The sequence below is a fragment of the uncultured Shimia sp. genome, assembly GCF_947498095.1.
Taxonomy (GTDB): Bacteria; Pseudomonadota; Alphaproteobacteria; order Rhodobacterales; family Rhodobacteraceae; genus Shimia.
The window spans coordinates 1-114234 of sequence record NZ_CANMJE010000008.1 but is presented as its reverse complement, the minus strand read 5'-3'; the positions used below and the strand labels follow the sequence as shown (position 1 = coordinate 114234).

Annotated in this window: 111 protein-coding genes, 3 tRNA genes and 1 pseudogene (1 of these 115 only partly in view); 45 read left to right on the top strand and 70 right to left on the bottom strand. The window is 55.5% G+C overall.

What is annotated here, in order from left to right; translation table 11 throughout:
- Nucleotides 1–357 carry the start of a TIGR00282 family metallophosphoesterase gene (locus tag Q0932_RS14340; RefSeq protein WP_299354417.1) on the bottom strand. It extends 462 nt beyond the left edge of the window, so 357 of the gene's 819 nt are visible here — the first part of the coding sequence; it begins with the start codon at nt 355–357; its stop codon lies beyond the left edge, outside the window.
- Nucleotides 358–524: 167 nt separating this feature from the next.
- Here Q0932_RS14340 and Q0932_RS14335 point away from each other — a divergent pair, with 167 nt between their 5' ends.
- Nucleotides 525–920, top strand: coding sequence for a DnaJ family domain-containing protein (locus Q0932_RS14335; RefSeq protein WP_299354414.1), 396 nt, complete (start codon nt 525–527; stop codon nt 918–920).
- 278 nt (nt 921–1198) lie between these two features.
- Here the strand turns inward: Q0932_RS14335 and Q0932_RS14330 are convergent, their stop codons facing one another.
- The gene (locus Q0932_RS14330; RefSeq protein WP_299354411.1) at nt 1199–1762 is read right to left on the bottom strand and encodes a 5-formyltetrahydrofolate cyclo-ligase; all 564 of its coding nucleotides are present in this window, start codon (nt 1760–1762) and stop codon (nt 1199–1201) included.
- Nucleotides 1762–3153, bottom strand: coding sequence for a magnesium transporter (gene mgtE / locus Q0932_RS14325; protein WP_299354409.1), 1392 nt, complete (start codon nt 3151–3153; stop codon nt 1762–1764). The genes Q0932_RS14330 and mgtE overlap by 1 nt, the downstream gene beginning before the upstream one ends.
- 126 nt (nt 3154–3279) lie before the next feature.
- Between mgtE and guaD the strand changes: the two genes are divergently transcribed.
- Complete coding sequence (gene guaD / locus Q0932_RS14320) at nt 3280–4572, top strand: guanine deaminase (protein WP_299354406.1); 1293 nt, start codon at nt 3280–3282, stop codon at nt 4570–4572.
- Between the two features lie 37 nt (nt 4573–4609).
- Here the strand turns inward: guaD and Q0932_RS14315 are convergent, their stop codons facing one another.
- From Q0932_RS14315 to Q0932_RS14300, 4 genes are all read right to left on the bottom strand, one after another.
- Nucleotides 4610–6421: a BCCT family transporter gene (locus tag Q0932_RS14315; protein ID WP_299354403.1), complete on the bottom strand. Its 1812-nt coding sequence runs from the start codon at nt 6419–6421 to the stop codon at nt 4610–4612.
- Nucleotides 6422–6645: 224 nt separating this feature from the next.
- Nucleotides 6646–6731, bottom strand: a tRNA-Leu gene (locus tag Q0932_RS14310).
- Nucleotides 6732–6794: 63 nt separating this feature from the next.
- Nucleotides 6795–7358 carry a tetratricopeptide repeat protein gene (locus Q0932_RS14305; RefSeq protein WP_299354400.1) on the bottom strand — a complete coding sequence of 188 codons (564 nt, stop codon included), beginning with the start codon at nt 7356–7358 and terminating at the stop codon, nt 6795–6797.
- Between the two features lie 31 nt (nt 7359–7389).
- Entirely contained in the window at nt 7390–7866 is a 477-nt protein-coding gene (locus tag Q0932_RS14300; protein WP_299354397.1) for an Lrp/AsnC ligand binding domain-containing protein, read from the bottom strand.
- A gap of 107 nt (nt 7867–7973) precedes the next feature.
- Between Q0932_RS14300 and putA the strand changes: the two genes are divergently transcribed.
- From putA to Q0932_RS14275, 5 genes and pseudogenes are all read left to right on the top strand, one after another.
- Nucleotides 7974–11384, top strand: coding sequence for a bifunctional proline dehydrogenase/L-glutamate gamma-semialdehyde dehydrogenase PutA (gene putA / locus Q0932_RS14295; RefSeq protein WP_299354394.1), 3411 nt, complete (start codon nt 7974–7976; stop codon nt 11382–11384).
- A 30-nt stretch (nt 11385–11414) separates the two neighbouring features.
- Nucleotides 11415–12161 (top strand): rhomboid family intramembrane serine protease, encoded by a 747-nt coding sequence (locus tag Q0932_RS14290; RefSeq protein WP_299354391.1) that lies wholly within the window; start codon nt 11415–11417, stop codon nt 12159–12161.
- A pseudogene (locus tag Q0932_RS14285) lies at nt 12158–12523 on the top strand (GFA family protein). Before Q0932_RS14290 ends, Q0932_RS14285 begins: the two are co-directional and overlap by 4 nt.
- Before the next feature lie 66 nt (nt 12524–12589).
- Complete coding sequence (locus Q0932_RS14280; RefSeq protein ID WP_299354388.1) at nt 12590–13564, top strand: VOC family protein; 975 nt, start codon at nt 12590–12592, stop codon at nt 13562–13564.
- A 21-nt stretch (nt 13565–13585) separates the two neighbouring features.
- Nucleotides 13586–15067, top strand: a complete 1482-nt coding sequence (locus tag Q0932_RS14275) for a bifunctional 3-(3-hydroxy-phenyl)propionate/3-hydroxycinnamic acid hydroxylase (protein WP_299354385.1) — start codon at nt 13586–13588, stop codon at nt 15065–15067.
- Here Q0932_RS14275 and Q0932_RS14270 read toward each other — a convergent pair.
- Both Q0932_RS14270 and Q0932_RS14265 read right to left on the bottom strand, forming a co-directional pair.
- Complete coding sequence (locus Q0932_RS14270) at nt 15064–15855, bottom strand: inositol monophosphatase family protein (RefSeq protein WP_299354382.1); 792 nt, start codon at nt 15853–15855, stop codon at nt 15064–15066. The two genes, Q0932_RS14275 and Q0932_RS14270, sit on opposite strands and share 4 nt — an antisense overlap.
- Nucleotides 15856–15959: 104 nt before the next feature.
- Nucleotides 15960–16865 (bottom strand): LysR family transcriptional regulator, encoded by a 906-nt coding sequence (locus tag Q0932_RS14265; RefSeq protein WP_299354718.1) that lies wholly within the window; start codon nt 16863–16865, stop codon nt 15960–15962.
- Nucleotides 16866–16965: 100 nt separating this feature from the next.
- Between Q0932_RS14265 and metF the strand changes: the two genes are divergently transcribed.
- From metF to dtd, 4 genes are all read left to right on the top strand, one after another.
- A complete protein-coding gene (gene metF, locus Q0932_RS14260; protein WP_299354379.1) occupies nt 16966–17832 on the top strand; it encodes a methylenetetrahydrofolate reductase [NAD(P)H] in 867 nt (288 codons plus the stop codon).
- Nucleotides 17833–17899: 67 nt separating this feature from the next.
- Entirely contained in the window at nt 17900–18397 is a 498-nt protein-coding gene (locus tag Q0932_RS14255; protein ID WP_299354376.1) for a PaaI family thioesterase, read from the top strand.
- An 87-nt stretch (nt 18398–18484) separates the two neighbouring features.
- Nucleotides 18485–19402 carry a carbohydrate kinase gene (locus Q0932_RS14250; RefSeq protein WP_299354374.1) on the top strand — a complete coding sequence of 306 codons (918 nt, stop codon included), beginning with the start codon at nt 18485–18487 and terminating at the stop codon, nt 19400–19402.
- Nucleotides 19390–19827 carry a D-aminoacyl-tRNA deacylase gene (gene dtd, locus Q0932_RS14245; RefSeq protein WP_299354372.1) on the top strand — a complete coding sequence of 146 codons (438 nt, stop codon included), beginning with the start codon at nt 19390–19392 and terminating at the stop codon, nt 19825–19827. Before Q0932_RS14250 ends, dtd begins: the two co-directional genes overlap by 13 nt.
- A 6-nt stretch (nt 19828–19833) precedes the next feature.
- Here the strand turns inward: dtd and Q0932_RS14240 are convergent, their stop codons facing one another.
- Entirely contained in the window at nt 19834–20352 is a 519-nt protein-coding gene (locus tag Q0932_RS14240) for an alkylphosphonate utilization protein (RefSeq protein ID WP_299354371.1), read from the bottom strand.
- 112 nt (nt 20353–20464) lie between these two features.
- On the opposite strand from Q0932_RS14240, the gene Q0932_RS14235 reads away from it, so the two are divergent.
- The gene (locus Q0932_RS14235; protein WP_299354369.1) at nt 20465–21583 is read left to right on the top strand and encodes a DUF4147 domain-containing protein; all 1119 of its coding nucleotides are present in this window, start codon (nt 20465–20467) and stop codon (nt 21581–21583) included.
- Here Q0932_RS14235 and glpK read toward each other — a convergent pair.
- From glpK to lysM, 4 genes are all read right to left on the bottom strand, one after another.
- Nucleotides 21580–23064 (bottom strand): glycerol kinase GlpK, encoded by a 1485-nt coding sequence (gene glpK / locus Q0932_RS14230; protein WP_299354367.1) that lies wholly within the window; start codon nt 23062–23064, stop codon nt 21580–21582. The genes Q0932_RS14235 and glpK overlap by 4 nt on opposite strands.
- Nucleotides 23065–23116: 52 nt before the next feature.
- Nucleotides 23117–24676 carry a glycerol-3-phosphate dehydrogenase gene (gene glpD, locus Q0932_RS14225; protein ID WP_299354364.1) on the bottom strand — a complete coding sequence of 520 codons (1560 nt, stop codon included), beginning with the start codon at nt 24674–24676 and terminating at the stop codon, nt 23117–23119.
- A 146-nt stretch (nt 24677–24822) separates the two neighbouring features.
- On the bottom strand, nt 24823–26706 hold the full coding sequence (locus Q0932_RS14220) for an acyl-CoA synthetase (protein WP_299354361.1): 1884 nt from the start codon (nt 26704–26706) through the stop codon (nt 24823–24825).
- Nucleotides 26707–26946: 240 nt separating this feature from the next.
- Nucleotides 26947–27369 carry a peptidoglycan-binding protein LysM gene (gene lysM, locus Q0932_RS14215; protein WP_299354358.1) on the bottom strand — a complete coding sequence of 141 codons (423 nt, stop codon included), beginning with the start codon at nt 27367–27369 and terminating at the stop codon, nt 26947–26949.
- A 201-nt stretch (nt 27370–27570) separates the two neighbouring features.
- Between lysM and Q0932_RS14210 the strand changes: the two genes are divergently transcribed.
- On the top strand, nt 27571–27888 hold the full coding sequence (locus tag Q0932_RS14210) for an HPF/RaiA family ribosome-associated protein (protein ID WP_299354355.1): 318 nt from the start codon (nt 27571–27573) through the stop codon (nt 27886–27888).
- 78 nt (nt 27889–27966) lie between these two features.
- Here Q0932_RS14210 and Q0932_RS14205 read toward each other — a convergent pair whose 3' ends face one another.
- From Q0932_RS14205 to Q0932_RS14170, 8 genes are all read right to left on the bottom strand, one after another.
- Entirely contained in the window at nt 27967–29505 is a 1539-nt protein-coding gene (locus tag Q0932_RS14205; RefSeq protein ID WP_299354352.1) for an arylsulfatase, read from the bottom strand.
- A 151-nt stretch (nt 29506–29656) separates the two neighbouring features.
- Entirely contained in the window at nt 29657–31456 is a 1800-nt protein-coding gene (locus Q0932_RS14200) for an ABC transporter transmembrane domain-containing protein (protein ID WP_299354349.1), read from the bottom strand.
- 342 nt (nt 31457–31798) lie between these two features.
- Nucleotides 31799–31872 (bottom strand) — tRNA-Gly (locus tag Q0932_RS14195).
- Nucleotides 31873–32336: 464 nt separating this feature from the next.
- Nucleotides 32337–32981 carry a hypothetical protein gene (locus Q0932_RS14190; protein WP_299354346.1) on the bottom strand — a complete coding sequence of 215 codons (645 nt, stop codon included), beginning with the start codon at nt 32979–32981 and terminating at the stop codon, nt 32337–32339.
- Complete coding sequence (locus Q0932_RS14185) at nt 32981–33454, bottom strand: hypothetical protein (protein ID WP_299354343.1); 474 nt, start codon at nt 33452–33454, stop codon at nt 32981–32983. The genes Q0932_RS14190 and Q0932_RS14185 overlap by 1 nt, the downstream gene beginning before the upstream one ends.
- Before the next feature lie 43 nt (nt 33455–33497).
- Nucleotides 33498–33938, bottom strand: coding sequence for a hypothetical protein (locus Q0932_RS14180; protein ID WP_299354340.1), 441 nt, complete (start codon nt 33936–33938; stop codon nt 33498–33500).
- 230 nt (nt 33939–34168) lie between these two features.
- Nucleotides 34169–35623 (bottom strand): LuxR C-terminal-related transcriptional regulator, encoded by a 1455-nt coding sequence (locus Q0932_RS14175; RefSeq protein ID WP_299354337.1) that lies wholly within the window; start codon nt 35621–35623, stop codon nt 34169–34171.
- On the bottom strand, nt 35620–36426 hold the full coding sequence (locus Q0932_RS14170) for a LuxR C-terminal-related transcriptional regulator (RefSeq protein ID WP_299354334.1): 807 nt from the start codon (nt 36424–36426) through the stop codon (nt 35620–35622). Before Q0932_RS14170 ends, Q0932_RS14175 begins: the two co-directional genes overlap by 4 nt.
- A 184-nt stretch (nt 36427–36610) precedes the next feature.
- Between Q0932_RS14170 and Q0932_RS14165 the strand changes: the two genes are divergently transcribed.
- The 4 genes from Q0932_RS14165 (at nt 36611) to Q0932_RS14150 (ending at nt 40270) form a co-directional block, all read left to right on the top strand.
- On the top strand, nt 36611–37024 hold the full coding sequence (locus Q0932_RS14165; protein ID WP_299354331.1) for a nuclear transport factor 2 family protein: 414 nt from the start codon (nt 36611–36613) through the stop codon (nt 37022–37024).
- Nucleotides 37021–38196, top strand: coding sequence for an MFS transporter (locus Q0932_RS14160; protein ID WP_299354328.1), 1176 nt, complete (start codon nt 37021–37023; stop codon nt 38194–38196). Before Q0932_RS14165 ends, Q0932_RS14160 begins: the two co-directional genes overlap by 4 nt.
- A complete protein-coding gene (locus Q0932_RS14155; protein ID WP_366141417.1) occupies nt 38196–38744 on the top strand; it encodes an amino acid synthesis family protein in 549 nt (182 codons plus the stop codon). The genes Q0932_RS14160 and Q0932_RS14155 overlap by 1 nt, the downstream gene beginning before the upstream one ends.
- Before the next feature lie 281 nt (nt 38745–39025).
- Nucleotides 39026–40270: an APC family permease gene (locus Q0932_RS14150; protein WP_299354325.1), complete on the top strand. Its 1245-nt coding sequence runs from the start codon at nt 39026–39028 to the stop codon at nt 40268–40270.
- A 268-nt stretch (nt 40271–40538) separates the two neighbouring features.
- Here Q0932_RS14150 and Q0932_RS14145 read toward each other — a convergent pair whose 3' ends face one another.
- From Q0932_RS14145 to Q0932_RS14070, 16 genes are all read right to left on the bottom strand, one after another.
- Nucleotides 40539–41252, bottom strand: a complete 714-nt coding sequence (locus Q0932_RS14145; RefSeq protein WP_299354712.1) for a homocysteine S-methyltransferase family protein — start codon at nt 41250–41252, stop codon at nt 40539–40541.
- 55 nt (nt 41253–41307) lie between these two features.
- A complete protein-coding gene (locus tag Q0932_RS14140) occupies nt 41308–42438 on the bottom strand; it encodes an alpha/beta hydrolase (RefSeq protein ID WP_299354322.1) in 1131 nt (376 codons plus the stop codon).
- Nucleotides 42439–42549: 111 nt separating this feature from the next.
- The gene (locus tag Q0932_RS14135) at nt 42550–43137 is read right to left on the bottom strand and encodes a hypothetical protein (RefSeq protein WP_299354319.1); all 588 of its coding nucleotides are present in this window, start codon (nt 43135–43137) and stop codon (nt 42550–42552) included.
- A 174-nt stretch (nt 43138–43311) separates the two neighbouring features.
- Complete coding sequence (locus tag Q0932_RS14130; protein ID WP_299354317.1) at nt 43312–44985, bottom strand: mechanosensitive ion channel domain-containing protein; 1674 nt, start codon at nt 44983–44985, stop codon at nt 43312–43314.
- 57 nt (nt 44986–45042) lie between these two features.
- Nucleotides 45043–45525 (bottom strand): hypothetical protein, encoded by a 483-nt coding sequence (locus Q0932_RS14125; protein ID WP_299354312.1) that lies wholly within the window; start codon nt 45523–45525, stop codon nt 45043–45045.
- 45 nt (nt 45526–45570) lie between these two features.
- Nucleotides 45571–48288, bottom strand: a complete 2718-nt coding sequence (locus tag Q0932_RS14120) for an AsmA-like C-terminal region-containing protein (RefSeq protein WP_299354309.1) — start codon at nt 48286–48288, stop codon at nt 45571–45573.
- 1 nt (nt 48289) lies between these two features.
- Nucleotides 48290–49636, bottom strand: coding sequence for an efflux transporter outer membrane subunit (locus Q0932_RS14115; protein WP_299354307.1), 1347 nt, complete (start codon nt 49634–49636; stop codon nt 48290–48292).
- Between the two features lie 49 nt (nt 49637–49685).
- The gene (locus tag Q0932_RS14110) at nt 49686–50831 is read right to left on the bottom strand and encodes a mechanosensitive ion channel family protein (RefSeq protein WP_299354304.1); all 1146 of its coding nucleotides are present in this window, start codon (nt 50829–50831) and stop codon (nt 49686–49688) included.
- Nucleotides 50832–51065: 234 nt separating this feature from the next.
- Complete coding sequence (locus Q0932_RS14105; RefSeq protein WP_299354301.1) at nt 51066–51344, bottom strand: glycine zipper domain-containing protein; 279 nt, start codon at nt 51342–51344, stop codon at nt 51066–51068.
- The gene (locus tag Q0932_RS14100) at nt 51341–52630 is read right to left on the bottom strand and encodes an OmpA family protein (protein WP_299354298.1); all 1290 of its coding nucleotides are present in this window, start codon (nt 52628–52630) and stop codon (nt 51341–51343) included. The genes Q0932_RS14105 and Q0932_RS14100 overlap by 4 nt, the downstream gene beginning before the upstream one ends.
- A gap of 37 nt (nt 52631–52667) precedes the next feature.
- A complete protein-coding gene (locus tag Q0932_RS14095) occupies nt 52668–53159 on the bottom strand; it encodes a hypothetical protein (protein WP_299354295.1) in 492 nt (163 codons plus the stop codon).
- 31 nt (nt 53160–53190) lie between these two features.
- Nucleotides 53191–54135, bottom strand: coding sequence for a hypothetical protein (locus tag Q0932_RS14090; RefSeq protein WP_299354292.1), 945 nt, complete (start codon nt 54133–54135; stop codon nt 53191–53193).
- Nucleotides 54136–54531, bottom strand: coding sequence for a hypothetical protein (locus tag Q0932_RS14085; protein WP_299354289.1), 396 nt, complete (start codon nt 54529–54531; stop codon nt 54136–54138). It lies immediately after the preceding gene.
- Nucleotides 54532–54572: 41 nt separating this feature from the next.
- Entirely contained in the window at nt 54573–55778 is a 1206-nt protein-coding gene (locus Q0932_RS14080; protein WP_299354286.1) for a carbohydrate porin, read from the bottom strand.
- Between the two features lie 6 nt (nt 55779–55784).
- Entirely contained in the window at nt 55785–56855 is a 1071-nt protein-coding gene (locus Q0932_RS14075; RefSeq protein ID WP_299354283.1) for a metallophosphoesterase family protein, read from the bottom strand.
- 18 nt (nt 56856–56873) lie between these two features.
- Entirely contained in the window at nt 56874–58280 is a 1407-nt protein-coding gene (locus Q0932_RS14070) for an amidohydrolase family protein (RefSeq protein WP_299354280.1), read from the bottom strand.
- 189 nt (nt 58281–58469) lie between these two features.
- Between Q0932_RS14070 and Q0932_RS14065 the strand changes: the two genes are divergently transcribed.
- From Q0932_RS14065 to Q0932_RS14035, 7 genes are all read left to right on the top strand, one after another.
- Nucleotides 58470–59471: an AraC family transcriptional regulator gene (locus Q0932_RS14065; RefSeq protein ID WP_299354278.1), complete on the top strand. Its 1002-nt coding sequence runs from the start codon at nt 58470–58472 to the stop codon at nt 59469–59471.
- A 177-nt stretch (nt 59472–59648) separates the two neighbouring features.
- Nucleotides 59649–59879 (top strand): hypothetical protein, encoded by a 231-nt coding sequence (locus Q0932_RS14060; RefSeq protein ID WP_299354275.1) that lies wholly within the window; start codon nt 59649–59651, stop codon nt 59877–59879.
- Nucleotides 59880–59891: 12 nt separating this feature from the next.
- A complete protein-coding gene (locus Q0932_RS14055) occupies nt 59892–60233 on the top strand; it encodes a hypothetical protein (RefSeq protein ID WP_299354272.1) in 342 nt (113 codons plus the stop codon).
- Between the two features lie 216 nt (nt 60234–60449).
- Nucleotides 60450–61103, top strand: coding sequence for a DUF3299 domain-containing protein (locus Q0932_RS14050; protein ID WP_299354270.1), 654 nt, complete (start codon nt 60450–60452; stop codon nt 61101–61103).
- A 370-nt stretch (nt 61104–61473) separates the two neighbouring features.
- Complete coding sequence (locus tag Q0932_RS14045) at nt 61474–61881, top strand: hypothetical protein (RefSeq protein ID WP_299354267.1); 408 nt, start codon at nt 61474–61476, stop codon at nt 61879–61881.
- 660 nt (nt 61882–62541) lie between these two features.
- Nucleotides 62542–64512 carry an elongation factor G gene (locus Q0932_RS14040; protein ID WP_299354264.1) on the top strand — a complete coding sequence of 657 codons (1971 nt, stop codon included), beginning with the start codon at nt 62542–62544 and terminating at the stop codon, nt 64510–64512.
- Nucleotides 64513–64700: 188 nt separating this feature from the next.
- Entirely contained in the window at nt 64701–65102 is a 402-nt protein-coding gene (locus Q0932_RS14035) for a DUF411 domain-containing protein (protein WP_299354709.1), read from the top strand.
- Between the two features lie 67 nt (nt 65103–65169).
- Here Q0932_RS14035 and Q0932_RS14030 read toward each other — a convergent pair whose 3' ends face one another.
- Together Q0932_RS14030 and Q0932_RS14025 are read right to left on the bottom strand one after the other, a co-directional pair.
- The gene (locus tag Q0932_RS14030) at nt 65170–66297 is read right to left on the bottom strand and encodes a biotin/lipoyl-binding protein (protein ID WP_299354262.1); all 1128 of its coding nucleotides are present in this window, start codon (nt 66295–66297) and stop codon (nt 65170–65172) included.
- On the bottom strand, nt 66294–66554 hold the full coding sequence (locus tag Q0932_RS14025) for a DUF3302 domain-containing protein (RefSeq protein WP_299354259.1): 261 nt from the start codon (nt 66552–66554) through the stop codon (nt 66294–66296). The genes Q0932_RS14030 and Q0932_RS14025 overlap by 4 nt, the downstream gene beginning before the upstream one ends.
- A 186-nt stretch (nt 66555–66740) precedes the next feature.
- On the opposite strand from Q0932_RS14025, the gene Q0932_RS14020 reads away from it, so the two are divergent.
- Nucleotides 66741–67859, top strand: coding sequence for a CaiB/BaiF CoA-transferase family protein (locus tag Q0932_RS14020; RefSeq protein ID WP_299354256.1), 1119 nt, complete (start codon nt 66741–66743; stop codon nt 67857–67859).
- On the opposite strand, the gene Q0932_RS14015 is transcribed toward Q0932_RS14020, so the two are convergent.
- Complete coding sequence (locus Q0932_RS14015) at nt 67856–68776, bottom strand: bile acid:sodium symporter family protein (protein WP_299354253.1); 921 nt, start codon at nt 68774–68776, stop codon at nt 67856–67858. The two genes, Q0932_RS14020 and Q0932_RS14015, sit on opposite strands and share 4 nt — an antisense overlap.
- A 157-nt stretch (nt 68777–68933) precedes the next feature.
- A complete protein-coding gene (locus Q0932_RS14010) occupies nt 68934–69374 on the bottom strand; it encodes a hypothetical protein (RefSeq protein WP_299354251.1) in 441 nt (146 codons plus the stop codon).
- Nucleotides 69375–69496: 122 nt separating this feature from the next.
- On the opposite strand from Q0932_RS14010, the gene Q0932_RS14005 reads away from it, so the two are divergent.
- From Q0932_RS14005 to Q0932_RS13995, 3 genes are all read left to right on the top strand, one after another.
- Entirely contained in the window at nt 69497–70510 is a 1014-nt protein-coding gene (locus tag Q0932_RS14005; protein ID WP_299354248.1) for a hypothetical protein, read from the top strand.
- Nucleotides 70511–70566: 56 nt separating this feature from the next.
- The gene (locus tag Q0932_RS14000; protein WP_299354246.1) at nt 70567–71265 is read left to right on the top strand and encodes a hypothetical protein; all 699 of its coding nucleotides are present in this window, start codon (nt 70567–70569) and stop codon (nt 71263–71265) included.
- A gap of 250 nt (nt 71266–71515) precedes the next feature.
- Nucleotides 71516–72808 (top strand): O-acetylhomoserine aminocarboxypropyltransferase/cysteine synthase, encoded by a 1293-nt coding sequence (locus tag Q0932_RS13995; protein WP_299354243.1) that lies wholly within the window; start codon nt 71516–71518, stop codon nt 72806–72808.
- Nucleotides 72809–72906: 98 nt separating this feature from the next.
- Here Q0932_RS13995 and Q0932_RS13990 read toward each other — a convergent pair whose 3' ends face one another.
- Nucleotides 72907–73590 (bottom strand): SIMPL domain-containing protein, encoded by a 684-nt coding sequence (locus tag Q0932_RS13990; RefSeq protein ID WP_299354240.1) that lies wholly within the window; start codon nt 73588–73590, stop codon nt 72907–72909.
- Between the two features lie 165 nt (nt 73591–73755).
- On the opposite strand from Q0932_RS13990, the gene Q0932_RS13985 reads away from it, so the two are divergent.
- Nucleotides 73756–76179 (top strand): hypothetical protein, encoded by a 2424-nt coding sequence (locus tag Q0932_RS13985; RefSeq protein WP_299354237.1) that lies wholly within the window; start codon nt 73756–73758, stop codon nt 76177–76179.
- A 49-nt stretch (nt 76180–76228) separates the two neighbouring features.
- A complete protein-coding gene (locus tag Q0932_RS13980; protein ID WP_299354234.1) occupies nt 76229–77107 on the top strand; it encodes a 1-acyl-sn-glycerol-3-phosphate acyltransferase in 879 nt (292 codons plus the stop codon).
- A 68-nt stretch (nt 77108–77175) separates the two neighbouring features.
- Here the strand turns inward: Q0932_RS13980 and hppD are convergent, their stop codons facing one another.
- Nucleotides 77176–78273, bottom strand: a complete 1098-nt coding sequence (gene hppD / locus Q0932_RS13975; RefSeq protein WP_299354231.1) for a 4-hydroxyphenylpyruvate dioxygenase — start codon at nt 78271–78273, stop codon at nt 77176–77178.
- 152 nt (nt 78274–78425) lie between these two features.
- Here hppD and Q0932_RS13970 point away from each other — a divergent pair, with 152 nt between their 5' ends.
- Nucleotides 78426–78881 carry an Lrp/AsnC family transcriptional regulator gene (locus Q0932_RS13970; protein WP_299354228.1) on the top strand — a complete coding sequence of 152 codons (456 nt, stop codon included), beginning with the start codon at nt 78426–78428 and terminating at the stop codon, nt 78879–78881.
- 15 nt (nt 78882–78896) lie between these two features.
- The gene (locus tag Q0932_RS13965; protein WP_299354225.1) at nt 78897–80768 is read left to right on the top strand and encodes a monovalent cation:proton antiporter-2 (CPA2) family protein; all 1872 of its coding nucleotides are present in this window, start codon (nt 78897–78899) and stop codon (nt 80766–80768) included.
- Between the two features lie 69 nt (nt 80769–80837).
- Here the strand turns inward: Q0932_RS13965 and cobT are convergent, their stop codons facing one another.
- Nucleotides 80838–81848: a nicotinate-nucleotide--dimethylbenzimidazole phosphoribosyltransferase gene (gene cobT, locus Q0932_RS13960; protein WP_299354221.1), complete on the bottom strand. Its 1011-nt coding sequence runs from the start codon at nt 81846–81848 to the stop codon at nt 80838–80840.
- A gap of 80 nt (nt 81849–81928) precedes the next feature.
- On the opposite strand from cobT, the gene cobS reads away from it, so the two are divergent.
- Nucleotides 81929–82678, top strand: coding sequence for an adenosylcobinamide-GDP ribazoletransferase (cobS, locus tag Q0932_RS13955; RefSeq protein ID WP_299354218.1), 750 nt, complete (start codon nt 81929–81931; stop codon nt 82676–82678).
- 68 nt (nt 82679–82746) lie between these two features.
- On the opposite strand, the gene Q0932_RS13950 is transcribed toward cobS, so the two are convergent.
- The 5 genes from Q0932_RS13950 to Q0932_RS13930 all read right to left on the bottom strand — a co-directional run bounded on the left by Q0932_RS13950 (nt 82747) and on the right by Q0932_RS13930 (nt 87776).
- Complete coding sequence (locus Q0932_RS13950; RefSeq protein WP_299354215.1) at nt 82747–83265, bottom strand: CarD family transcriptional regulator; 519 nt, start codon at nt 83263–83265, stop codon at nt 82747–82749.
- A 280-nt stretch (nt 83266–83545) separates the two neighbouring features.
- Complete coding sequence (gene fdxA / locus Q0932_RS13945; RefSeq protein ID WP_299354212.1) at nt 83546–83884, bottom strand: ferredoxin FdxA; 339 nt, start codon at nt 83882–83884, stop codon at nt 83546–83548.
- Between the two features lie 54 nt (nt 83885–83938).
- Nucleotides 83939–84313 carry an RNA-binding S4 domain-containing protein gene (locus Q0932_RS13940; RefSeq protein WP_299354209.1) on the bottom strand — a complete coding sequence of 125 codons (375 nt, stop codon included), beginning with the start codon at nt 84311–84313 and terminating at the stop codon, nt 83939–83941.
- 55 nt (nt 84314–84368) lie between these two features.
- The gene (locus Q0932_RS13935; RefSeq protein ID WP_299354207.1) at nt 84369–87194 is read right to left on the bottom strand and encodes a helicase-related protein; all 2826 of its coding nucleotides are present in this window, start codon (nt 87192–87194) and stop codon (nt 84369–84371) included.
- Nucleotides 87195–87215: 21 nt separating this feature from the next.
- Nucleotides 87216–87776 carry a hypothetical protein gene (locus Q0932_RS13930; protein ID WP_299354204.1) on the bottom strand — a complete coding sequence of 187 codons (561 nt, stop codon included), beginning with the start codon at nt 87774–87776 and terminating at the stop codon, nt 87216–87218.
- A gap of 72 nt (nt 87777–87848) precedes the next feature.
- On the opposite strand from Q0932_RS13930, the gene Q0932_RS13925 reads away from it, so the two are divergent.
- The 4 genes from Q0932_RS13925 (at nt 87849) to Q0932_RS13910 (ending at nt 91525) form a co-directional block, all read left to right on the top strand.
- Complete coding sequence (locus tag Q0932_RS13925; protein ID WP_299354201.1) at nt 87849–88139, top strand: SCP2 sterol-binding domain-containing protein; 291 nt, start codon at nt 87849–87851, stop codon at nt 88137–88139.
- Nucleotides 88139–89080: an alpha/beta hydrolase gene (locus Q0932_RS13920; RefSeq protein ID WP_299354198.1), complete on the top strand. Its 942-nt coding sequence runs from the start codon at nt 88139–88141 to the stop codon at nt 89078–89080. The genes Q0932_RS13925 and Q0932_RS13920 overlap by 1 nt, the downstream gene beginning before the upstream one ends.
- 90 nt (nt 89081–89170) lie before the next feature.
- Complete coding sequence (locus Q0932_RS13915; RefSeq protein ID WP_299354195.1) at nt 89171–90991, top strand: M3 family oligoendopeptidase; 1821 nt, start codon at nt 89171–89173, stop codon at nt 90989–90991.
- 75 nt (nt 90992–91066) lie between these two features.
- A complete protein-coding gene (locus tag Q0932_RS13910; protein ID WP_299354192.1) occupies nt 91067–91525 on the top strand; it encodes a GFA family protein in 459 nt (152 codons plus the stop codon).
- 58 nt (nt 91526–91583) lie between these two features.
- Here Q0932_RS13910 and Q0932_RS13905 read toward each other — a convergent pair whose 3' ends face one another.
- From Q0932_RS13905 to rpoH, 6 genes are all read right to left on the bottom strand, one after another.
- A complete protein-coding gene (locus tag Q0932_RS13905) occupies nt 91584–92066 on the bottom strand; it encodes an NAD(P)H-dependent oxidoreductase (RefSeq protein WP_299354188.1) in 483 nt (160 codons plus the stop codon).
- An 82-nt stretch (nt 92067–92148) separates the two neighbouring features.
- Entirely contained in the window at nt 92149–92727 is a 579-nt protein-coding gene (locus Q0932_RS13900) for a hypothetical protein (protein ID WP_299354186.1), read from the bottom strand.
- Nucleotides 92728–92740: 13 nt separating this feature from the next.
- Nucleotides 92741–93745 (bottom strand): Gfo/Idh/MocA family oxidoreductase, encoded by a 1005-nt coding sequence (locus Q0932_RS13895; RefSeq protein ID WP_299354183.1) that lies wholly within the window; start codon nt 93743–93745, stop codon nt 92741–92743.
- A gap of 11 nt (nt 93746–93756) precedes the next feature.
- Nucleotides 93757–94026, bottom strand: coding sequence for a DksA/TraR family C4-type zinc finger protein (locus Q0932_RS13890; protein WP_299354180.1), 270 nt, complete (start codon nt 94024–94026; stop codon nt 93757–93759).
- Between the two features lie 171 nt (nt 94027–94197).
- Complete coding sequence (locus tag Q0932_RS13885; RefSeq protein ID WP_299354177.1) at nt 94198–94983, bottom strand: hypothetical protein; 786 nt, start codon at nt 94981–94983, stop codon at nt 94198–94200.
- A 150-nt stretch (nt 94984–95133) separates the two neighbouring features.
- Nucleotides 95134–96030, bottom strand: coding sequence for an RNA polymerase sigma factor RpoH (gene rpoH / locus Q0932_RS13880; RefSeq protein WP_299354175.1), 897 nt, complete (start codon nt 96028–96030; stop codon nt 95134–95136).
- 299 nt (nt 96031–96329) lie between these two features.
- Here rpoH and Q0932_RS13875 point away from each other — a divergent pair, with 299 nt between their 5' ends.
- Nucleotides 96330–96821 carry a hypothetical protein gene (locus Q0932_RS13875; RefSeq protein ID WP_299354172.1) on the top strand — a complete coding sequence of 164 codons (492 nt, stop codon included), beginning with the start codon at nt 96330–96332 and terminating at the stop codon, nt 96819–96821.
- A 6-nt stretch (nt 96822–96827) separates the two neighbouring features.
- On the opposite strand, the gene Q0932_RS13870 is transcribed toward Q0932_RS13875, so the two are convergent.
- On the bottom strand, nt 96828–97853 hold the full coding sequence (locus Q0932_RS13870; protein ID WP_299354169.1) for an RluA family pseudouridine synthase: 1026 nt from the start codon (nt 97851–97853) through the stop codon (nt 96828–96830).
- Between Q0932_RS13870 and Q0932_RS13865 the strand changes: the two genes are divergently transcribed.
- Entirely contained in the window at nt 97852–98154 is a 303-nt protein-coding gene (locus Q0932_RS13865) for a DUF6476 family protein (protein WP_299354166.1), read from the top strand. The two genes, Q0932_RS13870 and Q0932_RS13865, sit on opposite strands and share 2 nt — an antisense overlap.
- Here the strand turns inward: Q0932_RS13865 and Q0932_RS13860 are convergent.
- The gene (locus Q0932_RS13860; protein ID WP_299354706.1) at nt 98151–100064 is read right to left on the bottom strand and encodes an FAD-dependent monooxygenase; all 1914 of its coding nucleotides are present in this window, start codon (nt 100062–100064) and stop codon (nt 98151–98153) included. The genes Q0932_RS13865 and Q0932_RS13860 overlap by 4 nt on opposite strands.
- Nucleotides 100065–100225: 161 nt before the next feature.
- Between Q0932_RS13860 and Q0932_RS13855 the strand changes: the two genes are divergently transcribed.
- Nucleotides 100226–100663: a MarR family transcriptional regulator gene (locus Q0932_RS13855; protein WP_299354163.1), complete on the top strand. Its 438-nt coding sequence runs from the start codon at nt 100226–100228 to the stop codon at nt 100661–100663.
- A 40-nt stretch (nt 100664–100703) separates the two neighbouring features.
- Here Q0932_RS13855 and Q0932_RS13850 read toward each other — a convergent pair.
- Together Q0932_RS13850 and Q0932_RS13845 are read right to left on the bottom strand one after the other, a co-directional pair.
- Nucleotides 100704–100780, bottom strand: a tRNA-His gene (locus Q0932_RS13850).
- Between the two features lie 43 nt (nt 100781–100823).
- Entirely contained in the window at nt 100824–101309 is a 486-nt protein-coding gene (locus tag Q0932_RS13845) for a GNAT family N-acetyltransferase (protein WP_299354160.1), read from the bottom strand.
- 66 nt (nt 101310–101375) lie between these two features.
- Between Q0932_RS13845 and Q0932_RS13840 the strand changes: the two genes are divergently transcribed.
- A complete protein-coding gene (locus Q0932_RS13840) occupies nt 101376–101564 on the top strand; it encodes a DUF6324 family protein (RefSeq protein ID WP_299354157.1) in 189 nt (62 codons plus the stop codon).
- 79 nt (nt 101565–101643) lie between these two features.
- Here the strand turns inward: Q0932_RS13840 and Q0932_RS13835 are convergent, their stop codons facing one another.
- Nucleotides 101644–102096 (bottom strand): MmcB family DNA repair protein, encoded by a 453-nt coding sequence (locus Q0932_RS13835; protein ID WP_299354154.1) that lies wholly within the window; start codon nt 102094–102096, stop codon nt 101644–101646.
- Nucleotides 102097–102212: 116 nt separating this feature from the next.
- On the opposite strand from Q0932_RS13835, the gene Q0932_RS13830 reads away from it, so the two are divergent.
- Nucleotides 102213–103727 carry a trimethylamine methyltransferase family protein gene (locus Q0932_RS13830; protein WP_299354151.1) on the top strand — a complete coding sequence of 505 codons (1515 nt, stop codon included), beginning with the start codon at nt 102213–102215 and terminating at the stop codon, nt 103725–103727.
- On the opposite strand, the gene Q0932_RS13825 is transcribed toward Q0932_RS13830, so the two are convergent.
- Entirely contained in the window at nt 103724–105307 is a 1584-nt protein-coding gene (locus Q0932_RS13825) for an amidohydrolase (protein ID WP_299354148.1), read from the bottom strand. The genes Q0932_RS13830 and Q0932_RS13825 overlap by 4 nt on opposite strands.
- Before the next feature lie 208 nt (nt 105308–105515).
- On the opposite strand from Q0932_RS13825, the gene Q0932_RS13820 reads away from it, so the two are divergent.
- Nucleotides 105516–105827 carry a hypothetical protein gene (locus tag Q0932_RS13820; RefSeq protein ID WP_299354145.1) on the top strand — a complete coding sequence of 104 codons (312 nt, stop codon included), beginning with the start codon at nt 105516–105518 and terminating at the stop codon, nt 105825–105827.
- Between the two features lie 2 nt (nt 105828–105829).
- On the opposite strand, the gene Q0932_RS13815 is transcribed toward Q0932_RS13820, so the two are convergent.
- From Q0932_RS13815 to Q0932_RS13805, 3 genes are all read right to left on the bottom strand, one after another.
- Nucleotides 105830–106522 carry a nitroreductase family protein gene (locus Q0932_RS13815; RefSeq protein ID WP_299354143.1) on the bottom strand — a complete coding sequence of 231 codons (693 nt, stop codon included), beginning with the start codon at nt 106520–106522 and terminating at the stop codon, nt 105830–105832.
- A gap of 193 nt (nt 106523–106715) precedes the next feature.
- Nucleotides 106716–107123, bottom strand: coding sequence for an SRPBCC domain-containing protein (locus tag Q0932_RS13810; RefSeq protein WP_299354140.1), 408 nt, complete (start codon nt 107121–107123; stop codon nt 106716–106718).
- A complete protein-coding gene (locus Q0932_RS13805) occupies nt 107116–107475 on the bottom strand; it encodes a metalloregulator ArsR/SmtB family transcription factor (protein ID WP_299354137.1) in 360 nt (119 codons plus the stop codon). The genes Q0932_RS13810 and Q0932_RS13805 overlap by 8 nt, the downstream gene beginning before the upstream one ends.
- A gap of 427 nt (nt 107476–107902) precedes the next feature.
- Here Q0932_RS13805 and Q0932_RS13800 point away from each other — a divergent pair, with 427 nt between their 5' ends.
- Nucleotides 107903–108652: a hypothetical protein gene (locus Q0932_RS13800; RefSeq protein ID WP_299354134.1), complete on the top strand. Its 750-nt coding sequence runs from the start codon at nt 107903–107905 to the stop codon at nt 108650–108652.
- A 439-nt stretch (nt 108653–109091) separates the two neighbouring features.
- Here the strand turns inward: Q0932_RS13800 and nusB are convergent, their stop codons facing one another.
- The 5 genes from nusB to Q0932_RS13775 all read right to left on the bottom strand — a co-directional run bounded on the left by nusB (nt 109092) and on the right by Q0932_RS13775 (nt 112943).
- Nucleotides 109092–109559 (bottom strand): transcription antitermination factor NusB, encoded by a 468-nt coding sequence (gene nusB, locus Q0932_RS13795; protein ID WP_299354131.1) that lies wholly within the window; start codon nt 109557–109559, stop codon nt 109092–109094.
- The gene (locus Q0932_RS13790; RefSeq protein WP_299354128.1) at nt 109556–110107 is read right to left on the bottom strand and encodes a 6,7-dimethyl-8-ribityllumazine synthase; all 552 of its coding nucleotides are present in this window, start codon (nt 110105–110107) and stop codon (nt 109556–109558) included. Before Q0932_RS13790 ends, nusB begins: the two co-directional genes overlap by 4 nt.
- A gap of 4 nt (nt 110108–110111) precedes the next feature.
- Nucleotides 110112–111233 (bottom strand): 3,4-dihydroxy-2-butanone-4-phosphate synthase, encoded by a 1122-nt coding sequence (gene ribB, locus Q0932_RS13785; RefSeq protein WP_299354125.1) that lies wholly within the window; start codon nt 111231–111233, stop codon nt 110112–110114.
- 685 nt (nt 111234–111918) lie between these two features.
- A complete protein-coding gene (locus Q0932_RS13780; RefSeq protein ID WP_299354122.1) occupies nt 111919–112197 on the bottom strand; it encodes a hypothetical protein in 279 nt (92 codons plus the stop codon).
- 110 nt (nt 112198–112307) lie between these two features.
- A complete protein-coding gene (locus tag Q0932_RS13775; RefSeq protein ID WP_299354119.1) occupies nt 112308–112943 on the bottom strand; it encodes a CoA pyrophosphatase in 636 nt (211 codons plus the stop codon).
- 179 nt (nt 112944–113122) lie between these two features.
- Here Q0932_RS13775 and Q0932_RS13770 point away from each other — a divergent pair, with 179 nt between their 5' ends.
- Entirely contained in the window at nt 113123–114175 is a 1053-nt protein-coding gene (locus Q0932_RS13770) for a proline racemase family protein (RefSeq protein WP_299354116.1), read from the top strand.
- The last annotated feature ends 59 nt before the right edge of the window (nt 114176–114234 follow it).

Below are 114234 nucleotides of genomic sequence, written 5' to 3'. Positions count from 1 at the left end.
CCCCAAAGTTTGCGCCACCAGAACCTTGCGCCCGCCACGTGCCTCATAGACGCCATGCCCTCGCCCCGGCACATCGCCGTGGGCATAGTTGATGGGACGCAGGATACGCGGTTCGGTCTGGATGAACTGCATCATATCTTTCTGATCGAAAGCATGATCGCCCAGCGTCACCACATCCGCGCCGGCCTCTAACAGCAGCTTGGCATGTACCCCGCTCAGCCCCATGCCGTTGGATGCATTCTCACCGTTCACCACGACAAAATCCAGCCGCCATTCGTCACGCAGACGTGGCAGGTTCTCCGACACGGCAGCGCGCCCCGCACGCCCCATGACATCTCCGAGGAAAAGCATTTTCATGGGGAAACGGCCTATCCCCTTAACCCCGCGCGAGCAAGAGGCTGCGTGTCAGGAGAGCCGTTTTGTCAGGGTGCTGTTTGGATGCGGACCGTCCCTGCATTCGGTGCCAAAGCCTACTTTGCGGACCAAACCGACCTTGCACGGGGATCAGCCAACATCCGCAACTAATGGAAATTCAGTCGCGAAGAGCTGAAACAGGCAACAAAGATACCTATATTCAAGACAGAATAATCGAAAGGCATTGGAACGTGTCACATCCACTGAACTCAGCAATCGAAATGGCGATGAATGCCGCTGACAAGTCCGGTGAATTCAAGGACCTTCCGGGAGCCGGAAAGCCGCTGGAGTTTCTCGCCAGCCCCAAAGACCCAGTGATTGATCGTTTGATGAAAGAGAACCAGGCCAAGCCATTGGCCATAGAGTTGAAAAACAAAATCACGGAACTTCGACAGGCAGTTAAAGCCGAAACGGATGAATCGGTTCGCAAATCCTTGATGAAAAAAATTGCTAGCCAGCAGCTGAGGTTGGATCTCGAGCTGGAAGCCTTGCGTAAATTCGGCTGACGAAAACAGGTTAACTTCGTTTCCCCCATGCCGCATAGCGTTCTCCCAAAAGCAACCCGGTGGCGCGGCTTAAAGTTCCTCGTTCAAAAAAGGTTTGCCTCTATGCAGCCCCAATCAACAGGGGCTCAATGCAGCCGTTTGATGCAGAGGCCCCCAAGAGCGCACGGCATTGAGCTCTCTCTGACGACAACGTCTCCAACCGCAAAGTCATAACTCTTTTTAATGAACAAAAACGTCATCTTGTCCCTTAGGACTAAATACAAAACGGTATTCTTACCTCAGAAACTACGGAAGCCGCTTTCGGTGACGATCATGTCCAGTGGTTGATCGGTGGGCTCCAGCGGCAGGTTCTCAGCCTCTTGTGCATCAAAGGCAAAGCCGATGGCCAGCGTGGCGCGGCGGGCGCGCAGGCGTTCCAGAGTGCGGTCGTAGAACCCGCCGCCATAGCCCAGTCTTCCGCCCTGCGCGTCAAAGGCGACCAGCGGTACAATGACAATCTCGGGGTCGAAGTAATCATCCACTTCAGGCACTTGCGCGCCAAACGGCCCCTCACGCAGGGGCGCCTCGGGTTCCCAGCGCGAAAACTCCAGTGGCAGCCCTGCGGCCTGAATTACCGGCACGCCGACCGGGCCATAGGCCGCGGCTTCGGCCATGGCCGCCAGCGGTGTTATTTCCGTTCGGATCGGCATGTAACCCGCCAAAGGCACGCCGCGATACCCTGCCAGCACTTCAGACAAATGCGCCGACTGCCCCCGCCCCGCCCCGTCAAACGCGTGTTTGCGGCGCGCAAAAGCGGCCTTGCGCGCGGCGGCTTTAACTTCGGATAAATCTTTTGATTTCATTATGCTAAGACCATTGCGGCCAACCCCAAGAAGACGAAAAAGCCCACCACATCCGTGACCGTTGTCACAAAAGTGCCCGAAGCCAGAGCCGGGTCGACGCCAATCTTTTCCATCAGGATCGGCACCACGGTCCCGGCCAACCCGGCCACAACAAGGTTGATCACCATCGCGGCGGCAATGATGTAGCCAAGGTCCAGAGAGCCGAACCACAACACGCCGACCAACCCCATGACCAAGGCAAAGGCCAGGCCATTGACCAACCCGGTCAAGACTTCGCGTCGGATCACGCGCCACACATTGGCGCCAGTCAAGTCCTTGGTCGCAATCGCGCGCACGGCAACGGTCAGCGACTGGGTTCCGGCATTGCCCCCCATCGACGCGACGATGGGCATCAAAACGGCCAGCGCGACGTATTTCTCAATCGTGCCTTCAAACAACGCGATCACCACAGATGCGAGGATCGCCGTCAACAGGTTCACCCCCAGCCACGGGAACCTTTGCCGTGCGGTTTCCGACACAGTGTCCGTCAGAGAACTCTCCCCGACCCCGGCCAGACGCAGGATGTCTTCTTCGTGTTCTTCGTCGAGAACGGCCATCGCGTCATCGATGGTGATGACCCCAACCAGACGATCATCTTCGTCAACAACCGGCGCCGAGATCAGGTGGTATTGGTTAAACGCATAGGCCACATCCTCTTCGTCCTGCGTGACGGGGATGCTTTGGAACACCTCTTCGACGATGTTCTTGAGCGGCACCTCGCGGCGCGAAGACATGATGCGGCCCAGCGTGACGTTGCCCACCGGGCGCATCTTGGGGTCGACAAGAATAACGTGGTAAAACTGCTCGGGCAGTTCTTCGGCTTCGCGCAGATAGTCGATACACTGACCGACATTCCAATGCTCGGGCGCCCAGGCAATCTCGCGCTGCATAAGACGACCGGCTGAATCTTCTGGAAACGCCAGCGCCTGTTCGACCGCAACCCGGTCGGCATCCTCCAGAACGTCCAGAATGGCTTCTTGCTGAGGTTCATCCAGGTCCTCGACAATGTCCACAACGTCATCGGATTCCAACTCTCGCACAGCTTCGGCAAGAACATCCGGGCGCAGCACCGAGATAATCTCTTCGCGCAGGCTCTCATCAAGTTCAGACAGGATCTCCCCGTCAAACTCGCGGTCATATAACTCAACCAGCCGACGCCGGTCATAAGAATTGATCTGTTCCAGAAGGTCAGCGATGTCAGCGGCGTGCAACGGATCCATCAACGCGGACAATTGCGCCTGATCTCCGCGGTCTACAGCAAACAGGATAGCTGCAATCGCCTTGGGATCCAGCACATAGGCATCGTCTTCGGCATCGCTCTCAAGGGGGATCTGGTTGCTATTCTGGCTCATACGGCACCCTCCTTGTCGCTTGAGCCGGACCATAGGGGAAAGCCGGGGCAAAACTCAATGCCGGGCTGCAATTTACAGGCGATATTTCATCGCCTAGGCTTGGTCAGTGCGACAAAGGAATAGCAAATGAGTGACGCCACCCTTTTGTTGGGGCAAACCCTAGGCTTTGGCCAGAACCCCTTCCATGTGCCTGTGGACGAGGCTGCACATCACCGTCGCCGTGGGGCTGTATTGGTGCAAAATGGCCGGATTGAAGCAGTGGACGAGGCTGACACGCTGCGCATGGCGCACCCGCAGGCCCGTGTTGTGGATTATGGCGACGGAGTGATCTGCGCGGGCTTTGTCGATGCGCATGTGCACTATCCACAGACCGGAATTATAGCCAGTTGGGGCAAACGGCTGATCGACTGGCTGAACAGCTACACGTTTCCTGAGGAAATGCGCTTTGACGATCCAAACTACGCGGCTGAGATTGCCAAGACCTATTTTGATCTGACTCGGTCACATGGCGTGACCACGATGGTCAGCTATTGCACCATTCATCCGCAATCTGTTGATGCCTTTTTTGCCGAGGCGCAGGCCCGCGGGCAGCGCGTGGTTGCAGGCAAAACTTGCATGGACCGCAACGCCCCTGACGGGCTGCGCGACACCCCGAAATCTGCCTATGATGACAGCAAGGCGCTGATTGCCAAATGGCATGGGGTGGACCGCCTGTCCTATGCCATCACGCCGCGCTTTTCGCCCACCTCGACCCCTGAACAATTGCGCGCGCTGGGTGACCTCTGGGCTGAGCACCCCGAGTGCCTGATGCAAACACATCTCAGCGAGCAAACGGATGAGATCGCGTGGGTTCGTAACCTTTACCCCGAGGCGCGGGACTATCTGGACACCTATGAGATGTTCGGCCTCTTGGGGGAAAAGGGCCTCTACGGGCATGCCATCCATCTGGAAGACCGCGAACGCGCCCGTCTGAAAGAAGTGGGCGCCGGGCTGATCCACTGCCCCACTTCAAACACGTTCATCGGCTCGGGCCTGTTTGATATGGGGGGATTGATGGCCGAAGGGCAGCGCGTAGGTCTGGCTACGGACACAGGGGGAGGCTCAAGTTTCTCGATGCTGCGCACAATGGCATCCGCCTATGAGGTTGCGCACCTGCGTCACAACTCGCTGCACGCCGCCCAGCTTTTTTGGCTGGCAACTGCCGGGTCCGCGGCGTCCCTGCATATGGAAGACAAGATCGGCAATCTCGCGCCAGGGCTTGAGGCGGATCTGGTGGTGCTGGATCTGGCCTCAACGCCTGACATAGCACAGCGCAGTGCACGGGCGGGCGACATCTGGGAAGCGGTTTTTCCGACCATCATGATGGGCGATGACCGCGCCATTCACGATGTCTGGATTGGCGGCACGCAAGCCACCTGAGGTCTCCGGGCAGGACTGGCCCGCCCGGAGGAATTGTTTATTCGGCAGCCGACAGCTTGTCGCGTTTGCTGTCGCGATAAAGCGCCTTGGTCAGCGACACGCACATCAGTCCCATCACCATCGTGAAGGGCAAAGCGCCGATGATCATGGCATTTCGCAAGGCATCGAGCGGGTTGTTATCGCCCGCAGCCATCAATAAGGTTCCGATGACAGCGGTCAGGATCAGACCCCAGATGATCTTGTGCTTGTTGCCCACCTCTTGATCGCCACCGGACATGATGGTGTTCATCACCAGAATGCCCGAGTCAGCCGAGGTCACAAGGAACGTCATGATCAGGATCACGCACATGATGGTGATGCCGGTCAGGAATCCGCCCGAGATCATCTCGCCCAGAGTCACGAACAGCTTAGCTGTGTTTGACGCACCGATGATTGCGCCTTCGGCGCCACCAGTCAGTTCAAGGTCAATCGCGGTACCGCCAAGAACGGTCATCCACGCAAAGCACACCAAAGCCGGCGCAAAAACACAGCCGATGATGAACTCACGCACTGAACGACCTTTGGAAATGCGGGCAAGGAACAGGCCAACAAACGGCGAGAACGCAATCCACCAAGCCCAGTAGAATGTGGTCCAGCCAGCTTGCCAGCCGAACTGACGCCCCGGCTCCCCAGCTGCATAGGCCGCCATCAGCACATCGTCAGACAGGGCCGCTGCCTCGCCCTCTAGTGCGCCTTTGAAGCCATCAAAGCTGCCCCATGCATTGGTCGCCCCACCGCGCAAGGCATCCGCATAAGGGGCTGCATCCGCAGGCAAGGCCGCCGCAAACTCAGTCGCCGATTGCGGCCCAAAGGCCCCAAAGCTGAGCGAGATAAAGTTCAGGATGTAGTCGACAAAGGCTGCTGCATAAGTGGTCATGGCAAACAGGAACGAGCCAAAGATCACAAAGGTCATCAACAGGATGATCGACAAAACCAGATTGAGGTTCGAAAGGTATTTCACCCCACGACCAACGCCGGAAACCGCCGAAATGATCGACAGGCCCATGATCACAACGAGGCCGGCAATCAGACCGACTGTGGCGGGCGCTGGCGCGTCACCACTCATGTCCATCATCCATTCCATACCGGTAATCGCGTACATGCCGTCGATGAACTGCGAAACACCAAAGCCGATCGTGACCGACACGCCAAGGATCGTCGCAACCACCCCAAGCACATCCACGATATGACCCAAGATGCCGTTCATCAGCTTACCAAACAGCGGTGTCAGCGCCGAACGGATCGTCAAAGGCATGTCTCGTGTGTAGGCATAATAGGCCAGCGACAGACCTGTCACGACATAGATTGCCCAAGCATGAAAGCCGTAGTGCAAGAACGTGTAGCGGTACCCTGACTGCAATGCTTCTTCTGTGTTGGGGGCAACGTCGCCCGACAGAACAACGGGGTTTGACCCCCAAAGGCCAAGCGGCTCTGCGGTCGCGAACACCATCAGACCTACGCCCAGACCGGCGCCAAACATCATCGAGAACCAGGAAAAATTGCTAAACTCAGGCTTTTCTCCGGGCAATCCCATAACCCTGCTGCCAGTGCCGGGCAAAAGCGCCACGACCAACAGGAAAAAGATGAAGAGCCCGACGATGATGATGTAGAAGCTGTTGAAGCTTTCAAGCAGCGTCCAGTTCAGACTGCCCAAGACACCGTTTGCGTTGGCAGGCCAGACAAGAGCCCAGATGACAAGTGCCACCATGATGCCTTTGCTCAAAAGAGCAATTTCAAGACTGTGTCCCTCATAGAACCCGCTGGCCGCCTTGCGGATCTCCAGCTCGGTAAAAGGTGGTTTGATAGACATATGTGTTCTCCCTCTCTGCACATATTCGGGCCATCCTTTCGAGTTCCGTTGGGAATTTGCGTCCGTTAAACGATGGAAGGAGACGTTTTTGCGACATTTAGCGCTATCATTTTGCCAGAATGTCGCACCCAATAGCGCCCTATCACATACCCTCGGGTATGTTCACGCCCATCGATCTCGCAGAGTTTTTGCTGGATTCGACGGCTAAGGATGGCTGTAAAACTTGGTACCCGCGGCCGGACTCGAACCGGCACGGCCTTCCGGCCCAGAGATTTTAAGTCTCTTGTGTCTACCATTCCACCACGCGGGCATGCGGGTCTCGCGACGCGTCGGACAATAGCCGCTGCCTGCCGGGTGTAAAGCCGTGAATTGCTCAGAGATCCTCGCCTGGAACCTGTTTTTCCGGCACCGGTTTCAAAAGCCCACGTTCCGGCAGCCAAGGGTTCAATTCCAGCGCCGCAACAAGAGCATCCTGGGCTTCGGCTTCGCGACCCAATCCGATCAGTGTCATGGCCCGTCCCGAAAGTGCTCCGATATGGCGCGGTGACAATTCAATGGCCCGCTCAAGGTCCGGCAAAGCAGCTTCGAAATCCTGCCGCAGGAAATTGGCAAACGCGCGTTGGTTATAGCCTTCGGCGTATTCTGGGCAATAGGCGACCAAAGTGTCAAAATCCTCAAGCGCGCCCAACAAGTCCCACGCCGCGCGTTTGCGCATACCGCGGTCGAGGACTTCCTGCGCGGCCTCATCGGGCGCGTCCGCCCAGTATTGCCACAACTCGTTTGAAAGAACGCGGGCTTCGGTTTCGTCGGGGGCAACCTGAATCTGTCCGATCAGCGCGTCGAGCTTGACGGAATGGTCTGGCGCGGTGGGGCATTCAGAGGCCACCGCCGCGCCGGACAGGAGGAATGAACAAAAGAGGAATGTTGCGCGTTTCATGTTCGAGATGGTCGCACGGATCAGAAATCAATCAAGTCACATCCCCGAGAGCGGTCTCCTTGACAGCCTGCATGGCCACATAGGTCGAGGTGTTTCCAACGTAGGGAAGGGTTGAAATTTTCTCAGCTAAAACAGATCGATAAGCCGCCATGTTGCGCGTACGCACCTTGAGCAGATAGTCGAAATTCGACGCAATCATATGGGCCTGTTCGATTTCACCGATTTGCGCCACGGCCTGATTAAAGGCCCGAAGCGCGGTTTCTCGTGTGTCTGTCAGTTTCACCTCGACAAAGGCGACATGATCCAGCCCCAGACGGATCGGATCAATCAGCGCCTGGTAGCCTGCAATAACACCTTCGGCCTCGAGCCGACGTAAACGGGCCTGAGTGGGGCTCTTGGACAGGCCAACGCGTTTTGAAAGGTCCGTCACGGAAATGCGCCCTTCCGAGACCAGAACGTCCAGAATCGCATGATCTATGCGATCCAACTCCACTTGACCACTTTGCATTGCTTTCCTCGTGCTTTTTGACCGCATTGCCCTCAAAATCCCACAACTTCAGGAATTTCGACTTGTTTTCACCTGATATACTGCCTGAAACCTCTGGAGTCACGCCTATGAACGCTCGCCCCCTGATCGACACCACCACCTATACCGACGAAGCCGCGCTGGTTGCGGCGTTGATTGACCAAGCCAACCTCTCCCCCGAGGACCGCGCCCGCATTTGCGCTCAGGCGGCCGATCTGGTGCGTGCAATCCGTGACACCACCGATCCCGGCATGATGGAAGTGTTCCTTGCTGAATACGGCCTATCGACCGACGAAGGCATTGCCTTGATGTGTCTGGCCGAGGCGCTTTTGCGTGTGCCGGACGCCGAAACCATCGACGCCTTGATCGAGGATAAGATTGCCCCCTCTGACTGGGGCAGACACCTTGGTGCATCAACTTCGTCCTTGGTGAATGCTTCCACATGGGCTTTGATGCTGACCGGCAAGGTCCTGGAGGACCGCGAGCCCGGCTTGATCGGAACCCTGCGTGGAGCCGTAAAGCGATTGGGCGAGCCCGTGATCCGCACGGCCGTTGGTCGCGCGATGAAGGAAATGGGGCGCCAGTTCGTGCTGGGGGAAACCATTGTGGGCGCGATGGAGCGTGCCGCAAATATGGAGGCCAAGGGCTACACCTATTCCTATGACATGCTGGGCGAAGCGGCCAAAACCGATGCCGACGCCATGCGCTATCATCTGGCATATTCTCGCGCGATCACAGCGATTGCGGCGGCCTGCACCCATGACGATATCCGCGACAACCCCGGGATCTCAGTCAAGCTTTCCGCCCTGCACCCACGCTACGAAGTGGACCAGCGCGCACGGGTCATGGAGGAATTGGTGCCACGCCTACGGTCGCTGGCGCTGTTGGCGAAGTCGGCGGGCATGGGGTTGAACATCGATGCCGAAGAAGCGGACCGGTTGTCCTTGTCGATGGATGTGATCGAAACCGTGCTGGCGGAACCTGCTCTTGCGGGATGGGACGGGTTCGGCGTCGTGGTTCAGGCCTATGGCAAACGTGCTGGTGCCACGCTGGATTACCTTTACGAATTGGCTGAAAAGCACGACCGCAAGCTGATGGTGCGTTTGGTCAAAGGCGCTTATTGGGACACCGAGATCAAGAACGCGCAGGTTTTGGGAGTCGATGGCTTTCCTGTCTTTACCAGTAAGCCTGCAACGGACATTTCCTACATCGCCAATGCCCGCAAGCTCTTGGCCATGACCGACCGGATTTATCCGCAGTTTGCCACACACAACGCCCATACCGTTGCCGCCATTCTGGATATGGCCGACGACCCGGCGGTATATGAATTCCAACGCTTGCATGGCATGGGTGAAGCGCTGCATGGCATCGTTTTGAACGCTCAGAACACCCGCTGCCGCATCTATGCGCCGGTCGGCGCGCACCGTGATCTCTTGGCCTATCTGGTCCGTCGCTTGCTGGAAAACGGCGCCAATTCCTCATTCGTGAACCAAATCGTCGACGAAGACGTACCCGCCGAAGAGGTTGCCGCCGATCCGTTTGACACGTTTGAAGCACCTCATACCGCCTTGCCGACGGGTCCAGAGCTGTTTGCCCCCGAGCGTGTGAACTCAAAAGGCTTCGATCTGCGTGATATCCCGACATTGGCACATATCGAGGCTGCCCGCGCGCGGTATCAGACTGCGATTTGGGCCGCGGCTCCGTTGTTGGTGGGCGAGGCTCAACCCAATGCCCCGACGCCTGTGCAAAACCCGGCCTTGCCTGCGGATCAGCCCGGCAGCGTGGCCACAGCCACAACCAAGGACGTAAAGACTGCACTGGCTTCGGCGCACCCGTGGGATGCCTCGCGCAAAGAGCGTGGCGCCATCCTCAACCGGGCCGCAGACCTTTACGAAGAAAACTTTGGCATGCTCTTTGCGTTGCTGGCCCGCGAAGCTGGAAAAACCCAGTTGGATGCGGTGGCAGAACTGCGCGAAGCCGTTGATTTCTTGCGCTACTATGGCGCCAACGCCCCCAAGGCCGCCCCGGCAGGCAATGTCACCTGTATCAGCCCGTGGAACTTCCCATTGGCGATCTTTACCGGGCAAATCTCTGCGGCATTGGCTGCAGGCAATGCCGTGCTGGCCAAACCCGCCGAGCAAACACCTCTGATTGCGCACGAGGCGGTGAAATTGCTCCACAAAGCCGGGGTTCCACGCTCGGCACTGCAACTCTTGCCCGGCGCGGGGGATGTGGGCGCAATGCTGACCTCAGATAAGCGCGTCAATGGCGTGGCTTTCACCGGATCAACCGAAACTGCGATGAAAATCCGCAGCGCTATGGCCGAGCATCTGGCCCCGGGCGCACCACTGATTGCCGAAACCGGTGGGCTGAACGCAATGATCGTGGATTCCACCGCCCTGCCCGAGCAAGCCGTGACCGCGATCATTGAAAGCGCCTTTCAATCGGCAGGCCAACGCTGTTCGGCTCTGCGCTGTCTCTATGTGCAGGAAGATATCGCCGACAGCCTGATTGAAATGCTGACCGGCGCCATGAAAGAGCTGCACGTGGGCAACCCGTGGCACCTGCATACAGACAGTGGACCTGTGATCGACGCCGAGGCGCAGGCCGGGATTGCCGCGCATATTGCACAAGCCGAATCCGAAGGGCGCATCATGTATCAGATGGACGTGCCGCAAACCGGGACATTCATTGCCCCCACACTGATCCGGGTCGGTGGGATCGCCGATCTTGAGCGAGAAATTTTTGGCCCCGTCCTGCATGTTGCGACCTTTCAGTCGGATGAGCTGGACGATGTGATCGACGCCATCAATGCCACGGGCTACGGGCTGACATTTGGTCTGCAGACGCGGATTGATGACCGGGTTCAGCATGTCTCTGACCGCATCCACGCAGGCAATATCTATGTGAACCGCAACCAGATCGGCGCCATTGTTGGATCACAACCCTTTGGCGGAGAAGGTCTTTCCGGTACCGGACCTAAAGCAGGCGGTCCGCACTATCTGGCGCGGTTTGCACGCCCCGAACAACAAGACTCAGGATCCTGGAAAACCGCGATGAGTGCGTCCGAGGCACAATCATTGATAAATGCCGAAAGCGAGGCGCCAGCTCCACGCACCACGTCGTTGCCCGGGCCAACCGGCGAATCCAATCGACTGACCACCTTTGCTCGACCTCCTGTCCTGTGCCTTGGACCCGGCGCTGACACGGCGGCGAAACAGGCTGAGGTCATCACTGCGCATGGCGGTGTTGCGGTTCAGGCTACCGGACAGATTGACCCGAAAGACCTCGAAACGCTTACCGGGTTCTCTGGCGCACTGTGGTGGGGGGAGTCGGGTCTGGCTCAGGCCTGCGAGCAAGCCCTCGCCAAACGCCGCGGCCCGATCTTGCCGTTGATCACGGGGATACCAGACCGTGCACGGGCCGTGGGTGAACGCCACGTCTGTGTCGACACGACAGCCGCGGGCGGGAATGCAGCCTTGTTGGGCGGGGCGGCTTGACGCCCCAGCCAATTCCGCCACATTGGGCGCATGTTTCCGATCCGCGATCATAACCCTTCGGGGCGCACGGCTTATGTTGTCTATGCGTTGATGGCGCTCAATATCGGCATCTTTCTGATGTATGCGCCGATGCTGGACGAGCCTTATCGCTTAGGTGCGGTCTTTCGCGACTGGGCGCTGATCCCGCGTGAGATCTCAAACGGCAACGCACCATTGGGGCTGTTCACCTCGATGTTTCTGCATGGCGGCTGGATGCATCTGGCGGGTAACATGCTGTTCTTGTGGATCTTTGGCGACAACCTGGAAGACCTGATGGGGCACGTTGGCTTTGCCTTGTTCTACACGCTTTGTGGGCTGGCCGCAGGCTTGGCTCAGGTCGTCTCTGATCCCTATTCGGCCGTGCCAACCGTCGGGGCCTCGGGCGCGATCGCCGGGGTGATGGGCGGCTATCTGTTGCTGTTTCCCAAGGCGCGCGTCGATGTGATCTTTATCTTCATCATATTCTTCAAGATCTTCCCGCTGCCTGCCTGGATCATGCTGGGCCTATGGTTTGCGCTGCAACTCTTTAGCGGGGTGCTTGTGGATACCAGCGGTGGCGGGGTCGCCTATTGGGCCCATGCCGGCGGGTTCATCGCAGGGCTGATTTTCACGCTGCCGATTTGGATCAGGCGCGGCGGCCCGGCCTTTTGGCAACGCACCCACGGTGCACCACCCCACCCGGAAGCAAAATACAAGCTGTCCCCCAGCACCATCCCCAGCGTGACGAGGCGCAAATGACGTACACAGTTTCCTGCCATTGTGGTGCAGTTGCACTTGAGATTGATCCGGTTGAAGACCTGTCTACGGCACGGCGATGCGATTGCTCATTCTGCCGCCGTCGCGGGGCACCGATGTTGGGCGTGCCACTGAACCGGCTGAAAGTCATCAGGGGAGAGGATCACCTGTCGCTCTACCAGTGGAACACGGACACCGCGAAGCACTACTTTTGCAAAACCTGTGGCATCTACACCCACCATCAGCGCCGCGCTAACACCAATGAATAGGGCGTAAATCTCGGCGCGATCGAGGGCATCAATCCGTTTGACTATGAACCCATCGGATGGACGGACGGCATCAACCACCCCTCAGACCAGACCTGACACAGTCATCAATCTCTTGCCTGTCGCCCCACATCCCCTAGGATCGGCTTAAAGGAGGGTTAGACGATGCCGATAGAATCCCTGAGCTATCTGGGAGTGCGCTCGGACCGGATCGATGACTGGCGTTACTTCGCCAGCAAAATTCTGGCCATGCAACTGGACGACCAAGGCGGGCGGCAACTGTCGTTCCGCATGGATGATCTCGCGCAGCGGCTTGTGGTGTCGGATGAGCCGGGTGAGACCCTGGCGTTCATTGGCTGGGAAGTGACGGAGAAATCCGATCTCGATGCTTATGCTGCCCGGCTAGAGAACGCAGGCCACCAGGTCACGCCCGGCGATCCGGAACTTGCAAATCGACGCTTTGTCGAAGACTTAATCGTATTTCATGATCCTGCGGGCAACCGGATTGAACTTGTCTGGAACCCCAAGAAATCCGACACGCCGTTTGTGCCCGGTCGCCCCATCGATGGTTTCAAAACTGGTCCACTCGGCATGGGCCATGCCGTATTGCACGTGCCCGACGCCACGGCGCTTTTGCCGTTTTACCGTGATGTCTTGGGCTTTGCAGTCAGCGACTATGGGCTCAAGCCCATTCCACTCTATTTCTTTCACGTCAATGGACGTCACCACAGCTTTGCCATCGTCGGGTCTGGAAATCGCGGATTTCATCACTTTATGGTGGAATATCAAAATCTTGACGATATGGGCCAGGGCTATGATCTGGCCTGTCAGGGCGAAAACGGTATCGCCTATACACTGGGTCGTCACACCAACGACTACATGACCAGTTTCTACGCCAACAGCCCCTCAGGCTTTTTCGTCGAAAACGGCTGGGGAGGCCGCGTCATCGACCCCGAGACATGGCAACCGCATGAAACCACCTGCGGGCCTAGCTTTTGGGGCCATGACCGCCTTTATCTGCCCGAAGCCGATCGCAAAGCGTTTGTCGATATGCGCCTCAAGGCTTCGCAAGAGGGGCTGCGGGCCCCACCCATCGTCGAATGCCCGTGGCTCTATGAAACCCTGAGGCAAAATGGCTGATCCGGTGCGATGACAAACCGATTGAAAACGGATGTTGCAATTGTCGGCTTTGGACCAACCGGCGCGACACTTGCTAACCTGTTGGCGGAATGCGGTATCACTGTCACGGTGATCGAACGCGAGGCTGCCATGTATCACCTGCCCCGCGCGGTGCACTTTGATGGGGAATGCATGCGGGTGTTTCAGGCAGCGGGCATTGCTGATGATCTTAGCAAACGGGTGTTGCAAAACCCCGGCATGCGCTTCGTCAGCCCAGAGGGTGACATGCTTTTGGATTGGCCTCGCCCGCAAGGCATTGGACCCCAAGGGTGGTTTACCAGCTACCGTCTGCACCAACCCGATCTTGAAACCCTGTTGCGCCAAAAGCTTGCGACCCGTCCGGGCGTTACAGTTCTCACCCAAACCGAAGTTGTAGAGGCGATAGATCACGGTGACCATGTGCTTTTGGCATGTCGAGACCGTGAGACTGGTGACGCTGTCAGCGTACAGGCCTCTTACGTGGTGGGATGTGACGGGGCACGATCAACCATCCGCGGTGCAATCGGCTCTGCCATGGATGATCTGGGCTTTGAAGAGCGGTGGCTGGTCATCGACATGCTGCTCAAACGCGATCGGCCAGATTTGGGCGATCATTCGGTTCAATATTGCGATCCAGAGCGCCCGATGACCTATTGCCGTGCGCCACGCAATCGTCGGCGCTGGGAGATCACTGTGCATCCAGACGAAAGCGATGCCGAGGTGACCGATCCCGATCGTATCTGGGGGTATCTCGCGCGCTGGCTGACGCCGGAAGATGCAGGGCTAGAGCGTAGCGCGGTCTATACGTTCCGCTCGATGGTAGCTCAGAGCTGGCGCAAAGGGCGCATTCTGATTGCGGGGGATGCAGCGCATCTGACACCGCCTTTCATGGGGCAGGGCATGTGCGCAGGCATTCGGGATGCCGCCAATCTCGCATGGAAATTAGCGCTTTGCGTCAAAGGCTTGGCAACGCCTGACTTGTTGGACAGCTATCAGGCCGAACGCGCGCCCAATGCGCGGGCCTTTATCGAAACGGCCATGCGCCTTGGCGGATTGATAAACGCGTTGGATGCAGACTCAGCCTTGGAAATGGCACAACCCGGTAACGCCGGCAAAGCCCGGATGCAGACCATCGCCCCCCCTTTGGGCCCGCATGATCTGACAGGATGGGCCGCGACTGAGACACCGCACAAAGGGCAGCTGTTCTGCCAGCCGCGCCTCAGTTCGGGCTCTCCAATGGATGACGTGTCGGGGTACGCTCCGATTTTGATCCTTCGTGACGCGCCGCCGCAAGGCTTTGACCAAAGCCTGCCATATGTCACAGGCGTCGGTCATCCCGAAATCATTGCGGCATTGGATGACCTCGAGACCAACGCCGTTTTGCTGCGTCCCGACAGGTACATTGCCGCGACCGCGTGCACAGAAAAAGACATCGCAACCCTGGCCGCGATCCCATTTCCCTCGCCGTTGAACGGCAAAGCTTAGCTGTTGCGAATAACCTTGGAGAACTGGTCAAAGATCGGCTCGTTCGCGCAGATCACTTCACCATCTTCCAGAATATTGCCTTTTGGGTTCAGAGGCTGAACAAAACCGCCCGCCTCTTTCACCAGAACAAGCCCGGCGCCCATGTCCCAAGGCTTTAGATTGCGCTCCCAAAAGCCCTCGTAACGGCCCGCCGCCACATAGGCGAGGTCCAACGAGGCTGCGCCCCAGCGGCGCACACCCGCGGTGGCGGGCAACAAGCGCGCCAGATCCTTTAGCGTTTCGGGCAGATCCGCACGACCGCCAAACGGCAGCCCGGTGGCAAAGATCGATTCTATCATCCGGTTGCGGCCCGAAACCCGCAGACGGTTGCTGTCATTCAGCCACGCGCCCTCGCCTTTTTCGGCATAGAACATTTCGTCCTTGGCGGGGTCAAACACGATACCGGCAACCATTTCGCCCTTGTGCTCAAGCCCGATTGAGATCGCCCAGTGCGGCAGTCCGTGCAAAAAGTTCGTGGTGCCATCCAGCGGATCTACAATCCAGCGACGGGTCGGGTCTTTGCCGGGAATCTCATCGCTTTCCTCGGCCAGCCAACCATAGGTCGGACGCGCCCCAAGAAGCTCTTCTTTCAGGATTTCCTCGGCACGCAAATCGGCACGGCTCACAAAGTCGCCCGCACCCTTCATCGAAACCTGAAGGTTTTCGACCTCGCGAAAGTCTTTGACCAGCGAGCGCCCAGCTTTGCGGGCGGCCTTCATCATGATGTTGATATTTGCGCTGCCCGGCATGGCACGGCTCCGTGTTTGATGTTCAGGCCGCGCGTATACGCGCCCACGCGCGCCTTGCCAAGCCTTATCACACGTGCCTGACGCCTAGCGGCCATGCACTGCGTTCAAAGCTCTTGCAGGCGCCGTGCTTCTTCGCCTGCCATACGGATCAGATCCTGCATATAGGGCTTTTCGAGATCATCATCACGCGTGGCTGCAAACAGCTGGCGGGTGAGGCCGTTCCGGGTCAACGGACGGGTCACATAGTCTGATGAGTACTTAACTTCGCGCACCACCCAATCCGGCAGAACCGAGATGCCCCGGTTCGATGCCACCAAAAGCAAGATAACGGCCGTCAACTCTGCTTGGCGCACCGCGGCAGGTTCAACCTTGGCTGGGGTTAAGAGCTGCGAGAAGATGTCCAGCCGCGCACGGTCGACCGGATAGGTGATAAGGGTCTCTGTGCGAAAATCTTCGGCCTCTATCCATTCTTTTTGTGCGAGAGGATGTCCAGATGACGACACGAATACAGGTGCGTAATCAAAGAGATGTGAAAACGCGATGCCGGGAAGGTTTTCGGGATCAGAGGACACAACCAGATCGACCTCTTCCTTTTGCAGCGCGGGCATCGCGTCAAAGGCCAGACCGGGGCGGATGTCCACATCGACATCTGGCCAAAGCTTGCGGAACTTTTCCAGCACAGGGAACAGCCACTCAAAACATGCGTGGCACTCAATCGCGATATGCAATCGCCCGGAAAGGCCATCGCGCAACCCATTGAACTCTTGTTCCAGCGCTTCCACTTCGGGCAGGATCTTGTTGGCCAAACGCAACAATCGCAGGCCAGCCGCCGAAAGCTTCATCGGTTTTGAACGGCGCACGAACAACTCAAGCCCCGCCTGCTCTTCCAAGCCTTTTACCTGATGCGACAAGGCCGATTGGGTGATGTTCAGCTGTTCCGCGGCACGGGCCAGACCACCCGCCTCGTGGATGGCACGCACCGTGCGCAAATGACGAAATTCGATATGCATCTTCATGGTGTCGGACTCATGATGTTCTTTAGGATTATGAATTTGCTTACATGTTTCATATCCGTATGTTGAGTTCAACCTCAAGTTTGGACCCGAGATTATGACAAAACCTGCGATTTCTTTCGAATTCTTCCCGCCACAGAACCTTGAGGCGTCTTTCCGGCTTTGGGACACGGTCCAGACCCTTGCGCCGCTTGACCCTCGTTTTGTGTCCGTGACCTATGGCGCAGGTGGCACTACGCGTGAGTTGACGCGCGATGCGGTCGCAACCTTGCACAAATCCAGCGGTCTGAACGTGGCTGCGCATCTAACCTGCGTGAATGCGACCCGCGACGCCACCTTGCAAATCGCCCAGGACTTTGCGGCGGCAGGTGTCAGCGACATTGTGGCCCTGCGTGGCGATCCCCCCAAAGGCAGCGCCAACTTTGAGCCGCATCCAGAAGGATTTGCCAATTCGGTCGAGCTGATCGAGGCCCTGGCCCAAACCGGTGATTTCAACATTCGCGTCGGCGCTTATCCTGACACCCACCCCGAAGCGGCCAGTGCACAGGCCGACATTGATTGGCTGAAACGCAAGATCGATGCGGGCGCTAGCGAGGCCATCACCCAGTTCTTCTTTGAAGCGGACACTTTCCTGCGGTTCCGCGATGCCTGCGCCAAGGCCGGGATCGAGGCTCCGATCATCCCCGGTATCTTGCCGATCGAGAACTGGAAAGGCACACGCAACTTTGCCCGTCGCTGTGGCACCGACATTCCGCAATGGCTTGAAGATGCATTCACCAAGGCCGAACGTGACGACCGTAGCGACCTGTTGGCAACCGCCCTGTGCACCGAGTTGTGTTCAGACCTGATGGAAGAAGGCGTGGACTCGCTGCATTTCTATACGCTCAACCGCCCCGAGCTCACTCGCGATGTCTGTCACGCTCTGGGGGTCGTGCCACGCATCACGCTAGAGAACGTAGCGTAACGCCGAACCACGCTTGCAGGTCTGATATTTTTGCGCCCTTCTGATCCAAACGGAACAGGAGTCCCAAATGTCGAAACCCTATTTCGCCAAAGAGCTTAGCGAACTCCCCACTCTGCAAGACGTCGTCTCGCGGTCCGGCCTGCAATTGATGCAGGACATCGTGGACGGAGACGTATCAGGGCCGCCTATTGGCGAAACTATGGGCTTTTGGCCGGTTCTGGCCGAAGACGGCAAAGTCGTTTTCGAAGGCAAACCTGAGTTCAAGGTTCTCAATCCCATCGGGACAGTCCACGGTGGCTGGTACGGCACCATTCTGGACAGCTGTATGTCCTGCGCCGTGCAAACCAAACTGCGGCAGGGCCAGATCTACACAACCTTGGAATTCAAGGTGAACATCATTCGTCCGATCCCACTTGGCACCACAGTACACGCCATTGGCACGGTGCATCATGTTGGTCGCTCAACCGGTATTGCAGATGGCGAGATTAAGGGCGTCGAAGACGGCAAGCTTTATGCCACCGGGTCTGCCACTTGTATCATCATGGACGGGCCAAGACCGGAGTAATCCTCTCTCGGTTGCCATTGCAGGGCTTGTGTCGCAGATTGAGTGCGCCTATTGCGGGCATTGCGCCAAACCCAAAGGTCAAAAGCCATGATCCTCTGCTGCGGTGAAGCCGTGATTGATATGCTGCCGACAAACGCGACAGACGGCGCCCGGGCTTTTCGTCCCGTGCCCGGCGGTGCGGCGGTGAACACGGCGATTGCACTGGCCCGGCTGGGGGCATCTTCGGGGTACTTCGGGGGCATCGGAACAGATGATTTCGCGAAGATTTTGCTAGACGCGATGCGCCACGAAGGCGTTGACGCGTCCCGCAACACGCCCGTTAACGCGCCAACAACGCTGGCTTTTATTCACCCCGGCGAGGACACCCAAGGGTTTTCCTTTTATGATCTCGACAGTGCAGGACGCTCAGTCTCGCCTTTGAACCTCCCAACTCTGGACGGTGTCGAGGCAGCAGTCTTTGGCGGCATAAGCCTGATCCACAAACCGGCAGCTGGCGCGTTTGAGGCGTTGATGCAAGCGATGGGGCCCAACCGGCTGATCCTGTTTGACGCCAATATCCGCCCTGCCCTGATCGGCGACCAGGCCGCAGATTACCACGCACGGCTGATGCGGATGATGGCGCAGGCGGACATCATCAAACTTTCGGATGAAGACTGCGACTGGCTACACCCCGATCCGCCAGAGCAGCTGCTGCAGGGACGCGCCGCATTGGTGGTACACAGTCACGGGCCAGATGGTGTCACACTGCATTCACGTCATGGCGCGCAGCACATCCCGACAACACCTGTCGTTGTTGCCGACACTGTCGGAGCTGGCGACACGTTCAATGCAGGACTGCTGGCCTCGCTGAGCGAACAAAACCTGCTGTCCCCTGCCCGTTTGGCCACCTCAAGCGCAGCCGGCCTGACACGTGCCGCGGCCCTGGGACTGCGCGCTGCAACGTTTTCCGTGACACGGCCCGGCGCGGACGCCCCTACACGAAAGGAATTGGAATGCGCGCCCTGATCCAACGCGTCAGCGAAGCCTCCGTGACAGTTGACGACACTGTTGTCGGTGAGATTGGCCCCGGTCTCCTCGTGCTGGTTTGCGCCATACAAGGCGACACAAAAGCTCACGCCGACAAACTCGCCGCCAAGATCGCCAAGTGCCGGATATTTCAGGATGAAAACGGCAAGATGAACCGTTCGGTTCTGGACGTTCAGGGCGCGGCTCTGGTTGTTTCCCAGTTCACGCTTGCCGCCGACACCCAAAGCGGAAATCGCCCGGGGTTTTCAAACGCCGCTCCTCCGCATGAGGGTGAAGAGTTGTATGAGTACTTCGCCGATCGCATGCAGGCCGAGGGCGTATCTGTAGCCCGTGGTCAGTTCGGTGCCGATATGAAAGTGCGGCTCTTGAACGACGGTCCGGTCACGATCTGGTTTGATATCTGATGCGTGTCAGGATTTCTTAACAAACTTTGTTAAAATCACGATCCGCTGGCCCTCAACGCGGCCCTCAATATGCTCTGCGTTGTCCGCCACCAATGAAATTCCGCGAACAGAGGTGCCGCGTTTGGCCGTGAAACCCGCACCCTTAACCGGTAGATCCTTGATCAAAACCACGGTATCGCCCTGCGCCAAGAGCGAGCCGTTGCTATCGCGATGTTCAATCCCGCTGTCGTCAGGCAAACCCGCCTCAGCCCAACCGCGTACATCGTCTTCGAGATAGGCGATGTCCAGCAGGTCGCGCGCCCAAGGAGCCGCGGGCAACTGGTGCAGCAATCGCCAGGCAACCACTTGTACAGCAGGCGTCGTCGACCAAATGGCATCATGCAGACAATGCCAATGCGGATCGTCGCTGGGCCCAACCTCAACCCCCTCCAGGCACGCCGGACAGAGCGCGATCTCGTCAGCGCGCGGGGCAACTGTGTAGTCAGACGCGGCGTCGGCCTGACACAGAGAACAAGGTTGAGACATAAGGTGTTCCTTTGGTTTTCTTGCAGCTTATGGCGGGTTCGTGTGAGTTGGTCCAGTCACTGGATTTTCACTCCCTCATGCGCCACAGTGACCATCCAACGGAGGGAAAATCGTGGACAGTCAGGCACAAGACGCAGTCAAAGACATTTGGTGGCAAGGCGTGCGCGCCGTGCGTGGTGCAGCCGCCGTTGAAACCTCAATCCGCAGGAATCAAGTTGCCCGCCCGGATCATATCATTTCTGTGGGCAAAGCCGCCTCGGCGATGGCGGCAGGTGCTCAGGCCGTCTATGGCACTGATATCCCAACACTTGTCGTAACAAAATATGGCCATGCTGACCCTCTACCGGGCCCGGTTCGCACCATTGAAGCGGCCCATCCTGTACCGGACGAGAATACTTTGATTGCTGGGTTTGAGTTGTTGAAGACTGTCCAGCAACTCTCTGAAAACTCACATCTTCTGGTACTTATTTCTGGCGGTGCATCTTCGCTGGCAGAGCTACCTGAAGCAGGGTTTTCGCTGCAAACTCTCCAAGGTGAAAACGCACGGCTCTTGGCCGAAGGTTTGGACATTCACGCCATGAATGCACGGCGCAAAGAGATGTCACAGATCAAGGGTGGCAAGCTTTTGGCGCATTTTGCGGGCGAGTTGGTGACATCGCTGGCCATTTCAGATGTCGAGGGCGACAGTCTGTCGGTCATCGGATCTGGCATCGGTCAGGCGCCCGAATTTCACCGGTTTTCTTTTGACCCGCATATTGTCGCCTCAAACAGCATTGCACGGTCCGCCGCAGCCGAACGCGCCGTCGCATTGGGCTACCCCGTGATGGCAAACCACGAGAGCTTATATGCAGACGTCTTTGTACTGGCTCAGGAAATTGGTCCAGCACTCAGATCGGCACCGCCGGGCATCCACCTCTGGGGCGGTGAGCCTACCATCATCTTGCCCCCGGATCCGGGCCAAGGCGGACGAAATCAGGCCCTTGCACTGGCCTTGGCCGAGCAAATCTCGGGTGTTTATGGCCTTACCGTATTGGTCGCGGGAACAGATGGAACCGACGGCCCGACAGACGCGGCGGGTGGCATAATCACCGGGGCAACCTGGTCCGAGGATGGAAAAAGAGCATTACGGCTTGCAGATTCCGGACATTTTCTTGAATCAAGATCGGCTTTGTTCAAGTCAGGACCCACAGGTACAAATGTCATGGATCTAATTGTTGCGCTCAAAGACTAGACCGACAGCGTCGCTTTAACCGCGCGTTTCCATGCAGCATAGCGCGTATCGGCCACTTGGCGGGACATCTTCGAGTCAAACTTGCAATCCAACGCCCAACTTTTTGAAAATCCGTCCATATCCGGATAGACGCCTGCGCGCATTCCAGCCAACCATGCTACTCCCAATGCTGTACTCTCCAGGACTTTCGGGCGATCAACCGGCGCGCCGATGATGTCAGCAAGGAATTGCATGGTCCAATCGCTCGCAGTCATACCACCATCAACCCGCAGAACCGTGTCCCCGGCAGAGCCCCAATCAGCCTGCATCGCCTCGATAAGATCGCGCGTCTGAAAGCCAACGCTTTCCAGCGCAGCTCGGGCAAATTCTGCAGGACCCGAGTTACGGGTGAGGCCATAGACAGCGCCTCGACAATCTGGCGCCCAGTAAGGTGCGCCAAGTCCGGTAAAGGCCGGAACTAGGATCAGGTCCTGCTCGGCATCCGCAGTTTCGGCAAGGCTCTGCGTCTCGGCGGCATCATCAATAATCCGCAATCCATCACGCAACCACTGCACCACCGCCCCGGCAATGAAGATTGCGCCTTCAAGGGCATAGGTAGGTTTTCCGTCCAGCTGATAAGCAATTGTCGTCAGCAACCTGTTCTCAGAAGCGACGGCCTGATCGCCAGTGTTCAACAATGCAAAACACCCCGTGCCATAAGTTGATTTCATCATGCCCGGCTGGAAACACGCCTGCCCGATCGTCGCTGCCTGCTGATCGCCAGCAACTCCTAGAATGGGCACAGAGGCCCCCAAGACGTCCGGTATCGTATGGCCGAAATCCGCAGCACAATCACAGACTTTTGGCAGCATGGAACGCGGGATACCCAGCATGTCGCACATCTCGGTGCTCCATTCCCCGGCATGGATGTCATACAGCATTGTCCGTGCCGCATTGGTCGCATCCGTTGCATGCACAGCGCCGCCCGTCAGCTTCCAGATCAGATAGGAATCGACCGTTCCGAACAGGAGGTCACCCGCATCAGCCGCCGCGCGCGCACCGTCGACGTTATCCAAAATCCAGCGTAGTTTCGTACCTGAGAAATACGGATCGAGCAATAATCCCGTGCGTGTCGTGACTTCAGCTTCGAGGTCTTCCTCCTTGAGATCACGACAGAAATCTGCTGTACGACGATCTTGCCAAACAATGGCATTGTAAACCGGCTCGCCCGTTTGACGGTTCCAGACAAGCGTGGTTTCACGTTGGTTGGTGATGCCAATCCCGGCGATATCGTTGACAGAAATACCGGCAGTTTGCAGCGCCTCGCGACAGGTCGCTACAACACTCTCCCAAATGTCCGTCGGGTCATGCTCAACCCAGCCAGACGTCGGAAAATGTTGTGTGAATTCCTGCTGCGAAGTGGCAATAGGAGACATATCCCCGTCAAACAGAATGGCGCGCGACGACGTTGTCCCCTGATCTATGGCAAGAATATAGGTCATCTCTGAACTCCTGTCTTTGCTGCAGAGTGCCGCGAATCCTGGCAAAGGCCAATCATTTTTGGGCTGCAAACCAGTCGCTTACCGCGAGGCGTTGATCCCGGCACAGGCGAAGCCCGAGTTTGGTGCGCCGCCACAAAGCATCTTCGGCCGTGCGGGCATACTCATGTTTGAACATCCAGCGCAGTTCCGCTTCGCTGAGCGTTGCGCCAAAATCCGCTCCAAGTTCGGTCGGCGATGTTGCCCCTGCAAGCCACTTCCGGGCATCGGTACCATAGGTTCGCATGAGCCTTGCGGCCCAGGCGTCTGACAAAAATGGATAATCTTCTCGCAGGACTTTCGTCAACCGATCCTTGTCAGCTACGGAAAATGCGCCACCGGGCAGAGGTTCTCCCGCTGTCCAGGGGGCTGTGGCTTTAGGAAAAAACGGTGCCAGTTTGGCCAAAGCAGCCTCAGACAGACGGCGATAGGTGGTGATCTTTCCACCAAATACATTCAGCAATGGCGCGCCAAAATCATCTAGTGACAGCACGTAATCGCGTGTCGCGGCGGTAGCCGAGCTGGCCCCGTCATCATAGAGAGGCCGGACACCGGAATAGGTCCAGACAACATCCTCGACTCGAATAAGGTTCGCGAAATACTGTGAAGCTAAATCAATCAGATAGTCGCGCTCTTCTTCCGTGCAAACAGGCGCAATATCTGCGTCGTCATGGGCTACGTCTGTGGTGCCAATCAGCGTAAAGTCATCCTCGTACGGAATAGCAAAGATGATCCGACCATCCTGTCCCTGAAGGAAATAGGCACGGTCATGGTCAAACAGGCGCGGCACGATGATATGGCTGCCCCGGACCAAGGTAATGCCCTCACGGCTGTTTTGACCAATCACGCCCGATACGACGTCGCTGACCCAAGGCCCGGCAGCATTGACCAAAGCGCGAGCGTAAACCCTACGTTCGCCATCTGCATCTTTCAGCGTCACACGCCACAAGTCATTCTCACGCACAGCCCGTGTCACAGCTGTTTGCACTAGGATTTCAGCCCCACGCGATTGGGCATCACGGGCGTTCAACACGACCAGGCGCGCGTCATCCACCCAGCAATCGGAATACTCAAACGCGCGGGCCATTTCGGAGCGCAGACCCTTACCAGCAGGATCTTGGCGCAAGTCGAGTGCCGCGGTAGCAGGTAGGATCTTGCGCCCCCCCATATGGTCATAGAGAAACAGCCCCAGCCGGATCAACCAGGCCGGACGCCGACCCTTGGCCCAGGGCATGATCCACTTCAACAATCGCGACGTGGGCGTGTCGCCCTCAAAACGCATGTCGGGATGCAAAGGCAACACAAACCGCATGGGCCAGCTGATATGCGGCATGGCGCCAAGCAGCACCTCGCGCTCAATCAGGCTTTCACGCACAAGGCGGAACTTGAAGTACTCCAGATAGCGCAAGCCACCGTGGAACAATTTGGTTGATCCCGAGGATGTAGCCGAGGCCAGATCACCCTTTTCGGCCAACACGACCGACAGGCCGCGCCCGGCAGCGTCCCGCGCAATGCCTGTACCATTGACGCCGCCGCCAATGACAAAGATATCGACTGTTTCAGACTCGCGAGACATGATCGGGCCGTTTCCTAAATGCGGATTCAAGTTTTCTGTTAGCGCCAACTAACATGCAACAAAAGGGCCAAACGGCATTTCGATGTTCACAAAAAGTTACGCCCGACACTGGGCCGGGCGCTGTTTTTGTCACTTGGCGTCTCGCCCTATTCGGCCCATTCCCATGGGCGAACAAAGGCCCCAAGAACCTTCGAGACCTCTTCGTCACTGGCATCGCCATTGTTGGTCAGCTGCGCGACCAATCCGCGCTTCTTGTCATCCAGAACGCTCGTGACACGGGCTGGAACGCCTTCTTTCTCAAGCGCTGCATTGTAAATTCGCGTGATGGCTGACTTGCGCAGGTCAGGCTTAAAGATCTTGCCGACTGCGGTTTTGGGCAATTCTGGCATGATTTCAACATGCTTGGGGTGCGCGGCACGTTCATGCACGTGCACCTTGGCGTGCTTCATCAGCTCCTCTTCGGTCACTGTCGCGCCCTCAACCAATTCGACATAGGCACACGGAACCTCTCCCGCATGGGCGTCAGGTTGGCCGATGGCACCTGCAAAGGCCACATCGGCATGCACCAACAGCGCTTCTTCGATCTCGGCTGGGTCGATATTGTGGCCACCGCGAATAATGAGATCCTTGGCGCGACCTGTAATCCAGAGATAGCCGTCTTCGTCAATTCGGCCCAAATCGCCCGTACGCAAGTATTTTTCGTGGTGATAGAGGTCTTTGTTCTTGTCGGTTTCGGTATAGGTGTTGCCGGCAAAAACGCCTGGGTTGGCAACACAGATCTCGCCAACTTCGTCCGTTGCACATTCCACCGGCCCTTCGACCGTATTGGTGAAAATACGAACGTCGGTATAGGGCAGAGGCAAGCCAACCGAGCCCACTTTCTTGGCGCCAGTGGGCGGGTTACAGGACACAAGGCAGGTTGCTTCGGTCAGGCCATAGCCCTCGACAACGTCCACGCCACAGGTGCTTTCAAAGCGTTTGAACAGCTCCATCGGCATCGGCGCGGACCCAGAGAAGGCCGTCTTCACGGTGGAGATGTCGGCATCAACATCGCGCTGCATCAGGGCCGAAACAGCGGTGGGAACAGTGATAATGAACGTGGTTTTCCAGCGCTCGATCAGCTTCCAGAAGTTGTCGAACACGCCGTCACCGCGATAACCGGCAGGCGTCGGAAAGACCACATGCGCACCCGACGCAATGGCCGCTTGCATGATGACATGTACGGCGAACACGTGGAACAGCGGCAGCGGGCACATGATGCTGTCCGTCTCATCGAACAACAACGTGCCACCCAGCCAACCATTGTAAACCATTCCGGAATACTGGTGCTGCGCCACTTTGGGCATGCCTGTGGTGCCGCCGGTGTGAAAATAGGCCGCGACCCGGTCGCCCGCACTGTCCTCAAACGACAGTGTGGTCGGGTACTTTGACATTTCTTTGTTGAAATTCTTAACGTCCGCGTGGTGTCCAGTTGGGTTCTTGGGTCGGATCAGCGGGACGATCCAGCTTTTGGGTGGGGTCAGATAGCGGTTCAGGTCCACTTCGAGAACTGTGTGCACATGCGGGGCATGGCGCACGGCTTCGGCCACCTTTTGAGCCACATCCGTTTTGACAAAGGACTTGATGGTCACAACCACTTTGGCGTCCGTCTCGCGTAGGATGGCGCCGATTTGCTCAGGCTCCAACAATGGGTTGATCGGGTTTGCAATGCCCGCGATCATACCGCCCAGCAAAGTGATCAGCGTCTCATTACAGTTGGGCATAACATAGGCGACACTGTCTTTTTCACCGATACCCATATCGCGGAACATATTGGCGGCTTGCATGGTTTTGGCATGTAGCTCAGACCATGTCAGCGTTTCAGCTTTGTCAGTTGGTCCCGACAACAGCTGATAACTCGACGCCGGACGATCCGGAAAACGATCTTTGGTGTGTGTCAGAAACTTGTACAACGTGGGGGCGACATCGCGCTTTTCCCACGGCATTTCCGCTTCGAGTTTCTTAAGGTCTTCGACCGATGAAAACGACATTGTTATTCTCCTCCCCTGCACCGCCCAAATTATTGGCTGTCCATTAGCTGTGAGCGCATACACGCCCTCTCAAGGCTTTGACGAGCGGTGACGCCGGGTCAGGCTTGCCCGGAACGTTGCGTTAGTTTTGCGGGGTTTGCTGGGATTTTCCAGCGAAAACCGAAACTTTTGCGGCTTTCCGTGTCGAATTCGACAAATGAAGTCGGGGGCAAGCTGCCCTGCCCCCGATTGCTTTCCGTCTTAGGCGTCCTGTGGGATGCGCAGAACCTGACCCGGATAGATCTTGTCCGGGTGGCTCAGCATTGGGCGGTTGGCCTCGAAAATCTCATTGTAACGGTTGCCTTTGCCAAGGGCCTTTTCCGAGATGGCCCAAAGTGTGTCGCCCTTTTCAACCGTGTGAAATTTGGGATCGGCACCCGGATTGGCATCTTCAACCGCAGCCACACCTTCGACGTTGCCCACGGCAAGAATAACCTTTTCACGCATTTCCTGGCTGACTGCATCGCCGGTGACTGTGACCTTGTCACCGTCGACCGTGATGTCCAGCCCTTCGGCGTCCAACCCCAAGCCTTCCACTTCGGCTTTCAGCGCCTCGGCATCCGGTGTGTCATCTCCACCAACGAGCGATTTGCCCGCACCTTTCAAAAAATTCCAAAGACCCATGATGTCTCTCCCAGTTAATGATGGCCTGAGAGTGGCCTGAAGACCTGCCGGGTTAAAGGGGAATTCAGAGCGAATTTGCCCCGTCGTTTTTCCGCTCAGATTTGTTTCGGAATTCGTTCGAAACACGCATTACGGACCTTGCAGCCGACCGTATGACACATAAATAAATTGTAGGAATAGAAGAGCCGAAAGGAGCCTCAGATGCAAATTCAGGTCAATACAGACAACTTCATTCACGGAGATGAGCGCGTCATCGAAATCGCGGAACAGGCCGTGACGTCAGACCTTGAGCATCTGGCGGATCGGTTGACGCGGGTTGAGGTGCATCTCAAGGATCAAAATGCCGACAAACATGGTCCAGATCACATTCGGTGCACAATTGAGGCCCGCCCACGCGGCATGGGACCAATGGCTGCAAGCCATGATGCCGCAGACATTCCCGGAGCGCTAAAGGGTGCTGCCAAAAAACTGCGCGCAAGACTGAGCAGCGAATTCAATAAGCAAGACCCACATCGCTAGTCTGAAAGCGAAGCTACGTAAAAAAAGGGCGCGACCAGAATTGGTCACGCCCTCTTTTTTGTCTTACCAGAAAGAAACCTACTGGTTGCCTTGTGAGCCAGACATCATGGCTTCCATCACGTTGTCTAAGTTAAAGCTGCCAGGTTTCTGACGTGGCGGGAACTTTTGAAAACTCGAAAGCCACTGCGCCACATAGGCCCCTGCGGGCGCAAAAACAAACATATGCTCGACCCACCAACGCTGATATCCCATGGCGTCTTCGGCTTCCGCACGTTCAAACGGGTCCATGCGTAAGTTGGTCAAAGACGGTGCACGCAGCACCTCAAAGGGGGTAGTCCAGACCTTGTAACCCTCGGCGTGTTGCTTGAGATAGGTGAACTTCCAGTCCTGCCAGCGCAGCGCCGCGACTGAGCCGTCATCGGTCCAGTAGAGGAACTCGTTACGTGGCCAGTCAGCTTCGCCCCGTAGTGCCGGGCCAAGGTCATAGCCGTCGAGGTGGACATTATAGGTCCGTCCGATGGCCTCGTGGCCACCTTCCAGCAGCTTGTCCTTAACGTCAGGCTCACCTGCTGCGGCCAGAAGCGTGGGCAACATGTCTTCGTGGGCGCCAATGTCGTTGACCACTGTGCCGGGTTCAATTGTGCCGGGCCAGCGAATGAACGTCGGAACGCGGAAACCGCCCTCCCACTGGGTGTTCTTTTCGCCGCGGAACATGGTGGTGCCACCGTCGGGCCAGGTGAAGGTTTCGGCGCCATTGTCCGAGGAATACATCACGATGGTGTTGTCGGCGATGCCCAGTGCTTCGAGCTTGTCCAGCAATTGGCCAACATGGCCATCATGCTCAACTATACCGTCAGCATAGATACCCTGACCGGTCACCCCGGCACTCTCGTCCTTGAGGTGCGTAAAGATGTGCATGCGGGTCGAATTCCACCACAGGAAAAAGGGTTTTTCCTGTTCAACGGCGCGATCCATAAAGTCGATGGCACCGGCGGTGACCTCATCATCCACGGTTTCCATGCGTTTGCGCGTCAATGGTCCGGTATCTTCGATTGCGCCATCAGCGCTGGATTTGATCACGCCACGTGGGCCAAAGTTCTCGCGGAATTCCGGGTTCTTGGGATAGTCCGCATGCTCTGGCTCTTCTTCGGCATTGAGGTGGTATAGATTGCCAAAAAATTCGTCAAAGCCGTGGTTGGTGGGCAGCATCTCGTCCCGGTCGCCAAGGTGGTTCTTGCCGAACTGGCCAGTCATGTAGCCGTGGTTCTTCAAGAGCCCCGCGACGGTCGGATCTTCGATCTGCATGCCTTCCGGCGCGCCGGGTAGGCCGACTTTGGTCAGGCCGGTACGCATCGGTGACTGGCCGGTGACAAAGGCCGCACGACCAGCGGTGCAGCTTTGCTGACCGTACCAGTCGGTGAATAGCGCACCTTCAGCGGCAATGCGGTCGATATTGGGTGTGCGATACCCCATCATGCCACGGTTCATGGCGGACACGTTAAACTGGCCAATGTCATCGCCCCAGATAATGAGGATATTGGGTTTTTCCCCCTCCTGAGCAAGGGCAAGGCAGGGCGCTATTGCGACTACCGCCGATAAGACAATCTTCCTGAGCATAAAATGACTCCTCTAATAAATAATAGTAAGGAGCCTAGCCGAGATTTCCGGTTTCGAAAAATGAAACATTTAATATGTACAATAAGCCGCCTGTCCGGATGAGATCAGAACAAGTTTTCATGCACCAATGGAATGGGCCCGCACCGCAGTGTCAGATCCCATTCGTGCCGTCTGTGAATTGCAGCTTGGCCAGTTTGGCATAAAGCCCGCCTTCGGCCACGAGGTCATCGTGTTTGCCTTGTGCAACGATTTTGCCGTCTTCCAGCACAACGATACGGTCCGCTTGTTTGACCGTAGCCAGCCGGTGCGCAACGACAAGGGTGGTTCGATCGCGCGACAATTCTTCCACGGCCGCCTGTACCAATCTCTCGCTTTCAGCATCCAAAGCGCTGGTCGCCTCGTCCAAGAGCAACACCGGCGCGTCCCGCAGGATGGCACGGGCGATGGCGATACGTTGTTTTTGCCCGCCTGACAGCATCACGCCACGTTCTCCGACAAAGGCGTCATAGCCTTCGGGCAATGCGGTGATGAACTCATGTGCAGCGGCCGCCTTTGCCGCGGCCTCAACTTCTTCGTCTGTGGCTTCAGGGCGGCCAAAACGAATGTTCTCACGTGCCGTTTCGGCAAAGATCACGGCATCCTGTGGAACCAGCGCCATCTCGCGGCGGAACTCAGCGCGTGCCATGTCTGAAAGTGCTACGCCGTCCAATGTGATCTGCCCATGATCGGGATCGTAAAACCGTTGCAGCAGTTGAATCACAGTTGTCTTGCCAGCCCCCGACGGGCCCACAAAAGCCACGGTTTCACCGGGTTTGATGGTCAAAGAGACCTTGTCCAACGCCGAGATATTCGGGCGTGACGGATAGGAAAACGACACGTCATCAAAAAAGATTTCACCGTTCACGGGGCTTGGTACCGGTGTCGGGTTCGATTTGTCAGTCACGTTGTCTTCGGCTTGCAGCAGTTCCACCAAACGCTCAGTCGCGCCAGCGGCGCGTTGCAATTCGCCCCATATCTCTGACAGGGCGCCCACGGCCCCGGCGACCATGACTGAATAGATCACAAACTGGACCAGAGCACCGACGCTCATGCCTCCGGCGCGCACGTCACGCGCGCCCATCCACAAAACGCCAACCACTCCTGAAAAGATCAGGAAAATAACGATCATCGTCATCACGGCCCGCGTGTTAATGCGACGGTTGGCAGCCCGCAGCGCCAGATGGGTCACGTCGGCAAAAGCCTTGCGAGAAGGTGTTTCGTGGGTAAAGGCCTGAACCGTCTGAACCGACGTCAGTGCTTCGGATGCATTGCCGGAACTGGCTGCAATCCAATCCTGGTTTTCGCGGCTGAGCACCCGCAAACGGCGTCCAAGCACAAGTATCGGAATGATGACAGCCGGTACGATCAGCAACACCAGCCCAGTCAGTTTGGCCGAGGTAAACAGCATCAACACCAGACCACCAAGGAACAAGAGAACATTGCGCAAGGCAACAGACACCGACGAGCCGATCACCGACTGGATCACCGTGGTGTCCGTGGTGATGCGGCTCAGAACTTCACCTGTCATGATTTTCTCAAAAAACGTCGGGCTCATCGACAAAACGCGGTCAAACACTGCCTTGCGGATGTCCGCGACAACAAACTCACCAAGACGTGTGACCAGCAGGTATCGCAGCGCAGTGCCGACAGCCAGCAAACCGGCAAACCCAAGTGCGACAAGAAAATACTTGTCGAGCAACGCATCGCTTTCGGTACCAAAATTATCGACCACGCGGCGCACGGCGATGGGCAAGAGCAAGGAAATCGTTGCCGTCAGTGTCAAGGCAAACCCGGCAAGGACGACCAACACTTTATATGGCGCAAGAAAGGGCTTCAGCCCGCGCAACGCTCCAACGCGTTTGGACTTCTCGCGCTCCGCTTCGCTCGTGAGCGGTTTGGGTTGTCTGGCCATGCTGTCTTTCCTGGTAATAGCGTGACGCCGTTAGTGGCGTTGCCAGCGCGCGGGGTCAAGCCGCGAGTTGCCACATGGTGTCACATGTTGGACCATAGTTTTTTGCAAAAATCCGACCAAATGCAAAGCTTGTTTCCGCAAGACCGACGCATCGACTCGTCAATACTCCGCATTACCCGGTTTTGACCTCGGTGAGGGGCATTTCTGGATCGTGTTGCGGATTTTGAACTTGCACCTTTAGTTAGCCCCGGCAGGTTCCAGAATTGAATTAAGGCCTACAATTCAACACCATAAATAGGGTCTGAATTGAACTCGTCCTATACAATGTGGGCAAGATTTGTTTGGAGCGGGCGACGGGAATCGAACCCGTATCATCAGCTTGGAAGGCTGAGGTCTTACCATTACACAACGCCCGCTCTGCGTTCTCACTTCCTATTTCATTGGATTTTTGGCGTCAACCCAGGGTCAAAGCTTTTTGCATCGTTTCAACAGACCGCGGTGAATTTGGCGATCCGTTCTTTACACGGATCGCCTTAAGAACTCCATGAAAGGAGAGAAACAATCTTGACCGATTTTCATAATGCAATTTTGAATTGAGTAGAACCGGCATTCGCTTCAACGGTCTCTTTGTGACCACCGGTCAAATCTTTCCTTACCTATGAAAGTCACCCCTCAACTCGCGGTCCGGTGAAAGCCGCCGTTGGCCCGTTGAACAGCTAAGGTTCCGTACGAGCCCATACTGACAAATGTTGCAATCAGCAGGAACTGGAAATAGGGGCGGACAGCGGACGTTCGTTGCGTTTTGCTCTAAGGTCTGCAACGCGGACTTTGTGGTCGTTGGCAACTTTTCTGCTCAGAAGTTCGGTCACTTGGTGCCAATCTAATTCGGACTAAGCACAACACCCCGTTTTTGATTGATGCCACCACCATTCCATTCAACCAAACCAAACAATTGGAACTTCTGCGCTGAAACAGATTCAACTATCAGATAGTAGACGAACTCTACGGTGTCGGTTTTCCCTTTTCCTATTAAGTGAGGGAGTTCCGATGAGTTACATCCGACAGCTGCCGCGAACCCAGGGCCGCTTACCTCGGACAGGATAGGACTCGCTTCCAGTCCCCACTCATCGGCATCCGTAAACTTCAATGCAACGTTGTTTACCCCATCGCCCATCATCAACTCAGACTCGGCTTCAAATATTTTAACTTGAGATGTGCTTTGTACGTTCAACGGAATAACTTTGCCGCCGCCGGTCATAATCGCGCTGCCAACATTCAGCGTATAGTCTCCCGATATGTCCCTCGAAGTTACCCGTTTTCCGCAAAGCGACCCCACGCCAATCCCACTGCTTTCGGAATCCCCCACTTGCGAACTTGTTCCTTCTTCCACACAGATTTCTTTTTGGTCCGACTGGCTAACCTCACCATCATCTTCCGGATCGCATAAATTTACCTGCGCGACGGCAGGCGACCCGATCAAAAGGAATAAAGCCAGGGCCGTCCAAATATGCAAACGGGCGGCCATTACAATCCACCAACTTTTGCTTCAAACGCGCCTTCAAATGCGTGGCTTCTGGATGCATCCAATGTTCGCCCGAAATCGTCAGAGAAATCTGCGTTAAGAGAAATCGTTCCCTTCAAGAATAACAAATCGTCTTGTTTGCTTGCTTCTTGAACAACAACAGAAAACGTTTCGTCTGGGCGTGCCACAAAGCTATCGACCATTGTAATCGACATTCTCGCCTCCGGTGTTTCAACTTTTCCGCCCATCAAATTGAACCCAATAAAGAATATCTTCAGGTCCGATCCTTCAATATCCATTTTGAAAGCCATCGAAACGGAACCAAAGTCCGGATTTCCACGGTGGTCTGTTTGAGACGGCATCAATTCAAATGACACGGCAGTGCCATCAAATTCTCCGGTCAAGGCGCCAGACTCTTGAGCGTTTACAGGCAACACAAAGCTCAAAAAAAGCGCGGCTACGATCCATTTCTTCATAACCAATTTTCCTTTCGAAATTTCGTCCTTCAACATTGTTTGTCTATTCGGTCGCCAGAACTCTGCACTTTAGCTGCGCGATTGGGCGGTACCCTTGAACAACAGTTGCTCTCATGTCTTCCAACAGAAATTGATAAACCTTGTTTTTATCTTCACGAACACGAACACGAATTTTATCTGGAAGTTTGGTGCCCAAACCTTCCCAGAGAATCGCGTCCTCCAATTCGACAGGGCCATCATTAAGTTCAATATCAAAGTCAGCGGAACCTATATCGATCCTAACCGGTCCGCCGGTCACTGCATCATTCTCAACATCAAACAACCCTTCCCCCGTAGATTGGGTGAATTGATAAACCAAACGACTGTCGTTCTCGTTTGGAGGTTCTTCGACGCAAATTAGGCCTGACGCCTCCGCTACGGTACCACAAACCAACAGCGCGATTGGGGCCAAATGCCAAAATTTCAAATTCTTTATTGATCCCATGAAAATGCCCCACACCTTAATTACAGGGTACACTTCCTTGGAGTGAAAGCAACGTGCGCGAAAGCGTCTTGATTTATTGTTGGATTGGTCGATTTGGGCTCACTGCCATAATTCGCCGCATAATGCGCCAATGGCGGCAATTTGGAAAACCAGCCGTTGGCTGCGCAAGTCTTGGATGTCTCAGTTGCGGGACAAAGCGACAATTCGCTGCGGTTCCGCCAAGGGCTGCTTTAGTGAACTACCGGTTGCCTAGAAAAACCTGCCTTGTTCAAACGAGCTCGCAATTCATTAAGTTTTCTTGCGTCTTTCAAAGGCACACGATCAAGATCTTTGATGCTGGTGTCAGGAAGGACGTTCTGGCAATGTTTGACTGCATTCGCCGCGTCTTCTTGGCGGTCGAGCGCTTCATAGCTCGCAACTAAAACAAAATGTGCGAAGTACCACCGTGGCATTCGGTGGATAGCGCGCTCGGCCCATTCGATTGCGGCCTCAAAGCGCCCAGCCATATAGTGTGCCAACGCAAGTCCAGAAAAGCGAAAGAAAATGCTGGGGTCGAGAGGATTGGAGCGAATGGCGATTTCCTGATTGGCAATGGCATCTTCCGAGCGCCCAAGGATGCCGAGCAATGTGCCAAGACTGCCATAAGCCAATGAACAGTTTGGGTTGAGAGCCACGGCGCGTTCCAAGGCTGCAAGGGATTCGTCGTATTTGAGCAGCCCCCAGCAACAAATTCCCAGAGACCAATGCGCGTATTCATTGCGGTCATCCAACTGCGTGGCCCGTCGCGCCAATGCATAAGCCGTTTCCATTGCAGGCAGGACGTCAGGGACAAACCCCATTATCGCGATGTGGTGGTTGATCAAGGACAAGATCATGTTCGCTTCGGCGCTCTCGGGATCAATCGCCAAAGCACGTTCCAGCAAGGTCTTGGCGTGGGCGTAGCTTTCGGGCGTAAAATCATAGAGCAGATGCCAGGACCGCATTGTCAGTTCCCAAACGGTCAGATCGGGTCGTGACGCACGCTCGACTGGCTCTTGAATAGTACTGAGATGCACTGTCGTCTGGATAGATGCCACAACGTTGCGGGTGATCTCATCCTGCAGATCAAAGACATCCTCAAGCTGCCCATCGTAGCGTTCGGACCAGACATGCCCGCCTGTTATGCCATCGATCAACTGCGCAGTAACACGCACCCGCGCGCCTGACCGTCGGACACTGCCTTCCAGGACAAACCGAACCCCAAGCTCTTCGGCAACGCGGCGGACATCGACGGATGTACCTTTGTAGGTAAATGTGGTGTTGCGCGCGATTATGAAAAGCCAAGGGGAACGCGACAGGGCCGTGATGATATCGTCACTGATTCCGTCTGAGAAGTATTCCTGCTCCTGGTCACCGGACATGTTTTCAAAAGCCAGCACAGCGATGGACGGTTTCTCGGGCCGGATGGGGTGTTCAATGGGCAAATCAGCGAGCGTGGTTGCCACAGGTGCCAACCTGTCGCGCAGCTCCAACTTCGAGGATACACCAAGTTTTCGATAGATCGCGGCCAGATGTGTGCGCACCGTTGATGGCGCAAGACACAGGCGATCCGCGATCTGCTGGTAGCTTTCGCCCTGTGCATAGTCCGCCGCAATTTGGTGTTCGCGGTCGCTCAGGACACTTGTATTGCCACGTTTCCCGGTCACGAATGCGCCGCCTGTATCGCATGGATCATGCGCGCGTTCTCTAATGCGATCACGCTTTGGGCCGCAAACATCTGTGCTAGCCGAGTAGTGTCTTCGGAAAAAGGTCGGACGGTCTGGCGATAGATCGTGAATGCGCCAACCAAATTGTTACCGGCAAGCATGGGGATTGCAACAAAGGACCGCGCCCCGCCAAGATCGGCAGTGGCATAGCGCAAAGGATCGTCGGTCTGGTAAATCGCCTCTGATTTGACGTCGATGATACTGATGATCTCACGCTGATTACTCATACGGCCAAGACCCGTTTCGGAGCTGACAGTGAAGACACCTTGCGCGTCCAGCCAGGCTCGAAACGGTTTCGGAATTCCGACTGTGTGATTGGCAAGGAACTTTCCGTTTTGCTGATATTCGAACAGGATGCCAAACTCCGCGTCGCAAAGTTCTAATGCATAGGTCAGGATTAGCGGCATAACTGCGTCCAGATCACCTTGGGCCGCACTTATGATCCGCAACACTTCGCTCAACGCTTTTTCCCGGCTGATTGCTTCTTCGAGGCTCAACGCCAGTTCCGAAACCACGGCAGCCATTTCCGATGGGCTGCGGGGCTGTGGGGCTTCGCCATTTAGATGGGTTGCAAGCTCCAGTTTCGAGGATACTTCAAGCTTGCGGTAGATGGTCGCAAGATGCGTCCGCACGGTGGAAGGTGCAATGCAAAGCGTGTCGGCGATTGTCTGATAGGTCTCGCCACCCGCATAAGATTGCGCAATCTGCAATTCCCTTTGGCTGAGACTTGATTGTTCAGACACCCATAATACTCCGCAAAAAGACCTTGTACTGAGTTTGGTAAGAATGCGCTCAACAAGCAATCCTGCAAATGCTGTAGTTTGAATACTGCACTCAGAACGCAGATTATACAGCATCTGCACGATTCCTAGCACATCGAAAGCTGATCTACATTGACACCATCAAATCAATGCGGAGGACAGCACAGTGACACAGTATGAAACAGCAAAATCATTTTTCGAAGCCTGCGAAACCGGCAAAGGGTGGGAAGGCTGCAAGCTTTTTTGCCACGAAGGGGCGCGTTTTTCCTGTCAAGCTGACGCTCTGGCAGAAACGACCACCCTTGCTGAATACGCTGAGTGGATGAAGGGGCTTCTGACCCCCGTACCGGATAGCCGCTACAAGCTGACGGCTTTTGCGGCAGACGAAACGCGCGGCACCGTTGTTGCCGCCGCCGAATTTCACGGTACGCAAACCGGGGAAGGTGGACCAGTTGCGCCGACGGGCAAAACCGTTGTCTCGGATTACGCCTATGTCATGCAGTTTGACGGCGAAAAAATTAGCCATATGACCAAAATCTGGAACGACGTGCATGCGCTGCGCGGGCTTGGCTGGGTATGATGCGCTGGCGCATTCTGGGGTTGCTGTTTTTTGCGCGTGTCGGACTCGGGTTTCAGTTTCAAACCGTAGCTTCCGTTGGCGATGAACTAGTCATCGCCTTCGGACTCAGCTATGCAGATATTGGTTTCCTGATTGGGCTGTTCATGGCACCCGGTTTATTCCTCGCTATACCTGCCGGGTATTGGGGGCGTTATGTTTCAGACCGGATCATGGTGGTGCTAGGCCTATGCGCATTGGCGTTGGGTGGGACCGCTTCGTCGCTTGCGACGGACAGCTGGGTCATAGGAATGGGCCGCCTTTTTGCTGGCGCCGGTTTTCTTTTCACAACGCTCTATTTTACCAAGATGGTCGCGGATTGGTTCGAAGGACGCGAGATTGCCACGGCCATGAGCATCCTTGTGATGAGTTGGCCTTTCGGGATCGCTATGGGACAAGTTGGCCACGCCTGGTTAGCCCAGACATACGGCTGGCAAATCCCGTTTCAGGTTGCTTCCATCTATTGCGTGATCGCGGCGCTAGGGGTCCATTTACTTTACCGTCCGCCGCATGATTTGCCGGACGCGAGGGGCGGTACACGGATCTCGCTGACAAGACAGGAATGGCGTTTGATCTTGTGTGCGGCGGCGGCCTGGGGCGTCTTTAACGCCGCCTACGTCACCTATCTGGCCTTTGCGCCAAAGGTTCTTGAGGGCCATGGCCAAACCGCTATTGCTGCCGCTGGCATCATCAGTGCCGGCAGCTGGATCATGATCTTTTCCGGTGCGGCCTGCGGACAGATCGTGGATCGAATTGGTGGACGAAACATAGTCTTGGCTGTCTGCATGGGCGGTGCCATCGCAGCGCTATTGTTACTTGGCCTGCCTGGCGTTGGCGTTGGCGCAAGCGTTCTGTTTGGACTGATCGGCATGGCACCGGCAGGAGTTATCATGGCAATGGCGGGGCAAGCCATGCGGCCCCAGGTTAGGGCCTTTGGCATGGGTGTATTCTTTACGGTTTACTATGCAATAATGTGGTTCACGCCGCCTTTGGCCGGTGCGATCCTTGACGCGACTGGCAATCCGCAAGGCCCATTGTTTCTTGCAATGACCCTCTTTGCTGTTGTGGTGCCGCTAGGCATTGCATTCCAGTTTTTCAAAGGTGCGCTTGTGATGAGACAGGCAAGGAAAGTGTGATGATGGACATTCGGAAAACGACTTTAATCAAGGAATTCATTACCGCAGATGAAATGGGTCAGGCGTGCGATCCGATCACCCGCGTTGCTGCATTGGCGGTTGTCAGAAACCCATACGCTGGAGTTCATCAAGACGACTTGTCGCCCCTTTTCGACGTTAGCGCGCGGCTTGGGAGGTCGCTGTCAAAGGAGCTTGTGGACATGCTGGGAGCACCTGCTGTCTGCTATGGCAAAGCCGCTCTTGTCGGATCTTCGGGCGCGATGGAACACGGGGCGGCCTTGTTGCACCCCGCACTTGGCAAACCGGTGCGGACAGCCATCAGTGGCGGCAAATCTCTGATGCCGTCCAATCACAAGGTTGGAGTTCTGGGCGGGTCGATTGATCTGCCTTTGGGTCACAAGGACGAGGCATGGTCATTTGACCATATCGACACGATGACGCTCTGGGTGCCTGACGCACCGCGCGCAGACGAAATCGTTTTGTGCGTCGGACTGTCAGACGGAACACGTGCACATCCGCGCGTTGGAACCGGCCCAAGTTCCACTTGATCGCGTTGGATTTCTCTAAGCGTCCATTAGGCTCAAACGCTGCATCATGCAAAACGGGCTCGTACCGGACCTTAGCTGCGCAATACCTGAAGGACCGCTACGCGGGACAAAGTGTGCGTTCGCTGCAGGCGCACCAATGTCTGCTATGCTGATCTTTAATGCTCTGTTAAAGATTGAACGAAGGACTGGCTCGCTCAGAGCTCGCCTTTGATCCCGAAGTTGATCTTCGCCTCTATCTTACCAATGCTTCAAACAGTTTAACCTCCCGCAAAGGCAGGTCTATGGTCAAGAATCCAATCCCGTTGGCGCAGGACAAGGCACCTCTGACAACGTCACTCAATCGGTCATTGACCCTTCCACTTCTCACACTCTACGGGCTGGGGGTTACTGTTGGCGCCGGGATTTACGTCCTGATTGGCGTCACTGCGGCACAAGCTGGCCCATATGCTTGGGTCGCATTTCTGCTCGCGGCGAGTGTCGTCGGATTCACAGCCTTCTCCTATGCTGAACTCGCGACACGTTATCCGGTCAGTGCCGGCGAGTCCGCCTACGTGGATGCGGGCTTTGGCCGCGCGGATCTCGCAACTGCAGTCGGTATTCTCGTTGCAATTTCAGGGTTGGTTTCGGCATCAGCCATCACGGTTGGGGCTTCCGGATACTTGGGCAGCCTGACAGGCGTGCAACCTTCCGCCCTCATCTTAGGAATCGTGACCACGATGGGTTTACTGGCATGGTGGGGGATCACCCAATCTGTTGTCGTCGCCGGTATTGTCACAGTCATCGAAATTCTTGGCCTGATTGTTGTGATTGGCTGGAGCATGGCCATGACGGAGAGACTGGGCGTCTCTCCGAAAGACTTGATACCACCATTATGGGGCAGTCACTGGACTGGCATCATCAGTGCGACGGTGCTCGCCTTTTTTGCGTTCATCGGTTTCGAAGACATGGTGAATGTTGCAGAAGAGGTTGAAGAACCGCGTCGAACAATTCCAAAAGCGATCATCTACACGCTTGTAATTGCGACCATCCTCTACTTGGCCACTTGCATCGCAGTGACCATGGCAGTCCCGATGGAGGCGTTGGCGGGGTCATCCGCGCCATTGGCCCTCGTCTTTGCTGATGCCCCAGAAGCAATGCAGATCAGCTTCACAGCCATTGCTGTCGTGGCAACCGTGAATGGAGTGTTGATCCAGATGATCATGGTGTCTCGCGTCATATATGGCATGGCTGATCGTGGTCGATTGCCCACCTGTTTTGCGCGACTATCGGCCCACACTCATACACCATCTGTCGCCACCGCATTTGTCGCTGTCTGTATCCTCGGGCTCAGTCTGTTTCTACCAATTGCACGCCTTGCTGAGTGGACATCGCAAATCGTTCTATGCGTGTTCGTATGTGTCAATTTGGCTTTAGTTGCCATCAAGCGCCGGGCCGAACCTGCGGATGATCATTTTTCGATCCCACTGCTGGTACCGGTATGCGGGACAATCATCAGCTGTATCTTGTTGGTCGTGTCGCTATTCTGACAAAGGATGAGACCGCTTCATCAAAGTAGCGGATCACAATCAACTTACTAAATGCCGCCGTTCGCTGCATGACAGAAATTCAGGAAAATGGGCTCTTTCCAGACGTTCGCTGTACATACTACTTAGGTCGGCTATGGGCCGGAAGCGCCAGTTGAGCCAAAACCTGCGAATGACTTCAAAGTCCCGCTCAACGGACCTTGGTACAAACTGCGGCTAACGGCAGCATTGAGCCCAACCTCTATTATTCTACAGCGCGGCTAATGTCGGCTTACGGTGTGCGGAAAGCAGTCACGATCTGCTTCATGTGGCGCATGTCGGTGCCACAACATCCCCCCAAAACCTGAATATGAGGGAACCTTTGTCTGATATCTGACAACTGCACACCCAACTCGGTTGGATTGCCGTCGTCCAATTCTTCGGCTTCGTCAAGTTCAGCATGGCTACAGCGTGAGGCATTGGCAATGATACCTCTTACGCGCTGCATCCACGGTGCGTCTTCGAGGACTCCGGAGAAATGCTCAGGATGCGCGCAGTTGATCATGAAGTAGGCTGCATAGTTGTCAGTCGCAGGATCGACCTCCGATATTGCCTCCTCTAGTGACTTTCCGGTTGGCAACCGCCCGTCGGTTTCCACTGTGAAAGAGATGACCACCGGAAGCCCAAACCGGCGGACCGCCCTAACCATTCCAATCGCTTCGGATGGATACGCCAAAGTGTATCCGCTGATCACATCCACATCTGTCTCTGCCAATGCAGATATTTGCTCCGAGTGATAGCGTTCTGCCTCATCCGAGTGCATTTGCGCTTCCGGGGCGTAAGCATCTTCGCGCGGTCCAATATTTGCACTGATGACCGTCGGAGCGTGATCGCTTTCCGACCGTACGGCTGCCATCATGGCGATAGCATCTTGATTAAGCTTCCTGAGTTCACTGGAAGCGTACCCAAGCGCAGCCCCGCGATCTCGGTTTGCCCCTACCCTCACAGGCAATAGGAGTCGCAGTTCAAGTATCGCTTACAGCCTCACGGTCAATTCGCCTTCAGTTTGATACAACTATTATAGGTAGACCAGAGATCATGGTTTCAAAAGGGTGGTTTGATTTACTCCCAAAACGGTTGGAGCTGTTCAAGCCTTGACCAATCAATTGCACAACCTCCGGCGACCCTGCAAATTTTGAATGGCTACCCGATTTCGAGTCATCAATATTGCTGAGGTCAATCACAGTCACTCCAAGCTCGGCAAGTTCGGCTGAGTCGGACGCGCCCACCCGGCTTACCCCACCTGAAATTCTGCGAGAAAATCCAAGGGCGCTATCATCCTCTGATGTCAGGACAAACAGGTCGGTGCGATCTTCGTCTATCAAGCTCAATTGAGACCGGAACACATCAATATCTATGTCTGGAGATGCCATCATGACGGATTTGAGGCGACCAGTGGTGTTGAAATTGCCGACCTGTTCGGCAAGGACGATTGCTTCCATCAACAGCATTGAGCCCATGGAGTGTGCAAATATGTCCGCGCCATTTGCCTTGGTTTTGACAATGAGGTCTGCGGCCTTCAAGAACTGTGGACGCGCAGCAAGAGCGCTATTCAGATCGTACACATACTTGACCGGCTGTGCCGCCGACGCCCAAGAGAACAAGACCGGCACCCCCTTAAAATCGGTGTCTTCTACAAACTGGGCCAGCCGAAGGATCGAGTCGCTGATAGTGTTATTGTAGCCATGCACAAAGAACAGAATGTCGCGATCACCTGGAGGTAATTTGGCGAGCGCACCATTCAGGGATCTGATAAATGCATCTTCGGTCTGATAAACTGTTGGTTCGATGACAGCAAATTCAGTTCTTGGGTCGGGTGGCATCCTCTTGGAGCGCTCTAACTCTCCTGAAACATGATTGGGTGGTATTGATACGACAACTGATGCCAATCCCAGTTCCGGAGCTCTCTGGCCAGAGTAGAATGCACCAACAACCTCTGTGGCTTGCCTTGTGGTGGTGATAAATATCTTTTGCCGCGTTGCCTCCGTGACAGAAACAGCGGGGATTTTGGAGTTGTCTACACCAACCAGATCTGGAGCGCGGGAACAGGACGAAAGCACACCAACAATCGAAAGAACCGTGAAAAAACCTCGAACCCAATCCACTATATTACTGAAGTGTTTGATACTCATTATCTTGCCAATCTCTCTTAGCCACGAGCCCAAAAGCCTTGCTCTCCTTTTGACATACCGAGACAACTCCGCTTTCAGAAACGGTGGTAATTCTCAGTGTTTGCAACAAGCTCACACCGTTTCCTCAGCTTCTGGCCGCGAGACTTTCGCCCCCAACCCACGCCCGTGTACCTGAAGGAAACCAAAAAGTTGACGTGGTGGGACGGTCAACTTCTGCACCTGATCTTCGTGCACAATCACCGAAACGCCGGTCACCACAGAGGGCTGATTTGGGAAAAAGACAATAACTTTGTCGTCGAAGCTCTCAATCTCAAAGCCAATACGTTCCCAGCTTTCTGCTTTCACAAGGACTGAAGTGATGTTTCCAACAACATTTTCCGTTTCTTGCGGACTGCCCAGTAAACTGCGCACAAGCAAATACCCAGGCATGTTTTGAGACAGAGCACGATCAAACACGATCACTTTGTCATTGATAAAGGCAATGTATGAAATCAGCCCGGCCAGGAAACAAAACATCAAGACCAATAGCAGCGCCAATATGTTTGAAATAGCAACACCTGCCACTTGGTCTGCGGGAATATACGCGTCCATCGCAACGGCAACTTTCATACTAAGGCCGAATAGTTGTCCCAGAATAATGACGGCCACACTCACCGGTACAATGAACAACAGCCCCCTAATCATCGTGTTCTTAATCATGGTTTCTCCTAACCGGAATGCAGGGATTGGTCGAGCCGGGAGATCCTCTAAGATGCCTCGGCGCAAGTTTCGGGTGCTGCACCACCCAAACTCCAAATTCATTGTTTCGAGCCGGGCGCGCGTATCCGGGGCCCACAAGATTACCCGACGAGGAAAGAAAGGAAGAAAGGCCTGTCATTTTTTTGCCTGACCAGCCGCCAGGTGCCCATCCCATTCCTGATCCGGTAGTTTTGGCACTTCGGGATCTGCCGTGTAGAACGGCGTCATGATCTGAGTACCGTTTTCACTGAACACGGCGTAGATATTGCGATGCAGATCCGAAAGAATCTTTGGCAACTCACAGCCTCTGGAAGAATAGGCATTGATCTCATAGTTTACTGCAAAATCCGCTAGTTTTGACCAAAGAACAAATGGAGCCGGTGATTTCTTCAAACCGGTTGTGCGGCGGGCCGCCTCAATGAGCATAGCTTCAACTTTTGCGGGCGGCTCTTCATAGCCAATGCCTACGGTTGTGTGTACGAGCAGGCCCTTTCCATCAATAGCCCGCGTCAAATTCACAACTTCAGAGTTCAACAACTGTGAATTGGGAATACTGACCATTTCATTCTTGGTTGACTTAATCAAGGTTTCCATAAGCTTGATCTCAATGACATCTCCGGTCTTGTCACCCACTAGAACGCGATCACCGATATTTGTTGAGCGACGATAGATCACGAACAGCCCAGCCATCATGTTACTGACCACCGTATTCGACCCAAGCGAAAGCATGACGCCAGCCAAAATCGTCAGGCCCCTGAAGGCCTGAGAATCCGAACCCGGAATATAAGGATAGGCGAACACCAACGCGATAACGATGGTAAAGATACGAACCAGCATATGAGTTGGAGCGATCCAGTGGCTTTCGAAATTCTTGAACACGAAAACACCTTGCTCAATGTTGGCAAAGAACATTGCCAGCCCTTGCAAAGTCACGCGTGTGATGATGGCAATTATGACCAACGCGATCATATTGGGCAAATAGCTAATGGCACCCCAAGCAAAGTCGGACATTGGCTTGCTGACATAGTTCAGCAAGAGTGTCGCAATTGGACGGGTCTCGGCAAACGCCAGCAATACAAACGACAGGTAGTAATAAAACAAGCCAAGATAACCAATCCACAGTACGATGTTGGCCACATAGCCAACCAGACTGGCGATCGCTTTACCTCTGATAAAAGCTTGTGTTTTTTCCTCTACCGTCAAAAATCGCTTCCGAACCACCCTGTTCAATAGCGCCATTGCAACTTTTCTTTTGTGGAAAAACAGATAGGAAATACCTAAGAAAAGCACTGTCCATACAAACGCAGCAACGGCGCTACCAACTCTTGCGGCGCCCGAGCGGTTTTCCCGATAGGCCAGAATGGCCATTTCAATGGCTTCTGCCTGCAGGCCAGCAAGTACTTCGATGCCAATTTGTTCAAAATCAGCATCGGCGTCCGTGGTGATCGTCATCATGCGACCGTCGACTTGAATCTCCGTCCCAAATTCATTTTTTAGAAGACGCACCGTGAGTGTTTTTTTGTCTGATGAAGAAGCAAATTCGATGATGCGATCCTCAACCTTCTCGGCCCTCTCGTTGGCCGGTAGGGCAGTCGAGCCTCGGACAAAGAACAATTCGTCCCCTTCCACAATGACTGGCGACACAAAAACCTCGTCTTCTAATTGCGGTTGCTCGCTACTTGGGTCGTCAGAAGGCAAAACGTCTTGCGCATGCGCCATTGAGATGCATGCCATCAGAAAGAACATCGCAATCCAATTGGCTAAACTTCTTATTCGGCTGCAAGTCCTTGAAGAAAACTTTCTGAGCATGACCACTTTCTCTTCTCCGTTAAGCACTATTAATTCGCCCTCACAGGAAACTTGGCACTAATTTTGGCTGTCTTGACATGCCTTTACCGCATCCAGTGCGACCTTGCTGCCCGTCAGGTCTATGGTTTCCGTTGTGCCATTTTCTCCTTTGAGTGTGACGTCAAACCGAAGTCCGAACTCTGAGACAAAGTTCGGGTTGTTAAAGAATGCATACCCACCAGGAATGTCATCTTTCTTCACGCCGACAACCTCTCCCTGAAAGCGCGAGTCGCCGAAGTCAAAAAGCAATTGACCGGTTTGGCCTTCTTCAATTGATGTCCAGCTTGGATTGTAGGCTGCAAAAAAGGCGCCCTCCTTGTCGGGTACCACTCCGATTTGCACCCGCGTGCCGCTGCTCAATTTGCGCTCCATCAGGCATCCGTTGCCATTCGAAGGATCCACTTTGATTTCCCAGTCTCCCAACACGCCAAATGGGCTCAATTCTGCCGCGCTCGTTGCTCCAGCAAACATCAGCGCAATGAAAGGTAAACTTATCTTCATTCCTTGCTCCTTTGCCCATTTCTTCGGGCTGGGGCCTGTGGCTCCCTACTCGAGTTGAAAGATATCAGGTTGGCACGGCACTCGATTTGCAGGCATTTCATCCGCTCCGTCTGATCGCCTGCTGCGCGAGCCGCCGATATCAAGTTTGAACTTCGGTTCCGAAAGTTTGCCCGTGACATCGAAAGGCCAGGCGCTTCGGGCCAGGGGATCCCCGACGCGGCGCGGTTCAGCGCGAATGTCGATGCTGTCGCCGATCCAATCGACAGCGCCGCGAACGACAAGCTGAACGCTTTTTGTTTCGGCCACGACCGAGTCAAAGCTGACCCGGCCGGAATTCACCTCAACCGGGGCTCTGACACATACGATCTCGGTTTTTCCTTCTGCCAATTCTTCCGAGAACAACCACGGGAAAACGCCCAAACCCGCAAGTTCCAGCAAGCTTGTAGCAACATCGCCTTTTCCCATATTCAAAGACGCATAGCCGACCATTGAGTTCACGAACGCCTTGCCGGACTTTGTGCTGCCAGAGACGTCAAAGGATGCGTCCAATGTGCCGTGCGCGTCGATCCCCAAACCGACGGCATCCAGAATTGCCCCAAAGTCCCAACCGCTGGTTGATCCGACCACATTCAGACGCTCAGGGTCCTCCAGGGCATTCATCATTGCCATGACCTTGAAGAAACCCGGACCATAATAGAGTTCAATCGGCCCGGCCTCGATCAGCCCTTCTTTGGCCTTAAAAACGCTGTTCATTGACGAGCTACCCGCGTCCCCAACAAACTCTTTCAACTCCAACTCAATTTCGAGATCCGTCTCCGTAAGAATTCTCTTGAGGTCGAGCACACCGCTTTCTTCTTCAAGCACCAGAGGCTGGATCGGAGGCTCTTGCTCTTCTTTTTCCTGCTTTGGAGCGTTCTTGGGGGCAGCCTCAGTGGCCTCTCCAAGTTGCACCAAGACTTTCGCCCCATCGCGCAAATCCTCCAGCCGAATACGTTCGCTTAGGATTTTTCCGCGTAGGATGTTGATCTCTTCACTCAAATCAACTGACAGCGTTGTCTTAAGATCGCTTTCGCCCGCATTAAACACCAGACCAACATCGGCAGCACGTGCCTGGCCTTCCAGAGATACGCCAAACTCAACTGCGCCCACATCAACCGGCGCCAGCCGCAACGCCTCAAGAAAACCCGGAGTTTCAGGCACAGCAATGGACATAGAAGCCTTAAGGCCATCAAGACGGGCGACATTCGCAACCTTTAAGTCGGCATTCAGCGACCACAGCTCTGTGTCATTAGTAGAGGCAGAAAATTTGGTCAGGCTCAGGCTCCCGGCCTCGTCGGAGACTTCAAAGTCTGCCTGCACACCACCAAACTTCGCGGCCTCTTCCTCGCTTAATGACTTCAACAACAACGAAGCAGGCCCCGAAAGCGTTCCGGCCATCTCAACAGACCTGAATTTCAAAACGTCGCCAACATCACCCGAGGCGACGATATAAGGCGCGCGCCTGGGGCCTGCCTGAATTCGCACATCCGCCAGTCCCAAAGTTTGTTTTTGGGTTCGGTAAATCCGACCAATTGAAATTGGGCCGACCTTGTTCAAACCCTGATCAAAGGCGTTGGTATGTATGACGAGTTTTTTAAACTCCAGTGTACCTTCTTTATCTATGACATGAGCGACAATCCGAGAAAGCTTCAACTCTTTGAGGGACTGGGCTTTCTTTGGGGGGCGACCTTCGGGATGCAAACGGGCTTCGAGCTTTACGTCAAATCCCGCCCTTGTCAGGAGGTTTTCGACATTTCCATTCACCGAAATTTGTTGACCTTGATGCAAATCCAAAACCGTATTCAGGTCTTTGATTGCCAACAAGCCGGATTGACTGGTTACCGTTGCGCTAAGTGCCCCTGTTCCTTCCAAGCTCCGCTCAAGTCCTAAGACCTCGAACACATCTCCGATTTCGCCCGTATCAACTTTGAGTTTGGCAGTGTACCCACCGCCCTCCTCGGCAGAGATGACACTGCCATTATACGAAACGGCAATGTCGCCAAAGTCGAGCAGGTTTGTGAAGGCTTGTCCCTTTGGATACTTACCATCCAATGAAAACGCTTCTCCATTCACCTGCCCGCTACCTGAAAGAGAAACAAGTCGTCCATTCTTGAGCTGCTCGAGCAAAATCTTGTCTAATTTGAAATCAAATTCAAATCCTGAAATCTCGTCCCGAGACAAAAGTCCGATATTGGAAAAGGTGACCGTCTTGTCGCTGAGAAAGCTGAAGATGGAGGGCGATGCCGAGGCTTGCCCGGCTTCAGAGGATGCCGCGACGCCATCCTTTGTCTCGTCTGACGTATCTTCGCCGGATTGATGAAGCGGATCCCTCTTGATCCAGCTTGTCGTTCCGTCCGCCTGGGTGATGACATTGGCCTGAAGCCCATCCATCGTTAGATTGTCGAGCGCAATCCTGCCATCAAGCAATGCGGGCAGATCAAGTTCCCATTCCAGAAGGTTTAGTTCCGCGAGATTGAGACCATCTATAGATGTGCTGGGGATGCTGACATCACTCACATGAACAAATGTTGTTCGGCCAAGAACAACTTTTACATCTCCTTCAACCTTCAGAGTTTGACCGATCTGCGATGATAGTAAGTCAGCAACAAATGTCTTTCTGAGATCGGAAAAAAACGGAGCGGCCAGAACAAGCCAGCCCAGCACGAGGAGAAGAGCCAGCAAAATCGCCAACCATTTCATGGCACCCAGAACCCATCGTGTCATATCAGCCTCTTCCAAAACTGCCGCCCAAAGCGACATTCAGATTCACAAAATCAATGGCCTGGTTTCGAACGTCCAACGCATAGGCGTTTTCAGCAGTCAGAAAGGAGCGCTCTGCGTCTAAAACCTGGAGGAACGACGCAGACCCGTCCGCAAATCGTCTTCGAGCAACTTCCAGCACCTTTTCCGAGGCGTTCACCGCCTTTTTAGCCGCCTTAACTGCCTTTTGGTGTTGATCCAGAGCATACATGCTATTGCGAACTTCTTCGACAGCCAGGACAACTTCCTTTTCCCACTCGGCCTGTCGTTCCTTTACCAACCCCTTGGCCGTCTCGATTTTGGCTTTTCGGACGTGCCGGTCAAAGATTGGCACGTCAAAGCCAAGGCGCAAGAAACCCGCGCCGGGCAGTACCTCAGAACCGCTGACGTTGATGTTCACGTTGCCGGTCAGAACCAACTGCGGATAGAGATCGGCTTCCGCGACCCCCAACAACCCAACCGCTTCTGCCAAACGTTGTTCGGCACGGACGATATCCGGACGGTTGCGCAGCAAATCGGCGGGAACACCCGTCGAGACGATATGCGATTTCGCAACCGGCTGCGGTGCGCGGGCATCGAATTTTTCGCGGCCCGGAATTTCCGTTGCCCCGACCAGAGCGATGATACGATTGAGCATTCTGACGAACAAAACCCGCGTTTCGGGGATGCTGGCCCGCGTAGACAGCACCAGAGACTTTGCTTGCGCTATTTCGAGGTCGGTAGCTTGCCCTTCGTCTGCCAGAGCCCTTGTGGCTTCCAATGTGGCTTTGCGGCTTTCCAAGACGCGCATTTGAACGCGCAGCAATTCCTGCGCATAACGCAAATCGATGTAGGCTGAGACAATTTCGTCTACGAACAACAGTCGCCAGATATCCAGATCCGCATAGGCCACCTCGAGACGAGCAAAAGCCGCTTCCCTCTCTCTTCGCAACCGCCCAAAGAGATCGATTTTCCAAGTCGCTTCTGCGCGCACAAACCCGGTTTGCGTGGTCGGACTGCCACCGCCCGAGTTTATTCTGGACTCGGCAATCCGGGCGTTTCCCGCAATGGGATTGCCTGCAGCATCAAGAATGCCCTGAGACTGCTCGATCCTTGCGGCGATCCGTCGAACATCCAGGTTCTGCTTCAAACCCAAATCAACAATCTGGTTGATGACAGGATCGTTGAACGCCAGCCACCATTTCGCATCATTGGTCCGAACCGGGCCACTGGATTTGCCTGAGAAGCTTTTGGACAACTTCATTGTCGGAGTGGAAAAATCCTCACCCGCGGTACACCCAACAACTGTCAATGAAGATATTCCCAGAAGCATGCTTCTCCTGCTGACCAACATGTATTGCCTTGCCATATTCGTTTTTCTGTTAGGTTTCGGCGGAGATAAGATGGACATCCCGTTGTGGAAACGGAATAGAAATCCCTTCCCTGTCAAAGGCTTCCTTGGCTGCTCCGGTCAGCCCCCAGTAAACATCCCAGTAATCTTCAGTCGCAACCCATGGGCGGCAGAACAGATTGACCGAACTGTCACCCAACTCTCCAACAAAAATTTCCGCAACAGGATCCCTGAGACAGCGCCGGTCATTCTCAACCAGCCCCTTTAAAACCTCCATCGCATGAGGTGCACTATCCGAATAGGCAATTCCGAATACCAGATCGACACGCCGTGTCTTGGCTGCGCTCACGTTGGTAATCACATCCCCCCAAATTTTTGAATTCGGCACGACAATATACTGATTATCAAATGTGCGGATCTGGGTCGAAACAACAGACATATTGTCAACCATGCCGCTGGCGCCTGCGATCTCGATATAGTCTCCGGTATCAAAAGGCTTTAGGACCATGATCATCAGGCCACTCGCCAGGTTTCCAAGAGTGTCCTGCAAGGCAAAGCCAAGAATAAAACTCAAACCACCGAATACTGCGAACAAAGGCGTTACGTTCACCCCCGCCAAACCGAGCGCAATCATGAGACCAACAACGATTGTAACCCAATAGACAACCGTCAGTACGAAGGACTTTAAAAGCCGGGACATAGCTGGCAGGCGATCCAACCCCTTTGAGGCGGCCCGCTTTACAAAACGGGCGGCAAACAACAACACAACAAATGAAAGAACAAACACAAAAAGCTGTAACAGTAGACCCAGCCCTCCATCTTTGGACACCAGCCAATTGGCAGCAAACGAAAATAGGGTACGCAAATCCGTTGCCTGCAAGGTGGCCGTGCTGACCGCATCCAGATAGCTTTGGTGTGGTGCAACGTCCTCTGGAGAAGCCCCTTTTAACGACCAGCCATTCAGTACGACCTGGTAGTTTGCGCCAAGGATTGATTGCTTTTCCAACAAGCGAGTGATTTTTTCCCGCACGCGTTGGGCCTCGGCTTCACCAAGACCACCAAGACTGGCGTTGAGCTCTATGTTCGACTCGATGGATTGGGAAAGATGACCCTGCCAAACCCCTGCAAGGTCAGACAATTCATCGACCGTGAATGGCACTATATAGGCTTCAAGCACCTCGGGGGTTACGCCTGCCCCTGAGGCCTTGGCTCGCAGCTCTTGCGACGCAGTCAGACCAATTGATGCCAGACTGCACAAGATTCCGGCAAGTAGAACAACAACAAACTCACTTCTTATTCGTTCATACAAATGTTTCATGTGTTCGACCGGCCTTTGCTTCCAGATTTCAGGTGGACCGAGGCGCAAACCGTTGTGGCGCCTCGGTCGTCTTTATGGGGTAACCACCAGGTACTAGCGGCGATGCTTCTTCTTGACCCGATGCTTAACCCTATCCCGATGCCGGTTTTTATCGATGATTCCAGTCACCGCTCCCGCGGCGGCGCCAATCTTGGCTCCCTGGGCAGCATCACCTCCGGCAATTTCTCCAATCACAGCTCCTGCAATGGCACCTTTTATAGCTTTACGGCCGATAGACCCCGCCTCCGCGGAAGTTGTGAAAGCAAGGCTACCAGCCAAAAGGCTCAAAGCAAGACACTTCGAGAGTCCCTTGTTTGTTGTCAGGTAAGTCATTCTACTTTGCTCCCATTTTGCCAGGTTTCGGTGCGCTGAGTGCCGTCCATGTCGGTCACAAGTATCACGCCATCTGGTACGCCATCGATAAACCGCCCCTGATAAGCCACACCTTCGCTATCGACTGCGGTGCCAACACCATTGGGCGAACCAGCGTCGAACTGACCGACAAACTGGCTTCCTGCTGTGTCTTCAAAGACTCCCAGACCTGACGGTGAACCTTCCTTGAACTCGCCAATGTAGCTGGTTTCATTGGGTGAAATCATCATACCAAACCCGTTCTTGGCATTGTTTTCGACATCGCCAAAATAGAGTTCGCCTTCCTCTGTCTCAAAATAGGCAAGAGCAGATCCAACAGTCTGACCGTCTTTGATCTCGCCTTGCAGAACCCATCCCTCTGGAGTTGTCAGCTCTCCAACAGCATGGTCACCATCTTCGAGGAACTCTCCAATAAACACATAGCCTTCAGTGGTTGTGATGGTGACTTCTCCAGCAGCCTCCCCAGCAACGAAATACCCTTCGTAGCGATCGTATCCTGTCATGTCATCATTGCGAGCCCATGCCACACCGGGACCGTCCGCCTTGCCGTTTTGCAAGTCGCCATCAAACCTCCCTTCCAGGCCGTTGGCATCCCAAAACACGGCCGTACCGCGACCGTTAGCCTTGCCATCCTTGCAGGCTCCGTTCCAGCTGGCTCCTTCTCCGTCAGATGGTTGACCACTGTTCCAGATGAGACAACCGGTGACGGGATCTGGAATCCATGCCCCATCTGCAGATGCCTTGTCAGCGGCATCAATCAAAACAAAGGACACACGCCGGTTCAGTGCTCTGCCTTCGGTGGATGTATTGGACGCAACCGGATCAATGGCGCCGACCCCAACCGCAGCGAGCCGCGCAGGATCAACATTGTTTGGCGCAGCCACCAAGGCGTCGACCACCGCTTGGGCCCTTGTCTGGGAGAGTTCGAGATTGCTGCTAAAATCGCCGGTACTGTCCGTATGTCCGACCACGGCCAAACGAGCGTCAGGCATACCTTCAAGAACCCGCGCAAGCTTGAACAGCACTTCGTTGGCGCCATCAGAGAGTGTTGCACTATCCGAAGCAAAGAAGGTGCCACTCATGGAAACCCGGCCATTTGCATGCAGAACAGCGCCCAATTGAGCATCCGTCAGTTCACCAATGGCGCGCCACCTGTTGTCGGTGCCGTACTTTGACATGGTTTGGGCCGACACTGCACCGCACATCAATGCAATGGCCGCCGCTCCTGATAAAAGTAGTCTGTGCAATTTACTTCCTCCCTTACTTTGTCTTTTTGTTTTCAAGTCATTTTGATTTTAGTGTTTCCAGAAATTGTGAAATGGCGGCCTCTGCCTGCTCTGGCGTTCGGTAAAGATCAGCCAACCAATCAGAAATGGATTTGGCTGTACCTCCGTCCAATCCGATATCCTTTAAGGCCGCGGCCGCACGAGAAGGGTTGTAGCCGTCCATGTTCAGTGACCCACCTGCTTCAAACTCGCGCTTAATGTCATCGCGAAGCTTGGACATATCCAACGCGGTTTGCGTGGCAGACTCCTGCAGCTCTTCCACAATCTCGAGCGTTGATTTCTTTGCAGAATTCAGCTGCTCTTCAAGTTCGGAGCTTACTTGCTCTGCCTTTTCCTCAACCGCTACCTTGGCAAGATCAGCCGCCTCGGTGAGGCTTTCCCTGGCCTCATTCAGTTTGTCTTGCACAGTCGGCTCTTCCTCGGGCATCAGGGCAAATGCCCCGATGGCAAGAATGCCAACCGCAAGTAACGCAATAATTGTTTTGTTCATCTTATCTCCCCCCTAACCCGTTAAAATCATGTCATTTTTGGAACGGGTTTTTCACAACCGGGCTAAAGGTGAATGTGAATTTCCAATCCGACGCAAAAGCGTCAGGTCGCACAACATTGTATTCGAAACCTGCGTTCAACTTGACCAACTGCCGACCAATTGCGGTTGTCTTGGCCACCGTTAATCCGATGGGAACTGTCCATTCCTGTCCTGACACGGCATTCCAGTCATAAGAAATCGTTGGACCCATGCCGACTTGCCAGCCATCGCTTAGACTCGCAAACAAGAAGTATTGTAATGATGTAACCGATACATCCGGGCCACTTCCGTCAACTTTTTCATTGTGAAAGGGGAACAGGCCCCAAATACCCCAATCGGTTGGCCTCACCGCCAGAAACGATGGCCCCAAAAGCCAATTGTCGGAAGAAATGGAAGACCCGACCGGTACCGACCCGACAAGACCCGCGCCAAAAGTCCACCCATTGTTGCTCCAAGAATACAGTAGATCATAGGGCAAATCTCCGAACTGGCTCGCTGTGTCAAATGTGTTGCTGCCCAAATTGAAAGAGGGCTGGCCCACCACATAAGGAAATGCAGGCCTGAAAATGAGATTATTGCCGTTATCCAAAACGAACGGAAGAACTGGCTGGAAGGTCGTGGTAAAACTGTCCTGTTCACTTGCACCAGGCAGTGAACCATCAAAACTTCGATACTCGAACTTGAAGTTCAAAGTCGCGTTTGCCGCGCCTGGGTTGGACAGTTCTCTGGCCAGCTCGTCAATGCTTGGCCCAACCTGAGCAGCAGCCATACCAGCCCAACCAGACAGAAACAGTGCAAGGGGAAAAAAGTTAGTCATGAATCCATCCTGCATGTTGCGAAAATGGGCCGAGGTCCCGCTGGAGCTAGTCACCTCGGCCAGCCTCAAGACAAACGAGGTAGTTTTTGCCCTGAAGTGTTTGATATCTGGCGAGAGCAACTACTTAAGCAAATCTCCGACGATGCCTACGGCATCCACAACCGTGGACAGATCATCGGTTACTTCTAGGATTTCATCATCAACCCGAATGTAGCGGTTGCCCTTGCCGGGCTCGCCAAGCTTCCATTTTGACAGATCGCCGATGTCATTGTAGTTCAAATTCGAGGGCAGTTTTGCACCTTTTGTATATCTCTTGATCTGGCCAGGAGGGATAGCCTTGGCTCCTTTTGACTTTTTGCCCGGCTTGTCTTCGATCTGAAGGCTCACGCCATCTGTTTTTTTACCACCTTTGTTAGGTTTGTTGCCTTTGTTGTCTTTGGCAAAGGCATCATCGGCGGTACCAACCGCAATAGACAGAAGTGTCAGCGCAATTGTTATTCGAACTAGCTTTATCATTGGCTCTCCAATCAACTTCTTTTACGCAGCCAAAAATCGCATCAAAAAACCACTCGCGCCCGCAATCCAAACAACGTTATGTTGCTTTGGCCCGGATTCAAAAGAGGATTATCGATGAACTGGATGGACGGGGTGATCTGGAGGTTGGGTGAGATCGAAAAACGATAGAATGCTTCGAGCGTGCGTTGACTTCCTGGAATACCATTGGCCTCAGCCCAGTTCAGGCCGACCCCTGCAAGGTCCGTGTTGTGGCCATAGTAGCCAACCCCAACTGAAACTGAGTTTTCATAGAGGGCTGCTGTGCCTTTTGACTTTCCCGCCCGGACAAACGGCATCCATTGGTTGTCGATGAACCACGCAGCCGAAAAGGCCGCTCCGTAGTCCTCTGCGCGGCTTCCGTCACCGGCTGCATCTGCATGCCAAAGTGTCAGGTGCACATTGTCCAAGTAAAGCCTGTCAAATCCGCTGGTGTAGCCGAATTCAAGACTTTTGAACAAATCCCCATCCCTGAACACATCGAAATCCGGTGAACCAGGATTTGCATTGGCATCTGCGACGCTCCCGACGACGTAAAAGCTTTTCCCCAGCTTAGCACCAACCGCGATGCCGAGGCCAGGATTGGGAGCACTGATTGTCGGATTGGTGTTGAAAGCTAAGTTCTGAAAACCTGTGTAAGGGCTGACCAAACCATAGACATCCACAAAATCTGTAACGTCGATCTGCCCGAATTGCAGCGACCAGGAGCCGTTCTCCGCACGCTGAGTCCAGAACAGATTTGTCAGCATGGTTCCGCCATCGTTAAACGCCGTCCCGGTAATTGACAGCGCACCGCCATCCAGTCCCAAAAACTGCGGCGCGACATCTGTGTAGGCGTGGCGGTGCTCTACCTTGAACGTCAGTGATCCGTGGTCAGTGGCCTGCCAATTGCCATAGAACCGAAAGATGCCGCTCGCGGCTTCACCGGTACCAAGGTCCGCGTTGGAGGATTGGCCAAGCATCAGATAATCGAGGTTGAAACGAAAACCCTGCTCGGCTAGCCCATCTTTCCAAGCATGCCACCCCGGCGCGATGTTCCGCGGAAAGTCCGAACGAAATTGTGGATCCGTCAGGCCGTCTCCTTGCTTTAGGTCGGCCGCGGCAGAGGAAGGGCCCGAAAGTCCTTGCTGTGCGGCAAGTGGCGCTACGCCGGAAAACAGGCCCAAAATGGAAAGGATAGAAGCAGCCCACAGGAGGAAGAGTTTGGTCATTTTAGATTAGTCCTGTTCACATGCGCTGTTTGAAAAACACAATTTGTCACCATTGCCGGGAATGGCGCCTGTTTTATCCCGTATTCCCGCAAGCATCAGATTTGCAACGCTAACGCCGTTACTGCCATCCACCGTAACTAGGGTAACGTGGTCTTCTGACATACCCAACTCAGGGAAAAAGGCTCCGCCTGTCGTGGCGAGCTGCAGGTGGTCATGCCCGTTCCTTTTTTTGTAGGAATAGGCATGTACATGGCCATTGAAAGCTGTGAACGGGCGGTCTTGCAGTGCAGCCTCGATGCGAAAATATGGGCTGCTTTTGGCGTCCCATACCGGTTTGTGGACAAACACAAAAGTATGGCGAACATCGGCATTGTCTGCGAGCACTTGTACGAAGTAGTCCGCCTGAGCCTCGCCCACTGCACCAGTGGTCTTCTCAGCACTTTGCCCATAGGGCGACGCAAGGGCCGCTTCAGCACCTTCCGTTTTATGAAGTTCGATGGCATCCAGTCTCAGCTGGACAAGCTCTTTGCGGCGATCATCAGTCATGTCTTCACTGTCGAGAACCAAAAACAAGACGTTCTTGTAACGGAAGTGATAAAAGTGCGGTCCATAACGTTCAGCCCAGACTTCGCGTTCGAAATCGCTTGAAAGATCATGATTGCCCCCTGCATACATCACCGGGAACGTCGCATTCTGAACGCGTGCATCATAGCTTTCCCATTCCATGACCAAATCAAGACGGCTACCTCCACCTTCGATTAGATCGCCAATGCTAATTAGAAACTCGGGGCGCAACAGTTCTAGCTGCGCAATGGCAGTCGCAAAGACATCGGCACGTTCACCACCCGTCAGATCTGAGTGAATAGCGAAAGTAAATTTGTCCGGCGCCGCATCAAAACTTGTGTGCGTCCAAGGCTTTGCAGCGCTTTGAACCGAATGCTCAAAGTTATCGGCGTTTGCAGTAGAACAAAAACTGGATACGAAAAACAAAGTGACGAATAGGCGGTGCATTTTTCTTTTCGACCTCAGCTGAGTTTGAGGCAGGGCTGCCCGAGGTAAACAAAGCTGCCCTGCCAATCTTCCAATTAGGAAGGTTTAGAGATTTCCGAAGTATGCGTTGCGTTCCGGTCCGGCAGGCAGGAATGCAGGCGCCTTGTCATCCGGTAGCCAGTTTTTGTAAACTATTCCGTCCTTCATGACGAAATCCACGTTGTCACGTTTGAGTGTATGGATGTCTTCCAACGGGTTGCCATCGATCAGGATGATGTCTGCATAGCCACCTTCGGCAATTGTACCCAAAGTACCCTCTTTGTAAGGATTCATCCCACCTGACCAAGTCAATACTTCGGCAGCGTTGCTTGTTGCTGTCAAAAGAGACAGATGAGGGTTCTGGGTAATCTCATCATTGAACCAGATGATATTGTCTGCCTGGCGTACCACGTCGGGCCCAAACATATCACCCCCGGTGACCATCAGTAGTTCGTGCTTAACGGCCCACTCCATCATTTGTCTTGCGCCAGAGTTCACCTGTGTTGCCTTTGCTTTCTGGTCTGCACTGAAGAACGTAATGCTTTCCGGGTCACCAAAAGCTTCAAGAGACATGACCGCCTGAACAGAAAGTGCTACACCTTCTTCCTTCATGCGAATAATTGTTTCTTCTGAAACGAGAAAGTTGTGGTCGATCACACGAACTCCCGCATCAATCGCCCGGTTCACCGACCGATCATGATAGGCGTGTACCAAAACATATGTACCGTAGTCTTTTGCAACCTCAACGATGGCCTCGAGTTCTTCGGGCGAGTACTGTGTCGTATGTAAGGGGTCAAATTCACTGGCAACGCCGCCGCCAGCCATAACCTTGATCTGAGTTGCCCCATTGCGAAGGTTGTGCCGTGCTGCACGTTGAACTTCAGCGATGCCGTCTGCAATGAAGCCAAACATATGTGCTTCCAAGTCATCCATATCGCCAGGAACATCATTGAACGACCCTGTATCAGCATGACCGCCAGTTTGGCTTAGAAAGGCCCCACTAGGGAAGATGCGAGGACCAGGGACAATGCCATTATTCACTGCCTTGGCGATTCCAAGAATGTTGCAACCAGCATCGCGAACTGTCGTGAACCCTTGGTCAAGATAGTCTTGCATGGCGATGGCCGTATAGGCCCCGTTGGCCATTTGGTCATAGTTGTCCCTAAATTCGAGCATGCCGTTGCGAATACACAAATGCGAGTGCATGTCGATCAAACCCGGCATCAAAGTTCGCCCCTCACCATCGACCGAATATGCATCCGGTGCTTCAATCATCTCTGCTGAAACTGTCTTGATGAGGTTACCTTCGACAAGAACCGAACCACTTTGGATCAATTCAGCCTTCGTTCCGTCAAATATGTTTACGTTTGTGAATAGAACCTGACGCGGAGTGTCCTCTTGGGCAGCGACACCGCCAGCTACGGCAATAAATCCGCACATCAATGAAGCGGATAACAGTCTATATTTTCTCATGCTTTTTTTCCCGATTAGTTCATCGTTCTTCTATGAGAACTCAACGCCATTCTTGCAGAAACTATTTTTCAGCGCCTGTCATTAATGGACAAGAGGTCACGAAAATCGGCCTGAAATGACTGGTTTGTGTTGACAGCTCCCATTTGTCCAAACTGAATGTAGCCTCAAGGAAGGTGGAAGCCAGAATTCATGCCAAATTCTTTACCCCTGGTGCAACTTCAGTTGCTCGGCCCTCTTTTGCATGGACTTAAGGCAAGAGGGATTGATCCAGAACCCATATTAGAGTCGGTCGGTTTAACAATGTCTGCTTGTGAACACGCAGGCGCGTCAGTCCATGTCATGGTCATGCACCAATTTGTGGAGAACTGCGCAGAAGCCGCTCAAGATGTAACATTTTGCGCAAGTATCGGGGCACGGCTGGATCCGACGGGATGGCCGATGATACAGCTCGCGTTGAAGCAGGCAAAAACTCTTGGAGAGTTTTTGAATATTTATGTTGTTGAGGCCACCAAAGTTGCCTCCTCTGTCACGCCATACGTCGAAGTAAGGGGGAATACAGTAGCTTTTGGCGAAACTCGCCGATTTGAACCACTGGTCAAGCCAGCACAAAATGATGGTTTCATGATTGGCCTAAAGTTGGCAATTTTGGAAAAAGTCCTGGGACACAACATGCAGCCAGAAAAAGTCGTTCTGGTGCTGTGTGATCCTACAGTGTTGCCGAGTCGCTATGACGGTTTCCAAACTCTGACCGGGAACAAAATGGGGCCAAAAATCCTATTTCCCTCTGACTGGCTTGCGATGGGTCTTTCGAAGGAAGGCGGTGTTTCCGAAATCCGCGAAACATCCTCGGTGCAAAAGTCGGATGACTTCTTGGCTGGCTTTAGACACTTGTTGGAGCAAGTGGTTGGAAACAGAGCGCTGAACGTTCATGAAGCAGCAGCGCTGGTGCAGATGAGCTCAAAAAAACTAAATCGGCAGCTGGCGTCTTACGGAACGAACGCGTCTAGCGAAATTTCCCACATCAAAATGAGATATGCGAAGGACACGTTATCCAAAACGGATCGCTCAATCGAGGAGATAGCTTCGGCCCTTGGTTATCGCGACCCGTCGAACTTCAGCCGAGCGTTTTCCAATATTTATGGGCTCAGCCCCTCGCAGTTTCGAAAAGAGGGCATGCGCCTTAGTGACTAGGTTTCAACAAAATCGGGCAAAAAACGTACTTCTAAACTGCTTTTGGTCGGGAGGTATTCTCAAGAGTTGGAGCAATGCCACAAATGAGTTCAGTTTTTTGCTTACCTAGATACGGTTAACTGACATTCATCAATTCATTACTGAGTGACCGGTTAGGGCCGAAAGCGATGAATCCACATGAAGGATATCGCAATCGCGCACGATACTGTGGGTTTCACCGTTGATGGGAAACCCGTACCCATCGATGCTGACTTTCAAGAATATGGCGGTCACCCGTGCAACGCTAGTACCTATGGGATCGTTTTTCGCGCGGCACGGGAGCAAGGGATCCCTCTCATGAACCTCGTCAACAACGCCTCCTACATCTCTGCAAAGTACTTCTCCAAAGTCCGACTGAAAGCGATGTAGGAACGCGGTCGGATGCAGGAAGTCATGATTGCGGATATTGGAATTTTCAACCCCGATTCGATCACGGAAGCATCTTCTATGAAGAAAGGCATGAATGGCTCCTTCACCAAGGGTTTTCTGTACGTGTTGGTCAGCGGGAAGATCATCATCGACGATGGCGGCGCGAACATTGACCTCAGGCCCGGTCAACCAATCCGGTATCCTGTGACCGAGGAGGGTGAATCCGGTCTCGACATAGGAGACAAGGTATATTCACGGCGCGCCGATATTGAGACGCTCGAAGATGAGCATTCTGAATTTCCTGATCGTCCGGCCGTTTTGGAGGAAAGCATTTCCGGAGCACCCAAACGCTGATTTTCTTTCGTCGAAAAAACTAATTGAAGTAATGTGCTGTGAATGTCTGCATCTGGCCGTAGCAGGCCGTGTCGGGTCAAATGAGTATGAATTGCTGTTCATGTGAGGATATCATGGTTGCCTTCGCCTAACGTAGCCATGCATAGTATCTATATCTAAAAGGTAGGATATCTCCGTCCGCGTAAATGCTGAGAACGAATGGGAGCAGCCGTTCACATGGCAATGGCAAACACTAAGTTTCTGATACTTGCGGTTGCTCTTGTTACTGCCGGTTTTTCTGCTGCTGCAGAACCATCGGAAATCAGTTGGGCTGAACTGGCACCGCCGCAGACAATCATTGAAGATCCCTTTGCTGAATTATCGACCGAACAACTGGAGGCGCTTAGAACAATACTTCGGTATGAGTCTTCCAAAAACAAATCCAATAGTCACATCACGGCCGAGCGTGCCGAAAACCTGCGCAACCAACTGGCAGACGAAGGCCTTGATGTAGAGTGGCTTTTCGAACGGCGAGAAACGATAATTCAAAAGCGGCATGCTCAATCCACTGCAGTTAACGAGAAAGTCATTGGTACTGAAGTCCGCATACCTGGCTATGTATTACCGTTGGAATTCGACGGTCAGAAGGTGACGTCTTTTGTACTTGTGCCTTATGCTGGTGCCTGCATTCACACTCCGCCGCCTCCCGCAAATCAAATGGTACATGTTTCCTACCCTGACGGAATTGAAGTTTCGGGGTTGTTCACGCCCGTTTGGATAGAGGGGAAAATGCGCGCGGAATATTCGACTCAAGATGTAGGACTGTCAGATGGCGAGGCCCGCGTTGAGGTGGGTTACGGAATGTCGGCCAAAAACGTCTTTTCATACTGAATGATGAGCCGTTCGGGCTACTGCTAGCCCCAAGTTTTTTGTCTGTTCTGGTTATGGCTAGCCACCGGTACTCGGGTTAAACTCACCGCTACGAAGTTGCTGTTTTGTGCACAACTGAAACCCCCAACGGAATTATAGAACCAACTAGTTCGGATTTGGCCATATTGCACATCGGGAGTGCCCGGTTTGGGGGTTTCGCGCTGCTCCGCCGCATAGCCTACGTGTCTGGACCGTGAGCCGATATCACAATTTACGCTGTTTCCGCATTAGGCTACTTGGACCTCCTCAGCAGTCCCTCGGCATTTGCAAATGCTGCGCAGCCGTTGCACGGCCGGTTTGGTGAAGCCGCGTTGCGGCTTTGGAGGTAAGAGTGAACGGCTGGAATGGGCCGTTTGCGTCACCTGACAAGAAGGGCGGGGTGCGGACTTTCGCCGCTCTTTGCGTCAGCGGCTGGAATGCGTACAATGCGCCCGTTTTGTGTTATGTTCAACCTTGCGATTTCAAACCCGGAGACACCAGAATGAACCTCGAAAACCTTGTCAACCGAGTAACAAAAGAAATGAATACAGCCCTTTCCGATATTCCGGACGCGGAACGGAACGCCATTCTGAGTATCGTTAAGCAAGCGATGCTCGACTCCGCTACCCGCACACATCGGGATATGAAGGAAACTGCTGTTATTTGCTGCGGCCCAGAAGCTGACTTGGTACATAAGATCCAGGAGCAAATGGACAAGAAACGAGATATGCTTATCGCGAACTTGATGGCGATGCGGTAAAGGCCGTCGGGTTTGGGCACCTAGCGGCGATGCGGTGGCAAAGAATCCATACTGGTTTCATATGACAAGCTAGCGTAGCCGACGGCCCTCTGCGGACATTGGTGCAATCTGTAGCGTCAGTCGATTTGGGCCCCATCAAGCCGATCACCGCGGTTTTCTTCAATTACCGCTCGCGGAACCAGGCAGCATTTCGACCGAGTGCTTTCATTCATAGCACTATTGTAAATTTTGCGGATCACGCGTTTCCCTATTCCTTCCCGTTAATTCCCTGTTGTTTAAAGTTCTTTCCCTGATAGCCGAGTATTTCTCCCTGTTACTGAATTAACAGGGAAACGCCTCTTAAACTTCTGTAAACGCTCCCGAAAACCATACCGGAACCGCCAAAATCTGTCAGATCCAGCCCAATGTCGCGAGTGTTCCCTGTATCTTCCCTGTTAACAGGGATTCTCAGGCTGGGACCAGTTCGATAGAGACTGCTTCCACCACCACTTTCTTTTTCAAAAAACATCACCGGGATGGGCATTTGCCGTCCGTGAATTGACTCAAGTCATAGACGGCTTGGTGAACTCCTAGGACTGTTCAGGAACCGAACCGCAGGGTTTCGGATGTCCCTGTGTTTCGGTCTGCATCAACTGAATGTCGGCTGAACGGAGGAACATCATGTCAGAAACCAACCCCGGCGCCCGTGTGGCGGCTCTTGTCGGGCCATATTCCAGCGGCAAGACCACCCTGTTCGAAGACATTCTGTTCGCTGCGTCCGCTATCCCGCGCCGCGGATCGGTGAAGGATGGCACCAGCCTTGGCGATGCGGCCCCCGAGGCGCGCGCTCGGAATATGACGACCGAGATGAATATTGCCTCATTCGACTATCTTGGTGACCCCTGGACAGTGATCGACTGCCCCGGATCAGTTGAGCTGACCTATGACGCACAATGCGCCATGATGGTCTCTGACGTCACTGTGGTCGTGTGCGACCCCAAACCCGAACGCGCCGTGACCCTGTCGCCGATCCTTCGATTTCTGGATGACCGCGACATTCCGCATGTCATTTACATCAACAAGATGGATCACGAGGATGCCTCGGTGCGGGCCACGTTTGAGGCCATACAAGGGGTATCCATCCGGCCTCTGTTGTTGAGAGAGATCCCAATCCGGGATGACGAGGGTCACGTCTCGGGCATGGTTGATCTCGTCAGCGAACGCGCTTGGCGTTGGGAGCCGCACAAGCGCTCTGAAATGATCACACTGCCAACGGAACTGGAGGAAGCCGAAGGAGAAGCGCGCTCCATGATGTTGGAATCCCTCGCAGATTTTGATGACGACCTGATGATGGAATTGCTCGAAGACGTGGTGCCATCGACAAGTGAAGTTTATGAAAACGTTGTGCGTGATCTGAGCAAGGACCTGATCGTACCGGTGTTCTTTGGCTCGGCTGAAAACGAAAACGGCATCAACCGATTGATGAAGGCGTTGCGCCACGATGCGCCGGGGCCTGTTGCGACCCGCGATAGATTGGGGCTGCCGAACTCTGGCAAAGTTGCTCAGGTGTTCCGCACGGCCCATGCGGGCAAGGCTGGCAAACTGTCATTTGTCCGTGTCTGGAACGGAGAGGTTGGCGATGGCGACGTGTTGAACGGTGATCGCGTGGCCAATGTGCGGCGCCATCTTGGGCCAAAGTCGGACCTTGCCGGCAAGGCGAGCACGGGCGCCATCGTCTCTTTGGGACGCATGGCTGACGTAAAGACCGGTGACCTGCTGATGGAAGGTGGCAAAGAAACTGCCGATTGGCCAAGCCCCCCTGCCCCGATGTATGCCTTGGCGCTGCACACCGAGCACCATACCGACGAAGTGCGCCTGTCCGCAGCGCTTGCCAGATTGACCGAAGCAAACCCGTCCATAGTCGCCGAGCACGCACAGGAAACCGGTGAGCTGACGCTGGCTGGACAAGGTGCAATCCAGCTGCAACTGGGCTTGAGCGCATTAGAGGCAGATTCGGGGCTCGTGCTGACGCAAACCACCCCAAGCGTGCCATACCGCGAAACCATCACGGCAGGCACAACGCAAAAGGCGCGCCACAAAAAGCAATCTGGCGGACATGGCGAGTTTGCCGATGTCGAGATTGAGATCAAACCATTGCCGCGCGGCGCGGGATTTGTCTTTGGCGACAGGATCGTTGGGGGGGCGGTGCCAAAACAGTACATTCCGGCGGTTGAAAAAGGTGTCCGAGCCTTTCTGGCAAAGGGCCCGAACGGGCATCCGATCGTGGATATTGCTGTGACGCTCACCGATGGCGGTCACCACAATGTCGACAGCTCTGACATGGCGTTTCAGAAGGCAGCGGTCAAAGCCATGACCGAAGCCCTGCCCCGATGCAAACCGATCAAACTGGAACCGGTTCAAAAGGTCCGCCTGTCGGCTCCGTCCGAATTCACCCCCAAGGTGCAGCGTATTGTGACCGGACGACGCGGGCAGTTGATGGGATTTGACGCAAAACCCGGCTGGTCCGGATGGGACGAAATTCAGGCGTTGATCCCGCAGGTCGAGATGATGGATATCGTGACCGAGTTGCGTTCCGTTTCGCTGGGGGTCGGCACCCACGTGAGCGCGTTTGATCATCTGCAAAAGGTCTGAGTAAACAAGGCTTCCGGCGGCTCTCGTAGAGCGCGTCGGACCTTGTTGATTCTGGTCATTTATTGTCAGAGCGGTTTTGGCTAAGGTTTCAACAACACGCGCTCAATGCGCCCAATTTCAAAGGAGGCGTCATGCCTTTTACCCGTCGGTTTTTTCTCACCACACTTGGTGCCTCAGTTGCGTCGCCCATGCTGGCGTCCACACGGCCAGAGATCAAAGTTTACAAAGACCCTGATTGTGGTTGCTGCAATGCCTGGATCGACATTCTGCAAAACAGCGGGTTTGACGCTTCTGCCCATAACGTCAGCCGCGGGGCGTTGGTTCGGTTCAAACTGGACAATGGCCTGAACGAGGAAATGATGTCCTGTCACACCGGCGTGGTTGAGGGCTACCTGATCGAGGGGCACGTGCCACCAGCAGACATCCTGCGCTTGTTAAAGGAACGCCCGGATGCCGTTGGCTTGACTGTGCCGGGCATGCCTTATGGTTCACCGGGTATGGGACCAGAGACTGAGCGTGAGGCGTACTCTGTCTTTCTGGTGCGCAAAGATGGCACGGCAGACGTCTTCGCCAAGTATCCGGCCGCCTGAAGCTTATCCCTACAACGCAAAAGGCGCGCCCAGGTTTGGCGCGCCTTTAACTATTCTTGTCAGATAGTTATAGTGCGGGATTGACGTAGTTCATGATGGCCTCAATCCGGATCATCACCCGTCGGATGATATGGGTGGCAGCCACGCTGTTGGTATAGATAGCAACCGTTCCAACCGACCCGGGGCCAAGATCCGCCATCGCCTCGGCATCATCAAGCTGCAGCCTCACCGCAAAGGGTTCAGCCACAATTTGCGATGCCCCCGCAACTGTGCCACTGACCTGAGCCTGACCGCCAGACATAGCCGGCACGACAATCTCAACCGTTCCGGTAAATATCTGGCCCGGGCGTTTTTTCATCGCCAGCTCAAAGCTTTGTCCAGGCTCGATGTGGCGCAAGTGCACCTGATTGATTTGAGCGACCAACACTTCTTCGCTGGTGTCGACAAACGCCATTGACGGCGCGATCGGCAGGTTGACGGCACGTTGCCCAACGGCGAGCGCCAGATTTGTGACATAGCCTTCACTTGGGGCGCGCACGACGGTCTGTTCAAGGTTCCAAACCGCCTGTTCCAGCGCCGCTTGTGCTTCGGCAACTTTTGCTGTGGTGCCATCTTCCATAACAGCCCCAACTTCGGCTGCAGCCCGAGACACTGCAGATTTGGCTGAATCTACAACGGCTGTGGCCTGATCCAGATCCGACTGGCGCCGTTCCAGACGGTTTTCGGAATACACCTCGGCCTCGACCAGTTTCTTGTCATCGTCATAACGCGACTGCGCGAGTTCCAGCGCAGCTTCGGCCTGACGCAAACTGGCGCGCGCATCTTCAAGAGCTTCCAGATCCTGTTTTGACTGTGTCTTTACGCGCACAAGCGAGGCTTCGGACATGTCCACGGCCTGTTGAAAGGGGTCCGGGTCAATGCGGAACAGAACATCGCCTTTTGACAGAGGTTCATTTGCTTCAACACTGACTTCGATCACTTGTCCCGAAACATTCGGAACCACCTGCACCACACGGGTTAAAACAGCGGTAGACCCCGAAGGCGCCCCCCATTGCATGGGAATAAACAAGAAGATCAGCAAGAGCGTGATCCAGCCCAACACAGAACCCCATACCGCGGGGCTATTAGGGATGATCTTGGCGCGCATCAGAAGATAAAGCAGCGCCACATACGGCAATGTCAGAACAATAATCATGATGCGGCCTCCGCGTCGTCTGCGTCGGGCAGTTTTTGACCCGGTGAGATGTAAAAGGCCCAGACCAGCGCCAGCGGCCAGAACACGCCCATTGCCAGGGCCCCGAGCCATCCGGCAACATTGACGGCTTCGGCCTGAGGGTGATTGCGCGATGTCGCGATTTTTCCCGGCAACATAGCCAGGAAAACAAAAAGCCCCAGAACCAGTGCAATCAAAAGGATAAACACAATCCAGGCAAATATCATTAATCCGTCCAAAACAATCTCCTAGCCTTTGCAACCACGCGCTGATTCAAACATCGCTCTTTTCGGAGAAATATCAAAACACAGAACAACATTTGATCAAATTCACGTTGCGTCACCTTTGTGGCGCCTCTAGACATTACTCAATGCGGAAGAAATTGGCTATGACCCGCGATGCCTTTTTGGCGACAGGAGTGCACAATGAAACCTTTGCAAGGTCTGAAAGTCATCGAAATGGCCCGCATTCTTGCCGGGCCGTGGATCGGGCAATCGTTGGCGGATCTGGGCGCTGAGGTTATCAAGCTGGAAAGCCCTCAAGGCGACGACACGCGTAAATGGGGACCTCCGTTCATAGAACGTGATGGCGACAAAAGTGCAGCCTATTTCTATTCGGCAAACCGTGGAAAAACCTCGGAAGTGGTCGATTTTCGCACGCCTGAAGGACAGGCGCGTGTACGGGCCCTCGTCGCCGAGGCCGACATACTGATCGAGAACTTCAAAGTGGGTGGGTTGGCAAAATACGGATTGGACTATGATAGCCTGATAGCAGTCAATCCGCGGCTGATCTATTGCTCGATCACAGGGTTTGGACAGGACGGCCCCTATGCCACGCGCGCCGGATATGATTTTATGATCCAAGGCATGTCCGGCCTGATGTCGATCACAGGTGAACCAGACGGTCAGCCGCAAAAAGTTGGCGTTGCCGTGACCGACGTGGTCACCGGGCTCTACGGTACAATTGGTGTGCTGGCAGCAGTTGAACAGCGCCACCGCACCGGTAAAGGGCAACACATCGATATGTCGCTCCTGGATTGCGCCACAGCCATGCTGGCCAATCAAGCGATGAACTTTCTCGCCACGGGCGACAGCCCAGCGCGCAAGGGCAACGCACATCCCAACATCACACCCTATCAGGTGATTGCCACATCAGACGGCCATATCATCCTCGCCGTAGGAAATGACGGACAGTTTCAACGGCTTTGTGGCGTGCTGAAACGCGGCGATCTGGCCGAAGATGCGCGCTATTCCAGCAACCAGCTGCGAGTAGAGAACCGCGATGCGCTGACCGAAACGTTAGAGCAGGAAACGGCCAAGTGGTCCTCATCAGATCTTCTGACAGCGCTTGAGGCTGCCACAGTGCCCGCCGGGCCGATCAATGCCATTGGCGAGACGTTTGCCGACCCGCAAGTCATTGCGCGCGGCATGCAAATCTCGCCCGAAGGGGTGCCGGGTGTCCGGGGGCCCTGGAAGTTTTCAGATGCGGAGTTGGCGCTGGATCGCACAGCGCCTATTCTGGGTGGCGGCAAACCCAAGCTCTAAGACTTAATCGGCGCTTCTCGCACAGCGACGGTCCGGTTCATATAGCCTGCCAGCGCGATGCCGGACAGGATGTGCCAAATCCCCCAGAACGCCGCGACAACGGCCATGCCTCCCAGCCCTTGGAAAAAGGCAAAGATCAGGACCAGACCCAGACCAGAGTTCTGTATGCCGGTTTCAATTGTCACGGCGCGACGGTCAAACTCGGAAAGGCCCGCGATCCGCGCCAGCGAGTATCCCCCGCCCAGCGCCAGCGCGTTATGCATCAGGACCAGCGCAGCAACCATGCCCGCCCATTGCAGGAACAACGACCAGTTCGCCATCAACGCCGCAGCCACGAAGGCAATAAAGATCGCCATCGACAACCATTGCAGCGGTGTTCGCATTCGAGCGGTGATGTCAGGGCGTTTGACATTGAGCGTTACGCCCAGGATCAACGGCAAGACCAGCATGAACCCCACAGTTATCGCAACCGCCACTGGATCGACCGACGTCGCCTTAAGGATCTCACGGGTTGGCGCATAAAGACTGCCCCAGAACGCAATATTGAACGGGGTCAGAAAGATCGCGCTCACGGTGGAAAAGGCCGTCATCGACACCGACAATGCCGAATTGCCGCCTGCGCGATGAGTGATAAAGTTCGAGATATTACCGCCGGGACAGGCTGCAACCAGGATCAGGCCCAGCGCAATTGAAGGCTGAGGCTGTGTCAGCAGGACCAACCCGAAGGTCAGCAAAGGCAAAACGATGAATTGCGACGCCAATCCCGTCAGCAGGGGTTTGGGTGCCTTGGCCAGCCGTTTGAAATCTGCAGGTGTGAGGTCGATCGCGATCGAAAACATCACCACCGCGAGGATACCGTTTAGCAAGTTGAGCGATCCGGGACTGAAGTTCAGGACGACTTGATCGACATTGCTCATTGGCAGACTCCCATTGGCGGGGCGGTCAACACATGTGGTTACCACCCTTCTATCGAGTGATTACTCCACGTAAATGCACCCTTGAGCAAGGAAAGGTTAAGGAATTCTCAGTCAAAATTGGTCGGATTGGCACGTATCAGAACGGTGGACGCCCCAATCAAGGCGTCATTACGTTCTGTCGCTGAAACTGTGCAGCCCCTGTTCCAAGGTCATCGTAGAGCAACTCGACATCTATCGTCTCAATCGACCCAAGCGGATACTCCAGATAGATCACGGCATCAGGTGGGATTGTCATGGGCGCATTCACATCACACGCGGCCATAGGGAAGTCCTGCATTTCTCCACCATTGATCGCAAAACTGATGCCATATAGCCCGCATCGCCACGACAACAGATGGGTAAAATACAGCAAGTCTTGTCCGTTGAACTCGCGGACCGCTATCCAATTGCCTTGAGTTGCGCCAAGGATCGGGCGCACTTCGGTCGCTGTCAAGAATTGCCCGGTGACGGTCTGATCTTCGGCCTCTGTCGGTGTCTCGGCCCCAACCGCCCCTCCCACAAGCATGGCCACTATGGCCCACGTCATCGCTCGGAACATCTTTAAACCCTCTCTGTTTACCAATCCCGCCACACATCAACGCAATTCGGAAATTCCAGCCTTTTGCAGGCGCGTGGCCCAGCCTATAGTTGCTGCAAGTATGGTGCAGGGCAGTAAGCAAAATGGCAAGAAAAGCCTCCAAAACGCAAAAAACGCCTAAATTCAACATCATGATCGTAGGCCAAAACGGGCGCCTGCAATATGAGGCGATCCTGTTTGCCGCGTCATTGCGTGCCAACAGCCCCGACTTCAATGGCCGGCTGATCGTTGCTGAACCCCAGCCAGGGCCGAACTGGAAGGATGATCCCAGTATTCGCCGTGACGACATACGCGAAACGCTTGAGGCACTGGATGCCGAGATCGTGCCGTTTCAAAATGCCCGATTTGGCCAGTCCTACCCTTATGGCAACAAGATCGAAGGCCTGATGGCCATGCCCAAGGGTGAGCCGTTTGTGTTCTTTGACACCGACACGCTGATCACCGGTGATATCATGTCGGTGCCCTTCGATTTCGCGAGACCCAGCGCCTCGCGTCGGGTTGAAGGCACTTGGCCGACCATCGAACTCTATGGCCCCGGTTACAACGAGACGTGGAAATCTCTCTATGACCGGTTTGGACTGGACTTTGAAAGCTCACTAGACCTGTCGTGGCCCGATGAATACTGGCGCCGCTATCTCTATTTCAACGCAGGCTATTTCTATTACACCTGCCCGCATGAATTTGGTCGTCGCTTTTCCGATTATGCGGCCGAAGTCCGCTGGAACGCCCCCCGGGAACTGGTTTGTCAAAGCCTTGATCCATGGCTGGATCAGGTTGTGTTGCCGCTTGTGATCCACTCTTTTGGCGGCGCCCACGACACGCTGCCCGAGGGATATCTGGACGGCGACGTCTCATGCCACTACCGCATGTTACCGCTGCTCTACGCTCGCGAAAACGACCGCGTTGTTGAGGTGCTTGAAGAGATCGCCGCCCCCAACAAGGTCAAGAAGGTGCTAAAGCAATACGATCCGATGAAGCGCATGATCTTTCAGGGACGCGGCCAGAAGGTGCGGGAATTGTTCGATCGTGATAACCTGCCCCGGAAAGAACAGGCGATCCGGAACAAAATCAAACGCAATGGATTTTGGATGCGGTAACTCACCCATAGGACAGATGCGCAAGCGCTGATGTAACTGCGAGGTTAGGCACGAAGATGGAACAGAAGAAAAAGAAAATCGGTGTTTTCAAGCAGGCCGTGTTGAACGCACAGGAAAAGGCTGGGAACAAGCGCATCGAAAAAGACGGCTACGTCCTGCATCAATATCCCGACCTCGACACCTACCGCGAAGTTCAGATCGCCGGCAACAAAGCAAAGCTCGGCAAGCAATTTGTGCGCGAAAGCCACATCAAGATCTTGTCCAACTACATCAACGAAGAAATGGGTCAGGTTGCGTTTGGCATTTGCCAAGGGACGCGCCGGGGCGCCGAACAGGCATGGTTCAGAACCCACCTGACGGGCGAGCCGAATGTGATCGGTACCGAAATCTCAGATACTGCAGATCAGTTCCCAAACACAGTTCAGTGGGATTTTCACAAAGAAAACCCCGAATGGAAGGGCAAGGCGGACTTTATCTATTCAAACTCATGGGATCACGCGTTTGATCCGGAAGCCGCATTCAAATCTTGGGTCGCGTCCCTGAAAGTCGGCGGCCGGATGTTCCTAGACCACACCAAAGGTCAATCTCCGGATGCCGCCAATGCTCTGGACCCCTTTGGCATCGAATACGGTCTGCTGGTCGACATGCTCAGCAATCTATTTGAGGGCAAAGCCAGACTTCTGGATGCGATCAACACCCGCCGCATTAACAAGGAATACAGAGCTCGCGTGATTGTGCTTGAAAGAACCGCCTGACCACCTCTGCCCGTCTGTACGGGTAAATCGCTGGGTCTGTCAGCTTCTTGTTTGGTCTATAGGCCTTGTTGTTGCGGCCATCGGCGCTTTTTCCTCGAAACCAACAGCCTAGTGCCCACTAGGTCGCAAGAGAAATTTCCTGCCGCGCTTCGCATTCTCAGAACAGCGTTCTTTCACCGGCTAACGCGTTGCAGGCCAAGGCGACACCCCTTAAACATTTTCCCAAACAATATTACTGGGAGGATTATCCATGTCCGAAGGACAAGACTACGGTTTCGACACGCTTCAAATTCACGCTGGTGCCCGGCCTGATCCGGCAACCGGTGCGCGGCAGACACCGATTTATCAGACTACAGCATATGTGTTCCGCGATGCCGAGCACGCGGCAGCCCTCTTTAACCTTCAGGAAGTGGGGTACATTTATTCCCGTCTGACCAACCCGACCGTGGCCGTTCTGCAGGAACGCATCGCCACGCTTGAGGGGGGTGTGGGCGCCGTATGCTGTTCCTCGGGCCACGCGGCCCAGATCATGGCCCTGTTCCCATTGATGGGACCCGGCACCAACGTTGTCGCATCGACCCGTCTTTATGGCGGCACGGTCACGCAGCTGAACCAGACCATCAAGCGGTTTGGCTGGTCGGCCAAGTTTGTCGACTTTGACGATGAGGCCGCGGTTGCTGCTGCGATCGACGACGACACCCGCGCCGTATTCTGCGAATCCGTTGCCAACCCCGGCGGGTACATCACCGACATCCCGGCCATCGCCGCGATTGCCGACAATGCTGGCGTGCCACTGATCGTCGACAATACCTCGGCCACGCCTTACCTGTGTAACCCGATTGCACTGGGGGCCACGCTGGTTGTGCACTCGACCACTAAATACCTGACCGGCAACGGCACCGTCACTGGTGGCTGCGTCGTGGATTCAGGCAAGTTTGACTGGACCGCCAGCGACAAGTTCCCATCACTCTCAGCACCCGAGCCTGCCTATCACGGGTTGAAGTTCGCCGAGACCTTTGGTCCGCTGGCCTTTACCTTCCACGGCATTGCGATTGGCCTGCGTGATCTTGGCATGACCATGAACCCTCAAGCCGCGCATTACACGTTGATGGGAATCGAGACCTTGTCTTTGCGGATGGAGCGTCACGTCGAAAACGCCATGACCGTAGCAAGCTGGCTGGAAGGCCACGACCATGTTGAGGCTGTGACCTATGCTGGTCTGCCATCATCGCCCTACAATAGTCGCGTTGAGACCGTTTGCCCGAAGGGTGCGGGCGCGCTGTTCACTGTGACTCTGAAGGGTGGCTATGATGCTTGCGTCAAGTTCGTGGACAGCCTTGAGATCTTCAGCCATGTGGCCAACCTTGGTGACACGCGCTCACTGGTGATCCATTCGGCCTCGACGACACACCGTCAGCTGACACCTGAGCAACAGGACGCCGCAGGCGCGGGCCCGAACGTGGTACGAATCTCAATCGGTACCGAGACAGCTAAAGACCTGATGGCTGACCTTGATCAGGCCCTGAACAAAGCCCACGGCTAAAGCCAGGCGCCAAACACATGAAAAGCCGCGCATTTAGCGCGGCTTTTTTTGTTTTTTGAACCAGATGCGTGGCACGGCTCACCTGTGCTTATAGTCCGTTATTCGGCGATTTCGTAAGTCATGGTCACGGTCGCGCTCAGACTCAAGTCCCCTTCGGCCACCGGCATCGCCATGTCAGATGCCATGGCTTCGCGCATCATTGGCATAGGATGCGGCCCGGCTTCGAAGCCGTCTCGGATTTCCACGAGCGGGCCCAAACGAACGCCAGCTGCTTCGGCATAGAGTTCTGCGCGCGACAGCCCATCCGCGACGGCACGTCGACGTGCTTCGTCAAGGGCTGGCCGAGGGTTTTGCAAGGCAAACTGCAAGCCCTGAAAGCGGTTCGCGCCACTCGCGGTGACTTGGCCCAGGATCTCTCCCAGAACGGCCAGGTCCCGCACACGGACAGTCACTTGATTTCTGGCTTCGTACCCTGCCACCTTAGGGGCTTGCCCGGATGTGCGATTGTCCCAGACCGGCGACAGCGACAGGTTGCTAGTCTGCATGTCGCGTCCTTCGACGCCCATCTCTTTCAACGCATTCAGGATCGCCCCCGAGGTCACGGCCACCTCTTTCACGGCGTCCCCTGCAGCTTCGCGTTGATGGCTCACGCCCAGTGTAATCACTGCCAGATCGGGAACGCTATCCACCGTGCCTTGGCCGGTGACGACAATTTGTCCCGACCCTGCTTGGACAGGTAAAGCAACGGCCCATAACGCCATAAAAACCCAGAAAAATCTCATGTTCAGCCTTTCCATGACTAATCTCATTGACCGTACTCTAGCAGCATCCCGCCAAACTTCTCGGTCTTACCCTGTCTTTTTCTTCCTTTCGGCAGGAAGCTGCTATAAAATCTTGTAAATGATGAAACGCAACGTTTCGCAATGACTGAGTGTTAGAGCCACCGTATGAAGCCGAACATCGCACTGTCCCTGTCTTTTGAGGGCATCAGCCTGCTCTGCCGCGTAGAAAACGGCTGGCACCGCTTGGGCGATGCGTCTTTGGCTTCGGACGATTTAGGCGCCGAACTGGAAGCTCTACGTGCGCTTGCCGAGGAGGTGGATGGCGCGGATTTCCGTACGAAGCTGATCCTGCCAAACGACCAGATTAAGTACCTGCACATCGAGACCGGACGGGGTTCACGTGCAAAACGTGAGGCTGCGGCGACCGATGCCCTGTTGGGCGCAACGCCTTATCGTGTTGAGGACCTCGCGTTTGATGTGGTCGCGGATGGACGCAAGACCCATGTTGCCGCAGTGGCCCGCGAGACGCTTGCCGAGGCCGAAGCCTTTGCTGTTGAGAACCACTTCAACCCGGTCAGCTTTGTCGCGATCCCACCTGAGGGTGGCTATCCGAACGAGCCGACCTTTGATCTGACAAAGGCGGCGTCGAAACTGCTGAACGGCGAGCCACTGGACGCCGATGACGATATTATTGCTGTGACCGGTCAGGGTCCATTGGAGGCCGCACCTGTCCCAGAACCTGAGCCGCCTATCGTCGAAGACCCAGAGTCCATTGCAGAGCCGAAAATCCCAAGCGATACAGTCGAGGCGGCAGCGGTTGCAGAACCCGAGGCCACTGCCGAGCCTCGGGATGAAGCGGACGCGGAAGAGCTTGCGCCGCCGGTCGTCCCAGAGGTGGACTTAGAACAGCCTGAAGCTCCGATCTCAACTTTTTCCAGCATTCGTGCACGGCGCGATGCCCCCGGTGACGCGCCTGCCGAAGTGCCGGCAAAACTTGGTGGCGTGGACCGCGATGTCACAGGAACGAACGCACCGAGTGTGCCCCCGGTCGCCAGCAGTGGCCCCCACGCCGACGCACCGCTTAGGTTTGATCCCAAAAGCGTGGTTGCGGGGTTAAGGGCCACACCTCATTCACAAGACGACATCATCGAAGAGACCGAGAGTGACAGCGCCCCCAGCTCTTTCTTTAGTCGTCGGGGTCAAAAACCTGCAGCGGAAGCCCGCGCTAAGCCAAAGAAACCTGTGCCTCTCGCCGAGGCACGACCAGTCGAACCCACGACCTCAGAACCAGGCGAACGGCGCAACATGGCCGTCTTTGGCGCGCGGGATGTCGAAATCGGCGGCAAGCCTCGACACTTGGGATTGATCCTGGCTGTTGTGCTTTTGGTGTTTCTTGCCGTTGTCGCAATTTGGGCGTCGCTTTTTACCGAAGACGGGATCGCGGGGCTGCTGAGCCCTGAACCCATACCACAGATCGCTGACCTTGAGGCCGAGAGCCAGCCCACTGAGGTTCTGCCAACAGAAACAGAAGCGCTGGAGACAGTTGCCCTGCCCCCGGTTAGCCCGGAGTCAATGACAGACAGCGCCGAGATCGAAGCGATGGAGGGTGGCGACGCAGGCCTGACTGATAGCGCGGCGGTTGAGGCGGAACAGGATCAAATCCATCCTACGGCGCCGACACCACAAGAGGCCGAAGCCCGTTACGCGGTTACTGGCATTTGGGAACGCGCGCCGATGCAGCCGCAAACGCCACCAGTCGGGAGCACAGACACGTTTTATCTGACGTCAATCGATCGAATGCTGGCTGTCCGCGATGCTGTTGCCCTGCCCGAAGAAACACGGGACCGGCCCGCAGTTGCTCAAAGTAACCCGGTTCCCTATGGCACGACATTTGATCTTGATGAACGCGGGTTGGTGCGCGCAACACCTGAAGGCGCGATGAGCCCTGAGGGCGTTATGGTTTATCTGGGCAAACCCGCCGTGTTGCCCAAATCCTTTCCCGAACGCGCAGCGGAACCTGGCCAAAGCGTCACCCCTTCCGAGCTTATTCGCCTAAGTAAAGCGCGCCCCAAGGCACGGCCAGATGACCTTATCGAACAAAACGAACGCGCCAGTTATGGCGGGCTCACGTTAAACGAATTGGCCGTAATCCGCCCCAGATTGCGCCCCGAAAGTGCAAAAGCAAAAGAAGAGCGTGACACCACGCCCACCGCTGCTGCAGTGGCAACGTCGGCGCGCCCGCGGATGCGCCCTTCAAACATGTCCCAGATCGTCGCCCGCGCTACGCCGCGTGATGAGGTTGTGGCGACGCCAGCTGCGGCCATTGTGACTCCGTCGATCCCTAGCAGCGCCTCGGTCGCGCGCCAAGCCACGATCACCAACGCCATAAACCTCAACAAAATCAACCTGATCGGCGTTTATGGAACCACATCAAGCCGCCGAGCCTTGGTAAGGTTGTCGAACGGCCGATACAAAAAAGTTCAAGTGGGCGACCGGATTGATGGCGGCAAAGTGGCCACGATTTCAGATACCGAATTGCGCTATGTGAAGTCCGGGAAAAACGTCATTCTAAAACTGCCAAAAGGTTAGACGGGACCATGCGCCGCCCCCTTAGCCTTGCTCACGGATCATTTCTAACGTGACAACTGTCAGAAAAAAACAGCCACTGGACGACGAGTTGATGGATCGGTTGCGGATCAATAGTGACGCGCGGATACGTCTAAAATTGGTGCGTGGCCTGATACAGACCGGTGACGCCATCAGCCGTCTGATCTCTGGCAAACCCTTTTTTGGCCTGCGCGAGGCCGAGGCGTTGCGAACCGCATTGGGAGATCGCAAGGACATTGAGTTTGCCCGTGAAGTGTTGAAACAGAACGGCGGCACGACGGTTCATACACACGGGTTGGAAAACGTCCCTGAAACCGGGCCTGTACTGATCGCGTCCAATCACCCAACCGGACCCATGGATTTCTTCGCACAGGCCGGAGCACTTTTGGATCGCAGGCCCGACTTTAAGGTGGTTGCAAACGCCGATATGGCGCGGTTTCTGGGGCGGGATATGATTGTACCTGTGCGGGTTGACAAGCAAACGCATCTGAACGCGACGAACCGCACCACATCCGGCATGCATGACCATCTGGTAGAGGGGCGGGCCTTGCTGATCTTTGGCGCCGGTCGGGTGCCGATGATGCATGATGGCAAACTGATTGAGCGCCCGTGGCGCTCTGGTGCCACGCGGGTGTCGCGAGACTGTGATGTCCCGGTCATCCCTTCCGCCATCGATGCCACCAATTCGGCCTATTATTATGGGCTGCGCAAATTGGCGATGCGCCTGACACGAAGCGAAGACACGGCACTCAACATCGCCTCGCTAAGGTATTTCGCCGAGCTGACAGACCAGTTGGGCAAGGACATCGATGTTCATTTTGGTGCACCTTTGCCTGCAGGAACCTCTCCGGATGACTTGCAAACAGCTGCCGAGTCCTTAGTGCCACATCTGCATAAACGCGCCGAATAAAGTAAAAACGCCGCCCGGCACGATGGCCGAACGACGTTTCGCTCCCCGGGTTGGACCGGCGTTTCGTGTTATTCGGCGGCTTTGATCTCGCCGCTCTCAATCTGCTCGCGCTCGATGGATTCAAACAATGCCTTGAAGTTGCCTTCGCCAAATCCGTCGTCACCCTTGCGCTGGATGAACTCAAAGAAGATCGGGCCAATCACGGTTTTTGAGAAGATCTGCAGCAGGATTTTGGTCTCACCACCGTCCACCACGCCCTCGCCGTCAATCAGGATGCCGTGTTTCATCATGCGTTCTTTGGGCTCATCATGGCCGACAACCCGGTCATAGCTGAGGTTATAGTAGGCCTCATTCGGGCCGGGCATGAACTTCAGACCCTTGTCAGCAATCTTGTCGGTCGAGGCGTAGATGTCATCGGTTCCCACAGCGATGTGTTGGATGCCTTCGCCATTGTACTTCTTGAGGTAGCTGACGATCTGTCCTGTCTCTCCGCGGTCTTCGTTGATTGGGATGCGGATTTTATTACAGGGTGACGTGAGGGCCCGACTGAACAGACCAGTGAATTTGCCTTCGATGTCGAAGAACCGGATTTCACGGAAATTGAACAGATCGCCATAGAACTTGAACCACTTGTCCATGTTGCCTTTGAACACGTTGTGGGTCAGGTGATCGAGGTAGTAAAAACCGTCGCCTTCCGGCTTTGAGGTCACTGTCCAGTCGAACTCTTCGTTATAGGGCGAGGTGTCGTAATACTGATCAGTGAAGTAGAGCAGGCTGCCGCCGATGCCTTTGATTGCGGGCCAGTCCAGCGTCTTGTCTGCGGCCTCATAAGGCTCGGCGCCTTGGGAAACCGCGTGTTCATAGGCTTTCTGTGCATCTACAACGCGCCAGCCCATCGACGGAGCACAGGGACCGTGCTCTTCAACAAAGCGCAGGGCAAAGCTGGAGGGTTCATTGTTGAGGATGTAGGTCACATCACCCTGCTGCCACAGCTCGACCGCCTTGGTCTTGTGGTTGGCAACATGGGCAAACCCCATACGCGTAAACAGATCGCGCAATTCCTGTGGTTCAGGATGGGCAAATTCAACAAACTCGAACCCGTCCGTGCCAGCAGGGTTATAGTCAGAAATCTCAGCGCGCGGGGCGTCATGCGGGAAAGGACCCATGATGCGTCTCCTCTTCGGTGAATGTGTTAAGTGTTCGCTTGACCTGAATATAGTCCGCGCGTCATACGGGGTCTGCGCGAAGTTCGATGATTTGGATTGAAATTTCGCACGAAACTCGCATGATAATATAAAACCATGCGAGATATCCGCACATGCTGGACGAAACAGACAAGCGACTCCTCTCAGCGCTGCAAAAAAATGCGCATCTGACTGCACAGGAATTGGGAGAGGTTCTAAACCTTTCGCCAAGCCAGGCCGGGCGCCGACGTCAGCGTCTGGAAAGTGAAGGGTACATTCAAGGTTACACTGCACGATTGGACCCGTCCAAGGTCGGGCTAAGCGTTCAGGGCTTTGTTCAGGTGACTTTGGGCGTACATGGTCCGGAACACGGGCGAGGCTTTGTCTCGATGGTCTCAACCCGGCCCGAGATAACCAGCGCTTGGACACTAACAGGGGATGCGGATTATCTTTTACGGGTCTATTGTGAAGACCTAAGCGCGCTCAACACTCTGATTCATGAGATTTTGTTGCCCCATCCCGCTGTCAGCCGGGTGCAAAGCCAGATCGTTATGGACCAGTTCAAACGGGATGCACCCCTGCCCACCTGAGGAAAAGGACATCACATGGAAGGCGTTCTGTATCAGGCGACCATTTTCCTTTTGGCGGCGGTGATCGCGGTGCCGATTGCGGCACGGTTAGGTATGGGATCGGTTCTGGGATACTTGCTGGCCGGAGTCATTATCGGCCCGGTGCTGGGTCTGATCCAACAACCCGAAGACCTGCTGCATTATGCCGAGTTTGGCGTGGTTATGATGCTGTTCCTGATCGGGCTTGAACTGGACCCACGTGCGCTCTGGGCCATGCGGGACAAGTTGATCGGCCTTGGGGGTATGCAGATCGGCATTACCGGCGGCACGATCATGACCCTTGCGTTTCTCTTTGGCTATGACCTCAAGATTGCGATTGCGATTGGCATGATCTTCGCCCTCTCCTCGACCGCGATCGTCTTGCAGACCCTTTCTGAAAAGAACCTGATGAAGACCGGTGGTGGCAGGTCAACGTTCTCTGTCTTGCTGTCGCAAGACATCGCCGTCATCCCAATGCTGGCGTTGTTGCCGTTGCTGGCCATGGCGCCGACGATGCAAATATCTGAAAACGGGGCAATCCAAACCACAGCGCACAAACAAGGCCACGCCACGATGTCGCTGGTTGAGGGCCTGCCGGGGTGGGGTGTGACGCTGGTCACACTCGGCGCTGTTTTGATGGTTATCCTAGCTGGACTGTTCCTGGTGCGCCCGGTCTTTCGGTTCATTCACGGCGCGCGGCTGCGCGAGATGTACACGGCCTTTGCGCTGTTGATCGTGGTTGGCATTGCATTGTTGATGATGCTTGTGGGCCTATCCCCGGCGCTGGGGACTTTCATGGCCGGGGTGCTTTTGGCCAACACCGAATTCCGCCATGAGCTTGAAAGCGATATCGAACCCTTCAAAGGCCTGCTTCTGGGTTTGTTCTTCATCACCGTTGGCGCCCAGATCGACTTTGGCAAATTTTTCTCGAACCCAGCGCCTATTTTGGGCGCAACATTGGGCATTGTCCTGATCAAGGGCATGATCCTGTTTATCCTTGGGCGCGCCTTTGGTCTGCGAGGACGGGACCAGATGTTATTCACCTTGGGGCTGGCACAAGCCGGGGAGTTTGGTTTTGTTCTCATTTCCTTCTCACTGAAACAGAACGTGCTGCCTGCAGGTCTCGCTGAGTACCTGATGTTGATCGTGGCTCTTTCGATGCTGATCACGCCACTTTTGTTCATCCTATACGACGTTCTCTCCAAGCGTCTCGGAGATCCGGATGACGATACCCAACCCTCAGATGAGATTGACGAGCAAGGGCCCGTGATCATTGTCGGTATTGGACGCTTTGGTCAGATCGTTAATCGGTTGGTGCGGTCTGTCGGAGTTAAGACGGTGGTTCTGGACCACGACATGCGCGCGATTGAATTGATGCGCCAGTTCGGGGTCAAAGGGTTCTTTGGCGACCCGACGCGACCCGAATTGTTGCATGCGGCGGGCCTGGCACAGGCCAGTGTTCTGGTGATCACCATCAACGATCCCAAAGCCACGCTGAACCTTGTGCGTCACGCCCGTCGCGAACGCCCTGACCTGCATATCGTCGTACGCGCGCATGACCGCCATCATACGTTCCAGCTGTATCAGGCCGGCGCCAATGACATTGTACGCGAGTTGTTTGACTCGTCCTTGCGCGCGGGTCGCTATGTTCTGGAGAATATTGGGTTGAATGAATACGAAGCGGCCAAGACCGAACAGGCGTTCTTTCAACATGACCGTTATACGATCCGCGAACTGGCCGGATTGTGGAGCGAAAACATTCCGGTCGAAAAGAACGACGCCTATATCAAACGTTCAAAGGAATTGGCGAAAGAGTTGGAGCTGTCGTTGATCGCAGCCTTGGACGGCGACGACGACAAGGCTGACTGACGTAGGACCGCGCGCCAGAGGCGTTTGAGGGATGCCTCCGGCGAGAGTATTTTGGACAAGACGAAGGCGTTACGCGTCCGAAACGCCTGCTTCGGCAAAAGTGGCCATACCCGAGTGGCAGGCCACGGCGGACTTCAGGATATTGATGGCCAATGCGCCCCCGGACCCTTCGCCGAGACGCATGCCGAGGCTCAGGATCGGTTCTTTGCCCAGATGTTCCAGAACAGCCGCATGCGCACTTTCGGCGCTGACGTGGCCTGCAATCACATGATCCAATGCGCCGTTCTCAGTCGCCGCAAGCGTGGCCGCGGCGGCGGTGCAGATAAAGCCATCCATGATCACCGGGATCGACAGGCTGCGCGCGCGGGCAATCGCTCCCGCCATCGCTGCCAATTCACGCCCGCCAAGGCGCTTCAGCGTGTCGAGTCCGTCCCCACCGGCGTGCAGAGCCACACCATCGCGCACAACGCGCGCCTTGAGCGCAAGGCCATCATCGTCCACGCCTGTACCACGTCCAACCCAGTCTTCGGCGTCCCCACCATAGAGCGCGTGCACAATGGCCGCTGCCGAGGTCGTGTTGCCGATGCCCATTTCACCGACAACCAACAGATCAGCACTATCATCGACGGCGTTCCAGCCCGTTTGGAGAGCCTCAATGACGCCAGCCTCATCCATTGCTGGAACCTGGGTGAAATCTGCGGTTGGGGTGTCCAGTGAAAGGGCGTGCACATCCATGCTGGCCCCTGCGGCTTTGGACAGTTGGTTGATCGCCGCGCCACCATGTTGAAAGTTCATCACCATCTGTTCTGTCACTTCCGCCGGAAAGGCCGACACACCCTGCGCCGTGACCCCGTGATTGCCTGCAAACACAATCACCTGAGGGGCCTCAATTGACGGGCGCCCAGTGCCGCGCCAGCTGGCATACCAGATCGCCATATCTTCCAGCCGTCCCAGGGCGCCGGGAGGTTTGGTCAATTGGCCATTGCGCTCTTGCGCTTCGCCAAGGGCTTTGGCGTCTGATGCAGGTGCGGCCGCCAAAATGGCACGGAATTCGGCGAGGGTAGAAAACGCGGCGGTCATGTGGGACTCCCAGAAAACTTGTCTTTGCAGACTGTTTATCCGACAAGTCAGGCAGGGCAAGTAAGGAAACAGACGAAACCATGCACAGCGACGACAAATGGCGGCTTGAGCCGGGGGATCTGGCCACGGCTTTGGCACTGTTGACCCGATTGCCGGTGCGCGCCCGCTTTGAACGCGGGGCAGCGGCGGCCTGGGCCTATCCTGTGGCTGGTGTCGCTGTTGCCGTGATTGCAGCAGTACCAACCGGGTTGGCATTGGCGCTGGGTGTTCCGACTATGCTGGCGGCGATCCTTTGGGTGGCCACGCATGTGATTGTCACTGGGGCAATGCACGAGGACGGATTGGCCGACAGTGCGGATGGGCTTTGGGGCGGCTGGAACAAGGACCAACGGCTGGAAATCATGAAAGACAGCCATATCGGCAGCTACGGCGTTATCGCCTTGTGCCTGTCGCTGGCGGCGCGATGGGCGGCGGTTGGCATGATCCTGCAGCTGTCCGGTTGGTTTTGGGCACTTCTGGCCGTGGATGTCATGTCGCGCGCGGTAATGCCCGCGGTGATGAGCGCCCTGCCCCATGCCCGCGAGACTGGCCTCAGCCACGCTCAGGGGCGCCCTTCACGAGAGATGGCGGCCATTGCGCTTTTGATAGGCTGCGGCAGCCTTGTTCTGGCGTCGGGTCTGGGGGCAATTGGGCTCGCCGTTTGTGCAGCTCTTACGGTGTTGATCTGCGGCGCCATTGCCAAATCCAAGATCGGCGGCCAGACCGGAGATATCCTTGGCGCGACACAACAATTGACCGAAATTGTCCTGTTGATCGTTCTAGCGACCTGAGGCCGTCAAGACAAAGAAAAACCGCGCTCCCAAAGGGAACGCGGTCTGGATTTACTCTGGACCGTCGTTTATGCGGCGGCAGGTGCGCGCGACAACAGAACATCACCGATCTTTTTCGCGGCAGCAACTTCGTCGCCGCCATCGACGGCAGCGGCCACTTCGCGTGTCAGACGCTCAAGCGCTGCTTCGTAAAGCTGACGCTCTGAATAGCTTTGCTCGCGCTGATCGTCGGTGCGGTGCAGGTCACGCACAACTTCGGCAATGGCAATCAGATCGCCCGAGTTGATTTTTTGTTCGTACTCTTGCGCACGACGCGACCACATGGCCCGCTTGACCTTGGCCTTGCCCTTGAGCGTAGTCATCGCCTGACCTACGACATCTGGGCTGCTGAGGCCGCGCATGCCGATTTCGGTCGCTTTGTTGGTGGGAACCCGCAACGTCATCTTGTCCTTTTCGAACGAGATCACAAACATCTCAAGCTCCATGCCCGCAACTTCTTGCGTTTCGATCGATACGATCTGACCAACACCATGCGCCGGATAGACCACATACTCGTTGGGGCTAAATTCGTTTTTCTTCTTGCTCATGTCTACCTTTCCAACGTGAGCCCTGTCTGGTCAGACGAAAACACACGAGCGGGAAACAGGGTTCCCCGTGCGCGGGTTAATCTCTGGGGCCAAAAAAGCCATCCCCGGCGAAATGCTGGCGGATGGCGAACAGGCGTTATGTCATTTGTAACAACATCATAACACAAAATTCGCCCTAACAAAAGCGAACCCACGGGAAACCACGGGTTTCCCGTTGTTTTTCAGAGATATAGGCGGGTTTTCGCGGTTGCAGAAACCCGAATCACCTACGAATCTTGAGTTAACCGCCCTCACCGGGCGCCTCGGAGAAGTATTTCTCCATTTTGCCGGGCTCACCATCGCGATCATCTGCGTCGGGCAGCGGATCTTTCTTAGTGATGATCACAGGCCAGAGTTCCGAATACTTGCGGTTAAACTCGACCCATTTCTCCATATCCGGCTCAGTGTCCGGACGGATCGCATCCGCAGGGCATTCCGGTTCGCAGACGCCGCAGTCGATACACTCATCCGGGTGGATCACCAGAAAGTTTTCACCTTCATAGAAGCAGTCGACCGGGCAGACCTCGACACAGTCGGTGTATTTGCAGGCCACGCAGTTTTCAGTGACGATATAGGTCATAGATGAGTCTTCTTTACACGTTCGTTGCTGCACTAGCTAAATCAGCCAGCCGCATCATTCAAGTTCCTGACCGCGTTTAAGGTCCAGTTTGCGACGATCTCGCCCAGTCGGACGCCCCTTTCCCTCGTATCTAGGTGCACCCGGAATTTTTTCTTTGACTTCGCTCAAGTCACAAAACAGCGTTTGCGCTTCGGTGGCAGGACCGCGACGCGTGCCAAAAGATTCGACCCTGACGACGCGGATTGTGCGCGCCTGTGGGAAGGTCAAAACATCGCCAACGGCGACCGCATGGCTGGCCTTGGCAACCTTGGCCTTGTTCACACGGACATGGCCCCCGGTCACAACTTTGGCGGCCAGTGTCCGGGTTTTGAAGAACCGCGCATGGTAAAGCCACTTGTCGAGGCGGATTTTAGGGGTGGGTTCGCTCAATGGAATCGCATCCAAAGATCCGCGCCGTTGATACAGCGCGGATCGGGTTCTGGGATCAGCCCTTGTCCTTGAAGCCCATCAGCGCTGCGGCAAACGGGTTGTCGGGATCAATGGCTTTTTCTTTCTTCGGCGGACGAGACTGGAACTGTTTCGGTCCCTGATCGCGGCGCGGGCCGCCTTTGCCTTTGGGCTTGCCTTTGCCGCGTGGCTTGTCGCCCTGATCGCGGCGGCCACCACCCTGCTGGCCACGTTCGCGGCGCGGGCCTCGGTTGGCGCGATTTCCAGCCCATGTGAAGGTGTAGAACACTTCCATTTCGGGGCCAGTGTCTTCCGCAGGTGCGTCCTCGGCCGCAGCACCCTCTTCAACGGCTTCGGCAACAGCCTCTACGGGTGTTTCATCGCTGGCAACTTCGGCAGGGGTCTCTGTTTCGACGGCAGGTTCTGCCTCAGACGAGGTTTCTTCGGCCGCGGCTTCTTTGGCCGGTGCTTCTTCGACGATTGCTTTGACTTTTTCGCGCTCGCCTTTCTCGGCCTTGTAGCCAAGACCCTGCATGAGGTCTGCGAACTGTTCCAGCGTCATACCGGTGATCGACAGCATGTCGGCCTTGGCTTCAAAGCCACCACGGCTGTCTTCGGCCCGCAGCATGTCGGCAAGACGTTCCAGCATATCGATACGGATTGCCCGCTCACCTGCGGCACGGTAACCTGACATGGCATGAAAGCCCTGCGGTGCGCCTTGACCGGCCGGTACAGTCACCAAGCCGGGGGGTGGTGCTTCGTGGAACTCCTGATGGTCATTGGCCAGCGACCAAAGCAACAGACGCAGACGAGTGGGTGCGGGTTTCAGCAGAAGCGGCATGAAGATGGTGAACTGACCAAAACGGATGCCGTGTTTGCGCAATGCGCCACGTGCGTCCTGATCCAGCTCTTTGACGTCATTGGCGACATCGCCACGTGGCAGAATGCCCAGACCCTCGACCATGCGGAACGCAAAGCCACGGGCCAAGCCGGTCAGCTCTTCGTCTTTGGACAAGTTCAACAGGGGCTCAAACAGGGCGGCAACTTTGCGATCAACAAAATGCTGCAGGCGACGCTGAACCTTTTGTGCCACTTCGGCACCCGCCTCATCGTCGACAAATACGTCAACCGAAGGCTTCAGCGAGTCTGCACCTTTGACCAGTTTACCAACGGCATACTCGCCCCACATCAGGCCACCCTGATCGGTAAAGTCGATCTCGGTGTCCGGTGCGTTGTAGAACCGATCTGCGCGCAAATGGAACTGTGGCGCCAGCGCTTGCAGACTTGCCTGCTTAAGCGTCTTGGCCTCGTTTCCAGCTGCTTCCTTGTCCGCGATAAAGCGGAACCCTTCGAGCCGACCGACGAATTCACCTTCGACGGTCACCTCACCCTTGTCATTTACTTCGGCCAAAAGGGCCTCCTTCTGTTTGAGCCGGCGCAGCAATACGCTGGTGCGCCGGTCCACAAATCTTTGCGTGAGACGCTCGTGCAGAGCGTCCGATAGGCGGTCTTCTACAGCGCGGGTTTCCCCACGCCAATGGTTTTCGTCGCCAACCCAGCCATTACGCTGCGCGACATATGTCCACGTGCGAATATAAGCTAGGCGTTTCGACAATGTGTCAATGTCACCATCAGGCCGGTCCAACCGCTTGATTTGGCGGGCCAACCAGTCATCCGGCACCCGCCCACTCTGGTGCAAGTCATTGAAAATGCTCTCAATCATGCTGGCATGTTCAGCGTGGCTGATGCCGCGAAAATCCGGGATCCGGCACACGTCCCACAACAGGCGCACCGATTGCGCGTCGCTGGCGCGCGCCGCAACGTCGGCGGATTGTTGCAAGGTTTTCAACGCCATGAGGTCATCGGCCTCACGCGCCTTCATAAGCCATTCGTCATCGGTGGGGGCTTCAAGCGAGCTGATCAGCGCGTCAATTGACCCAAATTCAAGCCGCGCATTGCGCCAGTTCAGCTTGCGGATCGGGGTAAAGCGATGGTCCATAATCGCCTCGGCGACGGGCTCGGCAAGCGTTGGTGCCTCGCCAGTCACGCCAAATGTGCCGTGACTCATGCCCCGCCCGGCACGCCCTGCGATCTGCGCCAATTCGTTAGGCGCCAAGGCCCGCATCCGGCGACCATCAAACTTGGCCAGTGATGAGAACGCGACATGATCAATGTCGAGGTTCAGCCCCATCCCGATGGCATCCGTTGCCACGAGGTAATCCACGTCGCCGTTTTGATAGAGTTCAACCTGCGCGTTTCGGGTCCGCGGGGACAGCGCGCCCATCACCACGGCCGCCCCCCCCTTTTGGCGGCGCAAAAGCTCTGCAATGGCATAAACATTGTCGATCGAGAATCCGACAATGGCCGAGCGCGGCTGCATCCGGCTGATCTTGCGTGAGCCGGAATAGCTTAGGGTCGACATGCGCTCGCGCTGCACAAAATCGGCGTCAGGCAACAGTTCACGGATTGCCCCGCGCATGGTGTCGCTTCCCAAAAACAGGGTCTCATGCGTGCCGCGCATCCGTAGCAATCGGTCAGTGAACACATGACCCCGCTCAGGATCTGCGCAAAGCTGAATTTCGTCGATGGCAACAAAGTCCGCGCCCATGCCCTCGGGCATCGCTTCCACCGTGCAAACCCAGTATTGCGTACGCGGCGGCACGATACGTTCTTCGCCTGTGACCAAGGCCACGACCGAAGGCCCCCGCACCGCAACAATGCGGTCATAGACTTCGCGCGCCAAAAGCCGCAGCGGCAAACCGATCACGCCTGAGCGATAGCCCAGCATGCGTTCAATCGCGTAATGCGTCTTGCCCGTATTTGTCGGCCCAAGAACCGCTGTAATGCGCCCTTGCATGGACATCTCACTGCCTGTTGTTGTGGATCAGAGTTCCTGGCCCCGGGCCAGTGGCTCTAGTCGTTCGAGCGCTTCTGTTACGTCTGGATGATGTGGATGTATAGCCTTGACCTGCAAATAGGCGTCATAGGCCTCTTCAGAGCGCTCAATCATCTCAAACAGAGACGCCAATCCTAGGATCGCCTGATAGTGTTGCGGGTTTAACGCCAAAGTCTTTTCCAGATCGCCCAGCGCCGGACCAATCAGGCCCATGTGGAAGTAGGCCCCTGCCCGCATGTGCCAGCCTTCGGCAAATCCCGGCGCATGATCGACCAGTGCCGTGAAATGCCCCAGGGCTGCATCGGTCTCGCCGCGCTCCATCGCGTCGCGTCCGCGCTTCAACAAAAGATCAGCACTTGCCGAGCCGGATTTTTGCCACTCCAGCTCAATTTCACGTGACAGCCGCATTGCCTCTTCCGGGTCTGCATCCCGCAACTGAAGGATCAACTCATCAAGCTGCTCCGACCCCGCCGCAGCAACCGTTGGTTGAAAAATCACCGTTGCCAGCAAGATTGCCGCCACGGTAAGTTTGAGAAATTGGTTTCGCATGCCCATAACACTCTGGATATTAGCGTGTGCACCACCATTTACCAGACACGCTTCAAGCAAAGGACAACACAAATGAGCGATATCATCAACGCAGCCGTCACTGCCCTCACCGAAAAACTGGGCGGCGACGCGTTTGACGGCTCGGCCAAGTTCGTAATCGAAGACGAAGGCGTGGTCGTGATTGACGGCGACGGCGTGCGCGCAGGCGACGACGAGACCGATGTCACCATGACCGCTGACACCGAAACCTTTCAGGCCATCCTAGAGGGTGAACTGAACCCGACCGCTGCCTTTATGGGCGGGCGCTTGTCGGTTGACGGCGACATGGGTATGGCCATGAAACTTGGGGCTGTCCTCGCCTGATGGAACTGCACCCCGCTCCGTTTTATCACGATGTTGCGGATGGGCCAAAGTCAGGCGCCGCCCATTGGGTTGAGACGTCGGACGGGGTGCGTATTCGTATTGGACACTGGCGCGCCGAGGAGGAGAAGGGCACCATCCTGCTTTTCCCCGGTCGCACAGAGTATATCGAAAAATACGGGCGCACCGCGCAATCGTTTGCTGATCGCGGATATGCGATGCTGGCGGTTGATTGGCGTGGGCAAGGATTGGCCGACCGGCTCATTCCGGATCGTCTGTCAGGCTATGTCGGGAGCTTTGACGATTATCAACAGGACGTGGCCGCAACATTGTTCGCGGCAGATGCGCTCGACGTGCCAAAGCCATACTATCTGATTGGTCACTCGATGGGCGGCGCCATCGGTCTGCGCGGGGCGATGTCCGGTCTTCCGGTCAAAGCGGCGGTGTTTTCTGCGCCCATGTGGGGCATCCTGATGGCCGCCCTCATGAAGCCCACGGCATGGGCCCTAAGCTGGGCCAGCAAAAAGGCCGGCATGGGTCACAAGATCGCCCCAGGCACGACGGTTGAGACCTATGTGCTGGCCGAACCGTTTGAAGGCAACACCCTGACCCACGACCCGGACATGTACGTCTATATGCAGGAACAGATGAGACGGTATCCGGACATGGCCCTGGCCGGGCCCAGCATGCACTGGTTGCACGAAGCCATGCGGGACATGAAAGAACTGGCCGCACAGCCCGCACCGGATCTGCCTTGTCTGACGTTTCTTGGCGAGCAGGAACGCATCGTCGATCCAAAGGCGATTGTCACACGAATGGAAAGCTGGCCACGTGGAGAATTGGTGATGATCCCGGGTGCCGAGCACGAGGTGTTGATGGAACTGCCCGAGATGCGGGAGCCGATCCACGACCAGATTGCGGCGTTTTTTGACGCCCATCGCTAAGGCGCGTTCACAGCGCCGCCAGCCCCCCTTGCACCTGCCTGCCCCCTCTGCCTATCTGTCACATGAACATTGACCAATCCGAGGATCCCCATGCGCGACCTGCCCTTTCCCGTTCGAGACGCCAACGCCAGCCACGGGACCGATAATCTCGGCGACCTGCCCGAATGGGACCTGAGTGACCTCTACACCAGCGACGATGCGCCGGAATTGGCCACTGACCTTGAGTGGCTTGAGGCTGAATGTGCAGCGTTTGCCGCGGACTACGAAGACAAACTGGCAGATTTGGACGCAGCGGGCCTGTTGGTTTGTGTCGAACGGAACGAAAAGATCAATCAGGTCGCGGGCCGCGTGATGTCCTATGCGGGTCTGCGTTATTACCAACTGACGACAGATGCAGAACGCGCGCAGTTTATGTCGAACTGTCAGGAGAAGATCACCAACTTCACCACGCCGCTGGTGTTTTTCACGCTTGAGCTAAACCGCCTCGAAGATGACGCACTGGCAGCAGCTTTTGCCTCAAACACCGATTTGGCGCGTTACGAACCGGTCTTCCGCCGCATCCGCGCAATGAAGCCACACCAGTTGTCGGATGAACTGGAAAAGTTTTTGCACGATCTGGGCGTTGTGGGTGATGCATGGGAACGCCTGTTTGACGAAACCATCGCCGGCCTGACCTTTGAGATGGAAGGCGAAGAGCTCAACATCGAAGCCACGCTGAATTACCTGACCGAGCAAGACCGCAGCAAACGCGAAGCAGCCTCGCGTGAATTGGCGCGGGTTTTTCAGGAAAACATCAAGATCTTCTCTCGGGTGCACAACACCGCCGCCAAGGAAAAAGAGGTTATCGACCGCTGGCGCAACATGCCCAGCGCCCAGACCGGTCGCCACCTGTCGAACGATGTGGAACCCGAAGTGGTCGAGGCGCTACGCGACGCCGTGGTCGCCGCGTACCCCAAGCTCAGCCATCGTTACTACGAGTTGAAGCGTAAATGGCTGGGGCTGGATCGCATGCAGGTCTGGGACCGCAACGCGCCCCTGCCGATGGAAGACACCAAAACCGTCGACTGGCCGACCGCACGCAAAATGGTGATGGACGCTTACACCGCCTTTGACCCACGCATGGGCGAACTGGCTGAACCCTTCTTTGACAAGGGCTGGATCGACGCGGCTGTGAAGCCCGGCAAAGCGCCCGGCGCCTTTGCCCACCCCACCGTGACCAACGTGCACCCGTATGTGATGCTGAACTACCTCGGAAAACCGCGCGATGTGATGACTTTGGCGCATGAGCTGGGTCACGGCGTGCACCAGGTTCTCGCCGCCGATCAGGGTGAGATGCTGTCGTCCACCCCGCTGACACTGGCCGAAACGGCCTCTGTTTTTGGCGAGATGCTGACCTTCCGCAAAATGCTGGAAAGCGCAGAGACACAGGAACAGCGCAAGATACTGTTGGCGGGCAAGGTCGAGGACATGATCAACACGGTCGTGCGCCAGATCGCCTTTTATGACTTTGAATGCAAACTTCACGCCGCCCGAAGCCAGGGCGAACTGACCCCCGACGACATCAATGCGCTGTGGATGTCGGTGCAAGCAGAAAGCTTGGGTGAAGCCTTTGATTTTATGGAAGGGTACGAGACCTTCTGGGCCTACATCCCCCACTTTGTGCACTCGCCGTTCTATGTCTATGCCTATGCCTTTGGCGACGGTCTGGTGAACGCCCTCTATGCGGTTTATGCGGAGGGTGACGAAGGTTTTGAGGACAAGTATTTCGACATGCTGAAAGCCGGCGGCTCCAAACACCACAAAGAGCTGCTGGCGCCCTTTGGCCTTGATGCCTCGGATCCGAAATTCTGGGACAAAGGCCTGTCGATGATCTCTGAGATGATCGATGAGCTTGAGGCGATGGAAGACTGAATAGACTCCCTCAGCCCCCCGGCTCTACAGTTGGTAAGACTGTTTCGCTGATGACGGCTTGAGGGGAACTGAAACATGACCGAGAAACCGGTAAAGGTCACTGGCGGTTGCCTGTGTGGAGAGGTCCGCTTTGAAGCGCGGGCATTTCTTCATTCCGGGTATTACTGTCACTGCAAGCAATGCCAGAAAAGCTCGGGAGCACCGGCAGAGATTGGCATACCCGTCCTGGCTGGCAGCCTACGATTCATCAAGGGTGAACCAAAGTATTACCTCTCTTCTGAGATCGGGCAGCGTGGGTTTTGCGCTGACTGCGGATCTAGACTGGTCTGGCGTTTCAGAGACCCTGAAAACGATAACGGCACGAACCTGAGCGTGTGCTCGCTGGACAACCCCGAAGATGCAAAACCCAATGCTCATACCTTTGTGGACTCGCAACTGCCCTGGTACAACTTAGCGGATGAATTGCCTCGATTGCGCTCAGAGGACGATTCCGACTTTCTCGAATCTTTCCCGGGCAAACAAACAGATCCCTAGCCTCAAGGTGTGCATGGTCAATTAATTCTCAAGTTGGGTGCAAATTCAGGAGCGTGATCTAGAAAACACCGAGCGCCAAACCTGCGCCAATTGCCTGTCCCAATTCTCGGCAGCTTGCCAGATCTTCTTCAGCGATGATTTTGGGCGCCTCGATGGCTTGAGGTGTTTGCGCATGGGTACAGACAATCTGGGCGGGTTGCACTTCACGTAGACGCCACCCGGTTGCAATCCGGGCCAGTTGGCGCGCTGCATTTGCCCCATCAGAGCCTGCACAGATCATTTGGGCATAAGGTCGGCCTTCGATCTGGCCCAGAACCGGGTAGTAACAGCGGTCAAAGAACTCTTTCATTGCTCCGGACAGCGCTGCTAGGTTTTCCGGCGCGCAGAAGATGTAGCCATCCGCCGCAAGCAAGTCTTCTGGTCCAGCTTGTGCAGCGGTCATGAGAACGGTCTCAGTCTCGGACTGTGCAGCCTTGGCGGCAGCCTCTGCCATTTGCTGGCTACCGCCAGTTCTGGAGTGATAGACGATCAACAATCTCATTACCGTTGTCCCTTGCAGGTTTGCCTATTGGCGCGTCCCGATACTTTTACGACGCCAGGGCAAACGCAAAAACCGTTTCGGATCATTTGAAGAACGCATTTCCGCCATTTGCATAGACCGGCATCCCCGGCGGTACACACAGGATATTGTTGTAGCGGACGTGACCAAGCGTCGTATGAAATGCTTTGGCTTGTTCAATCTGTGGCCCAGCAAGATCTGGCATGGCGTAGTAGATGAACTCTCCGATCCCAAGCGATAACCAGACCTCAAAACTATATCCACTGGATGGCCAGTAAGGATTGGGCAATTTCCCGTTTGTGCAGGCCTCATAAAAACCTCGATGATCGTCGTCTTCCCAGCCAGCAAAGTGCAGCGTGTCCTTTTGCTCGGCCAACTGCAGAAACTTTTGACTCAGAAATGCTGGCAGGTCGAAATCGCCACTCTCCAGGACAAATCGCGCCACCGCGGCTTCCGGCTTGCGCACGACCAAACCCGGATGTTCTCCTGCGCCTCCGCCAATCACCAACTGCCTGGTGGTGCAGCCGAAATCATCTTCGGGCCAATCACGAGGCGGCATCGGGATATCCTCGAGAGGATGATAAACCGGAATCGCGGCGAGAAAGCCGACCTGTTCGTGTTTGAAGCCGTCGATGTAACTCATGAAAATCGCCTCATCATCCTGATGTGCCAGCGTCTCCGGCAGGTGTTTCAGCCTTTTCTGCCACAGCAAACACCTGTTCCAGCACCTTTTGCGTGCCGCGCGCATCTTCAAGCGTCCAAGGAAAGGCCGCGCTGCCCCGCACGGATCGCCCGAAAGCTTCGACCTGCTCAACATATTGCGCCGTCGTGGGCCAGCGCTCTACCGCCAGCGGTGCGCCATCGCGGCTGTGTTCAAGCCGCGGTTCACCAAAGACACCGGCGTTGAACGGCACCTTGAGTTTCAAAAAACCATGCGTGCCGTGAAATAACATCTCTTGGTAGGGGTGCATCCGTGTCGACAACATGGTGAACAGGCTGGCAGACCCAACACGGCCATGCACCTCAGCCTTAACGTCAACACCGTTTTCATAGGCCAGACTGGCCGAGAGAATTTCTGGCTCTAGCCCCGTGGCAAAGCGGGTGGACCCCAACGTGTAGACGCCAATATCCGGCAATCCACCGCCGCCCATTTCCGGGCGATTTCGGATATTCTCAACATCCGTGTTTCTGAAAGAAAACAACCCATTGATATGCAACAGCTCACCTATCGCATTATCTGCCAGCAGGGCTTTGACTCGCTGCCATTGCGGGTGATGCACGATCATGAACGCCTCGGCCATCATCAGGCCTGTGCGATCACGCTGCGCAATCAGCGCGTCGATGTCCTGTGAGTGCATCGCTAGGGGCTTTTCGCATAAGACATGTTTACCAGCGTCCATTGCTCTCGCGCTCCACTCAACGTGCAGGCTGTTGGGCAACGGGATGTAGACCGCGTCAACCTCGGGATCCGCCAGCAAAGACTCATAACTCTCATGTACTCGCAACCCGGGGCAGAAAGCCTGAAACGGCGTGGCGCGCGTGCTGTCTCGGGTCGCGAGCGCCACTAATGCGGCATTCTTGGCCGAGTGAATGGCCGGCGCCATGTGGTTCAACGCGAAATTGGCCGCGCCTAAGATCCCCCAACGAAGTGGTTCATCCATCTACGTTGCCTCTACTTTAACTGGCTGTCTTTTGAGCCGCGCCGATTGATGCCACCTCGGGCCTTGAACGACGCATCGCGGTCACTCATGCAATCAATACACAGCTTCACACCCGGAACGGCATTGCGGCGCGCCTCGGGTATTTCTTCTTCGCATTCCGCGCAGAATTTCAGGCTCTCACCTACAGGGGCTCGTTGCGCCTTCATGCGCGCCAACTCGTCGTTGATTGACGCTTCAATCTGTTCATTCACCGCGCCGTCGCGCGCCCATCCACCGGCCATGTCGTACCTCCGATATCTTGTGGCGATCGTAGCGAACGACCGCCCCCCCGGCAATGCGCAGGCGACCCGGTTTCACGTGTTGCCCAGATCATACCCTGTCGCACGGATGCGGCGCAGGATCTTTTGCGCCACATTCTGTTTGCCCGCATTGATGCAGTTTCGGGCAAGATATCAATAAAGGTACTTGGCATAGACACGTCCTGGACGGTTCTCTTTTAGAATGCCGCGCAACACGTCTGGCGAGGTCGCAGTGTCGGCAATGTGGTGAAAATCGGACTGCCCACACAGGGTCACCGGTTTGCGATGCAGATAGGCCTCTAGACCAACGGCCGAATTGATGGTCACGACACGCGTTGCAGCGTCGAGAAGATCATGAATGTTGCCCGTATTGATGTACAAATGGTCATGCTGCTGTTTCAATTTCAGCAGCCTGTCAAATGTCTGCGGCTCAAGATCGCGCGGATGCGGTTTGACCACGACTGGCCCATGGTCGGCCTCAAGACAGGTTTCAAGCATCTGCCAGCGGTCCATGTAACAAGTTTTGTCAACGCTTCGGTCAGCTTCGCTTTGGAAAACAACTAGGATCGGATTGTCCGGCAGATCTGTGGCGCGCGCCTCGGGCTGTTCATATCGTGACGTGCGGGTGACTACCCATTTCTGTCGCAACGCATCAAGGAAACTGCGCGCCGTGTCGCCATCAATTTTTGCTGGGCGAAATGGTTTGTCCCCAATCGATGAAAAGGCCCGAATGCCCAGCGGATCAAGGTTCCAATATGGATAGATATAGGCAACACCCGCCATCAACGCCCGCGCATGCGGCAGCCGAGAATGGTTGAGGATGTGAAACCAATTGTCCTGTTCGATCCGACGCAGCACCGTGTCGCGATCCAAGGCGATCACTTGCGTTGGGATACCGAGACCCGCAAAGCCGTCGAGTGCTTTAGCATAAAAGGGCATTAGCCCGGAACCTTTGGGACCAAGCCAGCTTTGCGGAACGTGAAACACGACGCCGCGGTCTTTGCTTGTCTGCCCTGCCTCGCTCAAAGAAAAAGCCCCGCCCTTTGTGTCAGGGCGAGGCTAAGACGTTTTCAGTGAAGCGCCAAGCGGTTATCCCGCAGTCAGCATACCCTTTTCAGCAGCCAGACTGCGCATGCGCTTTTGCAGCTTTTCAAATGCGCGCACTTCGATCTGGCGAATACGCTCGCGGCTGACATCATATTGCGAGCTGAGATCTTCCAGCGTGATGTTCTTTTCGCTCAGGCGGCGCTGGGTGAGAATGTCTTTTTCACGGTCATTCAGCACGTCCATTGCTTCGGCCAAAAGCTCGCGTCGAGCCTCAAGCTCATTGCGAGCCTCGTAATCTCCGGCCTGATCGGCATCTTCGTCTTCAAGCCATTCCTGCCATTCCATCGTGCCTTCGCCGTCCGACCCGATCTGAGCGTTCAACGATGCATCGCCACCGCTCATGCGGCGGTTCATCGAGATCACTTCGTCCTCGGTAACGCCAAGGTCGGTCGCAATGCGTTTGACGTTTTCGGGGCGCATGTCGCCCTCTTCCAACGCGCCAATGCGGGCTTTGGCCTTGCGCAGGTTGAAGAACAGTTTCTTTTGCGCCGAGGTCGTGCCCAGTTTCACCATCGACCACGACCGCAGGACATATTCCTGAATCGAAGCCCGGATCCACCACATGGCATAGGTCGCCAGACGGAAACCCTTTTCCGGATCAAACTTTTTGACGGCCTGCATCAGGCCGACATTGGCCTCTGAGATCACCTCAGCCTGCGGCAGACCATAGCCACGATAGCCCATGGCGATCTTGGCGGCGAGCCGCAGGTGGGAGGTCACCATTTTATGCGCGGCCTCGGTGTCTTCTTTTTCGACCCAGGCCTTGGCCAGCATGTATTCTTCTTCCGGCTCCAAGAGCGGAAATTTGCGGATTTCCTGCATGTAGCGGTTCAAGCCGCCTTCCGGTGTCGGTGCCGGCAGATTTGCGTAATTGCTCATAATATGCCCCCTCTGCTGTCGAATGTTATAAGCCTTAACATTCATTTAGGTTGGCGCTAACGGCCTTTCAAGATGCGCTAGCAGTATTTCCTTACAGAAAAGTTAAGAAATCTGCCGCCGGTTTGCCAGAGCTGCGGCATTCCCCTCACAGTGATGTGTGGATTGTGTCGACCGCGCCCAAGTTGCGTTGTCTGCTGACGTTGTTTTGTCATATTCATTCCCAAGCGACGCCCAGAATGTCTGACAAAGCAGGCCAAGGACATTGAAACCAAGAGGCTGGTTTCGGACAGGAGACGACGATGAAACATGCTTTTGCCACCCTTTTGGGGTTGTTAACCGCGACCAGCGCATCCGCTGACGGCTGGTCTCCGGACCGGCTCTACATTCCCTTGGCGTCCTACCATTACAACCTGACCCCGCCCAATCCCGGCCAAACCAGTTGGAATGAGTTTAACCCAGGTCTCATATTCACATGGGAAGAACGCCTGTGGACGCTGGACTATAGTGCTGGCGCCTTGCTGAACAGTTACGAGGACGTGTCAGCACTCTTTAGTGTCGGAAAATTCTGGGACGTTGGACAGGTGGCTTTAGGGGCCGTGGTGAGTTTCGCCGACTATGGCGACAATTCACGCCACTTTGACGTGACTTTGGGAAGCAGTGATTTTGTTGTGCTGCCAGGGGTTCAACTCAACTACCGCAATGTGTTTGTTCAGCTGGTGCCGGCCCCGCAATTCAACGGCGAGAGCGGCGCTGTCTTTGGCTTTGGGGCAACATTTGCCTTGGGTCAGTGACAACAGCTAGCCCTGCAACGCTCCGATCAGGTTTGCCATATCGTCAGGCAGCGGCGCTTCAAACCGCACGGTCTCGCCTGTCACAGGATGTTCAAAACCCAGAACGGCCGCATGTAGCGCCTGACGGGGGAACACCTGAACAGCCGCTAACCCCTTAGCCCCGATCGCTTTCTCCGCCAGTTTGCGCCTCCCGCCATAGACCGGGTCACCGACCAGTCCGTGGCCTGCGTGGGCCATATGCACGCGGATCTGATGTGTACGACCGGTTTCCAGCCAGCACTCCACAAGCGACACAACGGCAGGGGAACCAAAAGCCTCGACAATGCGCGAGCGGGTCACAGCGTGGCGGCCCTGGTCAAAGTACACGGCCTGTTTCTGACGATCCGTTTTGTGGCGTGCCAACATGGTAGTCACGCGCATGATGTTGCCGGATTCAAAGCTGACGCCCCGCACGCCGCGCAGGCGGGGATCATTGGCGTCGGGAACGCCATAAACCACTGCGTTGTAGTAGCGCTCGACGGTATGTTTCTCAAACTGTGCGGCCAGCCCCTGATGGGCGCGGTCTGATTTTGCCACCACCAGAAGACCGGATGTCTCTTTGTCGATGCGGTGCACGATGCCGGGGCGCTGAACGCCGCCCACACCCGAGAGCGTGTCTCCACAATGATGCAGCAAGGCATTTACCAAGGTGCCATTTGGTGTGCCCGGTGCGGGATGCACCACCATGCCCGTTGGCTTGTTGATGACGATCAGGTCGTCATCCTCGAATACCACGTCCAACGGAATGTCTTCGGGGCCGATATGGGTCTCATCGGCGACGGGAACCGTGATTTCAACACTGTCCCCTTCAGCCACTTTGCCTTTGGGATCGCGCGCTTCGGCACCGTTCAATAGAACATGCCCATCAGCCATCAGTCTTGCCAGCCGAGTGCGCGACAGGGCCTCGGCCTCTGGCACATCGCGCGAAAGCGCCTTATCAAGACGCTTGGGCGGGTTTTCCGCGATCTGAAACGTGACAAGGCGTGTGGCCATGGATGATGCTCCTGAACCGGTGGAACCGGCGAACCTGCGATTTCTGCGCGTGCTGGTAACGACGCTGACCGCCGTGATGATGGTGGGGCTTGTAGTGGTTGTCGCCCTGATTGTCATCCGCCTGAATGCAGATGGCCCAACCATGCCCGATCAGATCGCCCTACCCGAGGGTGTCACCGCCACAGCCCTAACCATTGGCGAAGGCTGGTGGGCCGTGGTGACCGATGATCAGCGCATCCTGATCTATGACCAGATGACTGGGGGGCTGCGTCAGGAGATACAGGTTTCTCCGGCGAACTAACGCTTGCGATAGATCCCGTCAAAGAAGGCCGTCAACTGTCCGGTTGCGTCCAGTGGCAGTACCTGCGCGATGTATTGGTCGGGCCGCACCACCACCATGCAGCCCTGGGACCTGTCGATGCCACGCATGTCAAAGACATCACCCAGCCCCTTATGGTCCACGCAATAGACCTTTTGATAGTCAGTCAGCCCAAGCCGCCCGGTTTTTGGACGCAACAGCGCTGGCAACTCTTCAAATGCCAAGTCTTCAAAAGTTTGCTGAAACACCGCGATCACTTCGATGAGCGTATCGATGTCATCCCCTTTGGACTTGTGTCGAAGTATCGGAGATGCCGCATCCTGCCCCAACCAATCTGCCAACTGATGAATTGCTGATCCGGGCGCGGTCCTGTCGCGCGCCCCGGCAAAAGCATAGATGCGCCAACGCCCGTCGGCTTCTGCCACATGTCCCAATTGCATCTGTTTGGCGTCCGCCAATCGCACCACCGGGGCAGAATGGAACCTGCGCCCGACCTCAAGCCCTGTCGCCAAGGATTGATGAGTCGCGTCACCGGTCAAAGCAGACGGGTCATACTTCACGGCCAGCCCTCCGGTAAATTCCAGATTTTCCTTGAAGGCCTGAACAAATCGCGGCTCATCACCATCGTCGAGCACACTTTCTCCTGGCGGCGCTGACATGATCCGCGCCCATTTGTGGTCGGTGTCGACAAGCCGCTTGGCTTCAGCCCAACGCTCTTGCGAGTAGCTGTGCAAAAGGCTGGCATCCGCGCGCCCGGTCAGAACATGTGCCAGCTTCCAGCCCAGATTAAACGTATCCTGCATCGACACGTTCATTCCCTGCCCCGCCTTGGGGCTATGAGTGTGGCACGCGTCCCCCGCTGTAAAAACGCGCGGGGTTCGGTCTTCGCCTACTGCCACGTCGTCAAAGCGGTCCGTCATGCGATGACCGATTTCATAAATCGACCACCAGACCACTTCTTTCACGTCGACCGAATAGGGCCGCAGGATGCGGTTGGCGGCTGCGATCATATGGTCTTGGGTAAAGTGCCGACTTGAAACCCGTTCATCTGCCTTGAGCTTGTCCAATTCCACATACATGCGGAACAGATAGCCGCCCTCGCGCGGCAAGATCAGGACATTGCCCTCATTGGCCGAGGCGATCAGGCATTTCTGGCGTACATCAGGAAAATCGGTATTGGCGAGAATATCCATTACCCCCCAAGCCTGATGGGCGGCATCGCCATGCAACTCGCCTCCGATAGCCTCGCGCACTTTAGAGCGTGCGCCATCACACCCAACCACGTAGTTCGCGCGAACTGTCTTTGTCTCCCCCCAGTTCACACCGGTGTCTTCCAAGGTGACCGCAACGGGATGATCTTCGGTCATCTTGTCGATTTGCAGGTCTTTCACAGACCAATTGTAGTCAGGCGCCAACCGCGCCGGCGCATTCTGCATCACGTCCAGAAACAACTGATGCAATCGCGCCTGATTAATCAGGATGTGCGGCATCTCAGATGAATCATCGGCCACATCCTGCACCCGACCAAACCGCTTGATGTGTGAGGGATTTTCCGGGTCAGGCACCCAAAACGCGGTTTGGTTCACCCAATAGCTTTCGCGCTTGACCTTGTCGGCAAAGCCAAAGGCCTGAAACATCTCCATCGTGCGCGTGTTGATACCGTCGGCTTTGCCCTTGGTAATGTTTGCCGGGCTTTGCTCGACAATCATCGTGCTTATTTCCGGAAATTGCGCCAGCTGCGCAGCCAGACAGAGCCCGGCTGGGCCAGTACCAACAATCAACACATCCACTTTGTCGGGCAGCGACGCATTTGGATCCCGGTCCCGCCTGTTTGCAGCCGCTGTTTTGACGTCCGGGTCACCACCGCGAAATCCGTCTTTGTAATACTTCATCATCACTCCTTCCAACGCGCTGGCATGGTCTGTGGTTAAAATTAGTATCTATACATACTATTTTTATTCAAGAAAAATATGTATACATACTATTTTCCGACAAAGTATTGCGATACCGTTGGCAAAATATGCAGTGAAAGGGCCGTGGCAGGACGTTCAAAATGAAAATACATGGGATGGCCGGTCACTTGATTCGGCGGTTGAACCAAATCTCAACCCAAACATTCAGCAAACACATTCAAAACGCAGGGCACGACCTCACTTCGGTTCAGTTCGCGGCAATGGAGGCCATTGCCATGTTTCCCGGCATTGATCAGGCCGGCGTAGCCGCCAAAATCGCTTATGATCGCGCCACAATAGGCGGCGTGATCGACCGGCTGGTCAAGAAGGGCTTTGTTGCGCGAACAGTTTCCAAACAGGATCGCCGAGCCCGCGAAGTCCGGCTTACCTCCCAAGGAGAGGCACTTTTGAGAGACATTCACCCTTTGGTCGAAGCGCTACAAGCAGACATCCTCGAAAACCTGACGCCGCAAGAGCGTGCTATGTTCATGAAATTGGCGACAAAAGCCGTGAACCTCACGCGCAACACCGAGCAATGATGCGGCGCCACTCTCAAAGGTTCACGAAGTCAGGTGGGAATGGTACCGCCTCCCCGGCTCGAACGGGGGACCCCTGGTTCCACAAACCAGTGCTCTAACCAACTGAGCTAAGGCGGCACGCAAGGGCGATTTAACCAGCCTTGAAGACGAATGCAAGCACCTAAAGGTCAATTTCCCAGCTTTGTTCTATCAGATCGACTCCGAAAGACTTGACCGGTTTTGAGGCCAGCAGTTGCCAGCCGAATTTGCGGTAGAGCGCGCAGGCGGCCTCGTGGCTTTCATGGGTCCAAAGCTGCATTTTCTCGTACCCTTTGTCTCTTGCAAAGCCCATGCACGCTTGAAGCAATTGCTTGCCAACGCCAAGGCCACGCGCTTCCGGCACCAAGAAGAACAGGCGCAGTTTGGCGTTTTTGTCATCCAGTTTTACGCAAAAGATACTGCCCAGACGTTGCCCGTTGCGCATGGCCATCCAGCCACGCTCGCAAGTCGAATCGTGATCCGTGACAAAGTCTTCAAGTATCTGGCGTACCAATTGCCCAAAGCTTTCGTCAAAGCCCTCATCACGCGCATAGAGCCTTGCGTGCTGATCCACCAGCCATTCGAGATCATCCGCCGTAAAAAGTTGCAGCGTCACCGCGTCTGTCATGGCTGCCTCCGTCTTGCAAAATGCCTGCAATCACGCTACCCGACTATGAGCCACAGGAGAACCGTTATGGGCATCAATACCGAACGCGATATCGAAGCAAATCTGCAGATCGGGCCAACCGACCACGGTTTCGTGCGCTTGTTCATTGACGCCAACGGAGTTGAAGTCCCGATGGATTTTTCTCCGGAAGAGGCCGAAGAAATTGCAGACGAAATCCGGGCGGCTGCTGGTGCCGCACGAAAAGTCGCGAAGTAAGCGTCTGAGGGGCGCTGCCCCTCTTGGCCCCAAGCGGCCAATTCACCCCGGAGTATTTTTGCCAAAATGAAGCTGTAGGTCAGTCTTCGTCGGGCAAACCCGGCAATTTCGGGTCGCGATGGCGATGCAGGCGGCGCGCGGCATCAGTGGCGAATTTCTGGATCATTTTCTTACGGCGCGCCGGGGCCAGTTTGTCCTCGGGGGCCATGCGGATGATCTCGGCGTCATAAGCATCGGCCATGATCAGCCCGGTGTCTTCGGGCAAGAGATCCGTGGGAAACTCGGTGTCCACCGCCCAAAAATACCTGTCACACCATTCAAGATAGCCCTGCCATTTGCTGTCGCTCTGAAAGTCGGCGCGGCTGGATTTGCACTCGACAATCCACAATTCCCCCTTGGGGCCCAATGCCATAATGTCCACGCGCAGGCCGCGCATTGGAACAAATTCATCAACAGAAACAAAGCCATGACTGCGCAAGTGGCGGCTCACGCCGCGCGCAAGGAGTTGTCCGGGTTGAAGCAAGTCGGTCATCCGGAGAATGTGAACAATTCGTGAACAAAAATCAAGCCCCGCGCGTGTCGCAAACAGGACAGCCTTGGCAGTCAGCTCTCCTACGGTAGGTTTGAGCAACCTAGTCAGGAGGCCACATGGTCCGCCGCCGCGCAAAACGCGCACAGCCCAGCCCCATACAGTCCAAACCCGAGTGGCGTCAGCTGCGTCATCCCTTCAAACCACAGGAAGCCTTTAGCGACGATCGGATCGCCGCAATGCACGACTTGGCTTTGCGAGTTTTGGAAGAACTGGGTATCAAAGTTCTTCTGGACGAGGCACGCAAGGTTTATGCCAAAGGCGGCGCGCGTGTCGTAGACGAGATGGTCTATTTTGGCCGCGACATGGTCGACGCCGCGATCGCTTCCGCCCCCGCCTCGTTCCGGATGGAGGCTCCAACGGCGGCGCGCGGCTATCAGGTAGAAGACGGCGCGCTGATTTTTGGCCCCGGTGGCGGCTGTCCCAACGTAACAGACCGCATAAATGGCCGCCGCCCCGGCAGTATCGCGGCCCTTGAGGATGCCATCCGCCTTTGCCAAAGCTTTGATGTCATTCACAAGGTTGGCCCTTGCTGCGAAGCACAGGATGTGCCCGTGCATTTACGTCATTATGCCACCATGCGCGCGCAACTTGCGCTATCGGACAAGTCGCTCTTTGTCATGGGACGCGGGCGCCAGCAGGTCACCGAGAGTTTTGAGATGATCCGGCTGGCACTAAACCATTCTGATGAGGAATTTCGTCGGGGCGTTTGGTGCTCGACCGTGGTCAACACCAACTCACCTCGACTGCTTGATCGCCCCATGGCGCAGGCACTGATTGACTTTGCCCGGTACGGACAGCTTAGCGTTATCACGCCCTTCTGCCTTGCTGGCGCAATGGCCCCGGTCACCGTCGCAGGCGCCTTGATCCTACAGCATGCCGAAGCTTTGAGCGCGTTGGTTTTGACACAGCTGGTCAATCCCGGCGCCCCGGCCGTGATTGGTGGCTTTGGCTCAAACGTTGATATGAAATCGGGCGCGCCAGCCTTTGGCACGCCGGCGCAAATCCAGATGAGCATTGGTACAGGGCAACTCTGCCGCCATGTTGGTCTTCCGTGGCGCGGCGCTGCCGGAGCCGCGTCGAACGCGCCCGATATGCAGGCCGCGGGCGAGACACATCATGCGCTCTGGGGAAATCTGATGGCCAATGCGGGCATGGTGTTCCATGCCGCCGGGTGGCTAGAGGGCGGTATCAGCTTTGGGTTTGAAAAATTCATCAATGATATTGAAGCCTTGCAGACCATCGCGCAACTTTGCACGCGGCCAGACAGTGATGAGGATGCCCTGGGATGGGAGGCCTTGACTGAGGTCGATCCAGGCGGGCATTTCTTTGCCACCGACCAGACAATGAACCGCTACGAAGAGGCGTTTTACAAACCGCTGGTGGCCGATCTGAACAACTATGGCAATTGGGAGATGAACGGCGCAGTCTCAGCCGAAAACCGCGCCACGGAGATCTGGCAACAGGTCTTGTCCGAGTTCACACCCCCTGAGGGAGGTCAGGATCGCGCAGGCCGGATCGAGGATTTTGTCGCGCAGCACACACAAGCTGGTGGCGCGCCAATCCTTGATTAACCCGGCACCGTCGGGATCACCCAATCCTCACCCCGTGCTGTGGTCACGTACTCTGGCCAACGGAAATGCAGAGGCGGTTCATGATCACACAAAGGTGCGAGCCATGCGTCGCCTCCAATGCCACCGCCGGTGCGTTCCTTGAATTCGTTTTGCGCCTTGGCCAGCAAGTCTGGGTCCGTCAAGAAATCTAATGCCGTCATCGCCAGAACCTGCGCGGCAACTTCAACCATTGGGTCAATACACGCCGAGTGTCCGCCCATCGCGTTCATCGCCCAGGCCGGATAGGCAAACCCAGCGGGAGCCTGCAAAGCGGGTCGCCCAATGTACAGCCTAACCGTGGGCGCATGCCAGCAAAACTCGGTATAGTCATCGGATGTGAAGTGGCGTTGCGAGGGCGGCAGGATCTGGCGCATTTCGGCCTCGGCCTCTTCCGGGTGCTTCAGTTCTGAGATCATCGGCAGGAAGGGCTCATCGATCGCATCCAGGCCCAGTTCGGTCTGGATGGCGCGAGCGAATGCCTTGGCCTCATCGCCCCAAACGGGGGCACCAACCGTTTCGAGGTTGGCGTAGGTCGCGGCAGAAATGGCGTGATTGGCCAAGCCAGGACGCGATTTGGCGACCCAATGACGCCGCCACGAACAGTGGTTCATGCGTGCTGCGTTTTCGGCAAAGTGATCCAGTCCCCGGATGACATGTTCGGCATCCTCAACCTCAGAAATTCGAATGAAATACTGAATCTGGGCGATCTGCGCCGGGATATTGTCGGCCGTGGCCTGTCCATGGCTGATGATGGTCTCGTTCATCGACCAGCTTTGCCCCGGCGCCATGATATGCTCGCGCAAGGCCTTGGCAGAATTATACATCATCATCAGCGCATCCGTGGCACCGGGTGCGCGCGCGGCCGCGTGACTGGCCGGGATCGGCGAGCCATCGCCCCCCGCCATCCAGGTTTCCGGCGCATCACAGATGAACTCGTAAATCACTCCATAGCCGACGCCACAGTGGGTGTTCCAGCGGACGGTGTTACAGAGGGGGGCCATGTAAAACGGGTGGAATGATAGCGCGGCATCCAGATCGTCGTAATATCCAGCCGCCGCATGGATCGGCTTGGACCCGCGTACTTTTTCCGCCGGTTCTCCAAAAAACTTGAGCGTTCCAGTGATCCCGTGTTTCTCCATCGCCGCTTTGGCCGCAAGAAACCCGCCAAGGGCCCCCATCCCCAGCGCCGAATGAGGGTCAGTATGCCCGCCTGCATGTGGCCCCAATCCGGGGCGCGGCCCTTGCCTGGGTTCTGCCGCCTGACAGTTTCCCGGAATGCCGTCATATTCCGCGTACCCGCCAATCGTCGGCCCTTTGCCGTTTGACCACGTCGCGCAAAAGGCTGTGGGCATCCCGCCCGAACCTTCTTCGACCTCAAATCCCTCGCGGCGCAGCAGATCGACATAAAACGCGCAGCTTTTGTACTCGCGCCACGCGGTCTCGCCATAGTCCCAGATCGTCCGGGTCCACTCAGACAACTCTCCCATTCTGTCGGACACTGTTTCTCGGGCGGTGGTCTTGGCCAGATCGGGCGATGTCATGGCAAATCCTTTCACATCAACGGCGCGTCTGCGTTCAGGGGTAGAGCGTCGAAACGCCTCTGACAAGATGGTGCAGAATTGAAGCCTCTGCGCCGCAAGACGTTGGCAGTTGTACAAAGCAAATTTTGGTCCACACACCCGACTGTGACAACGCCGCCCTTGCCACATTCGACACACGGAATATAATTACGAACATTAGGAGACTCTCATGCCCAATCTTGTCCGCCTGTACATCCTGCAAGTCCTCGCTGGTTTCGGCCTTTCGGCAGTTTTCGTCGGCCTTTTGATGTGGTTCAACGTCGCCAATCTCTGGCATCTGGTGAACGCGACACAGGGCGGCATGGTCGCGGTTGTCATGCTGTTCATGTTCAATGGCATCGTCTTTGCTGGCGTACAATTTTCGATCACCATCATGCGCATGGCACAAAACGACACGCCCGGGGGCGGTAAGAAAGATGATCTTCCCGTAATGCCTGCGCCAATGGTCCCGGTCCGGGTTGAGGCCAAGTCCCGTCGCTAACCTCAGTCAGCGACCGTCAGAATTTCATCTAACGGCTTTTTCATCATCGCGACTGCTGGCACTTTGGCGTCCTCAGCGGCATGTCCCACAGCTAGGATCATGATCGGCTTTTCGGACGCGGGTCGACCTAATGCCTCATTCAGGAACTTCATCGGGTTGGGTGTGTGAGTCAGCATCGATAACCCTGCGTGATGAAGCGCGGCGATCAGGAATCCCGAGGCAATACCAACGCTTTCCGGCACATAGTAGTTTTTGTAACGCGTACCGTCCTCGAACGCGCCATACCGCTGGGCAAAGACTACAATCAGCCATGGCGCATCCTCAAGATGAGGCTTCTCAGCATTGGTGCCAATGGGTTCCAACGCCTTGATCCATTCATCCCCAGCGCCGCCTGCATAGAAACGGCGCTCTTCTTCCTCAGCTTCTGCGCGGATACGTGACTTGAGCGCAGGGTTGGAAATAGCCACAAAGTGCCAGGGTTGATGATTGGCCCCCGAGGGCGCGCGACCTGCGGTGCGGATACAGGTTTCAATCACCTCACGCGGCACAGAGCGGGTGGTGAAATCGCGTACGGTGTGCCGGGCGGCCATTCGGCTAAAAAAGGCCTGCGCCTCGGCCCGCAAACGATCATCGTCATAGTCCAGACGATCCGGCAGCAGGACGGGATCATAGTTCAAGTTGTCTCGGGAAAACATTTGGCTCGGTCCTTTTGCGTCCACGCGAGCCTAAGTGAGGATGTCCACCAAGAAAAGCCCATCTGCGCGGCCTTCGGCCTTGCCGCCTGCGGCGGGCGGGGGCAGGCACGAGGCGATGCCTCGTGCCTGCCATGCTCAACGGTATGAGTGTTCCGCGCCAGCGGGACATGAAGACGGGCGGGAGCTCCTGCCCCTAGCCCAGCCCGTGAAGGTTCAGCAGGAAGCCATGCCAGCCTTTGTCGAGCGCCATGACCAAGCCATAGCCTTCACCGCTTTCCGGCAAACCACTGTGGGTCAGGGTCAGTCGGGTACCACCGGGGGCTTCTTCCAGCTCCCATTCCACGCAAGTCATTGCGCCATTCAGCGGCCCTACAGTGAAATCCCACTTCATATACTCAAGCGGACGTGCCTCAAGAACTTTGCCCCAACACATGCGATCACCGTCCTTCTGGCTGCTTAGAAGATATTCCTCGCCTTCAACCAGGTCCTTTTCAGGGGGATGAAACCAGATGTTGAGATGTTCTTTCTTGGTCAAAAATTCCCAGACCCGCGCCTTGTCAGCGCCAAGATAGACGGTTTTGCGAATGGTTGTGTCAGTCATTGTCAGGTCCTTGCTGTTCAGGGGTTTGTTCATTGTCGTTTCCTTCCTCTAAGGCTGTTTTCAAGGCATCCAGACGCACATCCCAGAAGCGGTCAAACCAGCCGAGCCAGTCCATCACAGGCTTCAACGCAGCAGCATTGAGCGAATTCACCCGTTCCCGCCCCCGCGCCTCGACCTCGATCAATCCACCATCTGAGAGCATCACCAGATGCTTTTTGACCGCTGCACGGGTCATGTCGAACTGGTCCGAGACCTCAGCAATGGTCATGGGCTTGTCCCCAAGCATCCGCAGGATGTCGCGACGTGTCGGATCGGCCAGAGCACGAAAGGCGGGTTGTAGGTGGTCGGGCATGTGTTCTCCATATGATACCTTTTGATACCATTTATTTATGATACCATTTAGTATCATGTCAAGTGAATTTCTTTTCGACTTATTGCCCCCAAATTCCCAGCCCCCCAAAGTGGTGACTTGCGCGATATCCAGCCAACAGTGAACGCAAACATTGACGGTCTCGCCCATCAGGGCGGCCTTGGGTAACGACACTCCCTCGGAAATACTCAAACTATGTCACCACTAACGGCACAGCCAGCAAAGAGACTGCCATTTCACTGAGGTCTTGACCAAACGAACTAATCGAAACCTCCAATTCGCCGAGCCGCATCGCGCAAAAGAATTGGAAAAACCATAGAATCTCACTTCAGTGGCCCATATCTTGACGAAAAGTCGGTGAGATGAAGCCGTCGATGCGATTGCCGAGACCCAAAAGGAGCAAAAAACGATGATTTCACTCTCGAGTATACGCGACGTTGGCCAGCTGGTGTTAGCAGGTTTCTCCCCAAAAAGGCGAGAACAACAGTACGAGCAAAAATTGCTGAACAATATGATTTCCCGCGCTCGGGCGGGCAAAATCACACCGACAGTTTTTACGGCTGGCTATTATCATACCGGCACCCGGTGGGTGAACGAACTGATCAGGACAAACACCCCCAGCGGTCTTCTCTACAGCCCAAGGAATCAACACCGCTACATCGATGAACAATACAGAATCGCCGAATTCGGCAAGCATGGCAGACTAAATCCAAGACTGTTGGGAAAAGACTCGCCGATCATCATTTACATGGTGCGGGACTTTGAGACATGGGTTCAGTCGTTTCTCAACAATCCCTACGACGTCAAAATATGCGACGATATCGCAAGCTCGAGCTATGGCTGGCCGTCCTTGAATGTCTATGATCTGTATTGCCACGTCACAAAGACCAACATAAGCCTTTTGCGAGAGTCGAGCAGCAATTTCATAATTGCCAATCTCGCATCAAACCAAAAAACAAAAGGTTTCGACATTCTGGAGTTGCTGGAGCAGCACGGCGTTTCGTTAACGCGCCCCTTTAGTCCGATTCTCAAACACACGAAAACTCGTTCGACACGGAGAACACATTTCGATGTTTCGATCTACAAGCATCATACTGATACTGAATTTGAGACACTCATTGCGAACTCCGAGGCGTCGCTTGAGTATAAGTTTCACTGAGCGTACGGGCTAAGGACGTCCACATCAAAGGACTGACTTCCAAACTCCCGCTCTCGCATTCGCGCGGTCTTGAACGCCTCGGTCCCTTTTTTGCACTGGCCGATCATCAGTCAACTTGTAATGCGGAACACCCAACCTAGTCCGTTAACGCCAGTCACTTTCCGCAGCTACCATAGCTTTCTTAGGCATCGCATCAGGCCTCAGCCAAACTAAAACCATTTTAAAAAGGTGGCGGGCCCGCAAACGCAGCCGTGGGGTTATCTCATTCCCGAGGACCTGTTTGCACAGGTGGGCGCCAGGTAATCAGGCCAGGACCAGAACAGAGCCAGCTCCCTCGGAAGTATTTAAGGCCACCGGAATGCAACCGTATCACGAGAAGGGCAGAACCCGCCAAGTGGCTAGTTAGTGCTTGCCAGCGGGTTCAGCAAGGGCGAAGCGATCAAAACGCCTCGGGGCGGGCTTCGCGTGCCATATGATCCAGCACGGCGTTGACGAACTTCGGCTCGCGGCCTTCAGCGAAAAACGCGGTCGCCACGCCAACATACTCGCTGATCACCACCTTGGGCGGCGTGTCGGCTTGGGTCAGCTCTGCACCGGCGGCCCGGAACAGGGCGCGCAAGGTCGGATCGATGCGATCAATGGGCCACTTGGCCACCAGCCCACGATCGGTCATCTGGTCGATCAGCGCCTGATGGTTCACCGCGTCGTCAATCGTCTTCGTGAACAGACCAACATGGCCTTCGACCATCTCATAGTCTTCGAACTGTTCGCCAAAACGGTGGTCCAGAAACTCTACCCGTACCTGATCCGCGGTCTGGCCGGATTGCTCCATCTGATAGAGCGCCTGCACGGCGTAGAGCCGGGCGGCAGATTTCATCAGTCGTTTCTGGTTGCCTGAGGTGCTCATGCGGTGGGGTTGTCCTTGAGTTCGCCAGCGATCTTGATCTCTTCAGAGGCCGGAACGAATCCGACGCCCTTACGCTGGGCGCCCCATTTACGAGTGAGCGCGATAAGATGCAAGGCCGCTGCCGCCGCGCCGCCGCCTTTGTTCTGATCCGCAGGATCCGCGCGCACTTCGGCCTGTTTGCGATTTTCGACCGTCAGGATGCCGTTGCCAATGCAAAGCCCCTGTAATCCCAACAGTTGAATGGCACGGCTGGAGTCGTTGCAGACCGTTTCATAATGCGTGGTTTCCCCACGGATGACACAGCCAAGGGCCACGTAGCCGTCAAAGTTGCTCAGCCGTTCAGAAATGCCAATCGCCGTTGGTATTTCCAGCGCACCCGGTACTTCGATCACTTCAAAGGTGCCGCCGGCGGCCTCGATCTCTGCCATGGCACCAGCCAGCATATTGTCAGCGATGTCTTTGTAATAAGGAGAGATGACAATCGCCAGTTTGACCGGTTTTTCAAAGGTCGGACGGGGCATGATATAGTGCTTTTCTGCGCCAGCCATTGGCTTACTCCTCGGTCAGGATGGGACGAGTGCCGACAATGCTCAGACCATAAGCGTCGATTCCCAGATACACGGTATCAGGACTGTCCGTCAGCAGGATCAACTCGCTGAGCCCCATGTTGGACAGCATCTGCGCGCCAAGGCCTGTGTGCTTGATGGTCCGGGGGCCTTCGTCCTCGTTGGCATAGAGGCTATGCCGTGGCTCACGGAACAGGCACACAACGCCCCTGCCCTCTTGTGCAATCTTGCGCATTGCACTGGGCAACTCGGCCGTCGGCTTGGGGCCAAGCCCCAGAACGTCCCCGGCTTCGTGCAGGGCATGGGTGCGAACCAGAACAGGGTCTGGCGTGGTGATGTCACCTTTGACCAGCGCCACATGTTCAACACCGTGGATTTGATCGGTAAAGATACGCATCTGCCAATCGCCACCAAACTCCGACGTGACCGTTTGCGACGAGGTTTCTACGACAAGGTTGTCATTGCGCGAACGATACGAAATCAAATCGCTGATCGTGCCAATCTTGAGGCCATGTTTCTTCGCAATCTCCACCAGTTCCGGCAGACGCGCCATGGTGCCGTCGTCGTTCATAATCTCACAGATCACTGCACTTGGATGCAGCCCGGCCAGACGGGAGATATCAACAGATGCCTCGGTGTGACCTGCACGAACCAAAACGCCACCGCGCTTTGCCCGCAGCGGAAACACATGCCCGGGCGTGGCCAACGAGGCCATCGTGTTCTGCTCGCTGATCGCCGTGGAAATGGTCAAGGCACGGTCGCCCGCAGAAATCCCGGTCGACACACCCTCGCGGGCTTCAATTGACACGGTAAAGGCGGTTTCATGGCGGGACGAGTTGTTCACTGCCATCATTGGCAGGCCCAGATTATCAATCCGGTCCGCCGTCATCGGCAAACAGATCAATCCTCGGCCATGTGTGGCCATGAAATTCACCGCGGCCGCGTCGGCGAACTCGGCAGGAATGATGAAATCACCTTCGTTCTCGCGATCCTCATGGTCGACGAGGATATAGATGCGGCCTTGGCGCGCCTCTTCGATGATCTCTTCGATGGGACTGATCGCGTCACGCAAGGATTGCTCGACCGGACCGGGTGTTTCAAACGTCATAAGAGTCTCTCGTCAAATGGGTTTCCGAGGAGATAGACCATAGACGGGCTGAATGCCAGAGGCGCAAGCGCCCCAAAACGGGCGATACGCGACGACATTCAGGTGATTAGGTTACTTTGCGCCTTTGCCGTGAAATCCATGCGGCCTTGGTCAGTTGCACCGCGTGTCGTAACACTCTTTCAAAGCGCAGCTGCTTCCGACCCAATCGTGAAACTCAGTCGCCGCTTTGTCGGCGTCAGTTGCATTGCGTTTGGCCGCGTAATAGTTGGACTCTACGACTGATCTGACTTGCCGATAGTAGGCGGCTGTATCGGATTCACCTTCAGATGCAGCGTTACGCGCGGCGCGGGTACATCGCTGTTGCAGGATCTCAAAATCGTCCCTTGATTCGAGATAATACCAAAATGTGCGTTGCATGCTTATGTAAACTAAGTCAGCGGTTTCACACCATTCTGCGGACCCATGTCGTTGTTGATCCAAGCTTTCCATCTTCTTGTTCACGCGTCTTTCGTAAAAACGCGCTTCGCCAAAATTCTCTTCAGCACTGTGAAGAAGACTGGGGTTGCCGCAGTTGGCAGAAGCTGGGCCCGCAAAGGTCGCGACCAAACCAACCACAAGACTTGTGAAAACTGCTCGGATTGACATGAAATGGGTTCCTTTCTCCTTTAGTGTTCATAGGGATCGTCTATGCGTCAAACTCTTCATCTTCCGACCGTTCAAGTTTTTTGAGGACGAACTCGACGACTGAAAAGACAAGGAATAACAACAGGGTTAGCACCGTCGCAAACCCAGATCCGATAAGAACCAAAAAACTGAACTCAGGAACTTCCCAGCCAAAGAAACTGCTTATTCCAAAGAAGTAACACACGGCCACAAAACCGACGGAAAAAACGATCCAAAGCCATGCGAAAATCCTATCATGGTCTCCGCCCGGACCAAAGTGCTCTGAAAAAAAGTCATGCATTGAGTGTGGCCGCTCGGATACCTAGAATTTATTACGTAGAGTTTTGTTTCCACCAGTCAACATCTGAGGACCGTTTAGTGTGTTGCCCAAAACGTTCGATACCGCTGCCCTTAGGACCAGGTGAAACTCGGCTGCTCAAAGTGGGCCACGCGAGTCGCGTTTCCGCGCAGGGCAACCTCGCGGAATTGATAGAGCAGGGCCGCGGTTGGCGCGAAGATATTGTGACCCAGCGTGGGTATGAATGCTGACAATACCGGCGCTTCACCTTCGCGCGCGGCCAACAGCTCTGGTATCTCAGGACTGTCGAGTTCCTCAAAGGGAACGTAGAACAACGCCTGCACTTCCGATGGGTCCGGGTGGGGTTCCTGCCCATCACCTCCCCAAACAACGAACGATGCAATACAAAAGCCCGACCGGGTTTCAAAATCGTCCAGCCGCCCGAGAATGTCGGCTTCCTGCAGGTCCAAGCCAACCTCTTCGCGCACCTCGCGCAGGGCCGCCTGAGCCTGGGTCTCACCGGTGTCCAGCCGTCCTCCAGGCAAGGCGTATTGCCCAGCGTGCCGGTTCATCGAGGCTGGGCGCAAGGTCAAAAGCACACTCGGCCGCTTTGTGGCCGGGCAAGGCATAATCACAATCGCCACCGCCGCTTGCCGTAGTCCTTTACCGGCGACCCGCTGATGTCGAAATCCCGCCATTCTTGTCCGAATGGTGTGTTCCAGTTGGGTATCAAATGAGTCAAATGTCATGGGATCTCATACCTGTCCGCCTCGCACGATGTTAGAGCACCCAAGATCTTTGCGTCACCCATCATTCACCAAATGACGTGAGGTCGGCATGGTGTTTTCGCGCGCTGACCAGCTTCAAAAAACCTTTCTTCGCGGACTGCCGCTCTTTACCGTGTTGTTAGCCAACCGGAGAGACTCTTATGCGCGATACCCTTTCCCTTACTGCCGTTGAAGCCCATGCCGAAGGTGAACCGGGTCGCGTGATCACAGGCGGCATGCCAGACCTGAAAGGGCAAAGTGTGTTCGAAAAGATGCTGGATATGCAGACGCATCACGACCACATTCGCACCCTTATGTTGCAGGAACCGCGTGGCTACCCAGCCCTATGCTGCAATGCACTTGTACCCCCGTGTGACCCCGAAGCCGACGCAGGCTTCATCATCATGGAGCAAACGGAATACCCCCCAATGAGTGGCTCGAACACCATCTGCGTCACGACCGTTTTGCTGGAAACGGGCATCCTGCCATTGATTGAGCCGGTGACCGAGCTGACGCTTGAAACCCCGGCGGGATTGATCCGTGTGAAAGCGAACTGCAAAAACGGCAAAGTCACCCGGGTTACGTTTCGCAACGTGCCAGCCTTTGTCGTGCATCTCGACGCGCCGGTTGAGGTGAGTGGGCATGACACCATCAAGGTCGACATTGCCTGGGGCGGGATGTTCTTCGTACTCGCCGATGCAGATCGGCTGGGTGTGTCGCTCGATCCCGGAAACGGCCGCGAGATTGTCCAGGTTTCTGAGGCCATACGCCATGCGGCAGCCGAGCAACTGCCGGTAACTCACCCTGATAACCCCGATATCACGGGACCAACCATCACCAACCTCTGGGGTGCCGCAGCTGACCCGGCAACCGATGGGCGCGGTGTCATTACGCTTTCAACCGGCCCGTTCGATCCCTCGCACCCCAATGCCGCCAGTGGAATATTTGACCGCTCACCCTGTGGCACAGGCACTTGCGCCAAGATGGCTGTTCTGCATGCCCGCGGGCTTTTGAGTGTTGGGCAGGATTACGTAAACGCCGGACCTATGGGCACCACGTTTACGGGCCGGATCGAAGACGTCACCCAGGTTGGGCCCTACCCTGCGATTGTGCCGACGCTTTCGGGTCAGGCCTGGATCTACGGCTCGACGACTTGGACGCTGGCCCCCAGCGACCCGTTTCCATCGGGCTATACCATTGGGGATGTTTGGTAGTTTTTAGTGTCCTAGGATGATGACACCGAAGAGGACGAATGCAGCGATGAAGATGGTTT

Bases quoted from the DNA above. Each gene is read 5' to 3' on its own strand.
- Q0932_RS14335 (WP_299354414.1), top strand. From the start codon at position 525: ATGGAAATTCAGTCGCGAAGAGCTGAAACAGGCAACAAAGATACCTAT.
- Q0932_RS14330 (WP_299354411.1), bottom strand. From the start codon at position 1,762: ATGAAATCAAAAGATTTATCCGAAGTTAAAGCCGCCGCGCGCAAGGCC.
- mgtE (WP_299354409.1), bottom strand. From the start codon at position 3,153: ATGAGCCAGAATAGCAACCAGATCCCCCTTGAGAGCGATGCCGAAGAC.
- guaD (WP_299354406.1), top strand. From the start codon at position 3,280: ATGAGTGACGCCACCCTTTTGTTGGGGCAAACCCTAGGCTTTGGCCAG.
- Q0932_RS14315 (WP_299354403.1), bottom strand. From the start codon at position 6,421: ATGTCTATCAAACCACCTTTTACCGAGCTGGAGATCCGCAAGGCGGCC.
- Q0932_RS14305 (WP_299354400.1), bottom strand. From the start codon at position 7,358: ATGAAACGCGCAACATTCCTCTTTTGTTCATTCCTCCTGTCCGGCGCG.
- Q0932_RS14300 (WP_299354397.1), bottom strand. From the start codon at position 7,866: ATGCAAAGTGGTCAAGTGGAGTTGGATCGCATAGATCATGCGATTCTG.
- putA (WP_299354394.1), top strand. From the start codon at position 7,974: ATGAACGCTCGCCCCCTGATCGACACCACCACCTATACCGACGAAGCC.
- Q0932_RS14290 (WP_299354391.1), top strand. From the start codon at position 11,415: ATGTTTCCGATCCGCGATCATAACCCTTCGGGGCGCACGGCTTATGTT.
- Q0932_RS14280 (WP_299354388.1), top strand. From the start codon at position 12,590: ATGCCGATAGAATCCCTGAGCTATCTGGGAGTGCGCTCGGACCGGATC.
- Q0932_RS14270 (WP_299354382.1), bottom strand. From the start codon at position 15,855: ATGCCGGGCAGCGCAAATATCAACATCATGATGAAGGCCGCCCGCAAA.
- Q0932_RS14265 (WP_299354718.1), bottom strand. From the start codon at position 16,865: ATGCATATCGAATTTCGTCATTTGCGCACGGTGCGTGCCATCCACGAG.
- metF (WP_299354379.1), top strand. From the start codon at position 16,966: ATGACAAAACCTGCGATTTCTTTCGAATTCTTCCCGCCACAGAACCTT.
- Q0932_RS14255 (WP_299354376.1), top strand. From the start codon at position 17,900: ATGTCGAAACCCTATTTCGCCAAAGAGCTTAGCGAACTCCCCACTCTG.
- Q0932_RS14250 (WP_299354374.1), top strand. From the start codon at position 18,485: ATGATCCTCTGCTGCGGTGAAGCCGTGATTGATATGCTGCCGACAAAC.
- dtd (WP_299354372.1), top strand. From the start codon at position 19,390: ATGCGCGCCCTGATCCAACGCGTCAGCGAAGCCTCCGTGACAGTTGAC.
- Q0932_RS14240 (WP_299354371.1), bottom strand. From the start codon at position 20,352: ATGTCTCAACCTTGTTCTCTGTGTCAGGCCGACGCCGCGTCTGACTAC.
- glpK (WP_299354367.1), bottom strand. From the start codon at position 23,064: ATGACCTATATTCTTGCCATAGATCAGGGGACAACGTCGTCGCGCGCC.
- glpD (WP_299354364.1), bottom strand. From the start codon at position 24,676: ATGTCTCGCGAGTCTGAAACAGTCGATATCTTTGTCATTGGCGGCGGC.
- Q0932_RS14220 (WP_299354361.1), bottom strand. From the start codon at position 26,706: ATGTCGTTTTCATCGGTCGAAGACCTTAAGAAACTCGAAGCGGAAATG.
- lysM (WP_299354358.1), bottom strand. From the start codon at position 27,369: ATGGGTCTTTGGAATTTTTTGAAAGGTGCGGGCAAATCGCTCGTTGGT.
- Q0932_RS14210 (WP_299354355.1), top strand. From the start codon at position 27,571: ATGCAAATTCAGGTCAATACAGACAACTTCATTCACGGAGATGAGCGC.
- Q0932_RS14205 (WP_299354352.1), bottom strand. From the start codon at position 29,505: ATGCTCAGGAAGATTGTCTTATCGGCGGTAGTCGCAATAGCGCCCTGC.
- Q0932_RS14200 (WP_299354349.1), bottom strand. From the start codon at position 31,456: ATGGCCAGACAACCCAAACCGCTCACGAGCGAAGCGGAGCGCGAGAAG.
- Q0932_RS14190 (WP_299354346.1), bottom strand. From the start codon at position 32,981: ATGGCCGCCCGTTTGCATATTTGGACGGCCCTGGCTTTATTCCTTTTG.
- Q0932_RS14185 (WP_299354343.1), bottom strand. From the start codon at position 33,454: ATGAAGAAATGGATCGTAGCCGCGCTTTTTTTGAGCTTTGTGTTGCCT.
- Q0932_RS14180 (WP_299354340.1), bottom strand. From the start codon at position 33,938: ATGGGATCAATAAAGAATTTGAAATTTTGGCATTTGGCCCCAATCGCG.
- Q0932_RS14160 (WP_299354328.1), top strand. From the start codon at position 37,021: ATGATGCGCTGGCGCATTCTGGGGTTGCTGTTTTTTGCGCGTGTCGGA.
- Q0932_RS14155 (WP_366141417.1), top strand. From the start codon at position 38,196: ATGATGGACATTCGGAAAACGACTTTAATCAAGGAATTCATTACCGCA.
- Q0932_RS14150 (WP_299354325.1), top strand. From the start codon at position 39,026: ATGGTCAAGAATCCAATCCCGTTGGCGCAGGACAAGGCACCTCTGACA.
- Q0932_RS14140 (WP_299354322.1), bottom strand. From the start codon at position 42,438: ATGAGTATCAAACACTTCAGTAATATAGTGGATTGGGTTCGAGGTTTT.
- Q0932_RS14135 (WP_299354319.1), bottom strand. From the start codon at position 43,137: ATGATTAAGAACACGATGATTAGGGGGCTGTTGTTCATTGTACCGGTG.
- Q0932_RS14130 (WP_299354317.1), bottom strand. From the start codon at position 44,985: ATGCTCAGAAAGTTTTCTTCAAGGACTTGCAGCCGAATAAGAAGTTTA.
- Q0932_RS14125 (WP_299354312.1), bottom strand. From the start codon at position 45,525: ATGAAGATAAGTTTACCTTTCATTGCGCTGATGTTTGCTGGAGCAACG.
- Q0932_RS14120 (WP_299354309.1), bottom strand. From the start codon at position 48,288: ATGACACGATGGGTTCTGGGTGCCATGAAATGGTTGGCGATTTTGCTG.
- Q0932_RS14115 (WP_299354307.1), bottom strand. From the start codon at position 49,636: ATGCTTCTGGGAATATCTTCATTGACAGTTGTTGGGTGTACCGCGGGT.
- Q0932_RS14105 (WP_299354301.1), bottom strand. From the start codon at position 51,344: ATGACTTACCTGACAACAAACAAGGGACTCTCGAAGTGTCTTGCTTTG.
- Q0932_RS14095 (WP_299354295.1), bottom strand. From the start codon at position 53,159: ATGAACAAAACAATTATTGCGTTACTTGCGGTTGGCATTCTTGCCATC.
- Q0932_RS14085 (WP_299354289.1), bottom strand. From the start codon at position 54,531: ATGATAAAGCTAGTTCGAATAACAATTGCGCTGACACTTCTGTCTATT.
- Q0932_RS14080 (WP_299354286.1), bottom strand. From the start codon at position 55,778: ATGACCAAACTCTTCCTCCTGTGGGCTGCTTCTATCCTTTCCATTTTG.
- Q0932_RS14070 (WP_299354280.1), bottom strand. From the start codon at position 58,280: ATGAGAAAATATAGACTGTTATCCGCTTCATTGATGTGCGGATTTATT.
- Q0932_RS14065 (WP_299354278.1), top strand. From the start codon at position 58,470: ATGCCAAATTCTTTACCCCTGGTGCAACTTCAGTTGCTCGGCCCTCTT.
- Q0932_RS14060 (WP_299354275.1), top strand. From the start codon at position 59,649: ATGAAGGATATCGCAATCGCGCACGATACTGTGGGTTTCACCGTTGAT.
- Q0932_RS14055 (WP_299354272.1), top strand. From the start codon at position 59,892: ATGCAGGAAGTCATGATTGCGGATATTGGAATTTTCAACCCCGATTCG.
- Q0932_RS14050 (WP_299354270.1), top strand. From the start codon at position 60,450: ATGGCAATGGCAAACACTAAGTTTCTGATACTTGCGGTTGCTCTTGTT.
- Q0932_RS14040 (WP_299354264.1), top strand. From the start codon at position 62,542: ATGTCAGAAACCAACCCCGGCGCCCGTGTGGCGGCTCTTGTCGGGCCA.
- Q0932_RS14035 (WP_299354709.1), top strand. From the start codon at position 64,701: ATGCTGGCGTCCACACGGCCAGAGATCAAAGTTTACAAAGACCCTGAT.
- Q0932_RS14030 (WP_299354262.1), bottom strand. From the start codon at position 66,297: ATGATTATTGTTCTGACATTGCCGTATGTGGCGCTGCTTTATCTTCTG.
- Q0932_RS14020 (WP_299354256.1), top strand. From the start codon at position 66,741: ATGAAACCTTTGCAAGGTCTGAAAGTCATCGAAATGGCCCGCATTCTT.
- Q0932_RS14015 (WP_299354253.1), bottom strand. From the start codon at position 68,776: ATGAGCAATGTCGATCAAGTCGTCCTGAACTTCAGTCCCGGATCGCTC.
- Q0932_RS14010 (WP_299354251.1), bottom strand. From the start codon at position 69,374: ATGTTCCGAGCGATGACGTGGGCCATAGTGGCCATGCTTGTGGGAGGG.
- Q0932_RS14005 (WP_299354248.1), top strand. From the start codon at position 69,497: ATGGCAAGAAAAGCCTCCAAAACGCAAAAAACGCCTAAATTCAACATC.
- Q0932_RS14000 (WP_299354246.1), top strand. From the start codon at position 70,567: ATGGAACAGAAGAAAAAGAAAATCGGTGTTTTCAAGCAGGCCGTGTTG.
- Q0932_RS13995 (WP_299354243.1), top strand. From the start codon at position 71,516: ATGTCCGAAGGACAAGACTACGGTTTCGACACGCTTCAAATTCACGCT.
- Q0932_RS13990 (WP_299354240.1), bottom strand. From the start codon at position 73,590: ATGAGATTTTTCTGGGTTTTTATGGCGTTATGGGCCGTTGCTTTACCT.
- Q0932_RS13985 (WP_299354237.1), top strand. From the start codon at position 73,756: ATGAAGCCGAACATCGCACTGTCCCTGTCTTTTGAGGGCATCAGCCTG.
- hppD (WP_299354231.1), bottom strand. From the start codon at position 78,273: ATGGGTCCTTTCCCGCATGACGCCCCGCGCGCTGAGATTTCTGACTAT.
- Q0932_RS13970 (WP_299354228.1), top strand. From the start codon at position 78,426: ATGCTGGACGAAACAGACAAGCGACTCCTCTCAGCGCTGCAAAAAAAT.
- Q0932_RS13965 (WP_299354225.1), top strand. From the start codon at position 78,897: ATGGAAGGCGTTCTGTATCAGGCGACCATTTTCCTTTTGGCGGCGGTG.
- cobT (WP_299354221.1), bottom strand. From the start codon at position 81,848: ATGACCGCCGCGTTTTCTACCCTCGCCGAATTCCGTGCCATTTTGGCG.
- cobS (WP_299354218.1), top strand. From the start codon at position 81,929: ATGCACAGCGACGACAAATGGCGGCTTGAGCCGGGGGATCTGGCCACG.
- Q0932_RS13950 (WP_299354215.1), bottom strand. From the start codon at position 83,265: ATGAGCAAGAAGAAAAACGAATTTAGCCCCAACGAGTATGTGGTCTAT.
- fdxA (WP_299354212.1), bottom strand. From the start codon at position 83,884: ATGACCTATATCGTCACTGAAAACTGCGTGGCCTGCAAATACACCGAC.
- Q0932_RS13935 (WP_299354207.1), bottom strand. From the start codon at position 87,194: ATGTCCATGCAAGGGCGCATTACAGCGGTTCTTGGGCCGACAAATACG.
- Q0932_RS13930 (WP_299354204.1), bottom strand. From the start codon at position 87,776: ATGCGAAACCAATTTCTCAAACTTACCGTGGCGGCAATCTTGCTGGCA.
- Q0932_RS13925 (WP_299354201.1), top strand. From the start codon at position 87,849: ATGAGCGATATCATCAACGCAGCCGTCACTGCCCTCACCGAAAAACTG.
- Q0932_RS13920 (WP_299354198.1), top strand. From the start codon at position 88,139: ATGGAACTGCACCCCGCTCCGTTTTATCACGATGTTGCGGATGGGCCA.
- Q0932_RS13915 (WP_299354195.1), top strand. From the start codon at position 89,171: ATGCGCGACCTGCCCTTTCCCGTTCGAGACGCCAACGCCAGCCACGGG.
- Q0932_RS13910 (WP_299354192.1), top strand. From the start codon at position 91,067: ATGACCGAGAAACCGGTAAAGGTCACTGGCGGTTGCCTGTGTGGAGAG.
- Q0932_RS13905 (WP_299354188.1), bottom strand. From the start codon at position 92,066: ATGAGATTGTTGATCGTCTATCACTCCAGAACTGGCGGTAGCCAGCAA.
- Q0932_RS13900 (WP_299354186.1), bottom strand. From the start codon at position 92,727: ATGAGTTACATCGACGGCTTCAAACACGAACAGGTCGGCTTTCTCGCC.
- Q0932_RS13895 (WP_299354183.1), bottom strand. From the start codon at position 93,745: ATGGATGAACCACTTCGTTGGGGGATCTTAGGCGCGGCCAATTTCGCG.
- Q0932_RS13890 (WP_299354180.1), bottom strand. From the start codon at position 94,026: ATGGCCGGTGGATGGGCGCGCGACGGCGCGGTGAATGAACAGATTGAA.
- Q0932_RS13885 (WP_299354177.1), bottom strand. From the start codon at position 94,983: ATGCCCTTTTATGCTAAAGCACTCGACGGCTTTGCGGGTCTCGGTATC.
- rpoH (WP_299354175.1), bottom strand. From the start codon at position 96,030: ATGAGCAATTACGCAAATCTGCCGGCACCGACACCGGAAGGCGGCTTG.
- Q0932_RS13875 (WP_299354172.1), top strand. From the start codon at position 96,330: ATGAAACATGCTTTTGCCACCCTTTTGGGGTTGTTAACCGCGACCAGC.
- Q0932_RS13865 (WP_299354166.1), top strand. From the start codon at position 97,852: ATGGATGATGCTCCTGAACCGGTGGAACCGGCGAACCTGCGATTTCTG.
- Q0932_RS13870 (WP_299354169.1), bottom strand. From the start codon at position 97,853: ATGGCCACACGCCTTGTCACGTTTCAGATCGCGGAAAACCCGCCCAAG.
- Q0932_RS13860 (WP_299354706.1), bottom strand. From the start codon at position 100,064: ATGAAGTATTACAAAGACGGATTTCGCGGTGGTGACCCGGACGTCAAA.
- Q0932_RS13855 (WP_299354163.1), top strand. From the start codon at position 100,226: ATGAAAATACATGGGATGGCCGGTCACTTGATTCGGCGGTTGAACCAA.
- Q0932_RS13845 (WP_299354160.1), bottom strand. From the start codon at position 101,309: ATGACAGACGCGGTGACGCTGCAACTTTTTACGGCGGATGATCTCGAA.
- Q0932_RS13840 (WP_299354157.1), top strand. From the start codon at position 101,376: ATGGGCATCAATACCGAACGCGATATCGAAGCAAATCTGCAGATCGGG.
- Q0932_RS13835 (WP_299354154.1), bottom strand. From the start codon at position 102,096: ATGACCGACTTGCTTCAACCCGGACAACTCCTTGCGCGCGGCGTGAGC.
- Q0932_RS13830 (WP_299354151.1), top strand. From the start codon at position 102,213: ATGGTCCGCCGCCGCGCAAAACGCGCACAGCCCAGCCCCATACAGTCC.
- Q0932_RS13825 (WP_299354148.1), bottom strand. From the start codon at position 105,307: ATGACATCGCCCGATCTGGCCAAGACCACCGCCCGAGAAACAGTGTCC.
- Q0932_RS13820 (WP_299354145.1), top strand. From the start codon at position 105,516: ATGCCCAATCTTGTCCGCCTGTACATCCTGCAAGTCCTCGCTGGTTTC.
- Q0932_RS13815 (WP_299354143.1), bottom strand. From the start codon at position 106,522: ATGTTTTCCCGAGACAACTTGAACTATGATCCCGTCCTGCTGCCGGAT.
- Q0932_RS13810 (WP_299354140.1), bottom strand. From the start codon at position 107,123: ATGACTGACACAACCATTCGCAAAACCGTCTATCTTGGCGCTGACAAG.
- Q0932_RS13805 (WP_299354137.1), bottom strand. From the start codon at position 107,475: ATGCCCGACCACCTACAACCCGCCTTTCGTGCTCTGGCCGATCCGACA.
- Q0932_RS13800 (WP_299354134.1), top strand. From the start codon at position 107,903: ATGATTTCACTCTCGAGTATACGCGACGTTGGCCAGCTGGTGTTAGCA.
- nusB (WP_299354131.1), bottom strand. From the start codon at position 109,559: ATGAGCACCTCAGGCAACCAGAAACGACTGATGAAATCTGCCGCCCGG.
- Q0932_RS13790 (WP_299354128.1), bottom strand. From the start codon at position 110,107: ATGGCTGGCGCAGAAAAGCACTATATCATGCCCCGTCCGACCTTTGAA.
- ribB (WP_299354125.1), bottom strand. From the start codon at position 111,233: ATGACGTTTGAAACACCCGGTCCGGTCGAGCAATCCTTGCGTGACGCG.
- Q0932_RS13780 (WP_299354122.1), bottom strand. From the start codon at position 112,197: ATGCATGACTTTTTTTCAGAGCACTTTGGTCCGGGCGGAGACCATGAT.
- Q0932_RS13775 (WP_299354119.1), bottom strand. From the start codon at position 112,943: ATGACATTTGACTCATTTGATACCCAACTGGAACACACCATTCGGACA.
- Q0932_RS13770 (WP_299354116.1), top strand. From the start codon at position 113,123: ATGCGCGATACCCTTTCCCTTACTGCCGTTGAAGCCCATGCCGAAGGT.